The organism is Streptomyces sp. NPDC046859 (assembly GCF_040645135.1).
Classification (GTDB): domain Bacteria; phylum Actinomycetota; class Actinomycetes; order Streptomycetales; family Streptomycetaceae; genus Streptomyces.
Genome location: NZ_JBEYXR010000003.1, coordinates 57,203 through 171,237 on the forward strand (window position 1 = coordinate 57,203; position 114,035 = coordinate 171,237).

Annotated in this window: 99 protein-coding genes, 2 tRNA genes and 1 riboswitch (1 of these 102 cut by a window edge); of the genes, 45 read left to right on the top strand and 56 right to left on the bottom strand. The window is 72.5% G+C overall.

Annotation, left to right across the window (positions count from 1 at the left end; genetic code table 11):
- Positions 1–119: 119 nt before the first annotated feature.
- Positions 120–1,070: an RNA polymerase sigma factor SigF gene (locus ABZ899_RS04725; protein WP_361340702.1), complete on the top strand. Its 951-nt coding sequence runs from the start codon at positions 120–122 to the stop codon at positions 1,068–1,070.
- A 227-nt stretch (positions 1,071–1,297) separates the two neighbouring features.
- Positions 1,298–2,881: an RICIN domain-containing protein gene (locus tag ABZ899_RS04730; protein WP_361340704.1), complete on the top strand. Its 1,584-nt coding sequence runs from the start codon at positions 1,298–1,300 to the stop codon at positions 2,879–2,881.
- Here the strand turns inward: ABZ899_RS04730 and hutI are convergent, their stop codons facing one another.
- From hutI to hutU, 4 genes are all read right to left on the bottom strand, one after another.
- Complete coding sequence (gene hutI, locus ABZ899_RS04735) at positions 2,882–4,153, bottom strand: imidazolonepropionase (protein ID WP_361340707.1); 1,272 nt, start codon at positions 4,151–4,153, stop codon at positions 2,882–2,884. It abuts the gene before it with no gap.
- Complete coding sequence (locus ABZ899_RS04740; RefSeq protein ID WP_361340711.1) at positions 4,150–5,526, bottom strand: formimidoylglutamate deiminase; 1,377 nt, start codon at positions 5,524–5,526, stop codon at positions 4,150–4,152. The genes hutI and ABZ899_RS04740 overlap by 4 nt, the downstream gene beginning before the upstream one ends.
- A complete protein-coding gene (locus tag ABZ899_RS04745; protein ID WP_361341537.1) occupies positions 5,523–6,725 on the bottom strand; it encodes an allantoate amidohydrolase in 1,203 nt (400 codons plus the stop codon). The genes ABZ899_RS04740 and ABZ899_RS04745 overlap by 4 nt, the downstream gene beginning before the upstream one ends.
- Before the next feature lie 122 nt (positions 6,726–6,847).
- Complete coding sequence (hutU, locus tag ABZ899_RS04750; protein ID WP_361340714.1) at positions 6,848–8,512, bottom strand: urocanate hydratase; 1,665 nt, start codon at positions 8,510–8,512, stop codon at positions 6,848–6,850.
- Between the two features lie 61 nt (positions 8,513–8,573).
- Here hutU and ABZ899_RS04755 point away from each other — a divergent pair, with 61 nt between their 5' ends.
- The 5 genes from ABZ899_RS04755 to ABZ899_RS04775 all read left to right on the top strand — a co-directional run bounded on the left by ABZ899_RS04755 (position 8,574) and on the right by ABZ899_RS04775 (position 12,390).
- Positions 8,574–10,061, top strand: coding sequence for a diaminopimelate decarboxylase (locus ABZ899_RS04755; protein ID WP_361340716.1), 1,488 nt, complete (start codon positions 8,574–8,576; stop codon positions 10,059–10,061).
- A gap of 179 nt (positions 10,062–10,240) precedes the next feature.
- Positions 10,241–10,633 carry a hypothetical protein gene (locus tag ABZ899_RS04760; protein ID WP_361340718.1) on the top strand — a complete coding sequence of 131 codons (393 nt, stop codon included), beginning with the start codon at positions 10,241–10,243 and terminating at the stop codon, positions 10,631–10,633.
- Complete coding sequence (locus tag ABZ899_RS04765; protein WP_361340720.1) at positions 10,630–11,421, top strand: transcriptional regulator; 792 nt, start codon at positions 10,630–10,632, stop codon at positions 11,419–11,421. Before ABZ899_RS04760 ends, ABZ899_RS04765 begins: the two co-directional genes overlap by 4 nt.
- Positions 11,422–11,503: 82 nt before the next feature.
- The gene (locus ABZ899_RS04770; protein WP_361341540.1) at positions 11,504–12,001 is read left to right on the top strand and encodes a roadblock/LC7 domain-containing protein; all 498 of its coding nucleotides are present in this window, start codon (positions 11,504–11,506) and stop codon (positions 11,999–12,001) included.
- Between the two features lie 14 nt (positions 12,002–12,015).
- A complete protein-coding gene (locus ABZ899_RS04775; RefSeq protein ID WP_062664557.1) occupies positions 12,016–12,390 on the top strand; it encodes a hypothetical protein in 375 nt (124 codons plus the stop codon).
- Between the two features lie 10 nt (positions 12,391–12,400).
- On the opposite strand, the gene ABZ899_RS04780 is transcribed toward ABZ899_RS04775, so the two are convergent.
- The 3 genes from ABZ899_RS04780 to ABZ899_RS04790 form a co-directional block, all read right to left on the bottom strand.
- A complete protein-coding gene (locus tag ABZ899_RS04780; protein ID WP_361340722.1) occupies positions 12,401–12,988 on the bottom strand; it encodes a hypothetical protein in 588 nt (195 codons plus the stop codon).
- A 92-nt stretch (positions 12,989–13,080) separates the two neighbouring features.
- Entirely contained in the window at positions 13,081–13,941 is an 861-nt protein-coding gene (locus ABZ899_RS04785) for a MurR/RpiR family transcriptional regulator (RefSeq protein WP_361340725.1), read from the bottom strand.
- On the bottom strand, positions 13,938–15,455 hold the full coding sequence (locus ABZ899_RS04790) for an aromatic amino acid ammonia-lyase (protein ID WP_361340727.1): 1,518 nt from the start codon (positions 15,453–15,455) through the stop codon (positions 13,938–13,940). The genes ABZ899_RS04785 and ABZ899_RS04790 overlap by 4 nt, the downstream gene beginning before the upstream one ends.
- Before the next feature lie 182 nt (positions 15,456–15,637).
- Between ABZ899_RS04790 and ABZ899_RS04795 the strand changes: the two genes are divergently transcribed.
- Entirely contained in the window at positions 15,638–16,078 is a 441-nt protein-coding gene (locus ABZ899_RS04795; protein ID WP_361340729.1) for a hypothetical protein, read from the top strand.
- Positions 16,079–16,406: 328 nt separating this feature from the next.
- Here the strand turns inward: ABZ899_RS04795 and ABZ899_RS04800 are convergent, their stop codons facing one another.
- Positions 16,407–17,795 carry a cystathionine beta-synthase gene (locus tag ABZ899_RS04800; RefSeq protein ID WP_361340732.1) on the bottom strand — a complete coding sequence of 463 codons (1,389 nt, stop codon included), beginning with the start codon at positions 17,793–17,795 and terminating at the stop codon, positions 16,407–16,409.
- A gap of 159 nt (positions 17,796–17,954) precedes the next feature.
- On the opposite strand from ABZ899_RS04800, the gene ABZ899_RS04805 reads away from it, so the two are divergent.
- From ABZ899_RS04805 to ABZ899_RS04815, 3 genes are all read left to right on the top strand, one after another.
- Entirely contained in the window at positions 17,955–18,995 is a 1,041-nt protein-coding gene (locus tag ABZ899_RS04805; protein ID WP_361340735.1) for an SGNH/GDSL hydrolase family protein, read from the top strand.
- Between the two features lie 173 nt (positions 18,996–19,168).
- Complete coding sequence (locus ABZ899_RS04810) at positions 19,169–20,389, top strand: acetyl-CoA C-acetyltransferase (RefSeq protein ID WP_361340738.1); 1,221 nt, start codon at positions 19,169–19,171, stop codon at positions 20,387–20,389.
- Between the two features lie 283 nt (positions 20,390–20,672).
- A complete protein-coding gene (locus ABZ899_RS04815; RefSeq protein WP_361340740.1) occupies positions 20,673–21,494 on the top strand; it encodes a hypothetical protein in 822 nt (273 codons plus the stop codon).
- A gap of 31 nt (positions 21,495–21,525) precedes the next feature.
- On the opposite strand, the gene ABZ899_RS04820 is transcribed toward ABZ899_RS04815, so the two are convergent.
- Positions 21,526–21,837, bottom strand: a complete 312-nt coding sequence (locus ABZ899_RS04820; protein ID WP_361340743.1) for a hypothetical protein — start codon at positions 21,835–21,837, stop codon at positions 21,526–21,528.
- A 102-nt stretch (positions 21,838–21,939) separates the two neighbouring features.
- Here ABZ899_RS04820 and ABZ899_RS04825 point away from each other — a divergent pair, with 102 nt between their 5' ends.
- On the top strand, positions 21,940–22,170 hold the full coding sequence (locus ABZ899_RS04825) for a DUF4287 domain-containing protein (RefSeq protein ID WP_055624215.1): 231 nt from the start codon (positions 21,940–21,942) through the stop codon (positions 22,168–22,170).
- Between the two features lie 90 nt (positions 22,171–22,260).
- Here ABZ899_RS04825 and ABZ899_RS04830 read toward each other — a convergent pair whose 3' ends face one another.
- Together ABZ899_RS04830 and ABZ899_RS04835 are read right to left on the bottom strand one after the other, a co-directional pair.
- Positions 22,261–23,157 carry a Bax inhibitor-1/YccA family protein gene (locus ABZ899_RS04830; RefSeq protein WP_361340746.1) on the bottom strand — a complete coding sequence of 299 codons (897 nt, stop codon included), beginning with the start codon at positions 23,155–23,157 and terminating at the stop codon, positions 22,261–22,263.
- A gap of 293 nt (positions 23,158–23,450) precedes the next feature.
- A tRNA-Leu gene (locus ABZ899_RS04835) sits at positions 23,451–23,534 on the bottom strand.
- Positions 23,535–23,926: 392 nt separating this feature from the next.
- On the opposite strand from ABZ899_RS04835, the gene ABZ899_RS04840 reads away from it, so the two are divergent.
- Positions 23,927–24,697 (top strand): ABC transporter ATP-binding protein, encoded by a 771-nt coding sequence (locus ABZ899_RS04840; protein WP_361340748.1) that lies wholly within the window; start codon positions 23,927–23,929, stop codon positions 24,695–24,697.
- Positions 24,697–27,231 (top strand): FtsX-like permease family protein, encoded by a 2,535-nt coding sequence (locus ABZ899_RS04845; protein ID WP_361340751.1) that lies wholly within the window; start codon positions 24,697–24,699, stop codon positions 27,229–27,231. Before ABZ899_RS04840 ends, ABZ899_RS04845 begins: the two co-directional genes overlap by 1 nt.
- 76 nt (positions 27,232–27,307) lie before the next feature.
- Here the strand turns inward: ABZ899_RS04845 and ABZ899_RS04850 are convergent, their stop codons facing one another.
- From ABZ899_RS04850 to ABZ899_RS04920, 15 genes are all read right to left on the bottom strand, one after another.
- Entirely contained in the window at positions 27,308–28,606 is a 1,299-nt protein-coding gene (locus ABZ899_RS04850; protein WP_361340753.1) for a cyclopropane-fatty-acyl-phospholipid synthase family protein, read from the bottom strand.
- A 190-nt stretch (positions 28,607–28,796) separates the two neighbouring features.
- Complete coding sequence (locus tag ABZ899_RS04855) at positions 28,797–30,185, bottom strand: NAD(P)/FAD-dependent oxidoreductase (RefSeq protein ID WP_361340756.1); 1,389 nt, start codon at positions 30,183–30,185, stop codon at positions 28,797–28,799.
- A gap of 563 nt (positions 30,186–30,748) precedes the next feature.
- Positions 30,749–31,690, bottom strand: a complete 942-nt coding sequence (locus ABZ899_RS04860) for a Ppx/GppA phosphatase family protein (RefSeq protein ID WP_361340759.1) — start codon at positions 31,688–31,690, stop codon at positions 30,749–30,751.
- Positions 31,687–32,220, bottom strand: a complete 534-nt coding sequence (locus ABZ899_RS04865) for a DUF501 domain-containing protein (protein WP_361340762.1) — start codon at positions 32,218–32,220, stop codon at positions 31,687–31,689. The genes ABZ899_RS04860 and ABZ899_RS04865 overlap by 4 nt, the downstream gene beginning before the upstream one ends.
- Positions 32,221–32,230: 10 nt before the next feature.
- Positions 32,231–32,719 (bottom strand): septum formation initiator family protein, encoded by a 489-nt coding sequence (locus tag ABZ899_RS04870; protein ID WP_361340764.1) that lies wholly within the window; start codon positions 32,717–32,719, stop codon positions 32,231–32,233.
- 94 nt (positions 32,720–32,813) lie between these two features.
- The gene (gene eno / locus ABZ899_RS04875; RefSeq protein ID WP_361340767.1) at positions 32,814–34,094 is read right to left on the bottom strand and encodes a phosphopyruvate hydratase; all 1,281 of its coding nucleotides are present in this window, start codon (positions 34,092–34,094) and stop codon (positions 32,814–32,816) included.
- A 223-nt stretch (positions 34,095–34,317) separates the two neighbouring features.
- Positions 34,318–34,995 (bottom strand): transglycosylase family protein, encoded by a 678-nt coding sequence (locus ABZ899_RS04880; protein WP_361340770.1) that lies wholly within the window; start codon positions 34,993–34,995, stop codon positions 34,318–34,320.
- Positions 34,996–34,999: 4 nt separating this feature from the next.
- A riboswitch (cyclic di-AMP (ydaO/yuaA leader) is annotated at positions 35,000–35,192 on the bottom strand.
- Between the two features lie 209 nt (positions 35,193–35,401).
- Positions 35,402–36,400: a transglycosylase family protein gene (locus ABZ899_RS04885; RefSeq protein ID WP_361340773.1), complete on the bottom strand. Its 999-nt coding sequence runs from the start codon at positions 36,398–36,400 to the stop codon at positions 35,402–35,404.
- A 143-nt stretch (positions 36,401–36,543) separates the two neighbouring features.
- Positions 36,544–37,839: a cytochrome P450 gene (locus tag ABZ899_RS04890; protein WP_361340776.1), complete on the bottom strand. Its 1,296-nt coding sequence runs from the start codon at positions 37,837–37,839 to the stop codon at positions 36,544–36,546.
- Positions 37,840–37,865: 26 nt separating this feature from the next.
- On the bottom strand, positions 37,866–38,843 hold the full coding sequence (locus ABZ899_RS04895; RefSeq protein ID WP_361340778.1) for a nucleoside triphosphate pyrophosphohydrolase: 978 nt from the start codon (positions 38,841–38,843) through the stop codon (positions 37,866–37,868).
- 58 nt (positions 38,844–38,901) lie between these two features.
- Entirely contained in the window at positions 38,902–39,540 is a 639-nt protein-coding gene (locus ABZ899_RS04900; protein ID WP_361340781.1) for a SurA N-terminal domain-containing protein, read from the bottom strand.
- 151 nt (positions 39,541–39,691) lie between these two features.
- On the bottom strand, positions 39,692–41,185 hold the full coding sequence (locus tag ABZ899_RS04905; RefSeq protein WP_361341543.1) for a serine/threonine-protein kinase: 1,494 nt from the start codon (positions 41,183–41,185) through the stop codon (positions 39,692–39,694).
- A 38-nt stretch (positions 41,186–41,223) separates the two neighbouring features.
- Positions 41,224–41,838, bottom strand: a complete 615-nt coding sequence (locus ABZ899_RS04910; RefSeq protein WP_361340784.1) for a hypothetical protein — start codon at positions 41,836–41,838, stop codon at positions 41,224–41,226.
- Between the two features lie 196 nt (positions 41,839–42,034).
- Positions 42,035–42,778 (bottom strand): N-acetyltransferase, encoded by a 744-nt coding sequence (locus tag ABZ899_RS04915; RefSeq protein ID WP_361340786.1) that lies wholly within the window; start codon positions 42,776–42,778, stop codon positions 42,035–42,037.
- A gap of 57 nt (positions 42,779–42,835) precedes the next feature.
- On the bottom strand, positions 42,836–43,606 hold the full coding sequence (locus ABZ899_RS04920; RefSeq protein WP_361340789.1) for an HNH endonuclease family protein: 771 nt from the start codon (positions 43,604–43,606) through the stop codon (positions 42,836–42,838).
- A 195-nt stretch (positions 43,607–43,801) separates the two neighbouring features.
- Between ABZ899_RS04920 and ABZ899_RS04925 the strand changes: the two genes are divergently transcribed.
- A complete protein-coding gene (locus ABZ899_RS04925; protein WP_361340792.1) occupies positions 43,802–43,987 on the top strand; it encodes an Rv0909 family putative TA system antitoxin in 186 nt (61 codons plus the stop codon).
- Between the two features lie 103 nt (positions 43,988–44,090).
- On the opposite strand, the gene mfd is transcribed toward ABZ899_RS04925, so the two are convergent.
- Positions 44,091–47,621, bottom strand: a complete 3,531-nt coding sequence (mfd, locus tag ABZ899_RS04930) for a transcription-repair coupling factor (protein WP_361340795.1) — start codon at positions 47,619–47,621, stop codon at positions 44,091–44,093.
- A gap of 486 nt (positions 47,622–48,107) precedes the next feature.
- On the opposite strand from mfd, the gene ABZ899_RS04935 reads away from it, so the two are divergent.
- Positions 48,108–49,559: a DUF2079 domain-containing protein gene (locus ABZ899_RS04935; protein ID WP_361340798.1), complete on the top strand. Its 1,452-nt coding sequence runs from the start codon at positions 48,108–48,110 to the stop codon at positions 49,557–49,559.
- 73 nt (positions 49,560–49,632) lie between these two features.
- Here the strand turns inward: ABZ899_RS04935 and ABZ899_RS04940 are convergent, their stop codons facing one another.
- Positions 49,633–52,203, bottom strand: coding sequence for an FtsX-like permease family protein (locus ABZ899_RS04940; RefSeq protein ID WP_361340800.1), 2,571 nt, complete (start codon positions 52,201–52,203; stop codon positions 49,633–49,635).
- Positions 52,200–52,955, bottom strand: a complete 756-nt coding sequence (locus ABZ899_RS04945) for an ABC transporter ATP-binding protein (RefSeq protein WP_361340803.1) — start codon at positions 52,953–52,955, stop codon at positions 52,200–52,202. Before ABZ899_RS04945 ends, ABZ899_RS04940 begins: the two co-directional genes overlap by 4 nt.
- A 555-nt stretch (positions 52,956–53,510) precedes the next feature.
- On the opposite strand from ABZ899_RS04945, the gene ABZ899_RS04950 reads away from it, so the two are divergent.
- The 6 genes from ABZ899_RS04950 (at position 53,511) to ABZ899_RS04975 (ending at position 58,508) form a co-directional block, all read left to right on the top strand.
- The gene (locus tag ABZ899_RS04950) at positions 53,511–53,780 is read left to right on the top strand and encodes a DUF397 domain-containing protein (protein WP_361340806.1); all 270 of its coding nucleotides are present in this window, start codon (positions 53,511–53,513) and stop codon (positions 53,778–53,780) included.
- Positions 53,777–54,472 (top strand): VanZ family protein, encoded by a 696-nt coding sequence (locus tag ABZ899_RS04955; RefSeq protein ID WP_361340808.1) that lies wholly within the window; start codon positions 53,777–53,779, stop codon positions 54,470–54,472. The genes ABZ899_RS04950 and ABZ899_RS04955 overlap by 4 nt, the downstream gene beginning before the upstream one ends.
- A gap of 9 nt (positions 54,473–54,481) precedes the next feature.
- A complete protein-coding gene (locus tag ABZ899_RS04960) occupies positions 54,482–55,159 on the top strand; it encodes a response regulator transcription factor (RefSeq protein WP_361340810.1) in 678 nt (225 codons plus the stop codon).
- Positions 55,152–56,261: a HAMP domain-containing sensor histidine kinase gene (locus ABZ899_RS04965; protein ID WP_361340812.1), complete on the top strand. Its 1,110-nt coding sequence runs from the start codon at positions 55,152–55,154 to the stop codon at positions 56,259–56,261. The genes ABZ899_RS04960 and ABZ899_RS04965 overlap by 8 nt, the downstream gene beginning before the upstream one ends.
- A 178-nt stretch (positions 56,262–56,439) precedes the next feature.
- Positions 56,440–56,901: a DUF485 domain-containing protein gene (locus ABZ899_RS04970; RefSeq protein ID WP_361340815.1), complete on the top strand. Its 462-nt coding sequence runs from the start codon at positions 56,440–56,442 to the stop codon at positions 56,899–56,901.
- On the top strand, positions 56,898–58,508 hold the full coding sequence (locus ABZ899_RS04975) for a cation acetate symporter (RefSeq protein WP_361340817.1): 1,611 nt from the start codon (positions 56,898–56,900) through the stop codon (positions 58,506–58,508). The genes ABZ899_RS04970 and ABZ899_RS04975 overlap by 4 nt, the downstream gene beginning before the upstream one ends.
- A 46-nt stretch (positions 58,509–58,554) precedes the next feature.
- On the opposite strand, the gene ABZ899_RS04980 is transcribed toward ABZ899_RS04975, so the two are convergent.
- From ABZ899_RS04980 to ABZ899_RS04990, 3 genes are all read right to left on the bottom strand, one after another.
- Positions 58,555–59,442 carry a cellulose-binding protein gene (locus ABZ899_RS04980; protein ID WP_361340820.1) on the bottom strand — a complete coding sequence of 296 codons (888 nt, stop codon included), beginning with the start codon at positions 59,440–59,442 and terminating at the stop codon, positions 58,555–58,557.
- A gap of 261 nt (positions 59,443–59,703) precedes the next feature.
- Positions 59,704–62,256, bottom strand: coding sequence for an SUKH-4 family immunity protein (locus ABZ899_RS04985; protein WP_361340823.1), 2,553 nt, complete (start codon positions 62,254–62,256; stop codon positions 59,704–59,706).
- A gap of 8 nt (positions 62,257–62,264) precedes the next feature.
- Positions 62,265–63,290, bottom strand: a complete 1,026-nt coding sequence (locus ABZ899_RS04990) for an SMI1/KNR4 family protein (protein ID WP_361341547.1) — start codon at positions 63,288–63,290, stop codon at positions 62,265–62,267.
- 317 nt (positions 63,291–63,607) lie between these two features.
- Here ABZ899_RS04990 and ABZ899_RS04995 point away from each other — a divergent pair, with 317 nt between their 5' ends.
- A complete protein-coding gene (locus ABZ899_RS04995) occupies positions 63,608–64,123 on the top strand; it encodes a YwqJ-related putative deaminase (protein WP_361340826.1) in 516 nt (171 codons plus the stop codon).
- Between the two features lie 88 nt (positions 64,124–64,211).
- Complete coding sequence (locus tag ABZ899_RS05000; protein ID WP_361340829.1) at positions 64,212–64,706, top strand: SUKH-3 domain-containing protein; 495 nt, start codon at positions 64,212–64,214, stop codon at positions 64,704–64,706.
- A gap of 19 nt (positions 64,707–64,725) precedes the next feature.
- Here ABZ899_RS05000 and ABZ899_RS05005 read toward each other — a convergent pair whose 3' ends face one another.
- On the bottom strand, positions 64,726–66,054 hold the full coding sequence (locus ABZ899_RS05005; RefSeq protein WP_361340832.1) for a histidine kinase: 1,329 nt from the start codon (positions 66,052–66,054) through the stop codon (positions 64,726–64,728).
- 167 nt (positions 66,055–66,221) lie between these two features.
- Between ABZ899_RS05005 and ABZ899_RS05010 the strand changes: the two genes are divergently transcribed.
- The 7 genes from ABZ899_RS05010 (at position 66,222) to ABZ899_RS05040 (ending at position 71,824) form a co-directional block, all read left to right on the top strand.
- Positions 66,222–67,094, top strand: coding sequence for a hypothetical protein (locus ABZ899_RS05010; RefSeq protein ID WP_361340835.1), 873 nt, complete (start codon positions 66,222–66,224; stop codon positions 67,092–67,094).
- A 9-nt stretch (positions 67,095–67,103) separates the two neighbouring features.
- Positions 67,104–67,175: transfer RNA gene (locus tag ABZ899_RS05015), tRNA-Gln, on the top strand.
- A 113-nt stretch (positions 67,176–67,288) separates the two neighbouring features.
- Positions 67,289–68,734 carry a bifunctional UDP-N-acetylglucosamine diphosphorylase/glucosamine-1-phosphate N-acetyltransferase GlmU gene (gene glmU / locus ABZ899_RS05020; protein ID WP_361340839.1) on the top strand — a complete coding sequence of 482 codons (1,446 nt, stop codon included), beginning with the start codon at positions 67,289–67,291 and terminating at the stop codon, positions 68,732–68,734.
- 77 nt (positions 68,735–68,811) lie between these two features.
- Positions 68,812–69,792 (top strand): ribose-phosphate diphosphokinase, encoded by a 981-nt coding sequence (locus ABZ899_RS05025; protein ID WP_361340842.1) that lies wholly within the window; start codon positions 68,812–68,814, stop codon positions 69,790–69,792.
- 181 nt (positions 69,793–69,973) lie between these two features.
- Positions 69,974–70,570, top strand: coding sequence for a 50S ribosomal protein L25/general stress protein Ctc (locus ABZ899_RS05030; protein ID WP_361340845.1), 597 nt, complete (start codon positions 69,974–69,976; stop codon positions 70,568–70,570).
- Positions 70,571–70,667: 97 nt separating this feature from the next.
- Complete coding sequence (pth, locus tag ABZ899_RS05035) at positions 70,668–71,270, top strand: aminoacyl-tRNA hydrolase (RefSeq protein ID WP_361340848.1); 603 nt, start codon at positions 70,668–70,670, stop codon at positions 71,268–71,270.
- Between the two features lie 65 nt (positions 71,271–71,335).
- A complete protein-coding gene (locus ABZ899_RS05040; RefSeq protein ID WP_361340850.1) occupies positions 71,336–71,824 on the top strand; it encodes a hypothetical protein in 489 nt (162 codons plus the stop codon).
- An 82-nt stretch (positions 71,825–71,906) separates the two neighbouring features.
- On the opposite strand, the gene ppc is transcribed toward ABZ899_RS05040, so the two are convergent.
- The gene (ppc, locus tag ABZ899_RS05045; protein ID WP_361340853.1) at positions 71,907–74,648 is read right to left on the bottom strand and encodes a phosphoenolpyruvate carboxylase; all 2,742 of its coding nucleotides are present in this window, start codon (positions 74,646–74,648) and stop codon (positions 71,907–71,909) included.
- Between the two features lie 303 nt (positions 74,649–74,951).
- Here ppc and ABZ899_RS05050 point away from each other — a divergent pair, with 303 nt between their 5' ends.
- On the top strand, positions 74,952–75,962 hold the full coding sequence (locus ABZ899_RS05050; RefSeq protein WP_361340855.1) for a fatty acid desaturase: 1,011 nt from the start codon (positions 74,952–74,954) through the stop codon (positions 75,960–75,962).
- On the top strand, positions 75,959–76,636 hold the full coding sequence (locus ABZ899_RS05055; protein ID WP_361340858.1) for a TetR/AcrR family transcriptional regulator: 678 nt from the start codon (positions 75,959–75,961) through the stop codon (positions 76,634–76,636). Before ABZ899_RS05050 ends, ABZ899_RS05055 begins: the two co-directional genes overlap by 4 nt.
- An 87-nt stretch (positions 76,637–76,723) precedes the next feature.
- Here the strand turns inward: ABZ899_RS05055 and ABZ899_RS05060 are convergent, their stop codons facing one another.
- Positions 76,724–76,897, bottom strand: a complete 174-nt coding sequence (locus ABZ899_RS05060; protein WP_361340861.1) for a CsbD family protein — start codon at positions 76,895–76,897, stop codon at positions 76,724–76,726.
- Positions 76,898–77,011: 114 nt separating this feature from the next.
- Positions 77,012–77,827: a trans-aconitate 2-methyltransferase gene (locus ABZ899_RS05065; protein WP_361340864.1), complete on the bottom strand. Its 816-nt coding sequence runs from the start codon at positions 77,825–77,827 to the stop codon at positions 77,012–77,014.
- 94 nt (positions 77,828–77,921) lie between these two features.
- Between ABZ899_RS05065 and tamR the strand changes: the two genes are divergently transcribed.
- A complete protein-coding gene (gene tamR, locus ABZ899_RS05070; RefSeq protein ID WP_361340866.1) occupies positions 77,922–78,419 on the top strand; it encodes a MarR family transcriptional regulator TamR in 498 nt (165 codons plus the stop codon).
- 137 nt (positions 78,420–78,556) lie between these two features.
- Here tamR and ABZ899_RS05075 read toward each other — a convergent pair whose 3' ends face one another.
- Positions 78,557–79,330 carry a response regulator transcription factor gene (locus tag ABZ899_RS05075; protein ID WP_361340869.1) on the bottom strand — a complete coding sequence of 258 codons (774 nt, stop codon included), beginning with the start codon at positions 79,328–79,330 and terminating at the stop codon, positions 78,557–78,559.
- A 273-nt stretch (positions 79,331–79,603) separates the two neighbouring features.
- Here ABZ899_RS05075 and ABZ899_RS05080 point away from each other — a divergent pair, with 273 nt between their 5' ends.
- On the top strand, positions 79,604–80,059 hold the full coding sequence (locus ABZ899_RS05080; protein ID WP_361340872.1) for a GNAT family N-acetyltransferase: 456 nt from the start codon (positions 79,604–79,606) through the stop codon (positions 80,057–80,059).
- A gap of 4 nt (positions 80,060–80,063) precedes the next feature.
- On the opposite strand, the gene galK is transcribed toward ABZ899_RS05080, so the two are convergent.
- From galK to galT, 3 genes are all read right to left on the bottom strand, one after another.
- Complete coding sequence (galK, locus tag ABZ899_RS05085) at positions 80,064–81,227, bottom strand: galactokinase (RefSeq protein WP_361340875.1); 1,164 nt, start codon at positions 81,225–81,227, stop codon at positions 80,064–80,066.
- A 73-nt stretch (positions 81,228–81,300) separates the two neighbouring features.
- Positions 81,301–82,260 (bottom strand): UDP-glucose 4-epimerase GalE, encoded by a 960-nt coding sequence (gene galE / locus ABZ899_RS05090; RefSeq protein WP_361340878.1) that lies wholly within the window; start codon positions 82,258–82,260, stop codon positions 81,301–81,303.
- Positions 82,261–83,319, bottom strand: a complete 1,059-nt coding sequence (galT, locus tag ABZ899_RS05095; protein ID WP_361340881.1) for a galactose-1-phosphate uridylyltransferase — start codon at positions 83,317–83,319, stop codon at positions 82,261–82,263.
- A gap of 210 nt (positions 83,320–83,529) precedes the next feature.
- Between galT and ABZ899_RS05100 the strand changes: the two genes are divergently transcribed.
- Both ABZ899_RS05100 and ABZ899_RS05105 read left to right on the top strand, forming a co-directional pair.
- Positions 83,530–85,221: a sodium:solute symporter family protein gene (locus ABZ899_RS05100; RefSeq protein WP_361340884.1), complete on the top strand. Its 1,692-nt coding sequence runs from the start codon at positions 83,530–83,532 to the stop codon at positions 85,219–85,221.
- A 21-nt stretch (positions 85,222–85,242) separates the two neighbouring features.
- Entirely contained in the window at positions 85,243–85,590 is a 348-nt protein-coding gene (locus ABZ899_RS05105) for a hypothetical protein (RefSeq protein WP_361340887.1), read from the top strand.
- Positions 85,591–85,695: 105 nt separating this feature from the next.
- On the opposite strand, the gene ABZ899_RS05110 is transcribed toward ABZ899_RS05105, so the two are convergent.
- The 10 genes from ABZ899_RS05110 to rsmI form a co-directional block, all read right to left on the bottom strand.
- Positions 85,696–86,391, bottom strand: coding sequence for a LuxR C-terminal-related transcriptional regulator (locus ABZ899_RS05110; RefSeq protein ID WP_361340890.1), 696 nt, complete (start codon positions 86,389–86,391; stop codon positions 85,696–85,698).
- 304 nt (positions 86,392–86,695) lie between these two features.
- Positions 86,696–88,504: a PQQ-binding-like beta-propeller repeat protein gene (locus ABZ899_RS05115; RefSeq protein WP_361340893.1), complete on the bottom strand. Its 1,809-nt coding sequence runs from the start codon at positions 88,502–88,504 to the stop codon at positions 86,696–86,698.
- Positions 88,505–88,581: 77 nt separating this feature from the next.
- On the bottom strand, positions 88,582–90,423 hold the full coding sequence (locus tag ABZ899_RS05120; RefSeq protein WP_361340896.1) for a PQQ-binding-like beta-propeller repeat protein: 1,842 nt from the start codon (positions 90,421–90,423) through the stop codon (positions 88,582–88,584).
- A gap of 214 nt (positions 90,424–90,637) precedes the next feature.
- A complete protein-coding gene (locus tag ABZ899_RS05125) occupies positions 90,638–92,446 on the bottom strand; it encodes an ABC-F family ATP-binding cassette domain-containing protein (RefSeq protein WP_361340899.1) in 1,809 nt (602 codons plus the stop codon).
- Between the two features lie 77 nt (positions 92,447–92,523).
- Positions 92,524–93,423 carry a 4-(cytidine 5'-diphospho)-2-C-methyl-D-erythritol kinase gene (locus ABZ899_RS05130; protein ID WP_361340902.1) on the bottom strand — a complete coding sequence of 300 codons (900 nt, stop codon included), beginning with the start codon at positions 93,421–93,423 and terminating at the stop codon, positions 92,524–92,526.
- Positions 93,420–94,292 carry a 16S rRNA (adenine(1518)-N(6)/adenine(1519)-N(6))-dimethyltransferase RsmA gene (rsmA, locus tag ABZ899_RS05135; protein ID WP_361340905.1) on the bottom strand — a complete coding sequence of 291 codons (873 nt, stop codon included), beginning with the start codon at positions 94,290–94,292 and terminating at the stop codon, positions 93,420–93,422. Before rsmA ends, ABZ899_RS05130 begins: the two co-directional genes overlap by 4 nt.
- A 58-nt stretch (positions 94,293–94,350) precedes the next feature.
- Positions 94,351–95,736, bottom strand: coding sequence for a ubiquitin-like domain-containing protein (locus ABZ899_RS05140; protein WP_361340908.1), 1,386 nt, complete (start codon positions 95,734–95,736; stop codon positions 94,351–94,353).
- Positions 95,737–95,869: 133 nt separating this feature from the next.
- Positions 95,870–96,757 (bottom strand): TatD family hydrolase, encoded by an 888-nt coding sequence (locus ABZ899_RS05145; protein ID WP_361340910.1) that lies wholly within the window; start codon positions 96,755–96,757, stop codon positions 95,870–95,872.
- Positions 96,758–96,803: 46 nt separating this feature from the next.
- Entirely contained in the window at positions 96,804–97,199 is a 396-nt protein-coding gene (locus ABZ899_RS05150) for a hypothetical protein (protein ID WP_361340913.1), read from the bottom strand.
- A 192-nt stretch (positions 97,200–97,391) separates the two neighbouring features.
- A complete protein-coding gene (gene rsmI, locus ABZ899_RS05155; protein WP_361340916.1) occupies positions 97,392–98,240 on the bottom strand; it encodes a 16S rRNA (cytidine(1402)-2'-O)-methyltransferase in 849 nt (282 codons plus the stop codon).
- Between the two features lie 62 nt (positions 98,241–98,302).
- Between rsmI and ABZ899_RS05160 the strand changes: the two genes are divergently transcribed.
- The 3 genes from ABZ899_RS05160 (at position 98,303) to ABZ899_RS05170 (ending at position 103,761) form a co-directional block, all read left to right on the top strand.
- Entirely contained in the window at positions 98,303–100,045 is a 1,743-nt protein-coding gene (locus tag ABZ899_RS05160; protein WP_361340919.1) for a phospholipid carrier-dependent glycosyltransferase, read from the top strand.
- A 317-nt stretch (positions 100,046–100,362) separates the two neighbouring features.
- Positions 100,363–101,994, top strand: coding sequence for a penicillin-binding transpeptidase domain-containing protein (locus tag ABZ899_RS05165; RefSeq protein WP_361340922.1), 1,632 nt, complete (start codon positions 100,363–100,365; stop codon positions 101,992–101,994).
- A 96-nt stretch (positions 101,995–102,090) separates the two neighbouring features.
- A complete protein-coding gene (locus ABZ899_RS05170) occupies positions 102,091–103,761 on the top strand; it encodes a penicillin-binding transpeptidase domain-containing protein (protein ID WP_361340925.1) in 1,671 nt (556 codons plus the stop codon).
- A gap of 3 nt (positions 103,762–103,764) precedes the next feature.
- On the opposite strand, the gene ABZ899_RS05175 is transcribed toward ABZ899_RS05170, so the two are convergent.
- Entirely contained in the window at positions 103,765–104,127 is a 363-nt protein-coding gene (locus ABZ899_RS05175; RefSeq protein WP_361340927.1) for an SsgA family sporulation/cell division regulator, read from the bottom strand.
- A gap of 221 nt (positions 104,128–104,348) precedes the next feature.
- Between ABZ899_RS05175 and ABZ899_RS05180 the strand changes: the two genes are divergently transcribed.
- From ABZ899_RS05180 to ABZ899_RS05195, 4 genes are all read left to right on the top strand, one after another.
- A complete protein-coding gene (locus ABZ899_RS05180) occupies positions 104,349–105,407 on the top strand; it encodes an energy-coupling factor ABC transporter permease (RefSeq protein WP_361340930.1) in 1,059 nt (352 codons plus the stop codon).
- 1 nt (position 105,408) lies between these two features.
- A complete protein-coding gene (gene cbiQ / locus ABZ899_RS05185; protein ID WP_361340932.1) occupies positions 105,409–106,170 on the top strand; it encodes a cobalt ECF transporter T component CbiQ in 762 nt (253 codons plus the stop codon).
- A complete protein-coding gene (locus ABZ899_RS05190; protein WP_361340935.1) occupies positions 106,158–106,916 on the top strand; it encodes an ABC transporter ATP-binding protein in 759 nt (252 codons plus the stop codon). The genes cbiQ and ABZ899_RS05190 overlap by 13 nt, the downstream gene beginning before the upstream one ends.
- Before the next feature lie 119 nt (positions 106,917–107,035).
- Positions 107,036–108,196: a serine hydrolase domain-containing protein gene (locus tag ABZ899_RS05195; RefSeq protein WP_361340938.1), complete on the top strand. Its 1,161-nt coding sequence runs from the start codon at positions 107,036–107,038 to the stop codon at positions 108,194–108,196.
- Here the strand turns inward: ABZ899_RS05195 and ABZ899_RS05200 are convergent.
- Positions 108,193–108,468: a DUF1876 domain-containing protein gene (locus ABZ899_RS05200; protein ID WP_361340941.1), complete on the bottom strand. Its 276-nt coding sequence runs from the start codon at positions 108,466–108,468 to the stop codon at positions 108,193–108,195. The genes ABZ899_RS05195 and ABZ899_RS05200 overlap by 4 nt on opposite strands.
- 70 nt (positions 108,469–108,538) lie before the next feature.
- Positions 108,539–108,988, bottom strand: coding sequence for a hypothetical protein (locus tag ABZ899_RS05205; RefSeq protein WP_361340943.1), 450 nt, complete (start codon positions 108,986–108,988; stop codon positions 108,539–108,541).
- Between the two features lie 283 nt (positions 108,989–109,271).
- Here ABZ899_RS05205 and ABZ899_RS05210 point away from each other — a divergent pair, with 283 nt between their 5' ends.
- A complete protein-coding gene (locus ABZ899_RS05210) occupies positions 109,272–110,738 on the top strand; it encodes a metallophosphoesterase family protein (protein ID WP_361341549.1) in 1,467 nt (488 codons plus the stop codon).
- A 13-nt stretch (positions 110,739–110,751) separates the two neighbouring features.
- Here ABZ899_RS05210 and ABZ899_RS05215 read toward each other — a convergent pair whose 3' ends face one another.
- The 3 genes from ABZ899_RS05215 to ABZ899_RS05225 form a co-directional block, all read right to left on the bottom strand.
- On the bottom strand, positions 110,752–111,597 hold the full coding sequence (locus tag ABZ899_RS05215) for an EamA family transporter (RefSeq protein WP_361340946.1): 846 nt from the start codon (positions 111,595–111,597) through the stop codon (positions 110,752–110,754).
- Positions 111,594–112,094: a YbaK/EbsC family protein gene (locus tag ABZ899_RS05220; RefSeq protein WP_361340949.1), complete on the bottom strand. Its 501-nt coding sequence runs from the start codon at positions 112,092–112,094 to the stop codon at positions 111,594–111,596. Before ABZ899_RS05220 ends, ABZ899_RS05215 begins: the two co-directional genes overlap by 4 nt.
- Positions 112,095–112,227: 133 nt before the next feature.
- A protein-coding gene (locus tag ABZ899_RS05225) for an MMPL family transporter (RefSeq protein WP_361340951.1) crosses the window boundary here: on the bottom strand, positions 112,228–114,035 show its 3' portion. The gene runs 424 nt beyond the window's last position; 1,808 of the gene's 2,232 nt are visible here — the last part of the coding sequence; its start codon lies beyond the right edge, outside the window — the gene reads right to left on this strand; the stop codon is at positions 112,228–112,230.

Here is a 114,035-nt window from a genome sequence, read left to right on the forward strand (position 1 = left end):
TGCGGTGGGCTCTGCAAAGCCGATAGGGCTAGTAGAGACACGCAACCGACTCGGCCGGCTTTGGAGGCGCCGCACACCGCAGTGCACGCAACGGCTTCGGCAGCCATATGCCGAGAACGATGGAGGACATCATGTCACCCCGGCTCGACGCATCGCATACCCCCGTCGCGACGTCGGCACCCCGACCGGAGAACCCGGATCCCGTCGAGCGCGGCGGCGTATCCGCCGAACCGGCCCCCGGCCAGGACTTCGCTCAGTTCGACGCACTCGCCGGGCTTCCGGACATCCCCCCGTACGACGAGGTGGGGCCGGTGGACGCGCGGGCCCTGTCCAAGACCCTCTTCGAGCGGCTGGAGTCGCTGGAGGAAGGCACCCACGACTACTCGTACGTCCGCAACACCCTGGTCGAACTCAACCTCGCCCTCGTCAAGTTCGCCGCCTCCCGCTTCCGCTCGCGCAGCGAGCCGATGGAGGACATCATCCAGGTCGGCACGATCGGCCTGATCAAGGCGATCGACCGTTTCGAGCTCAGCCGCGGAGTGGAGTTCCCCACCTTCGCGATGCCGACCATCATCGGCGAGATCAAGCGCTTCTTCCGTGACACCTCGTGGTCCGTGCGGGTGCCGCGCCGCCTCCAGGAGCTCCGGCTCGACCTGGCCAAGGCCGGCGACGAACTCGCCCAGAAGCTCGACCGCGCCCCCACGGTGGCCGAGCTCGCCGAGCGCCTCGGCCTCACCCGTGACGAGGTCGTCGAGGGTATGGCCGCGTCGAACGCCTACACCGCCTCCTCGCTGGACGCCCAGCCCGAGGAGGACGACGCCGAGGGCGCGCTGGCCGACCGGATCGGCTACGAGGACAACGGCATCGAGGGCATCGAGTACGTCGCCTCCCTCAAGCCGCTCATCGCCGAACTCCCGCCGCGCGACCGCCAGATCCTGTCCCTGCGGTTCGTCGCCGGCATGACCCAGTCCGAGATCGGCGAGGAACTCGGCATCTCCCAGATGCATGTCTCACGCCTGCTGTCGCGGACGCTGGTCCGGCTCAGAAAGGGCCTGACGATCGAGGAGTGACGGGCCGTCGGAGGCCGACGACACCCCTCCGGACCCCGGGACTGTGCCCGGTGCCCCGCCGAAACCAGTCGGCCGGGCACCGGGCACAGTGCTGTGCGGGTCCCGTGGCGACCGTAGGGGTTACCGGCGGAAACCCTTTCCCCAGGGCTCCCCCTCCTCCACTATGAGCCGTCATACCCGCCGGTTGCCCGTCCGCGCGGGTCGAACGGCTGCGAGGAGGCGGCGGGATGACTGGGGCCGAGGAGACAGGCCACGACCATGAGGACACCGGTTCCCGGATCCACGCGGACACCTCCGACGCCCGGCTGACCGAACTGCTGCGCGGTCACACGACCACGGCGTACCCCGCCCTCCAGGAGCTGCGCGCCCGCCACCTCCCGCACGTCCTCGCCTACGCCCGGCTGTGCGCCCCCGACGACGCCCTGGCGCGTCAACTGGCCGCCGGGGCCGTCACATCGGCTGCCCGGCGGGCCGCGCGCGGCATCGACCCCGGCCTGCCCTGGCGGCACCACCTCCTGCTCCTCGCCGCCCGGACGGCCGGGACCTGGGCGACGGACGAACGGGCGGCGGGCCTCGACCCCGCCCTGCTGCTCCTGCTGCGCACGACCGGCCCCGACGGGCCGCTCCCGCCCATGCTCACCGCCTTCCAGTCCCTGCCGGACCGTGCCCAGGGCCTGGTCTGGTACGGGATCGTGGAGGGGGAGCCGCCCGAGCGCACGGCGACCCTGCTCGGCCTCACCCGCGAGGACGTCGCCTACGGCACCGGCCCGGCGCTCCAGCAGCTCGCCCGCGCCTGTCTGCACACCCGCCTCGCCGCCTCCGACGACCCGGACTGCCCGGACTTCGGCCGTCTCATCGAGGAGTCCGTACGGCCGGACAACCCGCGCGACAGCGCCGATCTGCAGGCCCACATGGCGCGCTGCGCGCACTGCGCCGCCGCCCACGACGAGCTGGCGGCGCTGCGGGACACCCCGCGCGCGGCCCTGGCGGAGGGGCTGCTGCCGTGGGGCGGTACGGCGTACACCGGGGGTGCGGCCCGGGAGACGCCGGCCTCCGGCCGGGGCACGCGGGTACGGCCCGTACGCGTGCGGGAGACACGGCCGGACCGCCGTCAGCTCGTCCTGGTGTCGGCGGCGCTCGGGGTGGCTCTGCTGCCGCTGGTGGTGTTCCTGGGGGCGCGGGGCGGATCGGAGGCGGGGGACTCGGCGGGCGCGGCGGTCAGCGTGCCTCCGACGGCGGTGACGAGTTCGGCGGCGACCGAACCGACCACGTCGTCGACGTCGTCGCCTCCGCCGTCACCGTCACCGTCACCCTCACGGACCTCGAAGTCACCCTCGCCGACTCCGAGTCCGACGCCCACGAGGACGGCGACGCCACGACCGCCGTCCTCCACCCCGCGCCCGCCGTCCTCCTCGTTCGCGCAGGTCGTGAACGCCGGTTCGGGACTGTGCCTGGACGTGGGCGGCGCCTTCTTCGACGGGACCGACGTGGTCACGGCCCGCTGCTCCGGGTCGCGCACCCAGCGCTGGCGGGTCGACGAGGACCGCGGGGTGCTGCAGTCGGCCGCCGACCCCGGCTTCTGCCTGGACAGCCGGGGCGACACGGACCGGGGCGTCGGGATCTGGGACTGCGACTCGGTGTCGGGCCGCAACGGGCGGAACCTGATGTTCGTGGTGGACGGGGACGGGCTGATCCGCCCCGTCATCGACTTCGGGACGGCCCTCACTCCCGACGGCGGCGCCGGCGACGGGCTGTCGCTGGAGCCCACGCGCGCCGGCGCCGGTCAGCGGTGGCGGGCGGGGGCCGCCTGATCAGGCCACGCGAACCCCGCGCCGCCACACCTCGCTCACCAGGGGCACACCGGGCCGGTAGGCCAGGTGCACATGGCTCGGGGCGTCGAGCAGCAGCAGGTCGGCGCGGGCGCCCGGGGTGAGCCGTCCGATGTCGTCCCGGCGCAGTGCCGCCGCGCCGCCCGCCGTGGCCGACCAGACCGCCTCGTCGGGCGTCATCCCCATGTCCCGTACGGCGAGCGCCACGCAGAACGGCACCGACGAGGTGTACGACGAGCCCGGGTTGCAGTCGGTGGACAGCGCCACGGTGACCCCGGCGTCGAGCAGCCGGCGGGCGTCGGGCCACCGCGCCCTGGTGGAGAACTCGGCGCCGGGCAGCAGGGTGGCGACGGTGCGGCTGTGGGCGAGCGCGTCGACGTCGGCGTCCGTGAGGTGGGTGCAGTGGTCGGCGCTGGCGGCGTCCAGTTCGACGGCCAGCTGCACACCGGGGCCGTAGGAGAGCTGGTTGGCGTGGATGCGCGGGTGCAGGCCCCGGGCCTTTCCGGCGGTGAGGATCGCGCGGGCCTGGTCGCCGTCGAAGGCACCCTTCTCGCAGAAGACGTCGATCCAGCGCGCGTACGGGGCGCAGGCGTCCAGCATCTCGCCGGTGACGAGCTCGACGTAGGCCGCCGGGTCGCCGGCGTGGTCCGGGGGGACGATGTGGGCGCCGAGGTAGGTGACCTCGTCGGTGTGGGCGGCGGCGATGCGCAGGGCGCGGGCCTCGTCCTGCACGGTCAGGCCGTAGCCGGACTTGGTCTCGAAGGTGGTGGTGCCCTGGCGCAGGGCCTCGGCGAGGTGCCGGGTGAGGGTGCGCTCGAGGTCGGCGTCGCTCGCCGCCCGGGTGGCGGCGACCGTGGTGCGGATGCCGCCCGCGCTGTACGGCCGGCCCGACATCCGGGCGTTGAACTCCTCGGTGCGGTCGCCCGCGAAGACGAGGTGCGAGTGGGAGTCGACGAAGCCCGGGATCACCGCCCGGCCACCGGCGTCGACCCGGTTGTCAGTGGCGGGTGCTTTCCTTTGATCACCGGTCCACACGACGCGGTCGCCCTCGACGGCGATCGCCGCGTCGTGGACCAGTCCGAGGGGGGAATTGTCACCGAGGGAGGGGTCGTTGGTGACCAGGGCGGCGATGTTGGTGATGAGCGTGCTGGCGGTGCTCGCTGAGTGGGCGGGGCTGACGGTCGTCGCGTTGCTCATGGCGTCCTTGGTTGCCTGGTCGGCGGTGGGGTCGGGGGCGGAGCGGCCCGGGGTCATCCGCGCAGGGCTGCGACGGCGTCCGCGAGGGCTCGCGGCACGTCCGGCACAAGGGTGTGGACCCCGTCCCGCACGACATGCCGGCCGGCCACGACCGTATGCGACACGTCCGCTGCCGACGCGGCGAATACGGCCGTCTCGGCCCCGAGCCGCGGAAGCGGCCCTGCCGTCCTGACGGAGTCCAGCGCGACGGTCGTGAAGTCGGCGAGCGCACCGGGCTCCAGCGTGCCCGCCCGGTCCCAGCCGAGGGCCGCGTGGCCGTCGGCGGACGCGGCCCGCAGGAGGGCGGCCGCCGTCCAGTGACCGCGGGTGCGGGTGCGCAGCCGCTCGTTCAGCTCCAGGGCGCGGGCCTCTTCGAGCAGGTCGATGACGGCGTGGCTGTCGGAGCCGAGACACAGCGGTGAGCCCTCGTTCTGGAGGGCGGCGGCCGGTCCGATGCCGTCGGCGAGGTCCCGTTCGGTGGTGGGGCACATGCAGGTGCCGGTGCCGCTGCCGCCGATCAGGGAGATGTCCTCGGGCGTGAGGTGGGTGTTGTGCACCCCGGTGGTGCGCGGGCCGAGGACCCCGTGCAGGGCCAGCAGCTGGGTCGGGGTGCAGCCGTGGGCCTCGCGGCAGGCGTCGTTCTCGGCGGTCTGCTCGGACAGGTGCACATGGAGCGGGGCGTGCCGCTCCTCGGCCCAGCGGGCGACGGTCGCCAGCTGCTCGGCGGGCACGGCCCGCACGGAGTGGACGGCCGCGCCGATCCGCGCGTGATCGTGTTCCTTGAGAAGTGAACAGCGTTCGGCCCAGGCGTCGGCGTCCCCGTCGGAGAAGCGCAGTTGGTGGGCGGTGGGCGGGCGGCCGAAGCCGGAGGAGAGGTAGGCGGTGTCGAGGAGGGTGATCCGGATGCCGGCCTCGGCGGCGGCCGCGATCAGGGCCTCGCCCATCGCGTTGGGGTCGGCGTAGGGGGTGCCGCCGGGCGCGTGGTGGACGTAGTGGAACTCGCCGACGGCGGTGATGCCGGCGAGCGCCATCTCGGCGTACACGGCGCGGGCCAGGGCGTGGTAGGTCTCCGGCGTCAGCCGCTCGGCGACGGCGTACATGACCTCGCGCCAGGTCCAGAAGGTGCCGGAGCCGACCTGGGCGGTGCCGCGCAGGGCGCGGTGGAAGGCGTGGCTGTGCGCGTTGGCGAGGCCGGGCAGGGTCAGTCCGCGCAGGGCCTCCGCGCCGGGCGGCGGGGTGGGGACGCCGGTGCGGACGGCGGTGACGCGGCCGTCGGCCACGTCGAGGGCGACGCCCGGCTCGACGGCGGTCCCCCCTGCTCGAGCGGAGCCGAGAGCCTGGGGGAGGGTGTCGAGCCAGGCGTGCTCCAGCCAGTACGTCTTCGCTGTCACCTGCGGGCCAGCCCTTCCAGTACGTCGGCGAGTGCGAGCACCCCGGCCACGCAGTCGTCCTCGGCGGCGAACTCGGCCGGGGAGTGCGAGACACCCGTGGGGTTGCGTACGAACAGCATGGCCGTCGGGATGCGCCCGGAGAGGATTCCGGCGTCGTGTCCGGCGCCCGTACCCAGGACGGGCACGCTGATGTCGGTGTCCTTGCCGAGGATGCGGGCCAGTTCGTCGCGCAGTCCGTGGTCGAACTCGACGACCGGCGTGAAGGACTCGCGGACGACGTCGAGTCCGACGCCGTGTGCGTCGGCGTGGGCGCGGGCCGCCTTCTCGATGCCGCCGACGACGGTGTCGAGCACCGCCTGGTCCCGGGCGCGGGAGTCGAGCCAGCCGCGCACCAGGGAGGGGACGGCGTTGACGCCGTTGGGCTCGACGGCGATCTTGCCGAAGGTGGCGACGGCTCCGGCGTGTCCGGCCTCCCGGCGGGCGGCGAGCACCGTCTCGGCGTAGGGGAGCATCGGGTCGCGCCGGTCGGTGAGCCGGGTGGTCCCGGCGTGGTTGGCCTCGCCCCGGAAGTCGAACCGCCAGCGGCCGTGCGGCCAGATGGCGCTGGCGATGCCGACCGGGTCGCCGGTCAGGTCCAGGGCACGGCCCTGCTCCACGTGCAGCTCGACGAAGGCGCCGATGCGGGCGAGCCGTTCTGGGTCGGCGCCGAGGGCGTCGGGGTCGTATCCGGCGGCCTCCATGGCGCGCGGCAGGCTGGTGCCGTCCGCGTCGGTCAGGCGGTGCGCGTCCTCGGTGCTGAGGGCTCCGGCGGTGAGCCGGGAGCCGACGCAGGCGAGCCCGAAGCGGGCGCCCTCCTCGTCGCCGAAGTTGACCACGGCGAGGGGCTTGGCGAGGTCCGTGCCGCGGGCACGCAGTTCGTCGAGCGCGGCGAAGGAGGACACCACGCCGAGGGGGCCGTCGAAGGCCCCGCCGTCGGGCACGGAGTCCAGGTGCGACCCGGTGACGACGGCGTCCCCGGCGGTGGGGTCGCCGAGCCAGGCCCACTGGTTTCCGTTGCGGTCCACCTCGTAGGCGAGGCCGCGGGTGCGTGCCTGCTCCTCGAACCAGGCCCGGCAGTCGAGGTCGGCGCCGGTCCAGGCGGAGCGGCGGTAGCCGTGGGAGTCGGGGTGCCGCCCGATGGGGTGCAGCTCGCGCCACATCTCGTGGAACGAGCTGCCGCCCGGCTGTGGGCCGTCGTTCCGCGGGGCGGCACGGGTGGGCGCAGCCGGACCCGTGGTCGGCGGCGGACCGCCCGCCCCCACCGGGGGGTTGCCGTTCCCGCTCACGCCGGGTCACCCTCGCGCATCGGCACGCGGACCTGCCGCTCGTCGGCGACCGACTCCGCGATGTCGTAGCCGGCGTCCACGTGCCGGATGACGCCCATGCCGGGGTCGTTGGTCAGCACGCGGCGGATCTTCTCCCCGCCGAGCTTCGTGCCGTCGGCGACCGTGACCTGGCCGGCGTGGATGGAGCGGCCCATGCCGACGCCGCCGCCGTGGTGCAGGGAGACCCAGGAGGCGCCGGAGGCCACGTTCACCATGGCGTTCAGCAGCGGCCAGTCGGCGATCGCGTCGGAGCCGTCGAGCATGGCCTCGGTCTCGCGGTACGGGGAGGCGACGGAGCCGCAGTCGAGGTGGTCGCGTCCGATGGCCAGCGGCGCGGCCAGCTCGCCGCTCGCGACCATGTCGTTGAAGCGCTCGCCGGCCTTGTCGCGTTCGCCGTAGCCGAGCCAGCAGATCCGGGCGGGCAGGCCCTGGAAGTGGACGCGCTCCCCGGCCAGCTTGATCCAGCGGGCGAGGGACTCGTTCTCCGGGAACAGGTCGAGGATCGCCTTGTCGGTCTTCGCGATGTCGGCCGGGTCGCCGGACAGGGCGGCCCAGCGGAAGGGTCCCTTGCCCTCGCAGAAGAGGGGGCGGATGTAGGCGGGGACGAAGCCGGGGAAGGCGAAGGCGCGGTCGTACCCGGCGAGCTGGGCCTCGCCGCGGATGGAGTTGCCGTAGTCGAAGACCTCGGCCCCGGCGTCCATGAAGCCGACCATGGCCTCGACGTGCCGGGCCATGGACTCGCGGGCCCGCTGGGTGAACCCGGCCGGGTCCTTGGCGGCGGCGTCGGCCATGTCCTCGAAGGCGACGCCGGCCGGCAGGTAGGCGAGCGGGTCGTGGGCGGAGGTCTGGTCGGTGACGATGTCGATGGGGGCGCCCTCGGCGAGCATCCGCGGGAGCAGCTCGGCCGCGTTCCCGAGAAGACCGATGGACAGCGGCCTGCGCGCGTCGCGGGCCTCGGTGGCCAGCTGGAGCGCGTGGGCGAGATCGTCGGCCTTCACGTCCAGGTAGCGGTGCTCGATGCGGCGCTCGATGGCGCGCGGGTCGCAGTCGACGCAGATCGCGACGCCGTCGTTCATGGTGACGGCGAGCGGCTGGGCGCCGCCCATGCCGCCGAGGCCGGCCGTGAGGGTGATCGTCCCGGCGAGGGTGCCGCCGAACTTCTTCGCGGCGACGGCGGCGAACGTCTCGTAGGTGCCCTGGAGGATGCCCTGGGTGCCGATGTAGATCCAGGAGCCGGCGGTCATCTGGCCGTACATGGTGAGGCCGAGGGCCTCCAGGCGGCGGAACTCCTCCCAGTTGGCCCAGTCGCCGACCAGGTTGGAGTTGGCGATGAGGACGCGCGGCGCCCACTCGTGGGTCTGCATGACGCCGACGGGGCGGCCGGACTGGACGAGCATCGTCTCGTCCTGCTTGAGGGTCCTCAGCGTGCGGACCATGGCGTCGAAGGAGCGCCAGTCGCGGGCGGCCTTGCCGGTGCCGCCGTAGACGACGAGCTTGTCGGGGTGCTCGGCGACCTCGGGGTCGAGGTTGTTCTGGAGCATCCGCAGGGCGGCTTCCTGCTGCCATCCCAGGGCACTCAGTTCCGTACCGCGCGGAGCTCGGACGGTGCGGGGTCCTGACATGGTCTGCCTCCCAGCGGACGGTGACGATGACTGTTGAGGTTGCTATTCACATCCTGGCTTCATGAATAGAGCTAGTCAATACATCCGTGCGCCAGCGGGGGCACCCGGTCGGTGTTTGGCTGGACGCGGTGGTGCGGACGACGACGGGACGGAGGACGCGGTGGACGCGGTGGACGAGGCGGCGGGGATCGAGGCGCACGACGGACGGCGGGCGGCACGGCGGGACGAGGCGGTGCGGGCAGCCGTGGAGCGGGGTCTGCTCGGCCCGGACTCCCCCGTCGTCGGCCTGCTCGACGTCACCGGCATACGGGAGTCGGCGGCGGCGCTGCGGGCGGCCTTCGACGCCGTGGTGGCGCCCGGCACCCCCGTGCTGCACGCCTTCGCCGTCAAGGCGTGCCCGCTGGTGCCGGTGCTGCGGCTGCTGCACGAGGAGGGGGTCGGCGCCGAGGTGGCCAGCCCCGGCGAGCTGGCGCTGGCCCGGGCGGCCGGCCTGCCCCCGGAGGCGACGGTCCTGGACTCGCCCGCGAAGACCCCGGCCGAGCTGCGCCAGGCGCTCGCCCTGGGCATCGCCGTGAACGCCGACAATCCGCAGGAGCTGGACCGCCTCGACACCCTGACGCGCTCGGCCGCCAGCCGCTCCCCGCTCGGGCTGCGGGTGAACCCGCAGGTCGGCGGGGGTTCCATCGGGGCGACGTCGACCGCCACGCCCACCTCGAAGTTCGGCGTGGCGCTGCGCGATCCAGGGGCCCGCGCGTGGGTCGTCCAGGCGTACCGGGACCGTCCGTGGCTGACCCGGCTGCACACGCACACCGGGTCGCAGGGCATCCCGCTGTCCCTGATGGCCCAGGGCGTGGCGGAGGCGTACGCGCTGGCGGAGGAGATCAACGAGGCGGTCGGACGGCGGCAGATCGACACCCTCGACCTCGGCGGCGGACTGCCCGTGAACTTCGCCTCGGACGCGACCACCCCGACCTACGCGCAGTACGCGCGCCTGCTCGCGGAGGCGGTGCCGGGGCTGTTCGACGGCCGCTACGGCCTGGTCACCGAGTTCGGCCGGTCCCTGCTCGCCAAGCACGGCACGATCGTGGCGCGGGTCGAGTACGCCAAGAGCGCGGGCGGGCGGCCGGTCGCGATCACGCACGCGGGGGTGCAGGTCGCCGCGCGGACGGTGTACATGCCGGGCAGCTGGCCGCTGCGGATCGCCGCGTACGACGCCAAAGGGCGCCCCAGGGAGGGGCCGGACGTGACCCAGGACGTGGCCGGGCCGGCCTGCTTCTCCGGCGACCTGCTGGCCGAGCGGGCCTCGCTGCCGCTGCTGGAGCAGGGGGACCACGCGGCGGCGCTCGACACCGGGGCGTACTACTTCGCGCACCACTACGCGTACAACTCCCTGGCCCGGCCCGGGGTCTACGGCTTCGCGGCCGGCGCGGACGGGGAGGTCGCGTTCGCGACGGTACGGGAGCCGCAGTCCGTCGAGGAGATCGTGGCCGAGTCCGGAGGGGCGCACGTCACCGCGCTCACCACTCTCGCCGAGCACGGGCGCCGTTGACGCACCCCGGGCAGCACTGCGAACAGGCGAGGTCAACTCACCTGCGGAGGTGGTCAGTCGACCCACCCTAGCCACTCGGCGCATGTTCCACCGGAAAATGCCCGAACGCTCACCCGCCGCACACACGTTGCGTAGTTTGGCGGTCACTCAGCCGGACCCCAGGCGGGAGGGGAGCGACGGTGCCCGGAATCGACGAGTGCTTGCTGGAGACGATGCGACTGCCAGGTGCCCGGGGCGCGGCACTCGTGGACTGGACGAGCGGGCTGGCCCTGGGCACGGTGGGCGACCCTCCGGGAGGTGACCACGAGACGGCGGCCGCCGAGGCGGCAGAACTGGCCCGGCTGGCCGCCGAGCAGCAGGCGTTCGGCCCGCAGGACGGCGGCGACCCCGCGGATCCCCCGGTCGAGGACGTGATCCTCAGCAACCGCGACAGCTACCACGTGCTGCGGTTCGTGCCGACGTCGTTCGACAGCAGCGTGTGCCTGTACCTGTGGCTGGCCCGCTCGGACGGCAATCTCGCGCTGGCCCGCATCCGGCTCGGCGAGATGGCCGAACGGCTGGTGCTGGGATGACCGTGATCGCCGACACCCCGCCGCCCCGGCTTCCGGTCCGGGACCGGCAGGCGGCCCTCCGGGAGAGCCGGGGTGTGGTCTCCCCGATGCTGACCCGGCTCGCGGACGAGCACGCCACCGGCGTCCTGCACCGCGAGCACGGCACGCTCCACCTCGTCGACGGCCGGGTGGTGCACGCGGAGAGCCCGCTCGCCCCCAGCCTCGGCACGCTGCTGACGGCCCACGGCGGTCTCGACGCCACCGCGTGGCAGGACGCCGAGGACACCGCCGACGAGGCCCATCTGCTGCGGCACGGCGTCACCGCCGGCGTGCTGGAGCTGGCCCAGGTCAGCGCCCTGTACGACGCGGCGTACTTCGCGCTCGCCCCGAGCAGCACGCCCGGCCGCTTCCGGTACGGCGGCGCCCACTGGCTCGCCGCCGTGCACCCGGTGCCGGTGGACGACCTGGAGCGCGAGACGCTGCGCCGCCGCGCCCTGCTGCGGCACATCTGGCCGGACCCGGCGATCGACGGCGCGCCGCTGGTGCGGGCCGACCCGGTCGCGGCGCCCGCGGTGCCGTCCCGGCAGGCGGCCGTACTGGCCCGGGTGGACGGCGTCCGCAAGGCCGTGGACATCGCGCGGGAGCTGGGCAGGCCCGCCTTCCACACCCTGGTGCACCTGCGGCGGCTGGCCGCGGCGGGCCTCGTCTGCGCGCGGACACCACTTCACCAGGACCATCCGTCCGACGCCGCCGGCGATCCCTATGTCGCGCTGCTGAAGAGGGTCAGGGATGCGCTGGAGGCCCTTTGACCGCAAGACCTTCGAGGACCGCGACACGGCGGACGGGCTGCCCCGCCCGCCCCAGCGGTCCCGTGCCGAGAGGAGAAAACTGATGGCGGCCGAGGCCGCACTGCTCGACGAGTTCCGCCGGCTCAGGGCCCGGGTTCCCCAGCTGACGGGGGCCCTGGCGGCCGGCGTCGACGGCCTCGTCCTCGCCCACGACACACCCGGCGTCGAGCCGGACGGCCTGGCCGCGCTCACCGCAGCGGCGCTCGGCGTCGCGACGCGCGTGACGGACGCGACCGGCCGGGGCGACTTCCGCGAGCTGCTCATGCGCGGCACCGGCGGCTATGTCGCCACCTACGCCGCCGGACGCACCGCCGTGCTGACGCTGCTCGCCGAGGACGGCGTCAACGTCGGCCGGCTGCACCTGGAGGGCCGCCGCGCCGGCGCCCGCATCGGCGAACTCGTCGACGCCGAGGCGGCGCTGCCGCGACGGAACCCGGCCGAGAGCTCCGCGAAGGAGCCCGCCAGACCCATGCCCACCCGTACGAGAAGCACGCGCGCCGCGCGGACCGCCGCGAACGCGCGCACCACTACCGAAAGTTGAGAGGACACCACGTCATGGCCAACACCGAGACCGCTCTGAAGGAATGCCTCGCGTCGATCGAGGGGGCGACCGGCGTCGCGCTCGTCGACTACACCAGCGGAATGGCCCTCGGCACCCTGGGCGGCAGCAAGACCTTCGACCTCAACGTCGCCGCCGCGGGCAACACCGACGTCATCCGGGCCAAGATGCGCACCATGGAGCACCTCGGCCTCAAGGGCGGCATCGAGGACATCCTGATCACCCTCAACGACCAGTACCACCTGATCCGGCTGCTCACCGGGCGCGGTGGCAACGGCCTCTTCATGTACCTGGTGCTCGACGCCAAGCGCGCCAACCTGGCCATGGCCCGGCACCAGCTGAAGAAGATCGAGGAGGAGCTGGAGGTGTAGGGCGCCGGCCTCACACCAGCGCCGCGGTGCGGCGGCGGGCCCCGCCCGGGACCGCGTCGCCCGCGGCGATGCCGGTGCTGCGGTAGCCCTTCACGGCCTTGCCGGCCGGGCGGCCCGACCGTGCGTCCAGCCAGTCGACCCGCACCCACAGCAGAACGCCCCCGGTCAGCTCACGGCGGCCCAGCCAGGCCGCCTTCAGCCACAGCCCCGCCCCGCAGCCCGCCAGCAGCAGCCCGCCCGCCACCGGCACCGCGAACGCGGAGGCCACGGCGGCGGCGAGGGCCACCAGCAGCCACCAGCGGTGGCCCCTGCGCCAGGCGCGCACGCTCACCGCCCGGTCCTGGAGCGCGTCCTGCTTGGCGGCCCGCGCGGCCGAAGCGATCAGCGCGGCGTACCGTCCGCGGCGGGCGTACGAGACGACGGCGAGGGCCACGAGGAACAGCGCCGCCCCGGCGAGCCCGCCGATCCGGCGCCCCGTCAGGCCCGGCACCAGCGCACCGACACCGGCCGCGCACACCCCGGTCCACCACAGCGGCGCGGCCCCGGCCCGTACGACGACGGCGACCCGAGCCAGCCCATGTCCTCCACCGCGCACCACGTTCAGCCTCCCGTCTCGTTGTCGTCCAGACACCTGTGGCGGGCAGGTTAGCCAGCCAACATGAGATGAGCATGAAGAGCGCACGGACCGGTTCACTCGACGAACAGCCCCCGTGCCGCCGCCCGTGCGTCGAACTCCTCCAGGCGCGCCTGGGCGTCCGGCAGGTCGTCGCACATGGCCTCCAGCAGGACCCGGCCCAGCAGCATCGGCGCGCACGCGGTGTCGAAGGCGAGACCGGTGCCGACGGCCGCGGGCAGCAGTAGGTCCGAGGCCCGGGCGACGGGTGCGAAGGCGGAGTCCGCCACGGTCACGACCGTCAGCCCGGCCTCCTTGGCGTAGACCAGGGTGTCCACGACCTCGCGCGGGTGCCGGGGCAGGGCGAAGCAGAGCAGGGCACTCGCCCCGGCCCGGACGGCGGCGTCGAGCCGGTCGTGGAGCATGCTGCCGCCCTCGTCCAGCAGCCGGACGTCCGGGTGCACCTTGGCGGCGAAGTAGGCGAAGCCGTACGCCTGGGCGGCCGCGGCGCGCAGCCCGAGGACGGGCAGCGGGCGGGAGGCGGCGAGGACGCGCCCGGCGCGCTGCACGGGACGCGGGTCGGCGAGCGCCTCGGCCAGGTGGCGCAGGTTCTCGATCTCCGCCTCGACGGCCTGCTGGTACTCGTTGTACGAGCCGGTGTCCGGGGCCGGTTCGGCGGGCGCGACCTCGCGCAGGTACCGGCGCAGCGCCGGGTAGCCGTCGAAGCCGAGGGCGACGGCGAAGCGGGTCACGGACGGCTGGCTGACGCCGGCCAGTTCGGCCAGCTCCACGCTGGACAGGAACGGCACGTCGGCGGCCCGGCGCACCATGCTGTGGGCGATGCGCCGCTGGGTCGGTGTCAGCCGGTGCCCCTCGAACAGCGTCTGGAGCCGCGCGGCGGGACCGTCCGTCCCGGTCGTGTTCCTGTCGGCGCTCATGCCGCGCTTCCCCTCCAGAGGTCGGTGAACCGGTCCAGCAGTGCCGCCGCCGCGGTGACGTCGCCGGTGAGCGGGCGGTCGGCCGGGTCGTCGTCGAGCACCGCCTCGGCCAGCTCCAGGGCCCGGCCCGCCGGCAGCGCGGGGTCCGGCCGCAGGTCGCGCTGGCGCAACGCCCGTACGGCGGAGACGAGTTCGCAGCCGACGACGAGACGGTACGCGTCGCACGCGCGCAGTGTCTGCCGCGCGGCGAGCGAGGCGAAGCTGGCCTGCTCCTCCACGCCCCGGGAGAGTACAGCGTGCCCGAGGGAGGCGGGGGCGGAGAACGCGCGCAGATCGCCGAGGGCGGCGCCGGCCGCGTACTCCAGGATCATCACGCCGGACGCGGCGGGCGCGGGGTCGGCGAGGAACGGCCGAAGGCGTGTGTAGGCCGGTTCGTTGAGGGTCGACAGCCGGGACGTCGACAGCCGGGCGACCTGCGTGAGCGCGAGCCGGAAGTGGTCGAGGGCCAGCGCGAGTTGGGCCTGGTAGAAGCCGCCGTGGTGGTAGGCGGCCATGTCCTCGGGGGAGATGAGGGGGTTCTCGGCGGCCGCGTTCATCTCCACCGTGAGCACGTGCTCCAGGGCGTCGGCGGCGTCGTGCGCGGGGCCGTGGATCTGGGGCAGGCAGCGGAAGCCGTACGGGTCCTGGATCCGGCCGAGCGGCGGGGTCGGCCGCTCGTCGGCGCCGATGAGCCGCCGCATCCGGCGGGCGGCCTCGGAGCTGCCCCGGTGCGGCCGGGCGGCGTGCACGGGAGCGGCGTACGCCTCGTGGGAGCCGTCGACGGCGAGCAGGGAGAGGGCGGCGACGACCTCGGTGGCGCCGACGAGCCCGCGCAGCTCGTGCAGGGCGAGAGCGGCCTGGCCGAGGGTGAGGGCGTTGCTGCTGATGAACGCGAGGGCGTCGTTGTTGTCCAGCGGCTGCGGCGCGGGCGCCCCGGGGCCGCGCCAGGGGTGCTCACCGGCGAGCGCGAGGCCGGCCTGGGCGAGGGCCGCGATGTCGCCGGTGCCGACGGAGCCGAACTCGTTGACGGCCGGGTGGGCGCCGCCCTCCAGCGCCTCGCACAGGGCGGTGACGACGCTGGGGCGCAGGCCGGAGCCGCCCGCGAGCAGCTGGTTGGCCCGTATGGCGAGCATGGCCCGCACCTGCCGGGCGGGCACCTCCGCGCCGATGGCGCCGGCGTGGCTGCGCAGCAGCCGCAGCCCGTGCCCGGCGGCGGCCTCGGTGGGCACCGGCTCGTTGCGGTTGGCGCCGACGCCGGTGGAACGGCCGTAGACCCGTCCGGTCGCGGCGATGAGGCGGGCGGCGTCCCAGGACACCTCGGTCCGCTTGAGCGCGTCGGGCGCGGGCACCGGCCGCGCGATGCCGTCGGCGAGGCGCACGACGTCCTCCACGCCGAGCCCGGCCCCGTCGAGGACGACCGGCCCGGTGTGCCCGGGAGACGGGACGCCCGGCAGGTCCACGCACCGCGACCCCATCGACCAGCACTCCCCTCACGCCGTTATTCAGCTAGAAAGAACTCTGCATGACGCTATGCAGCCGGGCAAGGGACGTCTTGCGTCCCGGCCCGTGCGCCCGGGTGGCGGGCGGGGCTTCCCCCGCCGTGAGAGGGGGGTTGTCCCCAGTGCGTGAGGCTCCCGCCGCTGCCTACCGTGGGCGTATGACCGCAATGGACGCGCAGGGCCCCGAGCTCAAGAAGGAACTCGACGCCACGCTGCAGGCCCGCAGGGAACTCGGCGAGGAGTACGAGTCCGCGCTGGTCGACTCGTTCCTGGAGAAGGTCGACCAGCGCATCGACGGCGCGGTCGAGCGCCGGCTCCGCCGGCAGCTGGCCGAGCAGCAGATGACGGCGGCCAGGGGCGCCCGGTCGTCCCGGCCCACGGACAGCTGGGGCGAGCGCTTCGGCTTCGGCATCGTCTCGCTGGTCCTGGCGATCCCGCTGTCGGCCATCGGCGGCGGCGTCGCCCAGCTGCCGGGGCTGCTGGTCGCCTGGGCCGGGATCGTCGGCGTGAACGTCGCCCAGGTCGCGCGCACCAGCCCGGGGCTGTTCCGGGGCGGGCGCCACGGGGCCGGCAAGGGCGACGACGCCTGGGAGGACTGAGAGGTTTGTGCGCGGGGACCGCCGCACCCCCGTCACCGGGGGGCGGGACGACGGCGGTCCCCGCGAGGGACGTCGACCGGGTCAGGGCCAGGTCTCACGTCCGGGCGTCCATGGAGGTCCGGGAGCCGCTCCGGAGGTCCTTGGACGTTCGGCGCCGGCTCGGGCGGGGAGCCGCTCCCGCCCGTCTGCCGACACCCATCAATGTGCCGGACGCGTGTTAAGCGTGTGCTGCGTCGACGTGACACGCTCGTACCACTTCGGCGACGGCCGGGACCGCCGGTCACCGCACGTTCGCCGCCGGCCCGGCCCGTTCGCCGTGGATCCGCCGCTACTTCCCGCCCTTGGCCAGGAAGGCCAGCAGGTCCTGCCGGCTGACGACCCCGGTCGGCTTGCCCTCGACGAGCACGATCGCGGCGTCCGCGGCGCCCAGCACCGACATCAGGTCGCCGACCGGCTCGCCGGAGCCGACCTGCGGCAGCGGGGCCGACATGTGCTTCTCCAGCGGGTCCTCCAGCGAGGCCCTCTTGGTGAACAGGGCGTCCAGGAGCTCGCGCTCCACGACGGAGCCCACGACCTCGGCGGCCATGACGTCGGGGTGACCGGCGCCCGGCTTGACGATCGGCATCTGCGAGACGCCGTACTCGCGCAGCACCTCGATGGCCTCGCCGACCGTCTCGTCGGGGTGCATGTGGACGAGGGACGGGATGGCGCCGTGCTCCTTGTCGTTGAGGACGTCGGCGACGCGGGCGCTGGGGCCCTCGTCCTCCAGGAAGCCGTAGTCGGCCATCCACTCGTCGTTGAAGATCTTGCTGAGGTAGCCGCGGCCGCTGTCCGGCAGCAGGACCACGACGACGTCGTCCGGGCCGAGCCGCTCGGCCACCCGCAGCGCGCCGACGACCGCCATGCCGCAGGAGCCGCCGACGAGCAGGCCCTCCTCCTTGGCGAGGCGCCGGGTCATCTGGAAGGAGTCCTTGTCGGACACCGGCACGATCTCGTCGGCCACCGTCCGGTCGTAGGCGCTCGGCCAGAAGTCCTCACCGACGCCCTCGACCAGGTACGGCCGGCCGGAGCCGCCGGAGTACACCGAGCCCTCGGGGTCGGCGCCGATGACCTTGACCTTGCCGTCGCTGGCGTCCTTCAGGTAGCGGCCGGTGCCGGAGATGGTGCCGCCGGTGCCGACGCCCGCCACGAAGTGGGTGATCTTCCCCTCGGTCTGCTCCCACAGCTCGGGGCCGGTCGAGTGGTAGTGGGAGAGCGGGTTGTTCGGGTTGGAGTACTGGTCCGGCTTCCACGCCCCGGGCGTCTCGCGCACCAGCCGGTCGGAGACGTTGTAGTACGAGTCGGGGTGCTCGGGATCGACGGCGGTCGGGCAGACGACGACCTCGGCGCCGTACGCGCGCAGCACGTTGATCTTGTCGGTGCTCACCTTGTCGGGGCACACGAAGATGCACTTGTACCCCTTCTGCTGGGCAACGATGGCCAGCCCGACCCCGGTGTTGCCGCTGGTGGGCTCGACGATGGTCCCCCCGGGCTTCAGCTCCCCGCACTGCTCCGCCGCCTCGATCATGCGCAGGGCGATGCGGTCCTTCACGGAGCCGCCCGGGTTGAAGTACTCGACCTTGGCCAGGACGGTGGCCTGGATGCCCTTGGTCACGTGGTTGAGCCTCACCAGCGGGGTGTTGCCGACGAGGCTGATCATCGAGTCGTGGAAATGCACCGTTGTCTCCGGATGCTGCAAAAGATGCGGTCGTAGTGGTTCCGCCAGCCTATGGCCTGCACGAGACCCGTGAAGGTCGTTCACTCGCCGTGGGGATTGGGCCACCGTCCGTGCGGGGCAATCAGTTGATGTACGGCTATGAGGAGGTGGCGGCGACGCATGACGAGCATGTCCAGGGCACGGGTGGCCCGACGGATCGCGGCGGGCGCCGCGTACGGCGGGGGCGGTATCGGTCTGGCGGGCGCGGCGACCGTCGGCCTGCTGCTCGCCGAGGTGCGGATGGCCAGGCGCCACGTCGGCAACGGCACGACCGACCACGTCCCGAACGCCGACGGCCGCTACGGCCGCCACTACGACGCCCCGGGTGAGACCGCGCTGCGCCTGACGCTGCTGGGCGACTCGACCGCCGCCGGGCAGGGCGTGCACCGGGCGGGGCAGACCCCGGGGGCGCTGCTGGCCTCGGGGCTGGCCGCGGTGGCGGAACGCCCGGTGGTGCTGCGCAACGTGGCGCTGCCGGGGGCCCGGTCCGACGATCTGGACCGCCAGGTGGCCCTGGTGCTCGCGGACTCCGCCGCGCCGCCCGACGTCTGCGTGATCATGGTCGGCGCCAACGACGTCACCCACCGGATGCCGCCGACGCGTTCCGTCCGGCACCTGTCCTCGGCGGTCCGGCGGCTGCGCACGGCCGGCGCGGAGGTCGTCGTCGGCACCTGTCCGGACCTGGGCACGATCGAGCCGGTGCAGCAGCCGCTGCGGTGGCTCGCCCGGCGGGCCTCGCGTCAGCTGGCGGCCGCCCAGACCATCGGCGTGGTCGAGCAGGGCGGGCGCACGGTGTCGCTGGGCGATCTGCTGGGCCCGGAGTTCGAGGCGAACCCGCGCGAGCTGTTCGGCCCCGACCACTACCACCCCTCCGCGGAGGGGTACGCGACCGCCGCGATGGCGGTCCTGCCGACGGTGTGCGCGGCGCTCGGCCTGTGGCCGGCGGAGGAGGAGCGCCCCGATGTCACCCGCCGCGAGGGCTTCCTGCCGGTCGCCCGGGCCGCCGCCGAGGCCGCTTCGGAGGCCGGCACGGAGGTCACGGCGGCGATGCCGACCGGCCCGAAGGGGCCCTGGGCGCTGCTCAAGCGCCGGCGCAGGCGCAGGCTGGGAGAGGCGGAGCCGTCGCCGGCCGGCTCGTCCGGCGTACGCGAGGCCCCGTGAGCCAAGCAAGCGCTTAGACAATTGCGGTCAGGGTCACACCCCGATACCCGTGACCCTCCGGGTACGGACGGGTAACTTCCCTCACAGCCCTGCCCGACCCACCGGTATGCGCACCCTCCGCCGACGCCCCCGCAAGGAGGCGCCGCGCGCCGCGCCCTTCGACTGGAGCCGTGATGCCCGAAGCCGTCATCGTCTCGACCGCCCGCTCCCCCATCGGCCGCGCCTTCAAGGGCTCCCTGAAGGACCTCCGTCCCGACGACCTCACCGCCACGATCATCCAGGCCGCCCTCGCCAAGGTGCCCGAGCTGGACCCGCGCGACATCGACGACCTGATGCTCGGCTGCGGCCTGCCCGGCGGCGAGCAGGGCAACAACCTCGGCCGGATCGTCGCCGTGCAGATGGGAATGGACCACCTGCCTGGCTGCACGGTCACCCGTTACTGTTCCTCGTCGCTGCAGACGAGCCGGATGGCCCTGCACGCCATCAAGGCCGGCGAGGGCGACGTCTTCATCTCGGCCGGCGTCGAGACGGTCTCCCGCTTCACCAAGGGCAACTCCGACTCCCTGCCCGACACGCACAACCCGTTCTTCGCCGAGGCGGAGGCCCGCACCGCCGAGGTCGCCCAGCAGGAGGGCACCACCTGGCACGACCCGCGTGAGGACGGCCTGGTGCCGGACGCCTACATCGCGATGGGCCAGACCGCCGAGAACCTCGCCCGCTGGAAGGGCGTCACCCGGCAGGACATGGACGAGTTCGGCGTCCGCTCGCAGAACCTCGCCGAGGAAGCCATCAAGAACGGCTTCTGGGAGCGCGAGATCACCCCGGTGACCCTCCCCGACGGCACCGTGGTCAGCAAGGACGACGGCCCCCGCGCGGGCGTCACCCTGGAGGGCGTGCAGGGCCTCAAGCCCGTCTTCCGCCCCGACGGCCTCGTCACCGCCGCCAACTGCTGCCCGCTGAACGACGGCGCCGCCGCCGTCGTCGTCATGTCGGACACCAAGGCCCGCGAGCTCGGCCTCACCCCGCTCGCCCGCATCGTCTCCACCGGTGTCTCGGGCCTGTCCCCCGAGATCATGGGCCTCGGCCCGGTCGAGGCGTCCCAGCAGGCGCTGCGCCGCGCCGGCCTGACCATCGACGACATCGACCTGGTCGAGATCAACGAGGCGTTCGCCGCGCAGGTGATCCCCTCCTACCGCGACCTCGGCATCCCGCTGGAGAAGCTGAACGTCAACGGCGGTGCCATCGCGGTCGGCCACCCCTTCGGCATGACCGGCGCCCGCATCACCGGCACGCTCATCAACTCCCTCCAGTTCCACGACAAGCAGTTCGGTCTGGAGACGATGTGCGTGGGCGGCGGCCAGGGCATGGCCATGGTCATCGAGCGCCTCAGCTGACCCCGTCGGCGACCCCTGCGTAGTCGCCTCACGACCGAGTGTGAGCCGTCGGCCCAGAACCCGGGAAACCCCTTGGTTCTGGGCCGATTTGTGATCCAATCTCCCCCAGGATGTGACCTATCTCCTTCGCTGGGGGTATTCACGCAGCTCAGAGCCGTTGCACCACCCGTCCCCCGACCCAAAGGCCTGTCCGGTTCGTGACGTTACGCACTGACAGCTGGATGGTCCGCCCTTCAAGCTGATGTAGGAAGTCGGGGGTCGACTTTGAACCGGGAGTACGTCAGTGAGCGCCATGCCGATCGCCCTGCTGCTCATCACGGCCGCCACCGGCGCCGTGGGCGTCGCCGTCCTGCGCACCCTCATGGTGCTGCGTCGACAGGTCGCGGCCCTGCACACCGAGCTCGCCCGGGGCAACGCCGCGCGGACCGCCGGCCGCGTCCCGCAGGCCCGGCTCTCCGCCGACGCGGAGGAGATACGCGCCGCCGTCGCCGAGGCCCTCGCCGAGGAGCGGGAGCGTGAACTGGCCGAGGCGCGTGCCTTCTGGGCCGCGCAGGAGGCCCGGGACGGCTCCGACGGCCCCACGCTGCTGGGCCTGGCCGACAGTGAGCTGTTCCTGCCCCGGCAGGCCGACCTCGCGGGCCTCGACCACCTGGAACCGGTCGCCGAGCCGGCCGCGGACGCCGACGAGCTCACCCCCAAGGACCTCGTGCAGCCGGGCACCCCGACGGAGTCGCCCGAGCTGGCCGCCGCCCGCCGCCGGCACCCCTCCCACCCGGACTTCGTGCCGGTGCAGTCGCCGGTCGTGAACGACCATGAGCGCACCGTGGCCACCCTGGAGGACCTGGCCGCCTCGGCCATCGGGCTGACGGACGTCCGTCCCGGCCCGCTGGGCACGCTGGACGTGTACGTGTTCGCCGACGGCACCACGCTGTGCATGACGCCGGGTCACCGGGAGACGGCCGAGCGGCTGGCGGCGGCCCTGCGCGCCGGCGAGACGCCGGTCCTGCTCGGCGGCTCGGGTGTCTCCGGGGCGTACACCCTGACCTTCGCCTGCGGTGACGACAACGTCTACATCCTGGCCGACCGGGTCATAGCGTCCCTGTAGGCCGGGTGGTCCGGGTGGTCCGGGCCCGCTCTCAGACCCCCGCGCGCTTCTGCGCCTCCTCCACCAGCCGCACCGCGTCCTCGACCTCGTCGTCGGCGCTCAGGACGACGGCCAGATCGTGCACGGCGACGGTGATCTGGTCCGCCGCGGCGAACATGCCGGCGTCCGGCATCTCCCGGGGCTCGGCCTCCGGGTCCTCCAGCAGCTGCGCCCGCCGGGACAACTCCCGCGCCAGGCCCAGGGCTTCGCTCGCCGCCCCGCGCTGCAGCCGGCTCTGCGGAGCGGCCCTCAGACGATCGGCGAAGTGATCCACGGCACGGGTCAGGGGCGTCGTATCAACCACGACCCCAACCTACGCGCCGCGGCGGCACTGTTGCCAACGGGCCGACGCTCAGGCACGGTGACCTGAAGGACCGGCTTACATCCCCTGCGTTCGGAGGCGCCGATGTCCCAAGTCTTCTCCGAGGAGACCCATCGCAACCTGCTCGCCCGTATCCCCCATTGCACCGGTCGTGAAGTGTCCGACTGGCTCCGTGCCGTCGAAGAAGGCCCCGCTCTCTTCAACTTCGAGGAGAAGGTCAGCTGGCTCCGCCACGAGCACAACCTCGCGTACGGCCACGCGAAGGCGATCATCCACGAGTACGACCTGAGGAGGGCCGCGCGCAATCTGCTCTGAGGCCGCCGGCCAGGGCAGGTACACGCGCCACGACCACGCGAAGGGCCCCGGGTGGGAACCCGGGGCCCTTCCGCGTACGACCGTCGGCGACTAGTCGTTGCTGTTGAGGATCGCGATGATGCGCAGGAACTCCATGTAGATCCAGACCAGCGTCAGCGTCAGGCCGAAGGCCGCCAGCCAGGACTCCTCGCGCGGCGCGCCGTAGGCGATGCCGTCCTCGACCTGCTTGAAGTCCAGGGCGAGGAAGCAGGCGCCGAGCAGGATGCCGATGACGCCGAAGAGGATGCCGAGCGGGCCGCTGCGGAAGCCGAGGCCGTCACCGCCGCCGAACACCGCGAACAGCAGGTTGATCGCCATCAGCACGATGAAGCCGAGCGCGGCCGCCATCACGAAGCCGACGAAGCGCCGGTTCACCCGGATCCAGCCGGCCTTGTAGGCCACCAGGACCGCGACGAAGACCGCCATGGTGCCGAGCACCGCCTGCATGGCCGCACCGCTGGCGATGCGGTTGTCCACGACGCTGGACACGACGCCGAGGAACACGCCCTCGAACGCGGCGTAGGCCAGGATCAGCGCGGGCGAGGCCTTGCGCTTGAAGGACTGGACGAGCCCCAGCACCATGCCGATGAGGCCGGCGCCGATGGCGATGCCGTAGGACCGGCTGATGTTCGCGTCGTCGACGGGCAGCGTGGCCCAGGCGAGGGCCGCCGTGACGATCAGAACACCGAGCGTGGTGCCGGTGCGCATGAGGACGTCGTCCATCGTCATGCGGCCGGTGGTGGCGGGGGCCTGCGGCGGCGCCCCGTGCTGAAGGTCCTGCTGCGCGTAAGGGTTCTGCGCGTACGGGTTGCCGGCCTGCGGCTGGGCGTAGGGGTTGCCCTGCGTGCCGACAGCGGCGCCCCCGGCCTGCGGCGCGGCGTTGAAGCCCGCGTAGCCGTTGTCGCGGCTGAACCCCCGTCGCGAGAAGACCGGGTTGCTGCTCCTCATTTCACTCCTCCATGGCCACCGTGCGCGGCCTTGGCTCAAGAGTAATGGATTGGCAAAGGATCGACCCTAATACCTGGGGAGGATCTTTCCCTCTTCGTGCTGGCCAACACGCTACGCGTCCGGGTGATTCCCGGCCATGACCGGGCGCCTTCATGACCAGACTGGAACGTGCCCGGAACCTGACGGAGATCACCCGGGCGACGGACACCCGTCCGGGGGTTCACGGCGGGACGCGCCTCACCCGGCGCGGTGTGCCGCCGGGACCGGAGACGGGGACGAGGAAGATCGGAAAGTGCCCAGAGCCGGACTTGAACCGGCACGCCCGCGAAGGGGCAGCGAGGTTTAAGCTCGCCGTGTCTGCATTCCACCATCTGGGCAGGCCATGGGCTCCGCATCGAAGTCCTGAGCCTATCGGGAGCCGTCTCCCGAACAGGGCCCGGGCGGGCCGATGTTGTCTTGTTTTATTGGCGTCTGAGGGAGCATCAGCCCGCGGACCGGGCCATCCGCACTTGCCAATAGCGTTGCGTGCGGGCACCGGCGCCGTATGCGGAATGACGGAATTTCACCGTCCGAACAAGGACGCCCCACCTGTTCTCGCGCGGCCCGCTCCCTGCGGGCGCCCGTCATCCTCAGGTATGACGCGGCCGCCTCCGGTCCGTCCGCAGGCTGCCCCCGGAACCGGAACAGCGATGGACTACACGCCCCGATACGGCCGGGAGGATGGACGTGTCCTTCGTACACACCGTCACCCCCCAGGAGCGTCCCTCTCGTGACCACCGCATCCATCGCCGGCCGCGCCACCGCCGTGGCCGCACGCGCCACGGATCTGTCGAAGATCTACGGACAGGGCGAGACCCAGGTGGTCGCCCTCGACCGGGTCTCCGTCGAGTTCCGGCGGGCCGAGTTCACCGCGATCATGGGCCCGTCCGGTTCCGGCAAGTCGACGCTGATGCACTGCGTGGCGGGCCTGGACACCTTCTCCTCCGGATCGGTGCGCATCGGCGACACCGAGCTGGGCTCCCTGAAGGACAAGCAGCTCACCCAGCTGCGCCGGGACAAGATCGGCTTCATCTTCCAGGCCTTCAACCTGCTGCCGACGCTCACGGCGCTGGAGAACATCACGCTCCCCATGGACATCGCGGGCCGCAAGCCGGACAAGGAGTGGCTGGACCGGGTGATCGGCATGGTCGGCCTCTCCGACCGGCTCCGGCACCGCCCCGCCCAGCTCTCCGGCGGCCAGCAGCAGCGCGTCGCCGTGGCCCGCGCCCTCGCCTCCCGGCCCGAGATCATCTTCGGTGACGAGCCGACCGGCAACCTCGACTCGCGCTCGGGCGCCGAGGTGCTCGGCTTCCTGCGCAACTCCGTGCGCGAGATGGGCCAGACGGTGGTCATGGTGACCCACGACCCGGTCGCCGCCTCCTACGCCGACCGTGTGGTCTTCCTCGCCGACGGCCGGATCGTCGACGAGATGCACAGGCCCACCGCGGACAACGTCCTGGACTTCATGAAGCAGTTCGACGCGAAGGGCCGCACCTCCTGATGTTCCGCACCGCCCTGCGCAACGTACTGGCGCACAAGGCCCGCCTGCTGATGACCGTGCTCGCCGTCATGCTCGGCGTCGCGTTCGTCTCCGGCACGCTGGTCTTCGCCGACACGCTCTCCAACGCCTTCCGCAACCAGTCGGCGAAGAGCTACGACGACGTCGCCGTCGCCGTCACCTCGCACGCCGACCCGGACAACCCCGAGGAGGAGCCCGGTCTCTCCCAGAAGACGCTCGACCGGCTGACCGCCGTCGACGGCGTCGCCGCCGCCCACGGCCGCGTCGAGGGCTTCGCCGGGGTCGCCGACCCCGACGGGAAGCTGATCGGCGTCGGCTGGTCCAACAAGGGCTCCAACTTCGCCCCCGGCAAGGACGGCGAGGACGCCGCCTACACCTTCACCGAGGGTTCGGGACCGGTGAAGGACGACCAGGTCGCCCTGGACGAGGAGTCCGCGACCAAGGGTGAGTACCAGGTCGGCGACCGGGTGCGCGTCGCGACCAACGGCCCGGTGAAGGAGTTCACCCTCAGCGGGGTCTTCACCACCGAGGACGGCGCCGTGAACGCCGGCGGCAGCCTCGTCCTCTTCGACACGGCCGTCGCCCAGAAGCAGTACCTCCAGCCCGGCTACTTCGAGAGCGTCACCCTCACCGCCGCCCCCGGCGCGTCCGACGCGAAGATCCTGGACGCCGTGAAGCCGCTGCTGCCGGACAACGCCGAGGCCCGTACCGGCCAGGCGCTCGCCGACGAGCAGGCCGATCAGATCGAGCAGGGCATGGGAAACCTCAAGCAGGTCCTGCTGGGCTTCGCCGGCATCGCGCTGTTCGTCGGGATCTTCCTGATCTCGAACACCTTCACGATGCTGGTCGCCCAGCGCACGAAGGAGATCGCCCTGATGCGCGCCGTCGGCGCCTCCCGGCGGCAGATCAGCCGCTCGGTGCTCGCCGAGGCCGCGCTCGTGGGTCTGGTCGCCTCCCTGATCGGTTTCGCCCTCGGCGTCGGGCTGGCGGTCGGGCTGCGCTCCGGCATGGCCGCGTTCGAGATGAAGATCCCCGACGGTCCGCTGATCCTGTCCGCCACTCCGGTGATCGCCGCGGTCGCCGTCGGTGTGCTGATCACGATGCTCGCCGCCTGGCTGCCCGGCCGCCGAGCCGCGAAGATCCCGCCGGTGGCCGCCATGAACAGCGTCCACGCCGTGGCCACCACCAAGTCGCTCGTGCTGCGCAACTCCATCGGCGCGGCCATCACCGCACTCGGGGCCACCGGCATCGTGCTGGGCGCCTCGACCGGCGGCGACGACGGCCGCATGTACATCGGGGCGGGCGCGTTCCTCGCGCTGATCGGCGTGATCATCCTGATCCCGCTGCTCTCCCGGCCCGTGATCGCGCTCGTCCGCCCGCTGCTCGCCGGCCCGTTCGGGGTGGCCGGCAAGCTGGCCGGCCAGAACGCGGTCCGCAACCCGCGCCGCACCGGGGCCACCGCCTCGGCGCTGGCGATCGGGCTGACGCTGGTGACCGGTCTGTCGGTGCTCGGCATCACGGTCGGCACGGCCATCGACAAGATGACCACGGACAACATCAAGGCCGACTACATGGTCTCGATGGCCAACGGCGGGGACCTCGACCGGTCCGCGCTGGCGGCGCTGGAGAAGGCCGAGGGCGTCTCGGCGGTCTCGCCCCAGCAGAGCGTGTACTTCCAGGCCGACGGCGACGACTTCGTCTCCGCCTCGGCGGTGACGCCGGGCGACATCGGGCGGGTCCTGAAGGTCGACGTGGTCAGCGGTGACATCGGCACCCTCGCCGACGGGCAGATCGCCGTCGCCGAGAAGACGGCCAGGAGCAAGGGCTGGAAGCCCGGCGAGAGCGTCCCCGTCACCTTCGGCGACGACAAGAAGGACACCCTGACCGTCGGTGCCGTCTTCAAGGACAGCGAGTTCCTCTCGCCCGTCCTCGTGGACACCGAGGTCGTGGAACCGCACGAGACCCGCCCGTCCATCCAGCAGATCTTCGTGAAGATCGACGGCGGGCAGACCTCGGCGAACGAGAAGGTCCTCATCGACGCGCTGGGCGACAACCCGGCGATCACGGTCATGGACCGGCAGGACATCCGCGACGAGTTCGGCGGCGCCATCAACACCCTGCTGAACATCATGTACGGCCTGCTGGCGATGGCGCTGATCATCGCGGTGCTGGGCGTCGTCAACACCCTGGCGATGTCGGTGTTCGAGCGGCAGCAGGAGATCGGCATGCTCCGCGCGATCGGTCTCGACCGGCGCCGGGTGAAGCGGATGGTGCGTCTGGAGGCCGTCGTCATCTCGGTGTTCGGCGCGGTGGTCGGCGTCGGTCTCGGCGCGTTCCTCGGCTGGGCGATCGGCGAGACCTTCGCGGACCAGGTGCCGGGGTACGCCCTGGTCCTGCCCTGGGACCGGATCGGGATCTTCCTGGTGCTGGCCGGCCTGGTCGGCGTCCTGGCCGCGATGTGGCCGGCCCGCAACGCGGCACGGCTGAACATGCTCAACGCGATCAAGGCCGAGTAGCCGTACGTGACCGGCCGGCACGGAAGAGGGCCGGGCCCCCGCCACGGGGCCCGGCCCTTCGTCGTCGGTGTCCGGCTCAGCCGCCCCACACGCGGGCGCGCAGCGGCATACCGGAGGCACCGGAGTCGGGCGTGCGCACGGCCAGCACCTGGTTGACCCCGATGCGGTTGCGCTCGAACGCCAGCGCGGACGCGGCCATGTAGAGCCGCCAGACACGGGCCCGCCCCGGACTGGTGAGCCGGACCGCCCGGTCCCAGTGGTCCTCCAGGTTGGCGACCCACCGGCGCAGCGTCAGGGCGTAGTGCTCGCGCAGCGCCTCGACGTCCCGCACCTCGAACCCGGCGCGTTCCAACTGCGCGACGGTCACGCCGACCGGCTGGAGCTCGCCGTCCGGGAAGACGTAGGCGTCGATGAACTCGTCGACCTCGTAGGAGGATTCGTCGCGATGCGGGCGGCGCCCGATCTGGTGGTTGAGCAGCCGTCCGCCGGGCTTGAGCAGCGCGTGCAGCACGTCGGCGTACTCCAGGTACCGCTCGGCGCCGACGTGCTCGGCCATGCCGATGGAGGAGACGGCGTCGTACGGGCCGTCGGCGACGTCCCGGTAGTCCTGGACGCGGATCTCCACCTTGTCCGTCAGGCCCTCGTCGGCGACGCGCTTGCGGGCGTACGCCGCCTGCTCCTGGGAGAGGGTGATGCCGACGACGTCCACCCCGTACTCGCGGGCGGCGTGCACGGCCATCGAGCCCCAGCCGCAACCGACGTCGAGCAGCCGCATGCCGGCTTTCAGGCCGAGCTTGCGGCAGACCAGGTCGAGCTTGTCGCGCTGGGCGTCCTCGAGGGTGCCCTCGGGGGGCGGGGCCTGCCAGTAGGCGCAGGAGTACACCATGGACGGGCCGAGGACGAGTTCGTAGAAGTCGTTGCCCACGTCGTAGTGGTGGCTGATGGCCCGTTTGTCGGTGCGTCTGGTGTGCAGGTGCCGGGGCCGGCGCACCTCCTCCGGCGGGAGCGCGGGCGGCAGCGGGAGCCCGCCGAGCCGCACCAGCCCCCGGACGGCGGCGCGCGCCTCGGGGTCGCGCAGGATCTCCAGCGGGCCCCGCGCGTCGTCGTCGCGCTCCCACACCAGTCCGGCGAGCAGCTCGAGCGTGGTGTAGAGGTCGCCCTCGATGTCCAGGTCCCCGGCCACCCAGGCGCGTGCCAGGCCGAGTTCGCCGGGCCTGTAGAGCAGGCGGCGCACGGCACGGCGGTTGTGGACGACGAGCGCCGGGGCCCCCGGCGGCCCCGCAAGGGAGCCGTCCCAGGCGCGGATGCGCACCGGGAGGGGCGTTCCCAGCAGTTTTTCGAGAAGGACCTGCAGCCGCAGCGCGGCGTCAGCCATGGCGCACACCTCCGAATCCCGGAATGTCCAACACCACGTAAACACCTGAGGGGGGCGTGCGCAGTCCCCCACGCTCGTCACGGCTGGGCAAACAACCGTTACGGAGTCCGCAAACACCGAAGGACCTCCCGCACCACGGATGGCGGGAGGTCCTTCGGCCGGCCCGGAGGCCGGTGGGGAACCGGGAGGGTCAGGAGGCCTTGGCCTTCTCGCCCTTGTCGGCTGCGCTCGCGGCGGGCACCGGAGCGGGCTTGGCGGCCTCGTAGAACTCCTCGCGCGGAGTCTCCAGGGCGCCGAGCGACACGACCTCGCGCTTGAGGAACATGCCGAGGGTCCAGTCGGCGAAGACGCGGATCTTGCGGTTGAACGTCGGCATCGCCAGACCGTGGTAGCCACGGTGCATGTACCAGGCGAGACGTCCCTTGAGCTTGATCTTCATCTTGCCCATGACGATCATCGCCACGCCCTTGTGCAGGCCGAGGCCCGCGACCGCGCCCTTGTTGGCGTGGCTGTACTCCTTCTGCGGGAAGCCCCGCATACCGGAGATCACGTTGTCGCCGAGGACCTTGGCCTGGCGCAGCGCGTGCTGGGCGTTCGGCGGGCACCAGGCGTTGGGGTTGCCGGCCTTGCGGCCGACGAGGTCAGGGACCTGGGCGTTGTCGCCGGCGGCCCAGATGTAGTCGGTGCCGGTGACCTGGAGGGTCGGCTCGCAGTCGACGTGGCCGCGCGGGCCGAGGGGCAGGCCGAAGCGGGAGAGCGCCGGGTTGGGCTTGACGCCGGCCGTCCAGACGATCGTGTTGGAGTCGACCTCGAGCCCGTTCTTCAGCACGACGTGGCCGTCGACGCAGGAGTCCATGGAGGTGGAGAGGTAGACCTCGACCCCGCGGGCCTCCAGGTGCTCCTTGCCGTACTGGCCGAGCTTGGGGCCGACCTCGGGGAGGATCTTGTCGGCGGCGTCGACGAGGATGAACCGCATGTCCTCGCGCTTGACGCTGGAGTAGTACTTGGCCGCGTCGCGGGCCATGTCCTCGACCTCGCCGATCGTCTCGGCACCGGCGAAGCCGCCGCCGACGAAGACGAAGGTGAGCGCCTTGCGGCGGATCTCCTCGTCGGTGGTGGAGTCGGCCTTGTCCAGCTGCTCCAGCACGTGGTTGCGCAGGCCGATGGCCTCCTCGATGCCCTTCATGCCGATGCCCTGCTCGGCGAGGCCGGGGATCGGGAAGGTGCGGGAGACCGCGCCCATCGCGATGACCAGGTAGTCGAAGGGCAGCTCGTACGCCTCGCCGACCAGCGGGGCGATCGTGGCGACCTTGCGGTCCTGATCGATGGTGGTGACCCGGCCGGTGAGGACCTCCGCCTTCGGCAACACGCGTCGCAGCGGGACGACGACGTGGCGCGGGGAGATGCTGCCGGCGGCGGTTTCGGGGAGGAAGGGCTGGTAGGTCATGTACGACCGGGGGTCGACGACCGTGACGGTCGCCTCGCCGTAGCGCATCTTCTTGAGAATGCGCCGAGCTGCGTACAGGCCTACGTACCCACCGCCTACTACGAGGATCCTGGGACGCTCCGTGGTGCTCATGGCATCGAGTATCCACCCGCCTCAGGGGGGTCGCTCGTGCGCCCCTTCACAAGCTCTTGCAGGGGCTGTGCTACACTCCCCGGCCCGCGTGACGCAGGTCATGGTCCCGATCGGGAACCCGGTTCCGGCACGACCCGTTGTCCATGCCGCGTGAGCTGCCTCTCTGCCTCGGGAAGCCTCGCGTGAGGGGGTCGGAACAGCGTGCGGGACGGCCCGTCGAAGACCTGCTTACACCGATCATCTGAACATGTTCAAGGGCCTGTTCACCCCTCGGAACGGCCATCCGGCCCCTCCTCACCCCCGGACTTGGCGGAATTCCTTGTGAAGAACTTCACGAACTTTCTCCGCGCCCGTGCCCGGACCGGCCCGCGAGCCCCCCTCGGACCCGCTCACCCGTGCCGCCGTCCGCTCAGCGGAGGCTGTTGACCAGCGCCGTTCACCGACGGGGGATCGAGTCCCGGTGCTCCGGGGGGCGGCCGGAAGAGGTGGGCGCGGAGCGCCCAGGAGCGGACCGCGGCCGGGCGCCTCGACTCGGGCGCGTCACACCCGAGCGCGCGAGCGGATCACACCAGCGACCACGCGATGCCGTCCAGGATGTCGTGCTCGCTGACCACGACCTCCTCGGCGTCGACGCGTTCCATGATCGCCAGCAGCACCAGGGCGCCCGCCGCGATGACGTCCACCCGGCCCGGGTGCATGGACGGCACGGCCGCCCGTTCCGCGTGCGTGGAGCGCAGCAGCCACTCGGTGATCTCCCGGACCCGGTCCCGGCTGACCCGGGAGTGGTGGATGCGGGCCGAGTCGTACTCCGGCAGGTCCTGCGCGATCGCCGCCACCGTGGTCACCGAACCGGCCAGCCCGACCAGCGTCCGCGCCTCGCGCAGCGGCACCGTCTCCTCGACGAGGTCCAGGGCCGCCTCGATGTCGGCCCGTATGGCCGCGATCTGCGCGGCGGAGGGCGGGTCGGAGACGACGCCGTCCCGGACCAGATGACGCTCCGTCATCCGGACGCAGCCCACGTCCACGGAGCGCGCGGCGCGCACGTGCTCCTCGCCGACGACGAACTCGGTCGAGCCGCCGCCGATGTCCACGACCAGGTACGGCCGCTTCAGGTCGGCCCGTCCGGTCAGTTCGCGCGTCGCGCCGGTGAAGGAGAACTCGGCCTCCTGGTCGCCGCTGACGACCTCGGGCTCGACCCCCAGGATGTCCACGACCCCGCGGACGAACTCGTCGCGGTTCTCGGCGTCCCGGGACGCGGAAGTGGCGACGAAGCGCACCCGCTCGGCGCCGTGCTCCGCGATGACCGCCGCGTACTCGCGGCAGGCGGCGAAGGTGCGCTCCAGCGCCTCGGGCGCCAGTCGGCCCGTGCGGTCGACGCCCTGGCCGAGCCGCACGATCGTCATCCGCCGGTCCAGCTCGGCGAGTTCACCGGTGTCCGGGTGCACGTCGGCCACGAGGAGCCGGATGGAGTTGGTGCCGCAGTCGACGGCCGCGACCCGGGTCACCGGTCCTCCTCCTTCGCGGGAAGCGTCACGCAGGCGCCCTTGCGCCACCACTCCGGCAGCATCGCCAGGGCCTCGTCGCCCAGCGGGTTGACGCCGGGTCCGGCGGCCAGCGAGTGCGCCACCAGCACGTGCAGGCACTTCACGCGGTCGGGCATGCCGCCCGCGCTGGGGAAGCCCGTCAGCTCCTCGATCTCGTCCCGCCGCCGGATGTAGTCCTCGTGCGCCGCGCGGTACGCGGCGGCCAGCTCGGGGTCGCTCTCCAGACGCGCCGTCATCTCCTTCATCACGCCGTTGGCCTCCAGCGTGCCGATCGCCGACGACGCCTTCGGGCACGTCAGGTAGTACAGCGTCGGGAAGGGGGTGCCGTCGGGCAGCCGCGGGGCCGTCTCGACCACGTCCGGCTGACCGCAGGGGCACCGGTGCGCGATCGCGCGCAGCCCGCGCGGGGGGCGGCCGAGCTGCTGCTTGAATGCCTCGACGTCCGCGTCGGTGGGCTCGGTGCGCGGGGTGGGCGGCGGGGGCGTTTCCATGCCTGTCTTTCTATCGGTTCTGTTCACTGCGGGCGGCGTCGGCCTTGTCGACGCCCTCCCAGAGGTTCGTGTACCAGGGGCGGTGGGCCGCGCCCAGGTCGGTCCGCGACTGCTTGGCCGCGTCCGGGTCGACGACGATGTAGCCGGTCTCCCCGGGCATCACGTAGTGCAGGCGCAGCCGGATCTGCTGCTCGGCGTAGGCGTCGTCCTGCCAGCGGGCCTTGAGGTCGCGCAGCTCCTCGACGCGCCGGGCGGTCGCGGCCTTCTCGCGCTGGAGGTCGGCGATCTCGGCGCGCTGGGAGACGTACTGCCTTATCGGGTACGCCATGGCCACGACGAGGGTGCACACGACCAGGGCGAGCAGCGCGGCGCGTCCGGTGAGCCGGGAGCGCCGGGCCTGCCGCTTGGTCTGGGAGCGGTAGACACGGGCCGCCGTCTGCTCCCCGAGCAACCGGATCCTGGTCGCGGTGGAGAACCGGTCCCGGTCCCTCACGGCCATGTCCCGCCTCCCGTCTCAACGCGCGTACGTCCCCGCACACGGTACGGGACCGAGTACGGGGACGTACGTACGACGCTTCCTACGGGTGCGTGCCTCAGCCCTTGAAGCGCGGGAACGCGCTGCGGCCTGCGTACACCGCGGCGTCGTCGAGGATCTCCTCGATGCGCAGCAGCTGGTTGTACTTGGCGACGCGCTCGGAGCGGGCCGGGGCGCCGGTCTTGATCTGGCCGCAGTTGGTGGCGACGGCCAGGTCGGCGATGGTGACGTCCTCGGTCTCGCCGGAGCGGTGGGACATCATGCACTTGAAGCCGTTGCGCTGGGCCAGCTCGACGGCGTCCAGGGTCTCGGTGAGCGAGCCGATCTGGTTCACCTTCACGAGCAGCGCGTTGGCGGCGCCCTCCTCGATGCCGCGGGCGAGGCGCTCGGGGTTGGTGACGAACAGGTCGTCGCCGACGAGCTGGACCTTGTCACCGAGCTTGTCGGTGATGGTCTTCCAGCCCTCCCAGTCGTCCTCGAACAGCGGGTCCTCGATGGAGACGAGCGGGTACGCGTCGACGAGTTCCGCGTAGTACTCGGTCATCTCGGCCGCCGAGCGCTCCTTGCCCTCGAAGGTGTAGACGCCGTCCTTGTAGAACTCGGAGGCGGCCACGTCGAGGGCGAGGGCGATCTGCTCGCCGGGGGCGTAGCCGGCCTCGTTGATCGCCTCGAGGATGAGGTCGAGGGCCTCGCGGTTGGAGCCCAGGTTCGGGGCGAAGCCGCCCTCGTCGCCGAGGCCGGTGGCCAGGCCCTTGCTCTTCAGGACCTTCTTCAGCGTGTGGTAGACCTCGGCGCCCCAGCGCAGCGCCTCGGAGAAGGACTCCGCGCCGATCGGGGCGATCATGAACTCCTGGATGTCCACGTTGGAGTCGGCGTGCGAGCCGCCGTTCAGGATGTTCATCATCGGCACCGGCAGCAGGTGCGCGTTCGGGCCGCCCAGGTAGCGGAACAGCGGCAGGTCGCTGGCCTCGGAGGCGGCGTGGGCCACGGCGAGCGAGACGCCGAGGATGGCGTTGGCGCCGAGGGAGCTCTTGTTGTCGGTGGCGTCCAGGTCGAACATGGCCTGGTCGATCAGGCGCTGCTCGGTGGCGTCGTAGCCGACGAGCTCCGGGCCGATCTGCTCGATGACGGCGAGGACGGCCTTCTCGACACCCTTGCCGAGGTAGCGGTTGGGGTCACCGTCGCGCAGCTCGACGGCCTCGAAGGCGCCGGTGGAGGCGCCGGACGGGACGGCGGCACGACCCGTGCTGCCGTCGTCGAGGCCGACCTCGACCTCGACCGTGGGATTGCCTCGGGAGTCCAGGATTTCCCGGGCTACGACGACGTCGATGGACGGCACGAGCATCTCCTTCGTGATGTGAAGCCTGTACGCAGCCCGCGATGGGTGCTGCGAGACGAGCCTAACCGGCTCGGGGGCTTCGGCCAGCGGTCGACCGCTCTATGGACGGAACCGAGAGCGAATTGTTTCCGAACGGAACAAAGACCGGGCCCCTGCACGCACAGAACCCCGCCCCGGTGCGTACGGGGGAACGCGCACCGGGGCGGGGAGCCTGTGGGGGGTCCTACTTGAGGTGGAGCTGCTGACCCGGGTAGATCAGGTCGGCGTCCTGGACGATGTCCTTGTTCAGCTTGAAGAGCTTCTCCCAGCCGCCCTTGACGTCCTGGTCGGCGGCGATCGTGCTGAGGGTGTCGCCCTTGACGACCTTGTACTCGCCGTCGCCCTTCTTGACCTTCTTGCCGGTCGGGGTGGTGACGGTCTTGGTGCTCTTCTCGGCGGCCGGACGCTCGGCGGAGCGGGAGGCCGGCTTCTCCTCGGTGGAGCGGGTGCTCTGCTCGCCGCCGGTGGCGGAGGAGCCGTTGTAGGCCGCGCCCGACAGGCCGGTGCCGCAGTTCGGCCAGGCGCCCTTGCCCTGGCTGGCGAGGACCTTCTCGGCTATCGCGATCTGCTGGGCCTTGGTGGCCTGGTCGGCGGTGGAGGCGTACTGGGTGCCGCCATAGGCCGCCCAGGTCGAGGCGGAGAACTGCAGACCGCCGTAGTAGCCGTTGCCGGTGTTGATCGACCAGTTGCCGCCGGACTCGCACTGGGCGACGGCGTCCCACTCGGAGGCGGTGGCGGCCGAGGCGCTGCCGGCGGCCATCAGCGGGCCGGCGACGGCGGCGGCGCCGGTGACGCCGACGACGGCGATGGCGCGGGCCGCCTTGGACGGACGACGGTGCTTGCTCTTGCTGGAGAACAGCATGGAGAGATCCCCTCACCGACGCCTACGAGGTGAGCTGTCGGGTTCGGGCCGGTTGAGTTGCCCGGTCGCGCACCACTGGTGCGTGCTGCGCGACTTCACCCCAAGCCGGTTCCGGCCGTCCGGCCCCGAAGGGCCTCGACTTCCGGACCCGGCGCTTACCTTGGGTCCCCCGCTCCTGCCTACGGCGCTTGACGCGACGACTGTTCCCGTACGGCCGCCGGCAGGATTCGGCGTGACGGCTGACGGGGCTCGCTGTGGTGGCGAGCGATCACGACCGTAGACACGCCGCTCGGGGATTTTCAAAGACGATCACGGCTTCTGAGATCTATCTCTCAGTCCATTCAAAACGGACATTACCCACGAAAGCCGGGCGTGAACTGCCGCTTCATTTGGCCCTGTTCGGCCGCTATTCGGTGGGGACGTCCAGCGTCTGACCGGCGGAGATGCTGTTCGCGTCGGCACCGATGGCCGCCTTGTTCGCCTCGTACAGCGCGCGCCATCCGCCGTGGACGTCAAGGGAGTCGGCGATGGAGGCGAGCGTGTCGCCCGCACGGACCCGGTAGGAGGCGTGGCGGCCGGAGGAGCCGGCGGCGGCGTCCGCGGCCGCGGACTCCTTGGCGCTGGCGCCGCGGTGACGGCCGGAACCGGTCGGCACGTCCTCGATCGAGGCGGTGTCGACGAGACTCCAGGACCCCGCGCTCTGCCCGGAGTTGTCCCGGTTGCCGCTCTCGAACGTCTCCACGGGGGAGCTGTCCGGCGACTCCGAGACCGTCGCTCCGCCGGACGCGCCGGCCCTCTCGGACTTACCGGACTTATCGGCCTTGGAGGCCGAAGAGGGCGAAGAAGTGGAGCTGCCGGGTGATTCGGATGAGTCGTCCGCCGAAGCGCTCGGCGTGCCCGACGCGTCGCCGGAGGGGGCCGAATCGCCGGAGGAGTCAGAGGATTCGGATGAATCGAGCAAGCCGGACGACCCGGACACCTCGCTCGGGGAGTCCCCCGCGACCCCGGTGTCGAGGTCGATGGCTCCCGACTTCTTCGTGAGCCCGTTGAGCACGGCGCAGGTGCCCCAGGGACCCGTCCCGCGCTCAGCGAGGACGTCCTGCGCCACGGCGATCTGCTGGGAGCGGCTCGCCAGGTCCGGGCTGGCGGCGAAGTCGAGACCGCCGAACTTCTCCCAGTCCGCCTGGGTCAACTGGAGTCCGCCGTAGTGCCCGTTGCCCGTGTCCGCGCTCCAGGAGCCGCCGCTCTCGCAGTCGGCGACCTTGTCCCACACATTGCCGTCCGCCGCGCTCGCACCCGTGGCGCCGAGGAGCGGGATGGCGATGGCGGAGCCGGTCACACCGGCCGCGACGAGAAGAGCCGGAGCCTGGCGGGGGCGACGGTGACGACCGTTCCCGGAGAGCATGCGTGGACCTTTCGCGAGACAGCGCTGACCAAGGCGCGCAGAACCCGCGCGCCTTCGTTGATGGGTGAACGTATAGGCAGACGATCACTTGTCACAAGTTAATGCCGCGCAGATCACGTGAAGATCACAGAGGTGAGCGCGCGTCACGTTTGCGGAGCGGAACGGTCGCCTCCGACCGGGGTGAACTCCACCGGCAGGGTGCGCAGGCCCCGCATGATGAGCCCGCCACGCCACCTCAACTCGGCCGGGTCGGTGGCCAGTCGGAGGTCCGGGAGCCGGGTCAGGAGGGTGGCGAGGGCCGTCTGTCCCTCCAGCCGGGCCAGCGGCGCGCCGAGGCAGTAGTGGATGCCGTGGCCGTAGCCGAGGTGCTGGTTGTCACGCCGGCCGAGGTCGAGGACGTCGGGGTCGGCGAACCGCTCCGGGTCCCGGTCGGCGGCGGCCAGGACGACCAGGACGGGGTCCCCGGCCGCGATGTCCTGCCCGCCGATGGTCAGCGGCTCGGTGGCGAACCGCCAGGTGGCGAGCTCCACCGGCCCGTCGTAGCGCAGCAGTTCCTCGACGCCGGTCTCCAGCAGGGCGGTGTCGTGGGCGGCCAGGGACGCCTGGAGCCGGGCGCGCTGGGCGGGGTGGGTGAGCAGCGCGTAGGTGCCGTTCCCGATGAGGTTGACGGTGGTCTCGAAGCCGGCGAACAGCAGGATGAAGGCCATGGCGGCGGCCTCGTTCTCGGTGAGGTGCTCGCCGTGGTCGGAGGCGCGGATGAGACCGGAGATGAGGTCCTCGTCCGGGGTGGGCGCGTCGGGGAGGGCTTCGCGCTTGCGGTGGATCAGATCGGCCAGATATCCGCGCATCTTCTTCACGGACCGGGCGACCCCGCCGCGGGGCCCGCCCTGGTGCCGGATCATCATGCCCGCCCAGTCCCGGAAGTCGTCCTGGTCCTCGCGGGGGACGCCGAGCAGGTCGCAGATGGCGTAGATGGGCAGCGGGAAGGCGAACTCGTGGATGAGGTCGGCCTCCCCCTTCCCGGCGAACCCGTCGATGAGGTGGTCGGTCAGCTCCCGCACCCGGGGCGCGAACGCGGCGACGCGACGCGGGGTGAACGCCTTGCTGACCAGCCGCCGCAGCCGGGTGTGGTCCGGCGGGTCGATGTTCAGCAGATGCGTCATCAGCTCGGCCTTGCGCTCACCGGGGATGCCGGTCCGGCCCTTGGCGTGGGCCGGTTCGGCGTGGTGGGCCGGGTTCTTGGAGAGCCGGTTGTCGGCGAGCGTCTGCTTGGCGTCGGCGTACCGGGTGACCAGCCAGGCCTCCACTCCGCTGGGCAGCCGGGCGCGGTGCACGGGCGCGTGCTCGCGCAGCCACGCGTACGCCGGGTACGGATCGGTGGCGAACTCCCAGGTGAACAGCTCGGGAGCGGAGGCGGGGCAGCGGGGCTGGTCGGTCACGCCTCGACCGTATAGGCCGTACCGGCCTAGGCCGACACGCCCTCCGCGGCCCGGACCGCGTCCCGGTAGGCCCGGGCGGCGACCCGCAGGGCGGCCTCCGGGTCGACGCCCGCCTCCGCCGCCCGCACGGCCGTGGCGAGCAGGTCGTACCCGACGCCCTCCCCCGCCGGCAGCGGCACGTCCAGGCCGGCCGTGCGGACCCGGGACGCCAGCTTCGCCGCGAGGGCCAGGCCCGGCTGGCCGAGCGGGATGCCGTCGGTCACCGACTCCCGCCGCTTCTCCTCGGCCTTCGTCCGCAGCCAGTGCTCGCGGACCTCCTCGGGGGTCGTCGCGGTCGCGTCGCCGAAGACATGGGGGTGGCGGTGGATGAGCTTGGCCACGATGCCGCCGGCGACGTCGTCGACGGAGAAGGGGGCGTCGGGGTGCTCCTCGGCGATACGGGCGTGGAAGACGACCTGGAGCAGGACGTCGCCCAGTTCCTCGCGCAGCTCGTCGCGGTCGCCGTCCTCGATCGCCTCGACCAGTTCGTACGCCTCCTCGATGCCGTACTTGGCCAGGCCCTCGTGGGTCTGCCGGGAGGACCAGGGGCATTCGGCGCGGATGCGGTCCATGACCTGGACGAGGTCGAGGAGGCGGGCGCCGGGCAGGTCGTACGAGGCGGGCAGCAGTTCCAGCTCGGGCATCCGCACCCGGCCGGTGCCGGCCAGCCGGGCCAGGCCGTCGGTGAGCGCGGGCTCGCCCTCGCCGGTGGCGACGACCACGGCGGTCCGGCCGCCGGAGCACGCCTCGACCAGTTGCTCGGCGGTCGGGGCGGCCTCGTCGACGGTGATCCCGGCCTCGCGCAGATACGGCAGCTGCGGGTGCGCGCCGTCCGCGCACAGCACCCGGTCGGCCGTGCGCAGTGCCTGCCAGGCCGGCCAGGACAGCAGGCCGGGCGCGACACGGTGGCTGGTGGTGAGCAGGACGATACGGCCGGGGGCGGCTTCGGGACTGGTTGCGTTCACGCTCCGAACGTAACCCACGCCCCGGGTGCGGCCCTTCGGCCGTCCCCGGACCGGCCGGCTACGCCGGCTGCCGCGGTGCGGTCACCTCGCGCAGCCAGGGGGTCTTGGCGTCGGTGCGGGCGCTCTGGCGGGCGTCCCACGTGCCGTAGCGGGGGTTGAGGTCGATGTCGAGCTTCTTGGAGGCCACCGCCAGCGCGTCCCAGAAGGCGGGCTTGCCGGTGTCGGTGCCGAGCGCGGTGGCGAGCTTCTGGGCCTCCAGCTGGAGCCGGAGGTTGTCGTCGAGGCGCTGCGGCGGGACGCCGTACTGCTGGAGCCAGGACGTCTCGAGCGCCTTCGCGCCGCCGACCTGCTTCTGCAGGCCGTCCCGCATCTCCTGGACCTCCTTGCGGGTGACGCTCACGCCGTGGTCGCGGGCGGCCCGGTGCAGCACCCGGTCGAGGACCATGGTGTGCAGCACGTCGCGCGGGAGGGTGCCGGACTTGGCGACGACCTGGGCGTAGGCGGCCTCGTCGGGGACGGCCGCGCGCTGGGCGTCGCGCACCTCGCTCACCCGGTTCTCCAGTTGGGCGACGGTGATCCGCTGGTCTCCGACGACGGCGGCCGCGCCCGGATGCGCGTCGCTTCCGCACGCGGTGAGCAGAGGTGCCGCGGCGAGCGCGGCGGAGAGCAGGAGCGCGGTACGACGGCGGCGGTGCAAGGAGACCTCCCGAGGGGCGCTTGTGCGACGGTGCACAAAGTCTTGCGGTGATCGATGGTAGGCAGTGGGCAAGCTCTGGCCAACCCATTCGACCAACGATTCGCGCGGGCTTCGGGCACCCGTCACACGGCGCGCCACCGTCTCCGCGCGGTCAGCCGCGCACCTGGCCCAGCCACTGCAGGGTGCGGCGGACCTCCGCGGCGAGGGGGTGGGCGGGGCCGTGCAGGCGCTCGACGTCCATCAGGAGCCGGGCGAGGGTCTCGTGGGCGGCGGGCCGGTCGCCGAGGGCGAGCAGCAGGTGCCCGATGCGGCGGCGCACGTCGTGGGCGAGCACGGGGTCGCCGGAGACGTACTGGTTCTCGTAGTACGGCAGCAGCGCGCGGTACTCGGCGAGGGCGGCCGCCGGTTCGCCGAGCTGTTCCAGGCACTGGGCGACGTCGTAGCGGAAGCGCAGGGACTGCGGGTCGGCCTGGCCGGCCTCGGAGGCCCGTTCGTCGGCGAGGCGGCGCAGTTCGGGCAGGGCGCGCCGGTACTGGCCGTCGTCCATGAGCGTGGCCGCGTACTGCTTGCGCAGGGTACGCACGACCGGTGAGTGGGTGCCGTGCTGTTCGGCCGCGACGGGCAGGATGGCGCCGAGGATGTCGACGGCCTGGGTGATCCGGCCCTCGCCGAGGAGCCGCTTGACCTCGTCGACGGCGCGCGCGACGTCGGCCTTCTCGTCGGCAGGCGGTGCCGGGGCGGCGGGTGCCGGCTGGGGCGCGGGGGTGCGGGCGCGGTCCGGCCAGGGCGCGTGGGGGCGCAGGAAGGGGCGGGTGGGGTCGAGGGGTTCCCCGGTGGGCGTGCCGCGCCCGGGCAGCAGTGGCGCCAGGGCCTCGTAGACCTCCTGGGCGGAGGCCGGGCGGTGCTGGGGGTCCTTGGCCAGCAGGCGCAGGACCAGCGCCTCCAGTGCCTCGGGGACCTCCGGGCGGGCCCGGCGCACCGGCTGCGGCGTCTCGTACAGGTGCCGGTGCAGCACGCCGAGCGCGGTCGAGCCGGAGAACGGCACGTCGCCGCTGAGCAGTTCGTGCATCAGGACGCCGAGCGCGTACAGGTCGGTGTACGGGCCGACGGCGCCGCCCATCGCCTGCTCGGGGGCCATGTAGGCGGGCGAGCCGATCGGGGAGCCGGTGTGGGTGAGGCGGGTGGTGTCGGTGTCCATGACGGAGGCGACGCCCAGGTCGAGGACGGTGACGGTGCCGTCCTGCTTCACCATCACGTTGCGCGGCTTGAGGTCGCGGTGGACGATCGGCACCGCGTGCACGGCGCTGAGCACGGCGCACAGTTGCGCGGCGACCGCGACCGCCCAGGGCCACGGGTACGGTTCCCGTTCGGCGAGATGGGCGGAGAGGTCGACGCCGTCGACGTACTGCATGACGAGGAACAGCTCCTCGCCCTCGCTGCCGGCGTCGTGCACGGTGACCAGGCCGGGGTGGTCGACCTGCGCGGTCACCCGGCACTCCCGCACGAAGCGGCGGCGCAGTTCGTCCGCCTCCTGCCCGGCCACCTTGTCGGGGCGCAGCAGCTTCACCGCCACCCGCCGGTCGAGCCGCTGGTCGTAGGCCGTCCAGACCTGGCCCATGCCGCCCTGCCCGATGAGGGTGGACAGCTCGTAGCGGCCGGAGACGACGCCTCCCGCCGTCGCGGTCACAGCCCGCCCTCACGGCTGCCGTCGGGCCGGCCGTCCTGGCGGCGCAGATAGTCGCTGAGCTCGTCGAGTTCGGCGCGCACCTGGTCGATGCGGGCGGGCGCGGGGCGCTGCGGGGGCGGCGGCACGGGCGTGGAGTCGCCGGGGGCCGGCGGCATCGAGGTGGGGGCCGGGGTCGACGGCACGGTCGTCGCGGTGTACGGCGACGGAGGCGGCGGGTAGCCGTACGCCGGGCCGGGGTGCTGCCGCGGGGCGTATCCGGCGGTGAGGTGCGCCTGGTGGAAGTGGCGGATGTCGGCGGCGAGGTAGTACGCGATCGCGGCGACGATGCCGCCCAGCAGCAGGACGAGGCCCAGCCAGCCGCCGGTGGTGTGGATCTCGTCGCCGGGCTCGGAGCCGATCAGGTAGAGCCCGAAGTAGGGCACCAGGATCGACGCCCCGAACAGCCACCAGTCGGCCGCCCGGCGGGTCACTATGGCCAGGCGCAGCATCATCGCCCAGGTCAGCAGGCCGAAGCTCACGAGGGAGACCACGACGAACAGCACGCGCAGGAAGACCAGCGTCCCGGTGGACGGCGGCCGCTTCACCGGCTGTCGGTAGCCGTGGCCTTGCATGAGTGCTCCTGATGCCTGACGAGGTGGACGGACCCGGCCGGTCCTGCACGCTCGGGGCAACCTCGGTCGCGCGACGGCCGCTTCGAGCGTATAGGTCGACACCGACGTCCGGTCACCGGTTGTACCGGATCGTTGCCGTGCCGATCACCTGGTACGACGCCGCAGGCGGCGGAGGCCGGGCTTCCGGGCGCCGCCGTCAGAGCGGGTGGCGCATCCACACGTTGGGTTCGACGTACACCGCCAGGTCCCTCTCGGGCTCGCAGCGCACCGGCACCAGCGCCCCGGGCACCTCGACGTCCCCCGCGGTGTCGAAGGGCAGCCCGGTCCAGCCGCGCCACATCTCCAGCGAGCCGACGACGGTCATGGAGGCGGGGGCGACGGAGTCGACGGTGGCTCCGGCACGGACGTGGACCCGCATCCACGGGTCGTACGGCAGCCCGTCGGGGCGTACGCGGTGGGCGTACTCCTCGATGGGGGTGGCCGGTTCGAGGTGCTTCGCGCTGGGCCGGACTGGCGCGACGACCTCGGTGAAGCCGTGCGCGCGGGCGTTGCCGCGCATCGCGCCGAGCATCCGGGCGGACAGGCCGCCGCCCTGGGCGTGCGGGGCGACGACGACGGAGATGGCGCTGACCGTGTCGGGCCGGGTGCCGGACCGCAGGTCGGCGAAGGCCCAGGCCAGCACCTGGTCCCAGCCGCGGGCGGGCAGGGTGCCGCGGCCCTCGGCGTTCAGCGCGAACGGCACGCTGAAGGCGTGGGCGACGACCTCGCCCCGCTCGTCCTCGGCGAACAGCACGTACTCGGGGAGTTCGGCGGGGATACGGCCGTAGTGGCTGTTCCCCACGAGGTCGTGCAGGACGACCTCCGGCCAGCTGTCCGCCATGCCCAGCACCGCGCCGGCCCGCTCGGGCCGCTCGGCCAGACTCCACACCTTCGTCTCCATGCCGGTCACGGTAGGGCGGCCGGTGGGGGGAGCAAAGTCCTTTTCCGCGGGGCGGTCTCAGCCGCCGCACTGCCGCAGCATCATCTCCTTGTCGGCCTTGGTGACCGGCAGTTCGTACTTGAGGGAGACCTGGGCGAAGCGGACCGCGTAGGAGCAGCGGATCGCCTTGCTGGGGGGCAGCCAGGCCGCGGGGCCGGAGTCGCCCTTGGAACTGTTGGTGGGGCCGTCGACCGGGAGCAGGTTCAGCGGGTCGTTGGCGATGTCCTGCCGTTTGCCCTTGGGCCAGCGCGAGGCGCCCATCTGCCAGTCGTAGGACAGCGGCATGACGTGGTCGATCTGCACGGTGGTGGCGCGGGACTTGGTCCACCCGATGGTCCGGCCCGTGTACGGGTCGTCCAGCGTCATCGAGGTCACCACGCAGTTCGAGCCGGAGCGGAAGCGGACGTCCTGGCCGTCGCGCTTGAGCAGGTCGTTGCGGGTGTCGCAGCCGTTGCGGGAGAACGGGACGCCGCCGGGCGCCGAGTCCATCCAGGCGTAGCCGAACGCGTCCCGGTCGTAACCGGTCTTCGGGCCGCGGCCCTTCGTGGCGACCTTCTCGATGAGGGCGCGCGCCTCGGCCCGGTCGGCGTCCGAGGTGAGGGGCGCGAGGCCCGGCTCGGTGCCGTCGGGGTTGTCCAGCGGGCTCGCCGCGTGTCCGGAGCCCGCCGCCGGACCGGCGCCGGTCGCCCCGTCCGGTGCGGGCAGTTCGACGTTCTCGCAGCCTCCCAGCAGCAGTGCCGTGCCGAGCACGGCCGCGGCGGCCGCCGCCCCACCCCTCAGACGCCTCACGGTGCCGTCCCTCCCCTGGCCTGCCCCGATGCCCCGTGGCTCGGACTGTGTCTTCCCCGGTACCCGGTCGCGCACACGGTAGCCGCCCGGCGCACGGGGGCAACCAGCAGGTCCAGACCAGAAACCGGCCCAAGTGCGCATAGCACGCAAGTCGGGCGTATCGTCGGTCATGAGTCACTCGGGAAGGAGCTCTGGATGGGCATCTTCGACAGGTTCAAGAGCAACCGCCACGCGCAGGACAAGGCCAGGGACATGTCCGACGCCGCGGAGCGAAAGGTCAACGAGAGGACGGGCGACAAGTACGGCAGCCGCGTCGACGACGCTCAGCAGCGGATCGAGCGCCAGGCCGGCATGGAGCGTGACAAGCCCGACCAGCCGTGAGGCCGTAGACCACGCCCAGCCCGAGAGAGGCCGCCCGCGCGGACAGAGGCCCCGCGGACGGCTTCGGGCTGTTCCCGGCCGGAGGCCGGGTCCCCTCCGTGGGTCAGGACCCCAGGACCGAGGTCAGGAACTCCCCGACCCAGCCCAGCAACTCCCGGCCGACCAGCGGCTTCCCGCCCACCTTCGCGGTCTTCGGACGCGGCACCAGCACCTGGTGGTTCGACGGCTTGATGACGGTGCCCGGATACAGGCGCTTGAGCCGCAGCTCCTGCGACTCGCGCAACTCCACCGGCGCGAACCGGATGTTGCTGCCCTGCAGCACGACCTCGCCGACGCCGCACGCCCGGGCCAGCATCCGCAGCCCGGCCACCAGCAGCAGGTTCTCCACGGGTTCGGGCAACTTGCCGTAGCGGTCGACGAGTTCCTCGCGGACGGCCTTGACGTCCTCCTCCGTGTTGGCGGAGGCGATGGCGCGGTAGGCCTGCAGGCGCAGCCCCTCGCCCGGGGCGTAGTCGTGCGGGACGTGCGCGTCGACCGGGAGCTCGATCCTGACCTCCAGCGGCGGCTCCTCCTCCACGCCGCCCTCCACCGAGGCGCGGTAGTCGGCCACCGCCTCGCCGACCATGCGGACGTACAGGTCGAAGCCGACGCCCGCGATGTGACCGGACTGCTCGCCGCCCAGCAGATTGCCGGCGCCGCGGATCTCCAGGTCCTTCATGGCCACGTACATGCCCGCGCCCATCTCGGTGTGCTGGGCGATGGTGGCGAGCCGCTCGTGCGCGGTCTCCGTGAGCGGCTTCTCCGGCGGGTACAGGAAGTAGGCGTAGCCGCGCTCGCGGCCCCGGCCGACGCGGCCGCGCAGCTGGTGCAGCTGCGAGAGACCGAAGTTGTCGCCGCGCTCCACGATCAGGGTGTTGGCGTTGGAGATGTCGATGCCCGACTCGACGATCGTCGTCGAGACCAGCACGTCGAACTTCTTCTCCCAGAAGTCGACGACGACCTGCTCCAGCGCCTGCTCCGACATCTGGCCGTGGGCCGTCGCGATCCGGGCCTCGGGGACGATCTCGCGCAGCCGGGCGGCCGCCCGGTCGATCGACTCGACGCGGTTGTGGATGTAGAAGACCTGGCCCTCGCGCAGCAGCTCGCGGCGGATCGCCGCGCCGATCTGCTTCTCCTCGTACGGCCCGACGAAGGTGAGGACCGGGTGCCGCTCCTCCGGCGGGGTGGTGATCGTGGACATCTCGCGGATGCCGGTGACCGCCATCTCCAGGGTCCTCGGGATCGGGGTCGCGGACATCGTCAGGACGTCGACGTTCGCGCGCAGCTTCTTCAGCTGCTCCTTGTGCTCCACGCCGAAGCGCTGCTCCTCGTCGACGACGACCAGGCCCAGGTCCTTGAACTTGGTCTCGGAGGAGAACAGCCGGTGGGTGCCGATGACGACGTCGACGGAGCCGTCGCGCAGCCCCTCCAGGACCGCCTTCGCCTCGGCGTCGGTCTGGAAGCGGGACAGCGCGCGCACGTTCACCGGGAACTGCGAGTAGCGCTCGGAGAACGTCCCGTAGTGCTGCTGCACGAGCAGGGTCGTCGGCACGAGCACGGCCACCTGCTTGCCGTCCTGGACGGCCTTGAAGGCGGCGCGCACCGCGATCTCCGTCTTGCCGTAGCCGACGTCGCCGCAGATCAGGCGGTCCATCGGGATCGACTTCTCCATGTCCTCCTTGACCTCGGCGATGGTCGTCAGCTGGTCCGGGGTCTCGGCGTACGGGAAGGCGTCCTCCAGCTCGCGCTGCCAGGGGGTGTCGCCGCCGAAGGCGTGCCCCGGCGCGGCCATGCGCGCGCTGTAGAGCTTGATCAGGTCGGCGGCGATCTCCTTGACGGCCTTCTTGGCGCGCGCCTTGGTCTTGGTCCAGTCGGCGCCGCCGAGCCGGTGCAGGGTGGGCGCCTCGCCGCCGACGTACTTGGTGATCTGCTCCAGCTGGTCGGTGGGGATGTACAGCCGGTCGCCGGGCTGGCCGCGCTTGGCCGGGGCGTACTCCACGACCAGGTACTCGCGGGTGGCGCCCTGCACGGTGCGCTGCACCATCTCGATGTAGCGGCCGACGCCGTGCTGCTCGTGGACGATGTAGTCGCCCGCCTCCAGGGTGAGCGGGTCGATGGTCTTGCGGCGGCGGGCCGGCAGACGGGCGCCGTCCCTGCCGGCCGCCTTCTGCCCGGTCAGGTCGGTCTCGGTGAGGACGGCCAGGCGGAGCGCGGGGTCCATGAAGCCGTAGTCGATGCAGCCGCAGGCGACATGCACGACCGACGGGGAGATCTCCTCCAGGTCGACGGTCAGCCGGGCCGGGACGCCCTCGCCGCCGAGCACCTCGACGGTGCGGGCAGCCGGGCCGTGGCCCTCGGTGACGAAGACCGTGCGCCAGCCGTCGGCGAGCCAGCCCTTGGTGTCGGCGAGCGCCTTCGCGGTGTCGCCCCGGTAGGACTCGGGGGCGCGCATGCCCAGCTTGAGGGTGTCCGCGTCGAGCTCGTCGTCGGCGGCGAACGGCGACACCGACCACCACATCATGTCCAGCTCGCGCGCCCGGTCCCGGACGTCCGCGATGGACCACAGGGAGGCCGCGCCGACGTCGATGGGGGCCTCGCCGCCGCCCGCGGTGGCGGCCCAGGACGCCTGCAGGAACTCCTGCGAGGTCGCCACCAGGTCGGCCGCGCGGGTGCGGACCCGCTCCGGGTCGGCGACGACGGCCATCGCGCCCTTGGGCAGGACGTCGAGCAGCAGCTCCATGTCGTCGACCAGGACCGGCGCCAGAGACTCCATGCCCTCGACGGCGATGCCCTCGGCGATCTTGCCGAGCAGTTCACCGAGCTCGGGGTGTTCCTCGGCGAGCACCCGCGCCCGCTCGCGCACCTCGTCGGTGAGCAGCAGCTCCCGGCAGGGCGGCGCCCACAGGCCGTGCTCGGCGACCTCCAGGGAGCGCTGGTCGGCGACCTTGAAGTAGCGGATCTCCTCGACGTCGTCGCCCCAGAACTCGATGCGCAGGGGGTGTTCCTCGGTGGGCGGGAAGACGTCGAGGATGCCGCCGCGGACGGCGAACTCGCCGCGCTTCTCGACGAGCTCCACGCGCGAGTACGCGGCGGCCGCGAGGGCGTCCACCACGGCGTTCAGATCGGCGGTCTCCCCGCTGCGCAGGGCGACCGGCTCCAGGTCGCCGAGGCCCTTGACCTGCGGCTGGAGGACGGAGCGCACGGGCGCCACCACCACGGACACCGGTCCGGTCTCCGGGTCGTCGGGCCGGGGGTGGGCGAGCCGGCGCAGCACGGCCAGGCGGCGTCCCACGGTGTCGCTGCGGGGGCTGAGGCGCTCGTGCGGCAGGGTCTCCCAGGACGGGTACTCCACGACGCCCTGCTCGGGCAGCAGGGAGCGCAGCGCCGCCGCCAGGTCCTCGGCCTCCCGGCCGGTCGCCGTGACGGCGAGGACGGTGCGGCCGGTCTCGCGGGCGAGCGCCGCGATCGCGAAGGGGCGGGCCGCCGGGGGGCCGACCAGGTCGACGTGCATGCGGTTGCCGTCCGCGGCCGCCGCGACCGCTTCCGCCAGGGCGGCGTCCTTGACTAGGGCGTCGAGCAGACCGTGCAGACTCATGGAGAGGGCTTTCCGTCCAAAGGGATGGGCAACACGAAGGGCCCGACACGGGGGACGGGCCGGGGGTTCCAGCGTACGTCGCCGCAGGGGCGGACGCCGGGGCCTGTGGATGACGCCGGCCACTCCGTGCGGCTCCCGTGACACGCGGCGGCGCCGGACGCCCCGCGCCCCCGCCCGGCCCACGGGGCCCCGGGTCCTCTCCTGCCCCGGCCCCGGCGAAGGCGCGGGGGCCGGGACAGGCCGTGCGCACGGCTCACAGGGCGCCGCGGACCCCCGCGGGCCCGCCCGGCCGGGCGCCGGACCCGTGGACGGGACGCCCCCGGCACCGGTCGCGCGGCCCGGGGAACGGGCGGGAGCCCGGAGGGCCACGCACGGGCCCGGCGCTCCGAGCCCCCGCCCCGGGCGGGCGCGGCCCCGCGCCGGCGGTCCCGGCCGCCCCCGGGGGCGGCCCCCGGTCTCCCGCGCCCGTCCACGTAAAGTCCCCCCATGCCCACCCGAGCCGCCTCCGCGACACCGGACGCCTCCCCGGACCCTGCGATACCGGGGACCGCTCCGCGTGCCGGCGAGTCGTCGCCGGCCGGGGCGGGGCGGTGGGACCCCTGGGTGCTGGCCGTCGTGCTGTTCGCCGGGTACGCCGTCGTCTCCGTGGGCCGGTACCGCCATCTGGGACAGCGCTCGTGGGACCTCGGCATCTTCGAGCAGGTCGTGCGCTCCTACGCGCACCTCCAGGCGCCGGTGGCCGATCTCAAGGGCCCGGGGTTCAACATCCTGGGCGACCACTTCAGCCCGGTGACCGTGCTGCTCGCGCCGCTCTACCGGCTGTTCCCGTCCTCCGTCACCCTGCTCGTCGCCCAGGCCGCGCTGTTCGCGCTGTCCGCCGTCCCGGTCGCCCGGGCCGCCGCCCGGCTGCTGGGCCGGGGGCGCGGGCTGGCGGTCGGCGTCTCCTACGGGCTGTCCTGGGGCGTCCAGCAGGCCGTCGACTTCGACTTCCACGAGATCTGCTTCGCCGTGCCGCTGCTCGCCTTCGCGCTGGAGGCGGTCCTGGCCCGGCGCTGGCGGGCCGCCCTGCTGTGGGCGCTGCCGCTGGTCCTCGTGAAGGAGGACCTGGGGTGCACGCTGAGCGCGCTCGCCGTGGTCGTCGCCTGGCGGGCGCGCGGCACCTCCCCGCGCGCGGCCCGGTACGCGGCCGGGGTCGCCGTGTTCGGGGCCGTGGCCGTCGCCGTCACCCTGCTCGTGCTGATACCGGCGTTCAACACGGCGGGCTCCTACGACTACTGGAACAAGGTGGGCGAATCGGGCGGCGGGGGGCCGCTGGACGGCCTGGACACCAAGCTGCGCACCCTCGGCTGGATCCTCATACCGACGACCGGCCTGCTCGCCCTGCGCTCCCCGCTGCTGCTCGTGGCGCTGCCCACCGTCGGGTGGCGGTTCGTCTCCTCCTACCCGCAGTACTGGGGGACGGACTGGCACTACAGCGCCGTCCTGATGCCGGTCGTCGCCCTCGCGCTCGTCGACGCCCTGCGCACCGCCGGGCACAGCCCCCGCCCATGGCTGCGGTCGTACGCCCGGCACCTGCCGGCCGCCGTCGCGGGTGCCGCCCTGGCGCTGACGACCTCGCTGCCGCTGGCCGCCGTGACCGAGACCGAGATCTACCGCAAGCCGGAGCGGGTCACCGCGATCGAGCGCCTGCTCGCCGAGGTGCCGGACGGCGCCTCCGTGGAGGCGAACATCGCCCCGATCAGCCGCCTCACCGCCCGCTGCCGGGTGTTCTGGGTCAGCAACACCCAGGGCGTCGAGCCGGACTACATCGCCCTGGACAACTCCCGCAAGCGCTACCGCGACGTCGAGGGCTACGCCCGCACCCTGCACCCGGGCGCCCGCTACACCGTCCAGGGCACGGCCTACGGGGTCGTCCTGCTGGAGCGGCAGGGCGGGTGATGAGCGGCGGCCCGGCCCGGAGGGTCGTCCCCTCCGGGCCGGGCCGGTCCTCCGCAACCCCCGTGTGCGGTGGCTACTCGGTCGCGATCGCGTTGAGCACGTTCATCCGGCCCGCCCGGAACGCCGGCACGAGGGCGGCGAACAGGCCCACGAAGGCCGATCCGATGAAGACCCCGGCGATCGTCGGCCACGGGATGTCGAGGACGCCCAGGCCCTCCAGGGCCAGCAGCCGCTGGGCGGTCGCGCCCCAGCCCATGCCCAGTCCGAGGCCCAGCAGGGCGCCGAAGAGGGCGATCACCACGGACTCCAGGCGGATCATGCGGCGCAGCTGCCGGCGGGACAGGCCGACGGCGCGCAGCAGGCCGATCTCCCGGGTCCGCTCGACCACCGACAGGGCCAGGGTGTTCACCACACCGAGGACCGCCACGATGATCGCCAGGGCCAGCAGGCCGTAGACCATGTTCAGGAGCTGGCCGACCTGGTCCTTCAGCTCCTCCTTGTAGTCGGTCTGGTCACGGACCTGGTACTGCGGGTACGGGTCGAGCGCCTTCTTCAGGGCCGCGTAGGCGGCGTCCTGCTTGCCGTCCTCCGCCTTGGCGAACATGATCACGTCCTGCGGGATCCGGTCCGCGGGCAGGTACGTCCGGAGCGTGTCGATGCTCAGGTACCGGGCGCCCTGGTCGATGGCGGTGTCGTCGTCGGTGATGGCGGCGACCTTCAGCTCGGCCGTCTCACCGCCCTTGAAGGCGACGGTGATCGTGTCGCCGACGTGCACGCCGTGCTTCTTCGCGTAGTCGCTGCCGACCGACATGGCGTCCTTGCCGTAGGCGGCGGACAGGGTGCCCTCCGTGGTCGTACGGCGCAGGTCCTCGGCGTACGTCGGGTCGGCGGCCGTGACCCCGGTGTCGTCGGTCCTGCCGTCCGGCGAGGTCAGGGTGGCGTCGACGCTCTTGTAGTGGGTGACGTGGGCGAGGCCGGGCGTGCGCTCCATGGCCTTCTCGGCCTGCGGCACGATCGGCTGCTGCTGGCTCATCACGATGAAGTCCGCGCCGACCGACTTGTCGAGCTCGCTCGTCGCCGAGGCGACCATCGAGGAGCCGACCACCGACAGGCACGCCACCAGGGCGAGGCCGATCATCAGGGCGGCACCGGTGGCGCCGGTGCGGCGCGGGTTGCGCAGGGCGTTGCGCTCGGCCATGCGGCCCACGGGCCCGAACGCCCGCAGCAGCACCGCGCTGATCACCCGGACCACACCGCCCGCGAGGAGCGGGCCGATGACGACGAAGCCGATCAGGGACAGCACCACACCGCCGCCCAGCATCAGCGCGCCGTCGCTCGCCTTGTCGGCGGTGGCCGCCGCGTACAGGGCGACCGCGCCCGCGCCGGTGAGCACCACTCCGACCAGGCCCCGCACCCGGCCGGCCTTGCCGTCGGCGGGGGTGCCGGCGTCGCGCAGGGCGGCCATCGGGGAGACCTTCCCGGCGCGGCGGGCCGGCAGGTAGGCGGCCAGCACGGTCACCACGACACCGAGGATCAGGCCGACCACGGGGGTCGTCGTCCGCACGGTGAGGTCGTCGGTGGACAGGCTCATGCCGGCCATCGACATCAGCTTCATCAGGCCGACGGCGATCCCGACGCCCGCGCCGACGCCGAGGACGGACCCGACGAAGCCGAGCAGCAGCGCCTCGACCAGCACCGACCGGTTGACCTGGCGGCGCGAGGAGCCGATGGCCCGCATCAGGCCGATCTCGCGGGTCCGCTGGGCGACCAGCATCGAGAAGGTGTTGATGATCAGGAAGATGCCGACCAGGAACGCGATCCCGGCGAAGCCGAGCATGGCGTACTTGATGATGTCCATGAACTCGCCGACGTCCTTGCGGTTCTCGTCGGCGTTCTCCTTGGCCGTCTGGATCTTGTACGAGCCGTCCAGGGCCTGTGCCACGTTCCGCTTGAGCCGGGTGTCGCTCACGCCGTCCGCGGCGGTGACGGAGACCTGGGTGAACCGGCCGGTGGCGCCGAGCAGGGCGCGCTGGCTGGTCGCGGTGTCGAAGTAGACGACGGCCGCGCCCGGGTTGGTCACCTTCCAGGAGGCGATGCCGACGATCTTCGCGCGGATGTCGCCGGTGGCGGCGATGGTGCGCAGTTCGTCACCGAGCTTCAGGTCGTGCTTGTCGGCGGTGTCGGCGTCGACCATGACCTCGGTGGGCCCGCGCGGGGCGTGCCCGGAGGTGATCTCCATGGACCGCAGGTCGTTCTCGGTCCAGTTGCCGGCGATGGTGGGCGCCCCGGTGGACGACCCCATGTTCTTGTTGTCGGCGTCGACGACGGTCACGTTCAGCGAGGTGACCGCGCCCTCCGCCTTCTTGACGCCGTCGACCGACGCGACCTGCTCGACGACCGACGCCGGCAGTGAGGCGGGCCGGCCCGTGCCGGCGCCGTCGTCCTCGTCCTCGGCGTCCTTGGGGCTGACGCTGACGTCGGAGGCGGTGACCGCGAAGAGCTTGTCGAAGGTGGTGTTCATCGTGTCGGTGAACACGAGCGTGCCGCACACGAACGCCACGGACAGCAGCACCGCCACCGCGGACAGCGTCATCCGGCCCTTGTGCGCGAAGAAGTTGCGCAGCGAGGTCTTCACGACGGTCATGACGTGCGCCCCCGGGCGTCGAAGTCCTTCATGCGGTCCAGGACCGCTTCCGCCGTCGGCTTGTGCATCTCGTCGACGATGCGTCCGTCGGCGAGGTACAGCACCCGGTCCGCGTAGGACGCGGCGACCGGGTCGTGGGTGACCATCACGATGGTCTGCCCGAGCTCGTCCACGGAACGGCGCAGGAAGCCCAGCACCTCGGCACCGGCGCGGGAGTCCAGGTTGCCGGTGGGCTCGTCACCGAAGATGATCTCCGGGCGGGCGGCGAGGGCGCGGGCGACCGCGACGCGCTGCTGCTGGCCGCCGGAGAGCTGGGTGGGCCGGTGCTTGAGCCGCTCGGACAGGCCCACGGTGTCCACGACCCGCCCGAGCCACGCCTTGTCCGGCTTGCGGCCGGCGATGTCCATCGGCAGCGTGATGTTCTCCAGGGCGTTCAGCGTGGGCAGCAGGTTGAACGCCTGGAAGATGAACCCGATGCGGTCGCGCCGCAGCCGGGTGAGCTTCTTGTCCTTCAGGCCGGTGATCTCGGTCTCGTCGAGGTAGATCTGCCCGCTGGTGACGGTGTCGAGCCCGGCGAGGCAGTGCATCAGGGTGGACTTGCCGGACCCCGAGGGGCCCATGATCGCGGTGAACTGCCCGCGGGCGATGTCCACGTCCACGTGGTCGAGGGCGACGACGCGGGTCTCCCCCGACCCGTACGCCTTCACGACCTGCCGCGCCCGCGCGGCAACGGCCGTACTCCCTCCCGTCACCCGGTCACCACCCCTCAACGAGGCGCTGCGCGGCGCACCTTCAGAATCGCCCCCGTGCCCGGGAATGGTCACAGCCGATGTCACGGTATGTCTCCTAAGTCGGTTCAGCAGGCGCGTCACGCCATCTCGTTATGGCGTCAGTCTCGGGTCGGGAGGGGGTCCGGCGCGCTGGTGCCCGGCCCCGTCTTCTGCGGGGGTAAACCCCACCCCCACCGGTTCGGTCAGCCACCCCCCGGCGGCGTAAAGCCAGGTTAAGGACGCGGCCCCCGCCGTCTCGTCCTCCGCCGGTACCAACCCTCCCCGAGACCTGGTACGGAGGTACCCCTAGGGGCTCTCCCCCCTGGGGTGGACGCCGCATCAGGGTCGCTGCGCCCTTCGGCCCATGCAGCCTCCACCCTGCCGCCGCGTGAGGGTCAAGTGCGGAGCCGTCCCCGGACGGACGGATGCACGGGGAACACATTCGGTCGTCGCGGTGTCCTGCCCCGGCGCTGGGGGACGCACTATCCCACCGCGCATCCCTGGCGTTGCTCAGGTCGGTCGCGGAGGATTACCGGCATGAAGCGGATCGAGACCAGCATCCCTGACGCATCGGCACTGACCGGCCGGCGCAGGTCGAGCTACAGCGGCGAGAGCGGCGGCAACTGCCTCGAAGTCGCCGACACGGCACACCCCTCCGTCCCCGTCCGTGACAGCAAACTCCCCACCGGTCCGGCCCTCGTCTTCTCCGCGTCCGCCTGGACCGCGTTCGTCGGCAACGTGTATCGCGGGCGTATCGAAAACCGCGTACACCGCCGCAACAGCCCCGCCTCTGTCATGGAGGCATGACCCACACCCCGTCCCCATCCCCTCGGAAGCCGTCCCGCGCGCTCGTCCCCGCCGGGACGGCCGTGCTCGGCGTGGCGGCCGTCCTGTTCCTCCTGCGGCGGCCGCTGACGATGGCCGCGCCGACCTGCGTGGCCGGGCGGTGGCACGGCTGCTTCGACACGTTCAACGGCGTGGTGCTGATGACCCTGCTCACCGTTCCGTCGGCCGTCCTGGTGGCGGGGGCGCTGGCGTGGTGGCGGCGCTCCCGCGGGGTCCCGGCGGCATGGCGGCTGTCGCTGGCCGAGGTCGGCATGGTGCACGGCACGGTGCCGTTCGTCTGGCTGGTCCTCATGCCCGGCGCGGCGGCGGGCCGGGTCCCCGGCCGGGTCAGCCTCGTACCGCTGCGCGACCTGGTCACGATGGGCCCGCTCGGGATCACCGGCAATCTGCTCGTCTTCGCGGCCCTCGGCTTCTTCGCACCGATGCGGTGCGCGGCGCTGGCGTCCGTGCCGCGTGCGCTGGCGCTCGGGGCGGCCTGTTCGGTCGTGGTCGAGACGGCGCAGTACGTGCTGCGCCTGGACCGCGTGTCGTCGGTGGACGACGTCCTGGTGAACGCCGCCGGTGCCGCGCTCGCCGCGCTGGCGTCGCGCCGCTGGTGGCGCGTCCCGGTGCGGCCGTCCTCGCATACGCCGGCGGTACGCACCGCTGCCTAGGCTGCGGACATGCGCGTACTGATCGTGGAGGACGAGCCCTATCTGGCCGAGGCCGTCCGGGACGGCCTGCGGCTGGAGGCGATCGCCGCCGACATCGCCGGTGACGGCGACACGGCCCTGGAGATGCTGAGCGTCCACTCCTACGACATCGCCGTCCTGGACCGTGACATCCCCGGCCCGTCCGGCGACGAGGTGGCCCGGCACATCGTGGCGTCCGGCAGCGGCGTCCCGATCCTCATGCTGACCGCTGCCGACCGGATCGACGACAAGGCGTCCGGGTTCGAGCTGGGCGCCGACGACTACCTCACCAAGCCGTTCGACCTGCGGGAACTCGTCCTGCGGCTACGGGCGCTGGACCGCAGGCGCGCGCACGCCCGGCCCCCGGTGCGGGAGATCGCGGGTCTGCGCCTGGACCCGTTCCGCCGGGAGGTGTTCCGCGACGGACGCCATGTGGCGCTGACCCGCAAGCAGTTCGCGGTGCTGGAGGTGCTGGTCTGCGCCGAGGGCGGCGTGGTCGGCGCGGAGGAACTGCTGGAGCGGGCCTGGGACGAGAACGCCGACCCGTTCACCAACGCCGTCCGCATCACCGTCTCCGCATTGCGCAAACGGCTGGGCGAGCCGTGGGTCATCGCGACCGTTCCGGGCGTCGGCTACCGCATCGACACCGGCGGCGACGCCCGTGCCTAGGGCCGGCCCGAGCACCCGGCTGAAGCTCACGCTCAGCTATGCCGGTGTCGTCCTCGTCACCGGGGCGGTGCTGCTGGCCGTGGTGTGGGTGTTCCTGCTGCGCTATGTGCCGGACAACTCGCAGGGCCTGCTGGGGGTCTCCCCCAACCGGTACCTGCTGTCGCGGATCTTCGGGCGCGCGGCGGCCGTCACGATGGGGGTGCTGCTGGTGGCCGGCCTCGGCGGCGGGTGGATCCTCGCCGGGCGGATGCTGGCGCCGCTCACCCGGATCACGGCCGCCGCCCGGACGGCGGGGAGCGGATCGCTGGCGCACCGCATCCGCATGGAGGGCCGCCGGGACGAGTTCCGTGAACTGGCGGACGCCTTCGACGGCATGCTGGAACGGCTGGAGTCGCACGTGGCCGAGCAGCAGCGGTTCGCCGCGAACGCCTCCCACGAGCTGCGCACCCCGCTGGCCATCTCGCAGGCCCTGCTCGACGTCGCCCGCCGGGACCCGGACGGCGACCACGACGAGGTGTTCGCCCGCCTCCAGGCCGTCAACGCCCGAGCGATCGACCTGACGGAGGCCCTGCTGCTGCTCGGCCGCAGCGACCGGGGCGACTTCGCCCGGGAGACGGTCGACCTGTCCTTGCTCGCCGAGGAGGCCGCAGAGGTGCTGCTGCCCCGGGCCGAGGAGCGCGGGATCACGCTGGACGTCTCGGGCGGGGCCGCCCCGGTCGCCGGCTCGGCGGAACTGCTGCTGCGGATGGTGACGAACCTCGTCCAGAACGCGGTCGTCCACAACCTTCCCGACGGCGGCACCGTCACCGTGCGGACCGGGACGCGGGGGGACCTGGGCGAGCTGCGGGTGGAGAACACCGGCCCGCCGGTGCCGCCCGGCGTCGTGCCGACGCTGACCGAGCCGTTCCGGCGCGGCACCGAGCGCGTCCGCACCGACGGGCACGCGGGCGCCGGTCTGGGCCTGGCCATCGTGCACAGCGTCGTCCGCGCGCACGGCGGGACCCTCGATCTGGCGCCCCGTCACGGCGGCGGCCTGCTGGTCACGGTGCGTCTGCCGGGCGCCGGGCGGACACCTGCCGGACAAGCGGCGCGAAAAGTATGAGTTAACGCCGGTAACACCGCTGGTCAGACACGGCTTGATAGCGATCCCATATACCGACCGATCAGTTTGTCGAAACCCTCGCGCTCACCGGTACTCCGAAGTAACGTGCGTGGCTCGCCCGCCCCCCACCTCCCTGCGGTCCGCCGCACCGGACCCGAGCCACGCAAGGAGTACCGGGATGTCCTCCCCGTATGAGCCATACCCACCCCACGCGTCCCACGCGCCGCCACCGTCCTACGCCACCTACCCGTGGCAGGAGAGCTTCCCGCCCGAACCCCCCGAGCCGCCCCGCCACCGCGCCCCCGACCACCCGCCGCTCGGGCAGCACAGCGACCTGCGGGTGCTGCGCACCGCCTACCGCCTCCAGCGCCGGGTGGCGACTCTCACCGCCCTGGGCTACTTCCTGCTGTTCCTGATCCTGTCCGCCTTCGCGCCCGGCTTCATGGGCGACGAGGTCGCCGCCGGCCTGCCCGCCGGACTGCTCCTCGCCCTGCTCCAACTGCCGGTCACCTGGCTGGCGATCGTCCTGTACGAGCACACCGCCCGCCGCTACCTCGACCCGGTCGCCGACCGCATCCGACGGCAGGCCGAGATCGACGCCAAGCGGGACGCCGCCGGGCAGAGGGGAACCGGACGATGACCGACTTCGGCGGAGACGCCCAGGCGATGTCCCTGGTCGCCTTCTGCGCGGTGGCCACCATCACGCTGCTGCTGTGCGTGATGACCGGCCCCGACCGGGACGACCTCGACGAGTTCTACACCGGCTACAGCTCCCTGTCGCCGCTGCGCAACGGCCTCGCGATCGGCGGCGACTACATCAGCGCCGCCACCGTCCTCGGCACCACCGGCGTGGTCGCGCTGTGCGGCTACGACGGCATCGTGCTCGCCCTGAGCACGGCCCTGTCGCTGATGCTGCTGATGTTCCTGCTGGCCGAACCGCTGCGCAACGCGGGCCGGTTCACCATGGGCGACGCCCTCGCCCGCCGGATGCCCGGCCGGGCCGTACGGATCGCCGCGTGCACGGTGACCCTGGCCGCGCTGCTGCCGCTGATGCTGGTGCAGCTCGCCGGGACCGGCCAGCTGCTCGCGTTCATCCTCGGCTTCTCCAGCGACTCCATGAAGACCGGCTGCATCATCGGCCTGGGCGTGCTGATGATCAGCTATGCGGCGATCGGCGGCATGAAGGGCACCGCCCTCATCCAGATCCTCAAGCTCGTCATGCTGCTCGGCTCGGGGTCCATCGTCGCCCTGCTCATCCTGCACCGCTTCGACTGGGACCTGGGCGCGCTCTTCGACGCGGGCGCCGCGCAGAGCGGCGTCGGCGACGCGTTCCTGAACTCCGGACTGCAGTTCGCGGGCAGCCCGTACCCGCGCCTCGACATGATCACCACGCAGCTCGCCGTCGTCCTCGGCGGCGGCGTCCTGCCGCACATCACCATGCGCATGTACACCGCGACCGGAGCCCGTCAGGTCCGCCGGTCGATGTCCTGGGCGGTGTCCAGCGTCGCCCTGTTCGTGCTGGTGATCACGGTGGTCGGGTTCGGCGCGACCGCGCTGATCGGCCGCGAGGTCATCGCCGGGGCCGACCCGCAGGGCAACACCGCGTTCCTGCTGGGCTCCCGGGCCGTGTTCGGCATCGACGTCTCGTACGCGGAGACCCTGCTGTTCACGACGGTCACCACCGCCATCTTCCTGACGGTGCTCGCCTCGGTGGCCGGCATGATCCTCGCCTGCGCCAACTCCCTGGCGCACGACGTGGTCGCCACCCGGGCACGGCGGCTGAGCACCCGCCAGGAGATGACCGTGGCCCGGCTGTCGGCCCTGGCCGTCGGCGTCCCGGCGATCCTGCTGGCGACGCTGGCCCAGCACCGCAGCCTGCAGCCCCTGGTGACGCTGTCGTTCACCCTGGGCGCCTCCGCCATCGCTCCCGCGCTCGTCTACAGCCTCTTCTGGCGCCGGTACACCCGCACCGGACTGCTGTGGACCCTGATCGGCGGCACCGTCGTCGTCCTGCTGCTGATGCCGGGCACCAACCTGGTCTCCGGCTCCCCCATAGCGGCGTTCCCCGAGGCCGACTTCAACTGGTTCCCGTTCACCACACCGGGTCTGGTGTCGATCCCCGCCGGGTTCGCCCTGGGCTACCTCGGGACGGTCCTGTCGGGCCGCGGCGCCTCCGACGCCCAGCGACGGGAGTACGAGGCCGTCGAAGGGTGGATCCTCGCGGGAGCCGTCCGCCGGGGCAACTGACCGCGCACGGCCGAGGGCCCGCCGCCGGTACGCCGGCGGCGGGCCCTCACTCCAGCGCCGCCTGCCCGGTCAGCGCCGTCAGGCTGTTGCGCATCTGCCCGATGTGGGCCCGCACCTCGTCCCAGGTGTCGCTGTGCTCACGCAGCACGCGCTCCGTCTCCAGCGCGATCTCCTCGGCCCGCCGCCGGGCCGCCGCGACCAGCTCCTCGGCGTGGGCCCGCGCCTCCTCCTGCAGGCGGCGCGCCGACGCCTCGGCGTCCGCGAACACCTCCGTCGCCTCGGCCAGCGCCGCCTCCGCGCGCGCCTGCCGCTCCCGCTCCGCCGCCTCGTGCGCGGCCAGCCGCTCCTCGGCCTCCCGCTCGACCCGCACCCACACCGTGTCGCGCCGCTCCGCCTGCTCGGCCAGCGTCCCCACGGTGCGCTGCCGTGCCTCCCGCAACGCGCCCAGCGCCTCCTTGCGTTCCTCCCGCACCTCGCGGCGGGCCGTCACCCGGATCTCGTCCGCCTCGGTCCGGGCCGCGAGCAGCCGCCCCTCCGCGAACTCCTCCGCCTCGGCGGTCACCGCGTCGGCGTGCGTCCGCGCGGCCTCGCGCACCTCGTCCGCCCACGCCTGCGCCTCGTCCATCAGGCGTTGCGCCTCCCGCCGCGCCTCCCCCCGCACGGCCGCGGCCTCCTGCTCGACCAGCTCGAAGATCCGCCGCGCCCGCTCGCCGAGGGTCTCGTACGTCTGCGGGCCGAGCCGCGCCACCTCCTCCTTCAGCTGCTCCGCCTCCGCCTCCATCTCCCGGGCGAGCACGGTGAGCCGGGCGGCCCGCTCCCAGGCGGCGTCACGGTCGCGGGAGAGGGCGTCGACGAACGCGTCGACCTGGTCGGGACGGTAGCCGCGCCCTCGTACGACCACGAAGTCGTACAGCGGGACCAGTGCGCCACTCATCGCGTAACCCCTCTCCTCCGAACGGACAGGAAAATGATGATTTAGCGCACATCTTGAAGTATCAGGCGTAAGTGGCCATAACGCGACACTCCGCGTACGGGCGCGGGCCGCGGGCGCGGGGAAGGGCGAACAGCGCACACGAAAGGGGCCGATCCCGGTCTCACCACCGGGATCGGCCCCTCACCGCACCCCGCCGCCCTCAACGGCAGCCGGGTGACATCACGTCACACACTCCACGACCGGACGAACGTCCGTACGAGGTCAGAGCAGTCCGTCCCACATCTGTTCCAGCAGCACCGACCACCAGCTCTCCGGCGAAGCCAGCGCCGCCGGGTCCAGCGCGGCCAGCTGCGCCTGGAAGTCGACGGTCCAGCGGCCCGCCTGCTCCTGGTTCAGCCCGAACCGCAGCCGCCACATCCGGCCCAGCAACGCCAGGCAGCGCTGGAACTCGGGCAGCCCCGTGTTCACGAACTGCGGCTGCACGGGCGCACCGCCCGGCCCGGCCTCCACCGGCACCGCCACGATGTGCGCCGTCCCGTACTGCACACACAGGGCCTTTCCGAAGTCGCTGCCCATCACCAGGTACGACCCCGCGTCCGGCGCCGGCTGCACCCCGCGCTCCTGCGCCAGCTCCGCCAGCGTCGGCACCGGCCGGCCCGGCTGGGCCTGCGCCCAGAAGAACGGACCCATGTCCAGCGGCAGACCGCCCACGACCAGGCTGTGCGCCACGATCGGCGGCACACCCTGCCGGGACACCGCCGCCTGCTCGAACCGGAAGATCCCCGGCCCGAACGCCCCGGCGAGCTCCTGCGCCACCCCCTCCGGAGGGATCGGCGGCACCGGCTGCACCTGCGGCAGCGGGGCCCGCACCGGCGCCGGCCGCGCCGGGCCGTCCGCCACCTGGTGCAACTCGCCCTGGTGCGCCAGCAGCTGACCCATGCCCTGCTGCCGGCTCGCGTGGTCCGTGCCGTACCGCGCGATCGACGTGATCCGCGCCTGCGGCCACTGCTCCCGGATCATCCGCGCGCAGTACGCGCCCGGCAGCTCGCACGACTCCAGCTCGGTGTGCAGCTCCAGCACCTGGCCCGGCGGCACGTTCATGGCGCGCAGCTCGTGGAAGATCTGCCACTCCGGGTGCGGCGTGCCCGGCGCCGAACGCCGGATCAGCTGCTGCTCCGAACCGTCCTGCGCGCGGTACCGCAGGACCGCCTGGTAGCCGGGTCCGACGGTCGGCTGCCCCACCGGCTGCTGCGGATAGCCGTACGCCGGCGGCTGCCCCGGGGACGGCGCCATGGCACCGGGGGGCATGGGCGGCTGAGGGACGCCCGGCGGCACACCGGGACCGGGAGGACCGACCGGCCCCACGGGTCCGACCGGCCCCACGGGACCGACCGGCCCGGGGTGCCCGACCGGCACACCGGGGACGCCTGGGGGCGCGGGCGGGGTGCCGGGAACACCCGGGGCGGGCGGTGGCGGAGGCACACCGGGACCCGCGACGGGCGGGGCGGACAGCACGGTCTCCGCGTGGTGCACGGCACCGGGGTCACCCGCCGGGGCACCGGGAGGCTGCGGAGCGCCGGGAGCACCCGGAGGCTTCGGGGCGCCGGGCATGCCCGGGGCACCCGGGGCGCCGGGCGGCGCCGGAGGCTGCGGCGGGCCGCCCCCCTGACCGGGACCGGCCAGCACCGTGGCGGCATGGTGCACCCCACCCGGGGGCGTACCGCCCGGGACACCGGGCGCACCCGGCGCACCCGGCGGACTCGGCACACCAGGGGCACCCGGAGCACCGGGCGGAGCGGGCACGCCCGGAGCACCCGGAGCCCCGGGAGCACTCGGCACACCGGCGCCGGGCGCACCCGGCGGCGGCGGAACCCCCGGCCCGGACGCACCCGCCGGCCCGTCGGAACCGAGCGACGACACCAGTTGCGTCGGCACATACCCGCCGGCCGGAGCACCCGGAGCGCCCGGCGGCGGAGGCGGCGTCGCGCCACCCGGCCCGCGCGGCGGCGCCTTGCTCGTCGCCGCGTCCGCGATGTCGCCCGCGCCCGGCACCGGCTGCCCCGGCACACCCGGCGGCTGCGGATACCCGTACGACGGCGGCGCCGGCGGAGGCGGGGGCGCACCCGCACCCTGCGGATACCCGTACGACGGCGCACCCGACGCGTCCGCACCGTCCGCCGGCTCGATCGCCGTGCGCGGCAGCCCACTGCCCGCCGCCATCAGCGCCGTCTCGGCGTCCGGCGGCGCCGCGGTGTCGTCACCGCTCAGCGGCGGCGCGAACACCGTCTCCGGCAGCGGCACCGAACGGTCCTCGCCCGCGTCGGCGTTGGTGTCCGTACCGGCCCACGGAGTCGCCCCCTCGGGCACCGCGTCCCGCGGCTCGTCCGCCACCGGCACCGCGTCCCGCGGCTCCTCGTCCGCCGGCGGCCGGCGATCCGGCACACCCATCCGGTCCGCCGCCTCCTGCAACCACTCCGGCGGCGTCAGCAGGAACGACGTCTGGTTCAGATCCACCCGCGCCGCGGGCGCCGGCGCCGGCTCCGCGACCGCGTCGTCCCGGCCGTACTCCTCCTCATAACGGCGGATCACCTCACCCACCGGCAGCGACGGCCACAACGTGGCCTCCCCGCTGTCCCGGGCGATCACCAGCCGCTGCGCACCGCCGTCCGACCGCGGCCCGTCCGCACGGTCCTCACCCCACACCACGAAGCCCAGCCCGAACTCCCGGACCCGCACCTCACGATGCTGGTACGACGGCACATCGCCGTTGATCCACTCCTCGGCGCGCTCCTGCGCCTGCGCGAACGTCACCATCGCGAAGCTCACTCCCCCGCAGCCGCGGCCTCGACAGGCACCGCACGCGCGAACCCACCGTCCACCATCAGATTCGCCACCGTCTCCAACTCCGGCGGAGAACCCGCCAGCCGGGACAGGAACACGTCGAAGTCCTCACCGCACGGCAGCAGCAGCCGCTCCACCCGCTCGGCCACCGACCACGACGGATCCACGTCCCGCGCGTCGTCGTACGCCGAGAACCACACCGAACCCAGCCGCTCGCCCCTCACCTTCACGGCCAGCAGCCCGCCCTGCACGAACCCCACACACAGATAGTCCTTGGTGAGATGGTCCCGCAGGCACTTGTTCGCATAGACCAGGTCGTTGACCGCCGCCTCGTCCCGCACCGTGAAGAACGGCTGGTCGATCAGCAGCCCCAACTCCGCGTCCAGCGCCGTCCCCACCGGGGCACACCCGCCCGCCGCCTTCAGGAACGAACGGTACGCACCCGGCAACCGGTACCCGAGATCCTCCTCGACCCCCTGCGCCTGCGCCTCCGTCACCGCCACACCCGACTTCGGCAGCCGGAAGTGCGCCGGACGCGTCTCCTGCAACGGCCGCGTCCCACGCTTCATCTGGTCCACACCCGACGTCGCGATGCCGCCGTGATGCCGCAACAGGGCCTTCACCTCGACCGGAACCAACTCCAGCCGCCGCGACCCCGCCACGTGATGCCACGTCCAGCCGTGCGGCGTCGCCACCGCCGGCACCGTGTCCCACAACGCGTGCCCCGACGCCGCCAGCGCCGCGTTCGCCGACACGTAGTCCGTCAGCCGCAACTCGTCGACGCCGAAACCCTCCGGCGGCTCCGCGATCTCCGCCGCCGCACGCGCGTACGGCGAGAAATCGGGATAACCCCGCTCGTCCACCCGCACCCCTCTCGGGTGCCGGGCCGCCCGCACCGGATCCGGAAAATGCACGACCTGCCCGGCGTAGGCCGCGTTCGGCGGCGCGGCGTGCCCCCCGGCCTGGCGGCCGGGAGGATCCCCCAGCCCGAGCCGACCTGTCGTCATGGCGGTAGCCCCCTGCGGCGTTCTGACCCGGCCCGCCATGACCACACACGGTCACAACGCCCCGAATCGACTGACTCGTCTGCGTCCACGCGTCACCGCATGGAAAGCGGTGGCGACAGCCTATGCGGTACGACGACAACGGTCACCGGCACAGGTGACACCCCCCACCACCACCGTGACAAGGCGTCACCCCACCGTGACAGCACGCCCCGACACGGGCGTGTCGCATCGCCCCAGCTTCCGCACCCGCCACGGCATTTGGCACTCTGTGACGTCCGAGGGCATGCACGGGGGATGCTCAGGAGGGGATGATGACGATGAACGCGACACAGACCGACCCGCACTCAGGCAGGTCAGGCGACCCCCGCGTCGGCTGGAGTGCCGACGGCACCCCGCACACGCCCGCCCTCCTCCACCGCCGCGACGGCATACTCCCCACCGTCGCCGCCGCCCTCTCCGTCCGCGGCGCCACCCTCACCGGCACCGCCGCCCGCGGCGACCAGCCCCCCGCCCTGCACCACCTCGTCCAGGACTTCCTCGACACCCTCACCAGCGCCGAACGCGACCGCTTCACCGGACGCTGCGCCGAGACCATCCTCATCTCACGGCACATCACCGCCGCCGACACCGCCCGCAGCAAACGCGCCGCCCGCAAACCCATGACCAACGGCGAAGCCCGCAAAGCACTCAGACAAGCCAAACTCACCACCCGCCGCATCCGCGAGGATGGCGACCCCCTGCACGGCAGCTTCGTCACCCCCTGCCGCGCCTGCACCGCCCTCAGCGCCCACTTCGGCGTCCGCATCGTCGACCCCACCCCGCCCGCCGACTGACCCCCCACCCGCACGACCGCACACCGCCGCGCGCGCCCGGACACCCACCCCCCACCCGGCCCCGGCACACTCGACGAACGAAGAGCCGATGCACACCGACCGCACCTCGACCACCCGCTTCCCCGTACCCGTCGACGCCGCCCTGCGCGCCGCCGGCTGGCAACCCGGACGCTGGGACATCAAACAAGCCGAGATCTGGGCCGACACCCTGCGCGACCACACCTCACCCGCGGGCCACCGGCACACCGTCTTCCCCGCCGCCGTCGAAGCCTGGGCCGAATTCGGCGGCCTCCACATCACCCCCGGCGGCCCCGGACGCCAGATCGCCCCCGCCGCCCTCCACCTCGACCCCCTGCACGGCCTCCACCTGGCCCGCACCCTCGGCGACCTCGGCCGCGCCCTCGACACCGACGTCAGCCCCCTCGGCACCGAGACCGACACCGACTCCCTCCTCGCCATCGACACCGAAGGCCGCGTCTACGCCCTCGACCACACCGGCGACTGGTACCTCGGAAGCGACATCGACCAGGCCCTCGCCGGCCTCGTCACCGGCCTCGAACCCGCCCGCCTCACCGCCCCCTGACCCGGTCCGGCGACCCGGGTCAGACCGCCGGGATCACCGCCGACACCCGGAAACCCCCCGCGTCCGTCGGGCCCGACACGAACACCCCGCCCAGCGCCGACACCCGCTCCTTCATCCCCACCAGACCGTTGCCCCCCGACGGCAGCCGCGCCGACGACGCCGACCCCGCCTCCGGCGGCGGCTCGTTCTCCACCTGCATCGCGATCTCCGACACCCGATGCGCCAGCCGCACATACGTCTTCGCACCCGCCGCGTGCTTGTGGACGTTCGTCAACGCCTCCTGCACCACCCGGTACGCCGTCTGCTCCACCTCCGGCGCGTACACCCGCGACTCCCCCTCCACCGACAGATCCACGACCATCCCCGCCGCCGCCGACTGCCCCACCAGCTCGTCCAGCTCCGACAACCACGGCCCCTCGGCGACCGGCTCCCCCGCCCGCCCCCGGTCCGCGGCCGCCGCCGCGGCCACCCCCACCGCCACCAGCGGAACCACCGCACCCCGCGACGCACCCCCGGACGCCACACCACTGCGCAGCACCCCGAGCATCTCCCGCAGCTCCGTCAACGCCTGCCGGCCCATGTCCCCCACCAGCGCCGCATTGCGCACGGCCTTCTCCGGGTCCTTCCGCGCCACCGCCTGCAACGCCGCCGCGTGCACCACCATCAGACTCACCCGATGCGCGACCACGTCGTGCATCTCGCGCGCGATCCGCGTCCGCTCCTCGTTGCGCGCCCACTCGGCACGCTCCTCCGCCCGCTCCGCGAGCAGCTGAAGCTCCCGCTCCAGACTGTCCGCCCGCTCCCGCAGGCTCTCCATCAGCCGGCGCCGGGCCCCCACGTACAGCCCCAGCAGCAACGACGGCGCCGTCAGCCCGATCGCCGTCGTCACCGACGCGAACGGCACCACCCAGTCGCCGACCGTCAGATTCCCCCGCGCCACGTCCTGGCCCACCCACACGAACGTCACGATCAGCGTGCCGACGAACGACATCCCCGCCAGCGACGCGATGATCCGGCGCGGCAACTCCGAAGCCGCCAGCGTGTACAGGCCGACAATGCTCAGCAGGAAACCCATCTGCGCCGGCAGCACCGCGATCGACACCAGCACCACGGCGATCGGCCAGCGGCGCCGCAGCAGCAGCACGGAACCCGCCAGCGCCCCGAACACCACCCCGACCGGCACCGGCAGCCCCGCGTCCCGCGCGAAGCCGACCCCCTCGATCGCGCACTCCACCGCGGACGCGACAGCCAGCGTCACGTCCAGCGCGGCACCACGCGCCCTGCTCCACCACCACGGCCCTGCCCCCGGCGGCGACTCCCCGGCGTGCTCTTCCCCCGTCCTGGTCATGCCTCCAGCCTACGGGCGCACACCCCCCGATTTCCGTCGACTTTCACGGACCGTCCACGACCACGGTGAGTGATCACCCAGGCACGGAACGCCCCAGATTCCCCCGAACTGCTGAACCATCGCGCCCAGCCCCCCGGAACCCCAGATTCCCCCCAGACGCTGTGCCCATGGCACATGCATCCGGCAAGCACACGGACTTCGAGGACCTCCGGGATCAGGCCGTGGCGCTGCGACGACAGGGCCGCAGCCTTCGGCAGATCCGCGACGAGCTGAAGATCTTCAACAACGACCTCCTCAACCGGCTGGTGAAGGGCGAGCCCCCACCCGCGTGGACCAGGCGCCCGAACGCCAGGGACGACCTCCGCGACCGCGCCCGCGAGCTGCGACTGCGGGGCTGGACCTACGACCGGATCCAGCTCGAACTCGGCTGCTCGAAGAGCTCGATCTCCCTCTGGGTGCGGGACCTGCCCAAACCGGACCGCACGAGGACCCCGCAGGAGGCACGGGAGATCTCCCGGAAGGGATGGGAGGCGAAGCTGCGCATCCGTGACGAGGAGCGGCGGCGGACCAAGGAGGCCGCTCGCCAGGCCGTCGCCGCGCTGTCGGCGCGTGAGCTCTTCCTCGTCGGCGTGGGCCTCTACTGGGCCGAGGGCACCAAGGACAAGCCGTACGACCGGCGCGAGAAGGTGACCTTCTGCAACAGCGACCCCGGCATGATCCAGGTGTACCTAGCGTGGCTCGACCTCCTCGGCGTCGAGCGCGAGCGTCTGCGCTTCCACGTCCTGATCCACGAGAACGCGGACGTCGCGGGCGCCGAGGAGTACTGGGCCGGCCTCGTCGGTGCCGACCGCTCCGCCTTCCACAAGACGACCCTCAAGAAGCACAACCCGAAGACGGTCCGCAAGAACGTGGGCGACTCCTATCGGGGTTGCCTGGTGATCAAAGTCCTGCGGGGTGCCGAGTTGTACCGTCGCATCGAAGGCTCTTGGTACGGCATAGTGTTGGGAGCCACCCAGCCGATCGACGAGATGTCCGATTAGCCGGGACTTTCCCCCGTGGTGTAATTGGCAACACACGTCACTTTGGATGATGTATTTCAGGTTCGAGTCCTGGCGGGGGAGCAGCGTTCGGGTCCTGACCCCTCCGGGGTCGGGGCCCGCTCTCATGTCGCCCCGGAAACGCCCCGGTATCCTGCGGATGTCACCCCTCCCCCATCACAGCCGAAGGGCATCCCGTGAGCGCCATTCGCCCGGCAGCCGTCGTCGTTCTCGCAGCGGGTGAGGGCACCCGTATGAAGTCGGCCACACCCAAGGTCCTCCACGAGCTCTGCGGGCGCAGCCTCGTGGGGCATGTCCTCGCCGCTTCCCGCGAGTTGGACCCCGAGCACCTCGTCGTCGTGGTCGGCCACGCCCGCGAGAAGGTCACCGCGCATCTCGCCGAGATCGACCCCGGTGTGCGCACGGCCGTGCAGGCGCAGCAGAACGGCACGGGTCATGCGGTGCGGATGGCTCTGGAGGAGCTGCGCGGTCCGGTGGAGGGCACGGTGGTGGTCGTCTGTGGCGACACTCCGCTGCTGACGGGCGCGACGCTGTCGGCGCTGGCGGCGGCGCACGCGGCGGACGGCAACGCGGTGACCGTGCTGACGGCGGAGGTGCCGGACGCGACGGGGTACGGCCGGATCGTGCGGGACGCGTCGGGTGCGGTGACGGCGATCGTGGAGCACAAGGACGCGTCGGAGTCGCAGCGGGCGATCCGGGAGATCAATTCCGGGGTGTTCGCGTTCGACGGGCAGTTGCTGGCGGACGCGCTGGGCAAGGTGCGCACGGACAACAGTCAGGGTGAGGAGTACCTGACGGACGTGCTGGGCATTCTGCGGGAGGCCGGGCACCGGGTGGGTGCGTCGGTGGCGGCGGATCACCGTGAGATCGCGGGGATCAACAACCGCGTGCAGTTGGCGGAGGCGCGGCGGATCCTGAACGACCGGTTGCTGACGGCGGCGATGCTGGCGGGGGTGACGGTGGTGGATCCGGCGTCGACGTGGGTCGATGTGTCGGTGTCGTTCGAGCAGGACGCGGTGGTGCTGCCGGGTACGCAGCTGCTGGGTGCGACGCATCTGGGTGAGGGTGCGGAGGTCGGGCCGAACTGCCGGCTGCGGGACACGCGGGTGGGCGCGGGGGCCCGGGTGGACAACACGGTGGCGGAGGGTGCCGTGGTGGGTGCGGGCGCGTCGGTGGGGCCGTTCGCGTATTTGCGTCCGGGTACCCGTCTGGGTGCGAAGGGCAAGATCGGTACGTACGTGGAGACGAAGAACGCGTCGATCGGTGAGGGGACGAAGGTTCCGCATCTGTCGTACGTGGGGGACGCGACGATCGGCGAGTACACGAACATCGGCGCGGCGAGTGTGTTCGTGAACTACGACGGTCAGGACAAGCACCACACGACGGTGGGGTCGCACTGCCGCACCGGTTCGGACAACATGTTTGTGGCTCCTGTCACGATCGGGGATGGTGCGTACACCGCCGCGGGGTCCGTGATCACGAAGGATGTGCCGCCCGGTTCGCTGGCCGTGGCCCGTGGCCAGCAACGGAATATCGAGGGTTGGGTGGCTCGTAAGCGTCCGGGGAGTGCGGCGGCGCGGGCGGCTGAGGAGGCGTCCGGGCAGGGCGAAAGCGAAGGCTGACCGGAAACGGGTGCGTCGGACACGGCGTACCGTGATAGGTGCACACCCAGCTGAGACACCTCTGAGGAGACAGTGCTGTGACCGGGATCAAGACGACCGGCGAGAAGAAGATGATGTTCTTCTCCGGCCGCGCCCACCCCGAGCTTGCCGAGGAGGTCGCCCAGCAGTTGGGTGTCGGGGTTGTCCCCACGAAGGCCTTCGACTTCGCGAACGGCGAGATCTATGTGCGGTATCAGGAGTCGGCGCGGGGCGCGGACTGTTTCCTGATCCAGAGCCACACGGCGCCGATCAACAAGTGGATCATGGAGCAGTTGATCATGATCGACGCGTTGAAGCGTGCGTCGGCCCGCTCGATCACGGTGATCGTGCCGTTCTACGGCTATGCCCGTCAGGACAAGAAGCACCGTGGCCGTGAGCCGATCTCGGCGCGTCTGATCGCGGACCTGATGAAGACGGCCGGCGCGGACCGCATCCTGACCATGGATCTGCACACGGATCAGATCCAGGGCTTCTTCGACGGGCCGGTGGATCACCTGTTCGCGCTGCCGCTGCTGGCGGACTACGTGGGCCGGAAGGTCGACAAGGGCAAGCTGACGGTCGTCTCGCCGGACGCGGGCCGGGTGCGGGTCGCGGACCGCTGGTGCGACCGGCTGGGCGCGCCGCTGGCGATCGTGCACAAGCGGCGTGACAAGGACGTGGCGAACCAGGTGACCGTCCACGAGGTCGTGGGTGAGGTCAAGGGCCGCGTGTGTGTGCTGGTCGACGACATGATCGACACGGGTGGCACGATCTGCGCCGCGGCGGACGCGCTCTTCGCGCACGGCGCGGAGGACGTCATCGTCACGGCGACGCACGGTGTGCTGTCGGGTCCGGCGGCGGACCGGTTGAAGAACTCGCGGGTGAGCGAGTTCGTGTTCACGAACACGCTGCCCACTCCGGGTGAGCTGGCGGCGGATCTGGACAAGCTGACGGTGCTGTCGATCGCGCCGACGATCGCGAGCGCGGTGCGTGAGGTGTTCGAGGACGGTTCGGTGACGAGCCTGTTCGACGAGCAGTAGACGAGCTGTAGAGATCGTTTTGGGAACGGCCTCCGGGTCCGAGTAGACTGCTGCAGTTGCTCGGCGAGGGAGGCCGTTTCCCGTTGCGGGATGCGGTGGTCCGTTATCGACGCGCTCTTCGTAGCAGGCCGTTCGTGGCCGGGTGACCCCGTCCGTTCTACTTCTACGAGGAGTGATCGTCATGTCCGAGGTGAAGATTTCCGCCGAGTCCCGTACCGAGTTCGGTAAGGGTGCGGCCCGTCGTATCCGTCGTGCCAACAAGGTTCCGGGTGTGCTGTACGGGCACGGTGCCGAGCCGCTGCACCTGACGCTTCCGGGTCACGACCTGCTGCTGGCGCTGCGTACGCCGAACGTCCTGATCGCGCTGGACGTCGATGGCAAGACCAACGAGCTGGCCATTCCGAAGGCCGTGCAGCGTGACCCGCTGAAGGGCTTCCTGGAGCACGTGGACCTGCTGCTGGTGAAGCGCGGCGAGAAGGTCACGGTCGAGATCCCGGTGCACGCCGAGGGCGAGCTGGCCGCGGGTGGCAACCTGCTGGAGCACGTGCTGAACGCGCTTCCGGTCGAGGCCGAGGCCACGCACATCCCGGAGTCGGTGACGGTGTCGGTCGAGGGTCTGGAGGCGGGTGCCTCGATCCTGGCGAAGGACATCGAGCTGCCGAAGGGCACGACGCTGGCCGTCGAGGGCGACGCGGTCGTGCTGCAGGTGCTGGCCGCGCAGGCCGAGGAGGCCGCTGAGGGTGAAGAGGCCGAGGCCGAGGAAGTCGCCGAGGCCTGATCCTCGCATTCCGGCGGGGCCGTGTGATCGGCTGCGCCGTCGTTTTCGTCAGCCGCTGTCCCTTCGGGGGCGGCGGCTGGCGCGTATCGATGGAGATGTGGACGTGACGACCGATCCGAGTGCGCCGTGGCTGGTCGCCGGCCTGGGCAATCCGGGGCCCGAGTACGCCGGGAACCGGCACAACGTGGGGTTCATGGTGGTGGATCTGCTGGCGGAGCGGATCGGGGGGAAGTTCAAGCGGGCCGGGAAGGCGCAGGCGCAGGTCGTCGAGGGCCGGATCGGGCCGCCGGGGCCGGCGAGCCGGCGGGTGGTGCTGGCGAAGCCGATGTCGTTCATGAATCTGTCGGGTGGTCCGGTGAACGCGTTGCGGGACTTCTACAAGGTCCCGGTGGGCAACATCGTGGCGGTGCACGACGAGCTGGACATCGACTACGGCGTGTTGCGGCTGAAGCTGGGCGGCGGGGACAACGGGCACAACGGGCTGAAGTCGATGACGAAGGCGATGGGCCCGGACTATCACCGGGTGCGGTTCGGTGTGGGGCGTCCGCCGGGCCGGATGCCCGTGGCGGACTTCGTGCTGAGGGACTTCTCGGCGGCGGAGCGCAAGGAGCTGGACTATTTCGTGGACCGGGCGGCGGACGCGGTGGAGTGTCTGGTGGCGGAGGGTCTGGAGCGGGCGCAAAGCACGTACAACTCGTGACGTGTCGGTCCCCGCGGCCGACGCGAAGTTGACCGTTCGCAGGGGCATGGCCAAAGATCGCGGCCATGCCTTCTGCCGTTGTCTCCAGTCAGGGCGCCGTCTCCGCGCTGCGGTTCGGGCGGATCGCGGTGATGGGGACGGTGGTGCTGCTGATCCTGGTCGCGGGTGTGTGGGGGTCGTGGGGCAGTGCCCAGCACGTGATGCTCACCAAGGGCCGTGAGCACGGCACGATCGAGGTGGTCCGGTGCGGCGCGGACACGTGCGGCGGGCCGTACACGCCGGTGTCGGTGGGGTCGCGGGCGCGCGCTTCGGCGGTGATCGAGAAGAGCGTCGCGGTGCGCAAGGGGGAGACGTACGCGGTGGTGGTGAAGCCGGGTACGGACGAGGTGGTGCGTTCGGGTCCGGCGGGTGTGCTGTACGCGTGGGTGCCGCTGGGGGGCGCGCTGCTGCTGGCGTCGGTGGTCGCGGCGGGCGGTCTGCGCCGGGCCCGGCTGGCCTGGCTCCTGGCGGGCACGGGCGTGGCCCTGCTGACGGGGGCGTACGTGATCGTGTGAGGCGCCCGCGGGTCTCTCCCGCGCGGTGTGATGGCAGTGCCCCCGTGCCGGTGCCGGCGCGGGGGCACTGCCGTCGTGCGGGTCAGCCGGTGTTGCGCAGGCCGGCGGCGACGCCGTTGACGGTGAGGAGCAGGGCGCGGGCGAGCAGCGGGTCGGGGTCGGCGCCGCTGGCGGCGGCGTCGCGCTGGCGCTTGAGCAGGGCGACCTGCAGGTACGAGATCGGGTCGAGGTAGGCGTCGCGGATGGCGAACGTCTGCTTGAGGACGGGCTGGGCGGCGAGGAGTTCGCTCTCGCCGGTGACCCGCAGGACCTCGCGGACGGTGAGTTCGTGCTCGGCCTCGATGGTGGCGAAGATGTGCTGGAGTTCCTCGGGGACGAGGGTCTCGACGTAGTGGCGGGCGATGCGCAGGTCGGTCTTCGCGAGGGTCATCTCGACGTTGGAGATGAAGTTGCGGAAGAAGTGCCACTGCTCGTGCATCTCGTCGAGCACGGTGTCCAGGCCGGCCTCGCGCAGCGCCTTCAGGCCGCTGCCGACGCCGAACCAGCCGGGGACGATCTGCCGGGACTGGGTCCAGCCGAACACCCACGGGATGGCGCGCAGCCCGTCGAGGGAGACGCCGGAGCCGGGGCGGCGGGAGGGCCGCGAGCCGAGGTGCAGGTCGGCGAGCTGGTCGACGGGGGTGGACGCGACGAAGTACGTGGGCAGGTCGGGGTCCTCGACGAGCTTGCGGTACGCGGTGTGCGCGGCGTCGGAGACGACGTCCATCGCGGCGTCCCAGCGGGCGAGCGCCTCGGTGGACTGGCGCGGCGCGGTGTGCAGCGCGGAGGCCTGGAGGGTGGCGGCGACGGTCAGTTCCAGGTTCTCGCGGGCCAGCGAGGGGACGAGGTACTTGTCGGAGATGACCTCGCCCTGTTCGGTGACCTTGATGGCGCCTTCGAGGGTGCCCCAGGGCTGGGCGAGGATCGCGTCGTGGGAGGGGCCGCCGCCGCGGCCGACGGTGCCGCCGCGGCCGTGGAAGAGGCGCAGCCGGACGCCGTAGCGGTGGGCGACGTCGCGCAGCCGGCGCTGGGCGCGGTGGATCTCCCACTGGCTGGTGGTGATGCCGCCGAACTTGGAGGAGTCGGAGTAGCCCAGCATGACCTCCTGGACGTCGCCGCGCAGCGCGACGAGGCGCCGGTAGGACGGGTCGGAGAGCATGTCCTCCAGGATGGTGTCGGCGGCCTTCAGCTCGTCCGTGGTCTCCAGGAGGGGGACGATGCCGATCTTGGCCCAGCCGGCGTGCAGGTCGAGCAGGCCGGCCTCGCGGGCGAGGACGGTGGCGGCGAAGACGTCGTCGGCGCCCTGGCACATGGAGATGATGTACGACTCGATGACCTCGGGTCCGAAGACCTCCAGGGCCCGCTTGACGGTCTGGAAGACGCCGAGGGTCTTCTCGCCGGCGGCGTCGACGGGTGCCGGGGTGGGGGCGAGGGGCCGCCGGGAGCGCAGTTCCTTGGCGAGGAGCTTGGTGCGGTAGTCGCGGGGCATGTCGGCGTAGCGCCAGGACTCCTCGCCGAGCCGGTCGAAGAGCTGGCCCAGGGCGTGGTGGTGGGCGTCGGCGTGTTCGCGGACGTCCATGGTGGCGAGCTGGAGGCCGAAGGCGGCGAGGGTGCGGATGGTGCGGTCCAGGCGTCCGTCGGCGAAGAGGCCGCCGCGGTGCTCGCGCAGGGAGCTCTGGATCAGGGTGAGGTCGGAGAGCAGTTCGCCGGTGCCGAGGTAGTCGCGGCCGGCCTCGTGCGGGGTGTTGCGGGCCAGGCGGGTCTTGGTGTTCTCCAGCTTCTGGCGGATGCAGGTGGCCTTGAGCCGGTAGGGCTCCTCGGCGTTGAGGCGCTTGTAGCGGGGGCTGATCTCGGGGAGGGCGTCGAGGTCGGCCTGGAGGGAGGCGAGGAGTTCGTCGGTGGCGCCGGTGTAGCGGATGGAGTTCGACAGGAAGCCGCGCAGCTCGTCGATCATCTCCAGGGCGTCGTTGATGCCGTGTTCGTGCTGGAGGATGAGGATGTCCCAGGTCACCTGGGGGGTGACGTTGGGATTGCCGTCGCGGTCGCCGCCGATCCAGGTGCCGAAGGTGAGGGGGCGGGTGTCGTCGGGGAGCTTGTGCCCGACGCGTTCCAGTTCGGCGGTGAGGTCCTCGAGGACGTCGCCGACGGCGCCGGCGTGCAGTTCGTCGAGGTAGTAGATGGCGTTGCGGGCCTCGTCGGCGGGCTCGGGGCGGACGACGCGCAGTTCGTCGGTCTGCCAGACGAGGTCGATGTTCTCGGCCAGTCGGGTGTCGGTGCGGCGGCGGTCGCCTTCGAGGACGGGCGTCTCCAGGAGGGCGGCGATGCGCCGCAGCTTGTTGAGGACGGAGCGGCGGGCGGCCTCGGTGGGGTGCGCGGTGAAGACGGGGCGCACGTTGAGGTTCTGGATGGTCTGCCGCAGGTGCTCGGGGTCGGCGTCCTTGAGCCGGTCGGCGGTGCGGGCGAGCAGACCGCCCTCGGCGGCGCGCCGGGCGCGCAGTTCGCGGCCGCGGTGGACCTGTTCGGTGACGTTGGCCAGGTGGAAGTAGGTGGAGAAGGCGCGGACCAGCTTGGCCGCGGTGTCGAGTTCGGTGCCGCGCAGCAGTTCGGCGGCGGCCTCGCCGTCCTCCCGGGTGAGGCGGCGGACCTTCTCGACGAGTTCCAGCAGCTCCGGGCCTTCTTGGCGGACGAGTGTCTCGCCGAGGAGGTCACCCAGCCGGCGGATGTCGGCACGCAACTCGGCGCTGGCGGTCTCCTGGGACACAGTCAGGTCGTCGGCACTGCTCACAGGTGCGGCTCCTTGCAGTGTTGAAGCTCGTCTGGGAGGGGAACCCGGCGCCGGGGGCCGTGCGGCGGGACCGCCGCTTACGGCTCCTGACATCCGGGAAGAAATCAGAGCGGACCGCGCTGTCCGACCGACACAAGGATAGGTGTCCGCAGGGACGCGCTGTCTCAGGGGCTCTTGCCGCAGGACGGCGCGCTGCCATACTTACGACGCCGTAGGTTACGGAACCGTAGGCACCGCCCCCACGGAGCCCGCCCGACCGTGACACGGCATCTGTCACAACCCTCGACCCCACAGGGGACGCCCATGACCACGAGCTCCGATGTGATCGAAGACGCCCCGAAGGCGAACGACGACACCCCGACCCCCTCCGCCACGCTCGGCGGCGAGAAGAAACGGTCGATCGAGCAGATCGCGCTTCTGCTCTTCATCATCCTGCCGTTCCTCGCGCTTCTCGCGGCGGTTCCGCTGGCCTGGGGCTGGGGGGTGAGCTGGCTCGACCTCGGCCTGATGGTCTTCTTCTACTTCCTGGGCTGCCACGGCATCACGATCGGCTTCCACCGCTACTTCACGCACGGTTCGTTCAAGGCCAAACGGCCGCTGCGGATCGCCCTGGCCGTCGCCGGGTCGATGGCCGTGGAGGGCCCGATCGTGCGCTGGGTGGCGGACCACCGCAAGCACCACAAGTTCTCGGACGCCGACGGCGACCCGCATTCGCCGTGGCGGTTCGGTGAGACCCTGCCGGCCCTGATGAAGGGCCTGTGGTGGGCACACATCGGATGGATGTTCGACGAGGAGCAGACGCCGCAGGAGAAGTACGCGCCGGACCTGATCAAGGACCCCGCGATCCGCGCCGTCTCCCGTCACTTCGTGTCCTTCACGGTCCTGTCGCTGGCGCTGCCCGCCGTGATCGGCGGTCTGGTGACGATGTCCTGGTGGGGCGCGTTCACCGGCTTCTTCTGGGGGTCCCTCGTCCGGGTGGCCCTGCTGCACCACGTGACCTGGTCGATCAACTCCATCTGCCACGCCGTGGGCAAGCGCCCGTTCAAGTCCCGGGACCGCTCGGGCAACGTGTGGTGGCTGGCCGTCCTGTCGTGCGGCGAGTCCTGGCACAACCTGCACCACGCCGACCCGACGTCCGCCCGGCACGGTGTGGAGCGCTGGCAGATCGACTCCTCGGCCCGCTTCATCCGCATCTTCGAGAAGTTCGGCTGGGCCTACGACGTGCGCTGGCCGTCACGCTCGCGTATCGATTCCCGGCGGAACACCGGGGAAGACGGCGCCCGCCGCCGGAAGGAACCCGCGAAGGCGGCATGATTGACGCCGTGGCGACCGACTCCAGCAGCACCTCCAGCAACGACAAGCCGCGGCGGGCGCGCCGTACCCGGATGACCGGTGCGGAGCGCCGCCAGCAGTTGCTGGAGATCGGTCGCACCCTGTTCGCGGCGAAGGGGTTCGAGGGCACGTCCGTGGAGGAGATCGCGGCGAAGGCCGGGGTGTCCAAGCCGGTGGTGTACGAGCACTTCGGCGGCAAGGAGGGCCTGTACGCGGTCGTCGTGGACCGGGAGATGCGGCGGCTGCTGGACATGGTGACCAGCTCGCTGACGGCGGGGCATCCGCGGGAGCTGTGCGAGCAGGCGGCGTTCGCGCTGCTGGACTACATCGAGGAGTACACGGACGGCTTCCGCATCCTGGTCCGTGACTCCCCCATCCCCCAGTCGACGGGGTCGTTCGCCTCGCTGATCTCCGACATCGCCACCCAGGTGGAGGACATCCTCGGCCGCGAGTTCAAGAGCCGCGGCTTCGACCCGAAGCTGGCGCCGCTGTACGCGCAGGCGCTGGTGGGGATGGTCGCCCTGACCGGGCAGTGGTGGCTGGACGTGCGCCGGCCGAAGAAGGCGGAGGTGGCGGCGCACCTGGTGAATCTGGCGTGGCACGGGCTGGACGGCCTGGAGGCCCGGCCGCATCTGATCGGGCGCCGCAAGAGCTGACGCCGGCGCGAACCGGCAGGGGCGCGCGGGGTGCCGGTTCGGCACCCCGCGCGCCCGGGTCCACGCTCACGCCGTGTTCCGGCGCGCTCAGTGCTTGAAGGTGTCCTTGCCCTTCTCCTTCGCCTGGCGCGCGTCGCCCTTCACTTGATCGGCCTTGCCCTCGGCGGTCATCCGCTCGTTGCCGGTCATCCGGCCCATGGCTTCCTTGGCTTTGCCCTTGGCCTGTTCCTTCATGGCCCGGGTCTTCTCTTCCTTCGCCACGTTCCTCACTCCTGCAAGGTTCGACGTCGCTGCCAAGGACCGGGTTTCCCGTGAGCCTCGGATCAAACAGCGGGGTGCGGGGACCGCCTGTGCGCGGGCGGACGGCGCCGATCATCACTGCTTTCTGCGGGCGACCGCGAAGATGCGGCGGAACGGGAACGCGGTGCCGTGCGGTCCGGGCGGGTACGCCTCGCGCAGCGCGGCCCGGTACGCGTCCAGGAAGGCGTCCCGGCGGCCGGGGTCGTCGGCGAGCGCGGTGAGGACGGGGCGCAGCCCCGTGCCCTTCACCCAGTCCAGGACGGGGTCCTCGCCGGGCAGCAGGTGCAGGTACGTCGTCTCCCACACGTCCGCCGTACAGTCCAGGGCGGTCAGGCGGGCCAGGTAGTCCCGTGGGTCGAGCACGGCGCCGGAGTGGCGCAGGACGTCCGCCAGGCCGTGGCGGGCGGCGAGGTCGCGCATCAGGCGGTGGCTGGGGGCGTCGAAGTTGCCGGGGACCTGGAAGGCGAAGGTGCCGCCGGGGCGCAGGCCGGCCACCCAGGAGCCGAAGCGGTCGGTGTGGCCCGGCACCCACTGCAGGGTGGCGCTGCTGACGATCAGGTCGTACGGCTCCTCGGGCGTCCAGGTGCCCACGTCGGCGTGGGCGAAGTCCAGGCGGCCGCCGCCCGCGGTGGGGCCCTCGTGCTCGGTGCGGGCGCGGTCCAGCATCTCGGGGGAGTTGTCGAGGCCGGTGATGTGGGCGGTGGGCCAGCGTGCGGCGAGCAGGGCGGTGACGTTGCCGGGGCCGCAGCCGAGGTCGGCGATCCGGGGCCGGTCGCCGGGGAGCGGGGGGACGCGGGCCAGGAGGTCGGTGAAGGGGCGGGCGCGGTGATCGGCGTGACGCAGGTACTGGGCGGGGTCCCAGGCGGGGGTGGGGGTGGCGGCTGCGGACATGGCGGGGCCTCCTGTCTTCCGGGTTCCAGCCTGCCCCCCGTTTTATCTTGACGTCAAGAGACTTCATGTCGACACAACCACTACACTGATCGTCATGGAGGACGAGGTCGATCGGCTGGTCGCGGCGTGGCGCCGGGAGCGCCCGGACCTCGACGTGGAGCCACTCGAGGTGCTCAGCCGGGTGAGCAGGCTGGCCCGGCATCTGGACCGTGCGCGCCGGCTGGCGTTTTCCGAGCACAGTCTGGAGCCCTGGGAGTTCGACGTGCTGACCGCGCTGCGGCGCGCGGGCGATCCCTACCAGCTCTCTCCGGGGCAGTTGCTGACGCAGACGCTGGTCACCTCGGGCACGATGACGAACCGCATCGACCGGCTGGCCAAGAAGGGCCTGGTGGAGCGGCTGCCCGACCCGAGCGACCGGCGCGGGGTGCTGGTGCGGCTCACGGCCGAGGGGCGTGATCGGGCCGACCAGGCGCTGGCGGGGCTGCTCGCGCAGGAGCGGGCGATCCTGGGGGAGCTGTCGGGTGGGCAGCGGACCGAGCTGGCGGGGTTGCTGCGCAGGCTGACCGCGCCGTTCGACAACATTCCGGGGTAGTGCCGCCGGCGGCGTGTCCGGCCCGTTCCCGCCCGCTTCCGGTGCCGGGTGGCGGCCGACCGCGGGTGCGGCGCCGTCGTGGCCCGCCCGCGCGGTTCCCCGCGCCCCGGAGGGCCTGATCCCCGCCCGGGGTCTTTTCAGGCGCTGGTCGTGGCCTCCGGGAGGATTCGGGTCGGGGGGTCCAGGTCCACCGGGCCCACTCCTGCTCGGCGGGCCAGGGCCACCGCGGCCAGGGTGGAGTGGACGCCCAGCTTGCCCAGGACGTTCTGCATGTGGGTGCGGACCGTGTGCGGGGAGAGGAACAGGCGTTCGGCGACGGCCTTGCGGCCCAGGCCCGCCACCATGCAGCGCAGCACCTCCCGCTCGCGCGGGGTCAGCGACTCCACGAGCCGTTCGCTCTCCGTGCGGTGCTTGCGGGCCGCCGTCAGCTCGCGCAGCACCCCCGTGAGCAGGGCGGGCGGCAGATGCGTCTCGTCGCGCAGCACCCCGCGGATCACGGTGAGCAGCCGGGACAGGGAGCAGTCCTTGGCGACCCAGCCGGACGCCCCGGCCTGGAGGGCGAGCGCGGCCCGGCGCGGGTCGTCCTTCTCGGCGAGGACGACGGTCCGTACGGCGGGCTGCGCGGAGCGGACACCGGCGACCAGCGAGATGCCGTCGACCAGTCCGTCCTCGCCCACCTCCTGGACGGGCGGGGCGGGCCGTATGCCCGGCAGGCCACCGCCCAGGTCGGCGTCGACGAGCAGCACGTCGAAGCGGCGCCCCTCGGCGGCCGCGCGCTCCAGGCAGCGCAGCGCGGCCGGACCGCTGCCCGCGGCGGAGACCTCGACATCGGGCTCGGCCGCCAGCGCGGCGGCGAGCGACTCGGCGAAGATGCGATGGTCGTCGACGACCAGGACTCGGATGCGAACCACGAAACCCCCTTCCCCACGCTCCCGAAGAGCAGGGGATACCCCATCGTCATGAGGACGACACCGGGAGACGAACACGATCGCGGGCGCGACGCCCGAAGCACGTAGGGCACGCACGGCCGCCGCCGTGCAGGAACTGCTACCCCCCACTTCGGGCGTCGAACCCGACTGTCTCGCCCCCTGATCAGCACCGGCCCCCACCGGTGCTGCTCATCAGAGTACGGGCGGGGGGCAGGAGCGGAAGCGAATTTGCAGAACTGGTTCGCCGACGCGTTTATGGTGAGCCGCATGTTTCGTCTGGAGACAGAAGTCGACACTTTCCGGCGGGATCTGCTCCGGCGGAGACTGCGGGACACCAACACCGCGGCCTCTCCGGTGCTGCGCGCCCTGCGCGGAACCCCAGGTGAACGCGAACTTCCGCTCCATGTGTGGGCCTTGGACGACGCGGGTGCCCTGGCCGGGGGGCTGGTCGGCCACACCTGGGCCACCTGGCTGCACGTCACGTACCTGTGGGTGGACGAACGCCACCGCGGCGCCCGGCTCGGTTCGCATCTGCTCGCACACGCGGAGCGCGTCGCCCGCGACGAGCGGGGCTGTGCTTCCGTGCGCCTGGAGACGTGGGACTTCCAGGCGCCGGAGTTCTACCGGAAGCGGGGGTACGACGTGGTGTGCGTGATCCCCGACTACCCGCCGGGGATCACCGAGTACACGCTCACCAAACGGCTGCGCTGAGCGCTCAGCGCAGCCGCTGCGCGCCCGCCGCCGGGACGGCCTCGAACACGCGCGGCGCGGTGAAGCCGGCCGCGGCGAAGGCGTCCTCGACGGCCTTGGTGACCGCCTCGACGTCCCCGGCCTCGCTCAGCACGATCGCCGAGCCGCCGAAGCCGCCGCCGGTCATCCGGGCGCCCAGCGCCCCGGCGGTCAGGGCCGCCTCGACGACGAGGTCGAGTTCGGGGCAGGAGACGCGGAAGTCGTCGCGCAGCGAGGCGTGGCCCTCGGTCAGGACCGGGCCGATGGCCCGGGTCTCGCCGGACTCCAGCAGGGCGACGACCCGCTCGACGCGCTCGTCCTCGGTGACGACGTGCCGCACCAGGCGGCGCACCTCCTCGTCGTCGCCGATCCGGGCGAGGGCCGCGTCCAGTTCGCCGTAGGGGACGTCCCGCAGGGCGTCGACGCCGAGGATCGCGGCGCCCTTCTCGCAGCCGGCGCGGCGCTTGCCGTACTCGCCCTCGCTGTGGGAGTGCTTGACCTGGGTGTCGACCACGAGCAGCCGCATGCCCTCCGCGGCCAGGTCGAAGGGGATCTGCCGCTGGGAGAGGTCGCGGGTGTCCAGGAAGAGGGCGTTGCCGGCCTCGCAGCAGGCGGACGCCGTCTGGTCCATGATCCCGACGGGGGCGCCCACGTAGACGTTCTCCGCGCGCTGGCACAGGCGGGCCAGCTGCCAGCCCTTCAGGCCCAGGTCGTACAGGTCGTTCAGGGCGAGCGCGACGACGACCTCCAGCGCCGCCGAGGAGGACAGGCCCGCGCCCGCCGGGACCGTGGACGCGAGGTGGACGTCGGCGCCGCCGACGGCGTGGCCGGCGTGCCGCAGCGCCCAGACGACCCCGGCGGGGTAGGCGGTCCAGGCGCGGTCGGTCTCGGGCGCGAGGTCGGCGACGCGCAGCTCCACGACACCGCCGCGCACGTCCTCGGAGTGCAGGCGCAGCACCCCGTCGTCGCGGCGGGCGACCGCGGCGACCGCGGTGTGCGGCAGCGCGAACGGCATGACGAAGCCGTCGTTGTAGTCGGTGTGCTCGCCGATGAGGTTGACCCGCCCGGGCGCGGCCCACACTCCCTCCGGCTCGGACCCGTACAGCTCCCGGAACCGCTGCGCGACCGCGGCCGCCGTGTCGACGCTCATCCCCTGATCCTGACCTTCCCTGCCGAACCGGCCTCGGTGGCCGGTGGGTTGACCGGCCGCTCAGCCGTAGAACCTAACGGGTGCGCTGGGCGAACTCCCACGCGTCCGTGACGATGCCCGCGAGGTCGGTGCGGGACGGGTTCCAGCCGAGCCGCTCGCGGGCGGTGGCGGCGGAGGCGACCAGGACGGCCGGGTCGCCGGCCCGGCGCGGGGCCACCACTTCGGGCACCGGGTGCCCGGTGACCTGACGGACCGTCTCGATGACCTCGCGGACGGAGAATCCGTTGCCGTTGCCGAGGTTGCAGACGAGGTGCTCGCCCGGCACGGCGGCCTTCAGGGCGAGGAGATGGGCCTCGGCGAGGTCGGCGACGTGGATGTAGTCGCGGACGCAGGTGCCGTCCGGCGTCGGGTAGTCGTCGCCGAACACGGAGATCGACTCGCGCCGGCCCTGGGCGACCTGGAGGACCAGCGGGATCAGGTGCGACTCGGGGTCGTGACGCTCGCCGTGCTCCCCGTAGGCGCCGGCGACGTTGAAGTAGCGCAGCGACACCGCGGCGAGGCCGTGGGCCGCCGCCTCGCCGGTGATCATGTGGTCGACGGCCAGTTTGGAGGCGCCGTAGGGGTTGGTCGGCAGCGTGGGCGCCGACTCGACGATCGGCACCCCGGCCGGCTCACCGTAGGTGGCCGCCGTGGAGGAGAAGACGAGGGTGCGCACGCCCGCCTCGCGCATGGCGCCGAGCAGGGCCATGGAGCCGCCGACGTTGTTCTCCCAGTACTTCTCGGGCTTCACGACAGACTCGCCGACCTGGGAGGAGGCGGCGAAGTGCAGGACGGCGTCGAAGGAGGCGTCCAGCCACTTGGCGGCGTCGCGGATGTCGCCCTCGACGAACGTGGCGCCGGCGGGCACGCCCTCGCGGAAGCCGGTGGAGAGGTTGTCGAGGACGACCACCTCGTTCCCGGCCTCGAGCAGATGCCGCGCGACCACGCTGCCGACGTAGCCCGCGCCCCCGGTGACCAGAAACTTCCCGCTCATCTAACTCGCTACCTCTCGCAGTCGCTCAGCCGCGCGCTCCGGCGGCACGTCGTTGATGAACACGTTCATGCCGGATTCCGAACCCGCGAGGAACTTCAGCTTGCCGGACGCACGGCGGATGGTGAAAAGCTCGAGGTGCAGCGCGAAGTCGTCGCGGACGACACCGTCGAACTCCGCCGATCGGCCGAACGGCGCCTGGTGCCAGGCGGAGATGTACGGCGTCGGCGGCTCACCCTCGCCGAAGATCCGGTCGAAGCGCCTCAGCAGTTCCAGATAGACCTGGGGGAACTCCGCGCGCGCCGCCTCGTCGAGGGCGAGCAGGTCGGGCACCCGGCGCTTGGGATACAGGTGCACCTCGTACGGCCAGTGCGCGGCGTACGGCACGAAGGCCACCCAGTGTTCACCCTCCAGGACGACCCGCTCCCCGGCGAGTTCCCTCTCCAGGACGGCGTCGAAGAGGTTGCCGCCGCCGGTGGCGGCCTTGTGCCGCGCGAGCGAACGCAGCATCTGGGCGGTGCGCGGCGTGGTGAAGGGGTAAGCGTAGATCTGCCCGTGCGGATGTCCGAGGGTGACACCGATCTCGGCGCCGCGGTTCTCGAAGCAGAACACCTGCTCGACGGAGGGCAGCGACGACAGTTCCGAGGTGCGGTCGGTCCACGCGTCCAGGACGAGGCGGGCCTGTTCCTCGGTCAGATCGGCGAAGGAGGCATCGTGGTCGGAGGTGAAGCAGACGACCTCGCAGCGCCCGGAGTCACCGGCGAGCGACGGGAAGCGGTTCTCGAAGACGACGACGTCGTAGGAGGAGTCGGGGATCTCGCTGAGCCGGCCGTCGCGGGAGGGGCAGAGCGGGCATTCGTCGGCCGGCGGGTGGTAGGTGCGGCCCTGCCGGTGGGAGGCGATGGCGACGGCGTCCCCGAGGAGGTCGTCATGCCGGATCTCGGACGTGGTGACGGTGGGCTCCAGCGGGCGGCGGTCGGCCGCCTGGCGCAGGGTGTCGTCGCGCAGGTCGTAGTAGATGAGCTCCCGACCGTCCGCCAGCCGGGTCGAGGTCTTCTTCACGCGGGACTCCATTCGAGCCACTCAGGTCTTCCGGGACGCTCCGGCACTTCTCCGAGCCGTCATCCAACAGAACTAAACATAGCAGAACACAACCCATCAAGCTCGGTCAACATCACGATCAAACAAAAAACGTCACTCAAAGTGTTCAGTTACTGAACACAGCGGCGTAGGTTCCGCTCTGGATCGGTTCGCTAAACGAAGCGAGTACACATGGAAACCCCCACATATCCCCCCACCTACCTCGCCGCAGAGCTCCGGCTCCCCACGAACTGGGTCGACTACACGCTGCTGGGCATCTACTTCGTCGTCGTGCTGGGCATCGGGTTCGCCGCCCGCCGCTCGGTCAAGACCAGCCTGGACTTCTTCCTGTCCGGGCGCTCCCTGCCGGCCTGGGTGACCGGCCTGGCCTTCGTCTCCGCCAACCTGGCCGCCACCGAGATCCTCGGCATGGCCGCCAACAGCGCCCAGTACGGCGCCTACACCGTCCACTGGTACTGGATCGGCGCCATCCCGGCCATGGTCTTCCTCGGCCTGGTGATGATGCCCTTCTACTACGGCAGCAAGGTCCGCTCCGTGCCGGAGTTCCTGCTGCTGCGCTTCGACCGGGGGGCCCATCTGCTCAGTTCGATCCTGTTCGCCTTCGCCGCCATCCTGATCGCCGGGGTGAACCTGTACGCCCTCGCGATCGTGGTCGAGGCCCTGCTGGGCTGGCCGGAGTGGGTGGCGATCGTGGTCGCCGGCTTCTTCGTGCTGGCGTACATCACCCTGGGCGGTCTGTCCTCGGCGATCTACAACGAGGTCCTGCAGTTCTTCGTGATCCTGGCCGCGCTCATCCCGATCACGGTGCTCGCCCTGAAGAAGGTCGGCGGCTGGGACGGCCTGACCGACACCCTGACCAGGACCCACGGCGACGACTTCGTCACCGCCTGGGGCGGCACCGGCATCGGCGACGCCAACCCGCTCGGCGCCAACTGGCTGACGATCGTCCTCGGCCTCGGCTTCGTGCTGTCGTTCGGCTACTGGACCACGAACTTCGCCGAGGTCCAGCGCGCCCTGTCCGCGAAGAACCTCTCGGCGGCCCAGCGCACCCCGCTGATCGCGGCCTACCCCAAGATCTTCATCGTCTTCCTGGTGATGATTCCCGGCCTGGCGGCCGCCGCCCTGGTCCCCGGCTTCGGCACCGAGAAGTCGGGATACCAGTACAACGACGCCATCCCCTTCCTCATGGAGGGACTGCTGCCCAACGGTGTGCTCGGCATCGCGGTCACCGGTCTGCTGGCCGCGTTCATGGCCGGCATGGCGGCCAACGTGTCGTCCTTCAACACGGTGTTCACCACGGACATCTGGCAGAAGTACGTGGTCAAGGACCGCGAGGACTCCTACTACGTGCGCTTCGGGCGGCTCATCACGGCCGTCGGCGTCATGGCCTCCGTCGGTACGGCCTTCCTGGCCTCGTCGTTCTCGAACATCATGAGCTACCTGCAGACGCTGTTCTCCTTCTTCAACGTGCCGATGTTCGTGGTCTTCATCATCGGCATGTTCTGGAAGCGGGCCTCGATGAAGTCGGGCTTCTGGGGGCTGCTGGCCGGCACCACGGCGGCGATGGTCAACTACTTCGTCCTCTACAAGCAGGGCGTCATCTCCATCCCCACCGACCAGGGCGCGAACTTCGTCTCCGCCATCGCGGGCTTCGTGGCCGGCGCCGTCGTCATGGTGGCCGTCTCCCTGTTCACCGCGCCGAAGCCCGCGCACGAACTGCAGGGCCTGGTCTACGGCACCCGCTCCCCCGGCATGTCGGAGCCGCCCGCCGAGGGCGACGACGCCTGGTACCGCAGGCCCGCCCTGCTGGGCTGGGGCGCCGTGATCCTGGCAGCCCTCTGCTACATCCCGTTCTCGTTCTGACCAGGAAGGTCCTGACCGACCATGACCGACCATCCCGAGCACCCCGACCGCCCGCGCCACCCCGGCTTCTCCGAGGAGGACGTGCAGCGCGAGGTCACCGAGCTGCAGGAGAAGTCCGAGACGGCCGCCCGGCTCTTCGACATCCGGCGCATCATCGGCGGACTCTTCGTCGTCTACGGCGTGATCGTCACGCTCGTCGGCATCACCGACGACGACGCCGCGATCGACAAGGCGGAGGGTGTCAACATCAACCTGTGGACGGGCCTGGCCATGCTGCTGCTCGGCCTGTTCTTCCTGGCCTGGCTGAAGCTGCGGCCGACCGCGCCGCCGCCCCCGCCGGTCGCGCCGGGCGACGAACCGTCCGAATGACCCCGCCGGGGGCGAGCGGCGTCCGCCCTCGCCCCCGCCGTCCTCCGCCCCCGGGAAGCGACTGGCCGATCATGCGGGGCTCCCGCCTGACCGACGGGACACCCCCTACGGCTCCAGCGGCGCGTGGGGGCGGGGCAGCGGGCCCGCCCGGTCGAGCAGGCCGGTGCGGGCCGCCAGCGCCGCCGCCTCCAGACGCGATCCGACGCCCAGCTTCATCAGCACCCGCTGGACATGGGTGCGGGCCGTCGACGGCGCGATGCCCATGCCGGCGGCGATGAGCCGGGTGTCCTCGCCGTCGGCGACCCGCACCAGCACCTCCACCTCCCGCGGGGTGAGCATCTGGAGCAGCCGCTGCCCCTCGTCGTCCGGCTGGGCCGCCGGGTTGAGCAGCTCGCTGAACGCGCCCTGCAGCAGCTGCGGCGCCACCGCCGCCTCACCGGCCCGCGCCTTCATGATCGCCCGCTCGACCCCCTCGATGCGCTCGTCGTGCCGTACGTAGCCGGAGGCGCCGGCCGCGAACGCCGCCGCGATCCCGCGCGGGCTCGGCACCGGTCCGAGGACCAGCACCGCCACCTGCGGCCGCTCCCGCTTGATCCGCACCACCGGGTCGAACATGCCCGGCTCCGCGGGCGTCGCCGTCCCCAGCAGGCACACCTCGGGCGCCCGCGCGATCACCAGCTCGGCCGCCCCCGCGGCCGGAGCGGCCGCGGCCAGCACCCGATGCCCCCTCAGTTTCAGAGCCGAGGCCAGCGCCTCGGCGAGCAACCGGTGGTCGTCGACCACCATCAGCCGCACTCCCATCGAGCAACCCCCCAGTCCCCCCAATGGATCTCCCGCCATGCCCGGATCCGGTCACGCCGGTCCGGACGCCCCACTATGGATGCCCACTGGTCCGCGCGGACAGAAGCCCCCTCCCGGCTCCCCTGCCCTTCATGCCCCCGGAAGCTACACGCTTGTTCGACGTCGCGCTCCCCCTACAAGCGATAAGTGCCCCGGAACGGCGGATTTTCCAGCTTTCCCCGCACGCCGGGGCGCGCAGGCAGTAAGCCGGCGGCCCCGCTCCTGACCAGGAACGGGGCCGCCGGGCACGCAAGGGGCGCGCGCGTCAGCTCTTCGCGCCGAACGCGATCACATGCCACCGCTGCTCCCCCGAACTCCCCAGGGAGCTGGCGAACCTGGACGACATGTACAGATGGCCCTGGGAGTAGAGGAGCTCGGCGTAGTCCGGGGACATCCGCGTCTCCACGTCCCGGACCGTGCGCGCGGCCGGGTTCTCCAGCAGCTTGGTCTCCTTGAAGCTGCCGCCGTCGATGCTGACGATCTGCCCGCCCTTGTCGTACGGGGGCCGCTTGTAGGCGATCACGTCGCCGCCGTCCATGCGCAGCGGCGTGATCGTGTAGCGGTCGCCGGCGTCCGCGCGCTGCCCGGTCTGCTTGCCGCTGGCCAGGTCGAAGGCGACGATCTCGTTGGTGCGGCCGTACTCGCCGCCTCCGGCGTGCTCCTTGGTGGCGGCGTACAGCCGGTCGTTGCCGACGACGACGCCGGTGCACGCCTCGATGGTGGTGACGCCGGAGCAGCGGGCCGAGAACTTGTCGGCGGGCAGCGGGATGCGGATGCGCAGCTTGCCCGTCCTGTTGTCGATGGAGAAGGCGTCCGAGATGCCGATGGCGTCGGACTCGCCGACCTCGGCGGCCACCACGAGCGGGTCGGTGGAGATGACGCTGGCGTACTCGACGCCCTCGGCCATCTTGTACTCGGAGATCACCTTCCCGCTCTTCGGGTCGATGGTCTGGATGTGCAGCTGCGGCTGGTCGTAGCTGCCGCACTTGCGCACGGCGACCAGCTTGGGCCCGCCGGCGTACCCGAGGTCGTAGCAGCCGTCGTCGGCCTTCGGCGTCCACAGCTGCCTGCCGGACTCCAGGTCGAAGGCGGCGCCGCCGCTGGTGCCGCCCGCGGCGACGGTGCCGCCGCTGACGGTGAGGTTGTCGAAGCGGAGCTCACGGCTGCCGGTCTTGGCGGTCTTCGTCCACAGCTTCTTGCCGGCGTCGAGGTCGATCGCCGCGACCTGGCTGCAGCCGTAGGACGGCTTGTCCTTCGTCGGCTTCGCGGGCTGGAAGGCGATCGCCGTCAGGTGGTCGTCGGTGACGTGCCTGCTGGCCTGGCAGACCGGTCCGGGCAGCGGGATCGTCCACAGCTCGGTGCCCTTGTCGGGGTCGTAGCCGACGATCTCGGAGACGCCGCTCTTGACGTACGCCTTGTCGGTCAGCCACGAGCCGGCGACCACGACGCTGGTGTCCTCGTCGACTTTGGGCGACGGGATCTTGAACAGCACGTCGGAGTTGGCGTCGGAGGGCACCTTCTCGGTGCCGTCGGGGGTGTCCCCGCCGCCGCCCTGCCCGTCGTCGTCTCCGCCGCCGGTGCCGCCGCTGGAGCTGGCCGTCTCGTCCTTGCCGCCGTCGTCACCGTTCTTGAACAGGTACACCCCGCCGACGACCAGGGCGATCACCACGACCACCGCGGCCGCGACCACCGCGATCCGCGAGCCGTTCGAGCCGCCGCCGGTCCCCGTGACGGGCTGTGTCGGATAGGGCTGCGGCTGCTGCGGATAGCCGTAACCGGGCTGCTGGCCGTACGGGTTGGGCGTCGGGTACGGCTGCTGGGGCTGCTGCTGCGCGTACGGGTTGGGCTGCTGGCCCGGATAGCCGTACGGCTGCGCCGGCGGCTGGGGCTGCTGCGGTGCCTGCGGGTAACCGTAGCCGGGCTGCTGCGGCGGACCGGCCGGCGGGGTGGGCGGCCCCTGCGGCGGCTGCGGCGGCTGGTACTGCCCGCCGGGCTGCTGGGGCGGCTGGTCCTGGGGCGGGCCGAAGCCGCCCTGCGGGGGCTGGTTCGGCGGCGGGGGCGGCGGCTGGGTCATGGCGGGGGCACCTCGGGGAGGGGGACGGGAGCGCGGCGGACACGGCGGAGGCGCGGGTGGCGGGCACCGCGCCGAACTCACTTGCCGTAGGCGAGGATCAGCTTCTCCTTGGCGTCGTCCTGGCCGCTGAGGCGGGTGCTCGACAGGTAGAAGCGGCCGTCGACCCAGTCGTACGCCTTGGAGAAGAAGCCGTTCTCGATCCGCGCGGCGCTCACCGGGTTCTGCAGGAGCTTGGCCGGCTCGTGGCTGCCGCCGGACAGCGGGATCGCCACGACCTGGCCGCCCGCGTCGTAGGACGGCGTCACGTACGCGACGAGCTTGCCGTCCTCGACCTTGACCGGGAGCATCGTCTCCTCGGCGGGGGACTTGACGCGCCACTTCTCCTTGCCGCTGTCCAGGCTGATCGCGACGATCTCGTTGGCGGCGGCGGTGGCCTTGGTCGGCATGTACAGCGTGTCGTCGTCGGCGACCACTCCGCCGCAGCCCTGCAGGGCGCGCTCCAGGATGGCCCAGCCGCACTCGGCGCCGATCTCCAGGTCGACGGAGACCTGCGAGCGGCGCTTGCCGCCGGAGTCGAACGTGGAGATGTTCCACGTCTTCTTGTCCTTGTTGGTGCTGTAGACGACCAGCGGGTCGACCGAGAAGACGCGGGCGACCCGCCAGCCCCCGTCGATCTCGCGCGTCCACTTGGCCTTGCCCGTCGCCGGGTCGAGGACCTGGATCTCGTCGTGCTCGCCGGAGCCGCCGGCGTCGCAGGACGCCACGCCGACCAGGGCGTCGCCGCCCGCGAAGGCGTCGGGGAAGCACTTGTCGCCGTAGCGCTGCTTGTCCCACATCTTCTTGCCGGTGCCGACGTCGTAGGCGGTGCCGGACTGCGAGCGGCCCACCATCAGCGTCTTGCCGGTGATGGACATCTCGACCTTGAGGGTGGTGTCGAACAGGCCGCCCTCGGCGACCGTGCCCTTCCAGCCCTTCGCGCCGGTGTTCAGGTCGATCTGCTGGAGCTGGTTGCACTTGGCGCGGTCGCTGCTGCCGCTCATGTAGGCCACGACGACCTTGTCGTCGGAGGACTTCTGCGCGGTGACCGAGCAGATCTTCTCCGGGAAGGTGATCGGGTCCCAGGCGGCCTCGCCGTCGGCGACGCGGTAGCCGAAGACCTGCTTGTACGCCGCCTTCACCGCGGTCTTGTCGGTGATCCACATGCCGGGGGCGTCCGCGCCCGAGCCGGGGGCGTCGGGGGCCGGCTGGTACCAGAGCACCTTCGCCTCGCCGGCCTGCCGGCCGCCGTTGAGGTTCTCCGGGTCGGCGCCGCCGCCACTGCCGCCGTCGTCGCCGGTCGGCGACGCGGAGCCCTTCGGGTCGTCGGTCTTCTGCGCGACCGGCTTCTTCGGGTCGTCGTCGCCGCCGGTCAGCGCGTACACGGTGCCGCCGATCACCGCGAGCGCGGCGACGGCCGCGACGACGGCGAGGGCGGGCTTGCCCTTGAACGGGTTGCGCGAGCCTCCGGGCGGGGTGCCGGGCACTCCGGGGTACTGCGGCTGGCCCGGGTAGCCGTAACCCGGCTGCGGCTGCTGCCCGTAGGGGCCGGGCTGCTGCGGCTGGCCGTACGGACCGGGCTGCTGGGGGGGCTGGCCGTACGGGCCCGGCTGCTGGGGCGGCTGGCCGTACGGGCCGGACGCGTAGGGGCCCGGCTGCTGCGGGGGCTGCTGCGGGTAGCCGTAGCCGGGCTGGGGCGGGCCGGCCGGCGGCTGCGGCGGGCCCTGCGGCGGCGGAGGCGTCTGGGGGGCGCCCTGCGGCGGGGGCGGGGACTGCGGGGCACCGTCCGGCTGCGGCGGCTGCGGGGCGCCGAAGCCGCCCTGCCGCGGGTCCTGCGGTGCGCCGAAACCGCCCTGCGGCGGCTGGTTGGGCGGCTGGCTCATGAGCGGTCCCCCTTGATGGGCCGGTGCGGTGCCGCGTCCTGTGCCGTCGCGATCTCGCCACACCGGCGTTTCTCACACTGTCCTCAGCGGCCCTTTCTATCACCCGTCACCGACGGCGCACCGGTCCGCGCCCGCCCCTGTACCCAAGGGAGGACCGGCCTGTGATGCCCTCGTTATGACCCTTCACGGGCTCTTCACGTGCGGGAGCCGACGGCTACGCGTCCTCGGCGAGTTCGAGCCAGCGCAGTTCGAGTTCGTCCCGCTGGGTGGCCAGATCGCGCAGTTCCGCGTCGAGTTCGGCGACCTTGGCGAAGTCGGTGGCCTGCTCGGCGATCGCCGCGTGCAGCTTGGTCTCGCGCTCGGAGAGCTTGTCGAGTTGCCGCTCGATCCGCTGCAACTCCTTCTTGGCGGCCCGCAGATCGGCGGCGCTGCGCTCCGGTACGGCCTTCTCGGCGGCCGGGGCGGACGCGGCGGCGACCTGGGCCGCCTCCATGCGGTGGCGGCGCTCCAGGTACTCGTCGATGCCGCGGGGCAGCATCCGCAGGGTGGCGTCGCCGAGCAGGGCGAAGACCCGGTCGGTGGTGCGTTCGAGGAAGAACCGGTCGTGGGAGATGACGATCATCGAGCCGGGCCAGCCGTCGAGGAGGTCCTCCAGCTGGGTCAGGGTCTCGATGTCGAGGTCGTTGGTGGGCTCGTCGAGGAAGAGGACGTTGGGCTCGTCCATCAGCAGCCGCAGCAGCTGCAGCCGGCGCCGCTCACCGCCGGACAGGTCCCCGACGGGTGTCCACTGCTTCTCCTTGCCGAAGCCGAACGTCTCGCACAGCTGACCGGCGGTCATCTCGCGGCCCTTGCCGAGGTCTACGCGCTCCCGCACCTGCTGCACGGCCTCCAGGACCCGCAGGTTCGGGTCGAGCTCGGCGACCTCCTGGGAGAGGTAGGCGAGCTTGACCGTCTTGCCGACGGCGACCCGGCCGCCCGCCGGCTGCGCCTCGCCCTCGGTGCGGGCGGCCTCGGCCATGGCCCGCAGCAGGGAGGTCTTGCCGGCGCCGTTGACCCCGACGAGGCCGATGCGGTCGCCCGGGCCGAGCTGCCAGGTCACGTGCTTGAGCAGGACCTTGGGGCCGGCCTGGACGGTGACGTCCTCCAGTTCGAGGACGGTCTTGCCGAGCCGCGAGGAGGCGAACTTCATCAGCTCGCTGCTGTCGCGGGGCGGCGGCACGTCCTTGATGAGCTCGTTGGCCGCCTCGACGCGGAAGCGCGGCTTGGAGGTGCGGGCGGGGGCGCCGCGGCGCAGCCAGGCCAGCTCCTTGCGGACCAGGTTCTGCCGCTTGACCTCCTCGGTGGCGGCGATGCGCTCCCGCTCGGCGCGCGCGAAGACGTAGTCGGAGTAGCCGCCCTCGTACTCGTGGACGACGCCGCGCTGGACGTCCCACATGCGGGTGGAGACCTGGTCGAGGAACCAGCGGTCGTGGGTGACGCACACGAGGGCCGAGCGGCGCTCGCGCAGGTGCTGGGCGAGCCAGGAGATGCCCTCGACGTCGAGGTGGTTGGTGGGCTCGTCGAGGACGATCAGGTCCTGTTCCTCGATGAGCAGCTTGGCGAGCGCGATCCGGCGCCGCTCGCCGCCCGACAGGGGGCCGATGACGGTGTCGAGTCCCTGCGGGAAGCCGGGCAGGTCGAGGCCGCCGAAGAGGCCGGTGAGGACGTCGCGGATCTTGGAGTTGCCGGCCCACTCGTGGTCGGCGAGGTCGCCGATCACCTCGTGGCGGACGGTCGCCTCGGGGTCGAGGGAGTCGTGCTGGGTGAGGACGCCGAGCCGCAGCCCGCCGGAGTGGGTGACCCGGCCGGTGTCGGGTTCCTCCAGCCTGGCCAGCAGCCGGATCATGGTCGTCTTGCCGTCGCCGTTGCGGCCGACGACGCCGATGCGGTCCCCCTCGGAGACGCCGAGTGAGACGCCGTCGAGCAGGGCACGGGTGCCGTACACCTTGCTGACGTTCTCGACATTGACCAGATTGACGGCCATCGTTCTCCTGCCCGGGGGCTGTGTCGACGTGCGGCGGAGCCGCGTGGGTCAGCCTCCCAGCCTAGTCGGGCCGGAGGTCAGGCCAGGACGGTGGCGCCGGGGGCCGGGCCCGAGGCCGTGCGGACGGTACGGCAGGTGCCGGAGGCGCGCAGGGTCTCGGCGACCTTCTGCGCGCTGCCGGGGTCGCGGACGAGGAACGCCGTGGTGGGGCCCGAGCCGGAGACGAGCGCGGTGAGCGCGCCGGCCGCGCGCCCGGCGGCCAGGGTGTCCGCCAGCTCCGGGAAGAGGGAGAGCGCGGCGGGCTGGAGGTCGTTGGAGACGGCGGCGGCGAGCGCGTCCGGGTCGCCCTTCGCGAGGGCGTCGAGCAGGGGCTCGGAGGCGACGGGCTCGGAGACGCCGGTGCCCTCGGCGAGCCGGTCGAACTCGCGGAAGACGGCGGGCGTCGACAGGCCGCGGATGGCCATCGCGAACACCCAGTGGAAGGTGCCGCCGACGTCCAGGGGGCGCAGCTTCTCGCCGCGCCCGGTGCCGAGGGCCGCGCCGCCGACCAGGCTGAACGGGACGTCGCTGCCGAGTTCGGCGCAGATGTCGAGGAGTTCCTCGCGGGAGGCCCGGGTGCCCCACAGGGCGTCGCAGGCGAGGAGGGCGGCCGCTCCGTCGGCGCTGCCGCCCGCCATGCCGCCGGCGACGGGGATGTCCTTGGCGATGTGCAGGTGCACGTCGGGGGTCAGGCCGTGGCGCGCGGCCAGCGCCTCGGCGGCGCGGACGGCGAGGTTCGTGCCGTCGAGCGGGACCTGCGCGGCGTCGGGGCCGTCGCAGGTGACGCGTGGGCCGCCGGGCGAGGGCGTCGCGGTGACCTCGTCGTACAGGCCGACGGCGAGGAAGACGTTGGCCAGGTCGTGGAAGCCGTCGGGGCGGGCGGCACCCACCGCGAGCTGGACGTTGACCTTGGCGGGGACGCGGACGGTGACGCTCACTGCTGGCCCTGCTCCTTGTGCTCGGCGATGGACGCGAACTCCTCGACCGTCAGGGACTCGCCGCGGGCCTGCGGGGAGACGCCGGCCGCGACGAGGGCGGCCTCGGCGGCGGCGGCGGAGCCGGCCCAGCCGGCGAGTGCGGCCCGCAGCGTCTTGCGGCGCTGGGCGAAGGCGGCGTCGACGACGGCGAACACCTCGCGCCGGGACGCGGTGGTCGAGACGGGTTCGGTGCGCCGGGTCAGTGCGACCAGGCCGCTGTCGACGTTCGGGGCGGGCCAGAAGACGGTGCGGCCGATGGCGCCGGCCCGCTTGACCTCGGCGTACCAGTTGGCCTTCACGGACGGCACCCCGTACACCTTCGAGCCGGGGGCGGCGGCGAGGCGGTCGGCGACCTCCGACTGCACCATGACCAGGGTGCGTTCGATGCTCGGGAAGGTCTCCAGCATGTGCAGCAGGACCGGGACGGCCACGTTGTAGGGGAGGTTGGCGACCAGCGCGGTCGGGGCCGGGCCGGGCAGCTCCGTGACGTGCATCGCGTCGGAGTGGACCAGCGCGAACCGGTCGGCGCGATCGGGCATGCGGGCGGCGACGGTGGCGGGCAGCGCGGCGGCCAGCACGTCGTCGATCTCGACGGCGGTGACCCGGTCGGCGGCCTCCAGCAGGGCGAGCGTGAGGGAACCGAGCCCCGGGCCGACCTCGACGACCACGTCGTCGGGGCGGACCTCGGCGGTGCGGACGATTCGGCGGACGGTGTTCGCGTCGATCACGAAGTTCTGGCCGCGCTGCTTGGTGGGGCGCACACCGAGGGCGGCCGCCAGTTCACGGATGTCGGCGGGGCCCAGGAGGGCGTCGGGGGTGGGGCTGCTCACCCGACAAGGGTACGGGGCGCCACCGGGCCGGATCGCCGGAGCGGGCCCGGCGCCCGTCTCACCCGTGCAGGCGCTGCCCGCAGTGCGGCCAGGGGCTGGTGCCCTGGCGGACGTACAGCTTCTTGGCCCGCATCGTCTGTTCCGCGGGCGGGGCGTCCTGGGGGCGGCCCCGGCCGCCGAGCTTCTGCCAGGTCTCGGTGTCGAACTGGTACAGGCCGCCGTACGTCCCCGAGGAGTCGACGGCGTCGGGGCGGCCGCCCGACTCGCAGGCCGCGAGTCCCTCCCAGTTCAGCCGTCCCGTGGAGTCCGTCGACGTCGGCAGGGGCTTCGTACCGACCTTGACGATCTGGGTCTGCGGCCGGCGCACCAGCTCGGTGCCGGTGCGCCGCGGCTTCTGCCGCACCCCGTTGACGGTGCGCAGCGTGTACGTGATGCGGCGCAGGCCCGCCCGTCCCGGCTGCTCGACGACCTCGGTGCCCCGGAACACCGCCGGGTCCTCGACGCGCCGTACGTCGAAGGGGATGACCTCGTCGCGGATCTCCCGGCCGCCGGTGATCCGCAGCACGGTCACCGCCTGCCCGTCGCGCGGGAAGTCCCCGGCCCGCGCCGAGGTGGTGTCGTCCCCGCGCAGGGTGATGCCGGCCTGTTCGACGACCTCGCCGACGGTCGCGGCGTTGGTGCGGACGGTGCGGGCCCGGCCGTCCGCGAGGACCGTCACGGCGCGTTCGGTGCGCACGTCCAGGGTGAGCCCCGCGCGTCCGATGCGCCGTGAGCGCGGCACCGACACGTACGCGCCCTCGGTGCGCACTCCGAGCTCCCGCAGCGCGGCCTCCACCGTGCGGGCGGTCGTCCACACCTCGCGGCGATGGCCGTCGAGGGTGAGCCGCAGGGGCCGCCCGTGGCGTACCGAGACCTCGTCGCCGCTGCGCAGCGCCGATCCGGCGGGCGGGTCCACCACGTCGTGGGCGCCGACCTCGACGCCCTGGTCGGCGAGGAGCTCGGTGACGTCGTCGGCGAAGGTGTGCAGGGTGCGCGGGGTGCCGTCGACGGTCAGCTCGACCGCCTTGTCGCTCGCGACGAAGGCGCTGGTGCCGCCCGCCAGGAAAGCGACGACGAGGGCCTGCGGGACCAGCCGGCGCATGGGTCCCTCGACCCGCTCGACGGTCCGGCCGCGCCGGCGGTGCGCGGCCCGCCGCCCGGTCCGGTGGTCCGCGCCGGGCGCGTACGCCCCTTCGGCCACCTCGTACGCCAGGCGGTAGGTGTCCGCGTACGCCTCGGACGCGCCGCCGCCCCCGTATCCGGTGTCGTGACGTTCCGTGTACGTCTCGAAGGCGGCCGGCGTGCCGTAGGGCACCGTGGGAGCGGTGTACGGGTCGAAGCCGCCGTACCCCGGGGGGTACGGGGACGGGTTCGGTCCATACGTCTCGAACTGCGCGTTGCTCACGACGACGCTCCAGCGGAGGGGTCCGTTCAGGGCCACCAGAACCTAGCGGAGCGCCGGGCGGTCACCAAGGCGACGCGGCTACGCACCGTAATTTTTACGGGCGTTGGGAGCCAGGAGGGCCGTCGGGCGGGTGTCAGCGCGGGTAGGAGAAGGCCCGCGCGGTGTTCGATCCCAGGGCCGCGGCCAGCGTGTCCTCGTCGATGCCGCGCACCTCGGCCATGGCCCGGACCGTGATCGGAATGAGATACGGCGCGTTGGGCCGTCCGCGGTACGGGGCCGGGGTGAGGAAGGGCGCGTCGGTCTCCACCAGGAGCAGCTCCGGCGGGGCCACCGCGACGGCGTCCCGCAGGTTCTGGGCGTTCTTGAAGGTGACGTTGCCGGCGAAGGACATGTAGTAGCCGGCGCGGGCGCACACCCGGGCCATCTCGGCGTCGCCGGAGTAGCAGTGGAAGACGGTCCGCTCGGGGGCGCCCTCCTCCTTGAGGATGCGCAGGACGTCGTCGTGGGCGTCGCGGTCGTGGATGACGAGGGTCTTGCCGTGGCGCTTGGCGATCTCGATGTGGGCGCGGAAGGAAGCCTCCTGCGCCCGGATGCCCTCGGGGCCGGTGCGGAAGTGGTCGAGGCCGGTCTCGCCGACGCCCTTGACGTGCGGGAGCGCGGCGAGCCGGTCGATCTCGGCGAGCGCCTCGTCGAGCGCCGCCGCGCCCCCGGCCTCGCGCGCCCCCTGCCGGGACCAGCCGTCGGGGTCGCCGTGGACGATACGCGGGGCCTCGTTGGGGTGCAGGGCGACGGTGGCGTGCACGGCGTCGTGCGCCGCCGCCGTCTCGGCCGCCCAGCGCGAGCCGCGTACGTCGCAGCCCACCTGCACGACGGTGGTCACCCCGACCGAGGCCGCCTTCGCCAGGGCGTCCTCCACGCTGCCGGACTGCATGTCGAGGTGGGTGTGCGAGTCGGCGACCGGCACCCGCAGCGGTTCGGGCGCGGGCGGGGCGGCGTGCTTGTCGGCGGCGTTCGAAGACATGCCCCGATCCTACGGAAGGGGCCTGCCCACCCGGCCGGGCGGCGGGTCAGCCGGCCTTGCGGTGGAAGACGTGCAGGAGGTCGGAGAGCTGCCAGTGGTGCGGCGCCTCACCCGCCGGCGCGGGCACGGCCGGGGCCTGCGCGGGGACGGGTCGGGGGCCGTGCAGGGAGTTCTGCACGGAGGACACCTGCCCGGCGCGCATGATGCGCACCACGTGCCCGTCGCAGTTGTGGCAGGCGGGCCGGCTCAGCGGCGACGGCACGACGCGGCCGTCGGCCACGTACCGGACGAACTCCTGGCCGTCCGCGTCCCGGTGGTGCTCTATCTCGTACGACTGCTCCCAGCCGTGCCCGCAGCGCATGCACGCGAACGAGTACGACTCGTGGACGACCGCGGTCGCGGCGCCGTGAAGGTCGGGGACCTGCTGTGTGCTCTCACTCATGCCGGCTCCTGTGGTCCGCTGGGCTGGGACGGTCGGCGCCCCACGACTCAGTGGACTCCCGGGCGGCGGCGAACGCACGGGATCTGTCCAGTGTTGGCGGTGAATTGGCCGTTCCTTGCCGAAACGCCCGAGTCGCTTTACCCCGGCATGGGGCGCCCGCTCATCCGGGCATACGCCCTGCTCACACCACCTTCACGCCCCCGCGTTCTTGGCCGCCACGACGGCGTCGAAGACCTCCCGCTTGGGCACCCCGGCCTCGGCGGCCACCGCCGCGATCGCCTCCTTGCGCCGCTCCCCCGCCTCCTCGCGGATCCGGACCCGGCGCACGAGCTCCGCCGCGTCGACCTCCTCGGCGCCCTTGTCCGGGGCCCCCTCGACGACGACGGTGATCTCGCCGCGCACGCCCTCGGCGGCCCACGCCGCGAGCTCCCCGAGCCCGCCGCGCCTGACCTCCTCGTACGTCTTCGTCAGCTCCCGGCACACGGCGGCCCGCCGTTCGGGGCCGAACACCTCGGCCATCGCGGCGAGGGTGTCGTCGAGCCGGTGCGGGGCCTCGAAGTAGACGAGGGTGCGCCGCTCCCGCTCGACCTCGGCCAGGCGCGAGCGCCGCTCCCCCGCCTTGCGCGGCAGGAACCCCTCGAAGCAGAACCGGTCCACGGGCAGCCCGGACAGGGCGAGCGCGGTCAGCACGGCCGACGGGCCGGGCACGGCGGTGACCCGGATGTCCTTCTCCACCGCCGCCGCGACCAGCCGGTACCCCGGGTCCGACACGGACGGCATGCCCGCGTCGGTCACCAGCAGCACCCGCGAGCCCTCCAGCAGCGCCTCGACCAGCTCGGGGGTGCGCGCCGACTCGTTGCCCTCGAAGTACGACACGACCCGCCCGGACGGCTGCACGCCGAGCGCCTGGGTGAGGCGCTTCAGGCGCCGGGTGTCCTCGGCGGCGACCACGTCCGCGCCGGCCAGTTCCTCCGCGAGCCGGGGCGGCGCGTCCTGGACGTCGCCGATGGGGGTGCCTGCCAGTACAAGGGTTCCTGTCACGTTTCCAGTCTCGCAGGGCGCATCCGCGCGACTGTCACAGACGTGTTCCCTACGATGGCGCGGTGACCAGTACCGCGTCCTCCACGGACACCCGGCAGGACCAGGCATCGCACGAGCAGCGGCCGTCGTGGCAGCAGCGGCTGCGCCGATTCGGCTACTCCGCCGCGCCCGGCGGCGACGTACGCGACCGGCTCGTGCCGCCGTACGTGGCGCCCAGCCCGAGGATGTGGCAGTTCCTCGGCGTCTCGGGCCCGCTCGCCGCCCGGATCACCCGCTGGTCCGCGTGGGGCGGTCCGCTGCTGGTGACGCTGCTCGCCGGCGTGCTGCGCTTCTGGCACCTGGGCAGCCCGAAGGCGGTGATATTCGACGAGACGTACTACGCCAAGGACGCCTGGGCGCTGATCCACCGCGGCTTCGAGGTCAGCTGGGACAAGAACGCCAACAAGTCGGTCCTGGAGCTGGGCGACCACGTGCCGATCCCGACGGACGCGGCGTACGTCGTGCACCCGCCGGTGGGCAAGTACGTCATCGGGCTGGGCGAGCTGATGTTCGGGTTCAACCCGTTCGGCTGGCGCTTCATGACGGCGCTGCTCGGCACGCTCTCGGTGCTGATGCTGTGCCGCATCGGCCGCCGCCTCTTCCGCTCCACGTTCCTCGGCTGCGTCGCGGGCGCGCTGATGGCCGTGGACGGACTGGCCTTCGTGATGGCCCGCACCTCGCTGCTGGACGGGGTGCTGATGTTCTTCGTGCTGGCGGCCTTCGGCTGCCTGATCGTCGACCGGGACCGGGCGCGCGCGAGACTGGCCGCCGCGCTGCCGGTGGACGCCGGCGGGAGGGCCCGCCCGGACGCGCACATCGCCGAGACTCTCCGCCTCGGCCTGCGCCCCTACCGCTGGCTGGCCGGCCTGATGCTCGGCCTGGCCCTCGGCACCAAGTGGAGCGGCCTATGGGTCCTGGCCGCGTTCGGCCTGATGACGGTGCTGTGGGACGTCGGCGCACGCCGGGTCGCCGGCGCCCGGCACCCGTACCGGGCCGTGGCCCGGCACGACCTGGTGCCGGCCTTCCTGGCGACGGTGCCGGTGGCGATCGTCACCTACCTCGTGTCCTGGACGGGCTGGATCCTCTCCCCGACGAACGGCAAGGGCGGCTACTACCGCGACTGGGCGACCGCCGACGGACGCACCAGCGACTGGTCCTGGCTGTTCCCCGACTGGTGGCTGAGCCTGTGGCACTACGAGCGCCAGGTGTACGACTTCCACGTCGGCCTGTCCTCGCCGCACACCTACCAGTCCAACCCGTGGAGCTGGATCGTCGACGGCCGTCCGGTGTCGTTCTTCTACGAGTCCCCGCTGCCCGGCGCGGACGGCTGCCCCTCCGACGCGGGCGGCAAGTGCGCACGCGAGGTCCTGGCGATCGGCACCCCGGTCCTGTGGTGGGTGGCGGCCGCGGCCCTCCTGTACGTCCTGTGGCGCTGGCTGCTGCGCCGCGACTGGCGGGCCGGCGCCATCGCCTGCGGCGTCGCGGCCGGGTACCTCCCCTGGTTCCTCTACCAGGAACGCACCATCTTCTTCTTCTACGCCATCGTCTTCCTCCCCTTCCTGTGCCTGGCCGTGGCGATGCTCCTGGGCGCGATCATCGGCCCGCCCCGCTCCGGCGACACCCGCCGCGTGATCGGCGCGACGGCCGCGGGCGTCCTGGTCCTCCTGATCGCCTGGAACTTCATCTACTTCTGGCCCCTCCACACGGGCCAGTCCATCCCGATCGACGAGTGGCGGTCGCGGATGTGGCTGGACACGTGGGTGTAGCTGGGCGAACGTGCTGGGGCCTTTCGTTTGGATCAGCCCGGCTGTGGCCGACGGGACATGGCGACGTGCTGCGACGCCGGGATGATTTAAACGAAAGGACCTAGGGGGCCCGGCCGCCGGTTCGTCGCGCCGGGCGTGCGAGCACCCGGGGTGCGGGCGGCGTCGCCAGGTATCGGGGTGCGCGGAGAGCGGATCCTCGCCGGCCGCGACGGTGTCCTCCCGCGTTTTCCTCCAGACGTTCGGTCACAAAAGAAAACACCCCTCACAGTTCTCCCCCACGCCACTTACAGTGCGGAGGACGGAACGGGGAGGGGATCATGGCCAAGGGGGTCAAGGTCGCGGTCGTCGGCGGGGTGTTCGCCCTGATGGTGGGCGGGGCCGGATACGGCGCCTACAACATCGTGTCGGCGCTGGACGGGGGCGGGGCCACCGGCGCCGGGGGGTCGGCGCGGTCCGGGCCGCCGGACGCGGACGAGGTGGCGGAGACCACCGAGGCGTTCTTCGCCGCCTGGGAGAAGGGCCGGGTCGAGCAGGCCGCCGCCCGGACCGACAACGACGCGGCCGCCGGCGTCCTGCTCACCGCCTACACCAAGGCCGCGCACATCACCGATGTGAAGATCACGCCGGGGAAGGCGAAGGGCACCACCGTGCCGTTCACCGTCGACGCCAGGGTGTCGTACGGCGGGAAGTCCGAGGCGCTGCGCTACGAGAGCCGGCTCACCGTGGTGCGCGGGGTCAGTACAGGACGGGCGCTGGTCGACTGGCAGCCGTCCGTGATCCACCCGGAGCTGCGCAAGGGCGACACTCTCGTCACCGGCGAGGCCGCGAGCCCGCCCATCGAGGCCGTCGACCGGAACGGCACCGCGCTGACGAAGGAGAAGTACCCCTCGCTCGGCCCGGTCCTGGACACCCTGCGGTCCCGCTACGGCGACAAGGCGGGCGGCGAGCCCGGTGTGGAGCTGTCGATCCGGCACACCGTCACCGAGGCCCCGGACACCTCGCTGCTGACCCTCTCCAAAGGCAGACCCGGCAAGCTGCGCACCACGCTCAGCGCGGGCGCCCAGGCGGCGGCCGAGAAGGCGGTGAAGCAGTACGGGCAGTCCTCGGTGGTGGCCCTCAAGCCGAGCACCGGTGAGGTGCTGGCCGTGGCCAACCACCGCGAGGACGCCTTCAACGCCGCGTTCCAGGGGCAGGTCGCCCCCGGTTCCACGATGAAGATCCTCACCTCGGCCATGCTCATCGACAACGGCCTGGCCGCGATGAACGGCCCGGCGCCCTGCCCGGACTCGGCGGTCTGGCAGAGCCAGACCTTCAAGAACCTGAAGGGCATGAAGCCGGACGAGGGGCCCGGCGCCACCCTCTCGGCCGCCTTCACCCGGTCCTGCAACACGGCCTTCATCAAGCTCGTCGGCCGCGACGGGGTCACCGACTCCTCCCTGACGACGGAGGCCGAGCAGCGGTTCGGGATCGGCCGTGACTGGCGGACCGGCATCAGCTCCTTCGACGGCAGCGTCCCCGCCTCCGGCGGCCCGGACCGCGCGGCCAACGCCATCGGGCAGGGCACGGTCCAGATGAACCCGCTGACCATGGCGTCGGTGACGGCGACCGCGATCACCGGCGCGTTCCGGCAGCCGTACCTGGTGCCGCGCACGCTCGACGACCGCGACTTCGCCACCGCGGCCGGGCTGCGGCCGGGCACGGCGAACCAGATCCGGCAGATGATGCGGCTGACCGCGACACAGGGCACCGGCGCGCCGGCCATGCGCGGGCTGAGCGGCGACATCGGCGCGAAGACCGGTTCGGCCGAGGTCGACGGGGAGGCCACCTCGGACAGCTGGTTCGCGGCGTTCCGCAACGACGTGGCGGCGTCCGCGCTGGTCCAGCAGGGCGGGCACGGCGGCGACGCGGCCGGTCCGATTGTCGCAGCCGTGCTACGAGCGGCCGGCTGACCTCACCCTCGGCGCCCGGGGACTCTAGGCTGTCGTCGTTGTGCGTGAGGGCAGCGGGGCACCGGGGACCCCTGATTCGCGAGGGAACGGAAAGCAGTGGGCACAAGAAAGCGCGTCGCCGAGCGGCGGAAGACCCATCCCGCCGTGGTCGGCGGGATGATCGCCGTCGTCATCGGGGGCGCCGGGTTCGGCGTCTACGCCCTGTACGGCGGTGGAGCCGCGGCCGACACGCAGTCGGCCTCCGACGAGCAGCGGGCGAGGAAGGTCAGGTCCGGCCCGCTGTCCGGCAAGGAGGTCACCACGGCCGCCGAGGCGTTCCTCACCGCCTGGCAGAAGGGCGAGGTGGCCGAGGCGGCCGCCGCCACGGACGACGGCGCCGCCGCGAAGGCCCTGCTCACCGGCTACTCCAAGGACGCCCACATCAAGGACGTCACCCTCACGCCGGGCCCCCGCACCGGCGACAAGGTCCCCTTCTCGGTGAAGGGCACCGTCACCTACAAGGGCACCAGCAAGCCCCTGACGTACGACAGCGCCCTCACCGTCGTCCGGCGGGCCGAGGACGGCAGGCCGCTGGTCCGGTGGCGCGCGGCGGTCGTCCACCCGGAGCTGAAGGACGGCGACCGGCTCGTCACCGGCGCGTCCGGTACCCCGCCGGTGCGGGCACTCGACCGCGACGGCGGCGAGCTGACCGAGAAGACCTACCCGTCGCTGGGCTCGGTCCTGGACGGGCTGCGCGAGAAGTACGGTGCGAAGGCCGGCGGCACGGCGGGCGTCGAGCTCCAGGTGGTCCGGGGCAAGGAGTCCCACAAGGCGAAGCTGTCGGACAAGACGCTGGTGGAGCTGAGCGAGGGCACGCCCGGCACGGTGAAGACCACGCTGAGCCCGGCGCTCCAGGCGCTCGCCGAGCAGCAGGTCGCCGCCAAGGAGAAGGCGTCGGTGGTCGTGCTGCGCCCCTCCACGGGCGAGATCCTCGCGGTGGCGAACTCCTCGCACGGCTTCAACACCGCGTTCCAGGGGTCGCTGGCCCCCGGCTCCACGATGAAGGTCGTCACCTCCTCGCTGCTGATCGAGAAGGGCCTGGCGTCCGCGGACGAGCAGCACCCCTGCCCGAAGTACTTCACCTACGGGCACTGGAAGTTCCAGAACGACGACAAGTTCGAGATCAAGGGCGGGACGTTCAAGGCGAGCTTCGCCCGGTCCTGCAACACGGCCTTCATCAGCCAGGCGCCGAAGCTGGACGACGACAGTCTCACCAAGCAGACCCAGCAGGTCTTCGGCCTCTCCCTCAACAACTGGTCGGTGGGCGTGCCCACCTTCGACGGTGCCGTCCCGGTGCAGTCCCAGGCGCAGATGGCGGCCGAGTTGATCGGGCAGGGCGGGGTGCGGATGAACCCGCTGAACATGGCGTCGGTGTCGGCGACCGTGAAGGAGGGCACCTTCAAGCAGCCCTACCTGGTCTCCCCTGAGGTGGACGGCCGGTCGCTGGCGAAGGCGGCCCGCGCGATGTCCGCGTCCACGCTCGCGCAGCTGCGCGATCTGATGGCGTACACGGCGCGGTACGGCACGGCGGCCGAGGCGATGGCGGGCGTCGGCGGCGACGTCGGCGCGAAGACCGGTTCGGCCGAGGTCGACGGGCAGAAGAAGCCCAACGGCTGGTTCACCGCCTACCGCGGCGACCTGGCGGCGGCGGGTGTGGTCCAGGCGGCAGGGCACGGCGGTTCGACGGCCGGCCCGATCGTGGCGGCCCTGCTGAAGGCCGGTGGCTGAGGCTCAGCTGTGCACGGGTTCCGCGGCGGCCAGATAGGTCCGCCGCAGGAACCGCATCAGCGCCTTCGTCTCGAACTGGACGACCGAGACGCCCTGCGGAGAGTGGAACTCGACCACGGACTGCACCCGGCCGCAGGGCCACACCCGTATCTCGCCGCTCCCGGCGGGGGCGCGCAGCCCCTGCTCCAGCAGGGTGCGTGAGCACGTCCAGTCGTGGGTGTCGCCTCCGGGGAGCCGGATGTGGACGACGCCCGGATCGGTGTCGGGGTCGTATCGCAGGACCACGGGGACCGCGTCCTGTTCCGAGGTCAGGATGTCCGCGTCGGTGACGATGTGGGCTCGCGCGTACTGCTCGACTACGGACATCGGACGGCCCCTAACCCGCGTGACATGACGCGTGACCTGTGCGAAGGCTGTGCCTCCGCTCCTTCTCCAATGTCGCACATCTTCCCGATTCCGCTCGTCGTAGCCGGATCGGGCTCAGATGTGTGCGGAATCATGCGGAGGCCGTCCCACGACCGACGCGGACGCAATGAACAGCCCCTCGCTCTTGCAACCCATTCGCATTAAGCCACTATCATCGAACGGTGCACGTACCTGACGGATTCATAGACGCCCCCACCTCCGCCGTGACCGGAGTGGTCGCCGCGGCCGCCGTCGCCGTGAGCCTGCGCGGTGCCCGGCGCGAGCTCGACGAACGCACCGCGCCGCTGGCCGGTCTGGTCGCCGCGTTCATCTTCGCCGTCCAGATGCTCAACTTCCCCGTGGCGGCGGGCACCAGCGGCCATCTGCTCGGCGGCGCCCTCGCGGCGATCCTCGTCGGGCCGTACACCGGCGTGCTGTGCGTGTCGGTCGTCCTGCTCATGCAGGGCATCCTGTTCGCCGACGGCGGCCTGACCGCGCTCGGCGTGAACATCACCAACATGGCGATCGTGACGACCGTCGTCGCCTACGCCGTCTTCCGGCTCCTGGTGAAGGTGCTCCCCCGCGGCCGCCGCTCGATCACCGTCGCCTCCTTCACCGCCGCCCTGCTGTCCGTCCCGGCGGCGGCCCTCGCCTTCACCCTGATGTACGCGGTCGGCGGCACCACCGACGTCTCCCTCGGCAAGGTCGCCGGCGCCATGGTCGGCGTACACGTCCTGATCGGCCTCGGCGAGGCCACGATCACCGCGCTGACCGTCGGCGCCGTCGTCGCCGTACGCCCCGACCTGGTGTACGGCGCCCGCGACCTGCGGCAGCGGCTGAGGCTGCGGGTGAACGGCGAACTCGTCGACGCGCCCGCCGCCGAGCCCGCCCCGGTCGCCGCCGCGCGCTCCCCGCGCAAGGTGTGGGCCGTGGGCCTGGTCACCTCCCTGGTCCTCGCCGGGTTCGTCAGCTTCTACGCCTCCGCCAGCCCCGACGGACTGGAGAAGGTCGCCGCCGACCACGGCATCGACAAGAAGACCGAGGACCACGCCGTCGCCGACTCCCCCCTCGCCGACTACGGCGTCAAGGACGTCACCGACGCCCGGCTGTCCGGCGGCCTCGCGGGCGTGATCGGCGTCGGGGTCACCGTCGTCGCGGGCAGCGCGGTCTTCTGGGCCGTGCGCCGCCGCCGTACGGCCGGACCCGCCGACGTCTCCGCCGCGAGCACGAGCGGCGCCTGACATGGGGGCGGGGCACGCGCACCGGCTCTACCGGCACGGGCACTCGCCCGTGCACGGTCTGCCGCCGCACACCAAGCTGGCCGCGACGTTCGCGTTCGTGGTCGTCGTGGTCTCCACACCGCGGGAGGCGATGTGGGCGTTCGGCCTGTACGCGGTCCTGCTCGCCGTCGTCGCGCACACCGCCCGCGTGCCCGCCCGGTTCCTGCTGAAGCGGCTGCTGATCGAGGTGCCGTTCGTCGCGTTCGCCGTGCTCATGCCGTTCGTGGCGGAGGGCGAGCGCGTCGAGGTGCTGGGCCTGTCGCTGAGCGTCGGCGGCCTGTGGGGCGCCTGGAACGTGCTGGCCAAGGGCACCCTCGGGGTCGCCGCCTCGGTGCTGCTCGCCTCCACCACCGAGCTGCGCGAGCTGCTGCTCGGCCTGCAACGGCTGAAGCTCCCGCCGCTGCTCGTGCAGATCGCGTCCTTCATGGTCCGCTACGGCGACGTCATCGCCGACGAGATGCGGCGGATGCGCATCGCCCGCGAGTCCCGCGGCTTCGAGGCGAGGGGCGTACGGCACTGGGGCGTGCTCGCCAAGTCCGCGGGCGCCCTGTTCATCCGCTCCTACGAGCGCGGGGAGCGGGTGCACCTGGCCATGGTCAGCCGCGGGTACGCCGGGACGATGCCGGTGATCGACGAGGTCACCGCGTCCCGGACGCAGTGGACGTACGCCCTGACGCTGCCGTTTTCCGCCCTCGTCGTCTGTCTGCTGGGATGGACCCTGTGACCGCTTCCCTCGAGGTCTCCGGCCTCGCCTTCGCCTACCCCGACGGACACCAGGCCCTGTTCGGCGTGGACTTCTCCGTCGAGCGCGGCGAACGGGTCGCGCTGCTCGGCCCGAACGGCGCCGGCAAGACGACCCTCGTCCTGCACCTCAACGGCATCCTGAGCGGCGGCACCGGCACGGTGCGGGTCGCCGGGCTGCCGGTGGGCCGGGAGCACATGGCGGAGATCCGGCGCCGGGTCGGCATCGTGTTCCAGGACCCGGACGACCAGCTGTTCATGCCGACGGTCCGCGAGGACGTGGCGTTCGGGCCGGCCGCGGCCGGGCTCAAGGGGCCCGAGCTGGAGGCGCGCGTGGACCGGGCGCTGGAGCGGGTCGGCATGGCGGAGTTCAAGGACCGCCCGCCGCACCACCTGTCGTTCGGGCAGCGGCGCCGGGTCGCGGTCGCCACCGTGCTCGCGATGGAACCGGAGATCCTCGTCCTGGACGAGCCGTCCTCCAACCTCGACCCGGCCTCCCGCCGCGAACTGGCCGACATCCTACGCTCGCTGGACGTCACCGTCCTCATGGTCACCCACGACCTGCCGTACGCGCTGGAGCTGTGCCCGCGGTCGCTGATCCTGAGCGAGGGCGTGATCGCGGCGGACGGCCCGACCCGTGAACTCCTCGCCGACGACGCGCTGATGAGCGCCCACCGGCTGGAGCTTCCCTTCGGTTTCGACCCGCGCTCGGTGCCCATGGGCGCCTGACCGCCGCCCTCGCGCGCGAGACGTCGGCCACACTTCGGAATCGAAGGTCGCGCACCCATGTTGGACTGGGCACCGCAGGCGCCACGGGGGCGCCGGGGGTCGGTCGAGGGAGCACGAACGTGGACGTGAACGGCACAGTCGCCGAAGGCTTCGAGCCGGTCAGGGAAGCGTTCGCACGGAACTTCGCCGCGCTCGGCGAGCGCGGCGCCGCCGTCGCCGTGTACCGCGACGGGCACCGGGTCGTCGACCTGTGGGCCGGCACCCGGGACGTCGACGGCACCGAGCCCTGGCAGCGCGGCACCGCGCAGGTCGTGCGCTCGGCCACCAAGGGCGTCGCCGCCGCCGTGGCTTTGCTGCTGCACCAGCGCGGGGAACTGGACCTGGACGCGCCGGTGGCGGCCTGCTGGCCGGAGTTCAAGGCGCACGGCAAGGAGGGGCTGCTGGTCCGGCACGTGCTCGGCCATCGCGCCGGGCTGCCGGTCCTGGACGTGCCGCTCACCCCCGAGGAGGCCCTGGACCCCGAGCGCGGCCCGGCGGCCGTCGCCGCGCAGGCGCCCGTGTGGGAGCCCGGCACCGACCACGGCTACCACGCGCTGACCTACGGCTGGCTGCTCGACGGGCTGGTGCGGCGGGTCACGGGCCGCTGGGTCGGCGCCTGGCTCGCCGAGGAGGTGGCGGGCCCTCTGGGGCTCGACCTGTGGCTGGGGCTGCCGGAGGCGGCGGCCGGCCGGGCCGGCCGTACCGGGCGGGTGGACGGACCGGAGCCGGCGGGCGCGCTGCGGGCCCGGCCGAAGCGGTCGGTCACCGCGGCCTACGAGGACCCGGACTCGCTCACGCGCCGCGCGTTCGCCGCGATCAGCCCGTTCCCCGACCAGAACGACCCGGTGTACCGGGCCGCCGCGCTCCCGGCGACGAACGGCGTCGCGACGGCCGATGCGCTGGCCCGTTTCTACGCGGCCCTGATCGGCGAGGTCGACGGGGTGCGGCTCCTCGACCCGGCGACGGTGGAGCTGGCCCGCGCCGAGGAGTCGTCGGGCCCGGACCGCGTCCTGGTCGTCAACACCCGGTTCGGACTGGGGTACATGCTGCACGGCACCGCGTCCCCGCTGCTCGGCCCCGGCTCCTTCGGGCACCCCGGACGCGGCGGCGCCCTCGGCTTCGCCGACCCGGAGGCGCGGATCGCCTTCGGCTATGTGACGAACGGCTTCCGCAGGACGGTGACGGCGGACCCGAGGGCGCAGGCGCTGATCCGGGCGGTCCGGGCGTCGTCGGCCGCCTAGACGTTGATCGGGTGCGAGGTGCGCCCGGACGCGGCGTCGATCTCGGTGTGCGCTTTGCTGAGCATCTGCATCGCCAGCTCGTTCAGCGCGCGGGCTCCGGCGATCTCCTCGCCGACGCGGGGCTGGTAGGAGTCGGTGTGGTGCCGGCTGGCGTGCCCGTGGGCCCGTACCTCGGTGCCGTCCGGGAGCCGCACCATGGCGACCGCCCGCGTGTGCTGGTCGTCCTCCATGAACTCCATCTCGACGTGCCATCCCACTGCGGTGTGCATCATGACGACCACCTCCGGAAGACCTGCTTCCAGGGTGCTCCTTCACGGACGGGCCCGCCAGAAGGGCACGGGCTCAGGCGGCGAGGGCGAGCAGCGCGAGATCGGCCAGCAGCAGGGGTGTGTAGAAGAGCAGGAGGGTCGGGGTGAACCAGACCTCCCGCCAGGGCATGGCGCTCAGATGGGGCGCCACGTTCATCGACAGCGGCTCGACGGTGCTGCCGGGGCGGCGGGCGTCGTCGTAGAGCCGGCGGTAGGCCCGTTCCTGGCGCAGGAAGAAGCAGTCGAGGTACCAGAAGCACAGCAGCGGCACCACCCCGACGGCCGCGAGGTGCCAGCTCAGCCGGCTCGCGGACAGGGCGAGCAGACCGGCGGCCAGGGTCAGGGCCCAGCCCTTCACCAGGAAGGAGTTGGTCCCCAACCGCGTGATGGTGGCCTGGATGAACTCCAGGTGCTTGATCCGGTCGGGATGCAGGGGTTCCCGGTCGCCGACCCCCGCGTCCGACCCCTCGCTCAGCGCCGTCACTGTCCGCCCCCTCGGTGAACCGTCCGCCGGTACGATCGTAGTGCGGCGGGCGGGCGGTGGGGGCCGGTCCCGGAGGGTCGAAGGGCCGGTTCCGGACGCCGCGTTCGCCCCGGCCGACCCGCGTTTACCCGGGGTCGATCCGGCAACCCGGGATGAGGTGACCATCGGCACAGGGGCCGCCGCGGGCGTTCCCGCCCTGCTTCCCCGGGAGGGTCGCGCACCGGACCCGGTCCCGCCGCCGGCGCCTCTCGTCCCCTCTCCCGCTCAGGGCCGCCTCGAGGACCTGCGCTGCCGCCTCTCCGCCCATCTCCCCGCCCTCGCCGTCTTGTCCGCTCTCCCGGGCCCCCGTGAGGTGCTGCGCTCCGGGGCGCGGCTGACCCCCGCCCTGCTGCGGTCGGCGGCGACGGCCACCCGGTGGCCCCGCGCACCGCACCCCGACGACCTGGCGGCCGTCCACCTGGAGCTGGTCACGCTCACCGAGGACCGCGCGGTCGTCACCTGGTTCACCGGTGTCCCCGGCACCGACGACGGCGCCGGCCGCCCCGTGCCCGCCGTCACCGAGGGCGAGGTCGTCTACGGCACCCACCCGTCCCGGCTGAACCGGGTCGCGTCCGGGGACCGGCCCACCGCCCACCACCAGGTCGAGCTGACCGGACTGGAGCCGGGGCAGACGTACTACTACCGGGCCCGCTCACGCGGTGTCGCCGCGCTTCCCACCCCGCTGCACCTGGTGCGGGGCAACGCGGTCGGCACCTCGGCGTTCGGGCTGGGCACCCGCGGCGGGCCGTACTCCTTCACGACCCCGCGGCCCCCGCCCGGCCGGCATCTGCTGTCCATCGCGCTCTGCAACGACCTGCATCTCGGCGAGACCACGGCCGGGCTGGTCGGCGGGCTGCCCCTGCTGCGCGGGGTGCCGCAGCGGGCGGGCGGGGAGCCGTACCCGGAGCTCATGGTCCGGGCGCTGGTCGAGGAGGCCCGGCTGCGCGGGGCGGACGTGCTGCTCGCCGGGGGTGACATCTCGGCCTGCGGGGCGGCGCGCGACCTGGCCGAGGCCCGGCGGATCCTCGACGGGTTCGGCAGGCACGGGCAGGACTACTTCGTCGTCCGCGGCAACCACGACCGGTCGGCGGAGAACACCTTCGCCGCCGCGTTCGTGGACGGCGACGGCCCCGGGTACTTCACCCACGACCTCGGCGGGCTGCGCGTCGTCGGCCTCGACACCTACGTCGAGGTGGGCAACGGCGCCGGCGCGGGCGGCCTCGGGCCCGAGCAACTGGCCTGGCTCCGGGACCGGTTGAGGGAGCAGCCGGACCAGCCGACGCTGGTGTTCGGGCACCATCCGCTGACCGTGCGGGACTCGGTGTTCCCGGTGACCCGCGGGCACTGCCTGGACCGCCGGCAGGCCGGTGCCGTGCTCGACGCCTACGCGGACGCGCCCGGCGTCTTCCTGCACCACGCGGGCCACACGCACCGCAACAAGCGCACGGTGCTGGCGCGGGCCCCGCATGTCACGCAGCAGGAGGTCGCGGCGGCCAAGGAGTACCCGGGCGGCTTCACCCTGCTCCGCGTCCACTCGGGCGGCTACGCCCTGAACCACTACAAGGCGGGCGACCTGGCGGCCCGTCAGTGGAGCGAGCGCAGCCGGCGCGTGGCCGCGGGCCTGTGGCCCCACCACTCGCTGGGCCGCACGGTCGGCGACCGCAACAGCATGACGGTCCGTGACCTGTCGGGCATCACGGGACGGGCCTGAGGGGTCCGCCGGGTCATCCCGCGTGCAGCATCAGCCCGATCCCGGCGACCAGCAGGAACGCGGCCGCGATACGCGGCGCCCCGAAGCGCTCCTTGAAGAAGACGGCGCCGATGGCGGCGCCGACGATGATGGAGGACTCGCGCAGCGCCGCGACCGGCGCCAGCTCGGCCCGGGTCTGCGCCCACAGGACCAGGGCGTACGCGGCGACGGACAGGGCCGCGCCGAGCAGCCCCAGCCCCGCGTACGGCAGCAGCGCGGCCGCGGCCGATCCGCGCCGGCGCACCAGCGTGAACGCCGGGATCACGAGGCCCTGGAGCAGCATCAGCCAGGCGATGTAGCCGAGGGACGATCCGGAGGCGCGGACGCCGAGGCCGTCGAGCAGGGTGTAGGCGGCGATGGTCAGCCCGGTGGCGAGGGCGGCGCCGATCGCGGCCCAGTCGGGCCGGCGGCCGCGCAGGCCCCACAGGGCGACCCCGGTCAGTCCCGCGCAGGACAGGGCGATACCGGCGGCCGCCCAGCCGTCCGGCACCTCGTGGGCGAACACGGCGGCGAGGACGGCGACCACGAGCGGCGCGGTGCCACGGGCGAGGGGGTACGCCTGCCCGAAGTCACCGAGCCGGAACGACGTCATGAGCAGCGCGTAGTACAGGACGTGGACGAGCGCCGAGGCGAGGAGGTACGGCCAGGCGCCCGCGGCCGGGAACGTCCCGAAGGGCAGCAGGGCGATCCCGATGAGCGCGCCGCCGCCCGCGATGAGGGTGAACCCGACCAGCTTGTCGGTGATGCGGTGCGCGATGGCGTTCCAGCCGGCGTGGGTGACGGCGGCGGTCAGGACGGCCGCGGTGACCAGGGGGGTCACTGCTCGCGCACGTCCACGAGGGCGGCGCCGGCGTGCGCGACGAGGGCCTTCGGCTCGATGGGGAAGACGGCGTGCGGGTTCCCGGCGGCGGCCCACACCACGTCGTGCTGCAGCAGCGAACGGTCGGCGAGGACGCGGGTGCGGGTGCGGTGCCCGAAGGGCGGCACGCCCCCGATGGCGTACCCGGTGGTCTCGCGGACGACGTCGGCCTTGGCGCGGGTGACCTTCGCGGCGCCGAGTTCCTCCCGCACCCGTTCGAGGTCGACGCGGGAGGCGCCGTCCATGAGCACCAGGACGGGGACGCCGTCGGCGGCGAAGATCAGGGACTTGCAGATCTCGCTGAGCTCGCAGCCGATCGCGGCGGCGGCCTCGGGGGCGGTGCGGGCGGCGTCCGGGAAGCGGCGGACGCGGGGCAGCAGTTCGCCGAGGCCCAGTTCCTGCAGGGCCTCGGCGAACCGGGGGTGGGCTCCGGAGCCCGTGCTGTCGGTCGTCGTCATGCACGGCACGCTAGCGGTGCGTGTACGGGCCACGCGAGCCCGTTTCGGGGGCCGGACCGGCACGGCGGAGGCCGGTGAGGGCGCCCCGTCCCCACGGAGCCCTCACCGGCCGGTCCCGATCAGTGGCCGCGGGTCACACGAGGGCCGGCGCGCGGTCCGCGTCCGGGTCGGCGTCCCTGCCGTCCTCGGGGGTGCGCAGGCCTTCGCCCTCCACGTCCACGTTGGGCAGGGCGCGGTCCAGCCACTTCGGAAGCCACCAGGCCCGCTTGCCGAGCAGGGCGAGGACCGCCGGGACGATGGCCATGCGGACCACGAAGGCGTCGAAGAACACGGCGATCGCCAGGCCGAAGCCGATCATCTTGACCATGGACTCGCTGGAGCCGATGAAGCCGGCGAACACCGCCATCATGATCACCGCGGCCGCGGTGACGACCCGGGCGCCGTGCCGGAAGCCGGTGACGACCGCCTGGCTGGGCTTCTCGCCGTGGACGTACGCCTCGCGCATCCGGGTCACGAGGAACACCTCGTAGTCCATGGCGAGGCCGAAGACCACGCCGACCATGAAGATCGGCATCATCGACATGACCGGCCCGGTCTCCTCGACGCCCAGCAGGCCGGCGAACCAGCCCCACTGGAAGACCGCGACGACCGCGCCGAGGGCCGCGAGAACGCTCAGCAGGAAGCCGAGGGCCGCCTTGAGCGGGACGAGGACCGAGCGGAACACCACGATCAGCAGCAGGAAGGCCAGGCCGACGACCAGCGCGAGGTACGGCAGCAGGGCGTCGTTCAGCTTCTGCGAGACGTCGATGTTCATCGCGGTCGAGCCGGTGACCAGCACGGTCGCGTCGCTGTCGGCCTGGATGCGGGCGCCCTCGTCGCGGATGGAGTGCACGAGGTTCTCGGTGGTGACCGACGACGGCTTGGCGTTCGGGATGACGGTGATGGTGGCGGTGTCGCCGGCCTTGTTGGGCGCGGCCGGCGTCACGGTGGCCACGTTGTCCAGCCGCTCGATCTCGTCGCCGACGTCACTGAAGACGGCCTTCGGGTCGTCGGTGCCGCGGGCGTCGACGACGACCATCAGCGGTCCGTTGAAGCCCGGCCCGAAGCCGTCGGAGAGCAGGTCGTAGGCGCGGCGCTGGGTGGTGGAGGTCGGCTGCGAACCGTCGTCGCCGAGGCCGAGTTCCAGGGAGGTCGCGGGGACGGCGGCCGCGCCGAGCCCGAGCACGCCGAGCAGCAGCACGGCGACGGGGCGGCGGACCACGAAACTGGCCCAGCGGGTGCCCATGTTGGGCTTCGCGGTGCCGGACGCGGCCTTGCGCTCGGCGCGCCGGCCGCCCATCCAGCGGCTCTTGGCGCCGGCGGGGCGGACCTTGCGGCCGGCGTAGCCGAGCAGCGCGGGGATCATCGTCAGGGCGATCAGGACCGCGATGACGACGGTGCCGGCGGCGGCGATGCCCATCTTGCTGAGCATGGGGATGTTGACGACCGACAGGCCGACCAGGGCGATGACGACGGTCAGGCCGGCGAAGACGACCGCGGAGCCGGCGGTGCCCACGGCCCGTCCGGCCGCTTCCTCGCGGTCGCGTCCCTCGGCGAGCTCGGCCCGGTAGCGGGAGACGATGAACAGGGCGTAGTCGATGCCGACGGCGAGGCCGATCATCGTCGCCAGGGTCGAGGTGGTGGAGCCGAGCTCCAGTGCGCTGGCCAGGGCGGCGATGGTGGAGATGCCGATGCCGACGCCGATCAGGGCGGTCAGCAGCGGGAGTCCGGCCGCGACGAGCGAGCCGAAGGTGATGACGAGGACGACCGCGGCGATCGCGATGCCGATGACCTCGGTGGCACCCGTCTCGGGGGTCGTCTGGAGGGCGTCACCGCCGACCTCGACGGTCAGTCCGGCGTCGCGGGCGTCCTGCGCGGCGTCCTTCAGGGCCTCGCGCGAGG

What these genes read in the sequence shown, in the direction of transcription:
- ABZ899_RS04730 (WP_361340704.1), top strand. Translation starts at nt 1,298, where the DNA reads ATGACTGGGGCCGAGGAGACAGGCCACGACCATGAGGACACCGGTTCC.
- ABZ899_RS04785 (WP_361340725.1), bottom strand. Translation starts at nt 13,941, where the DNA reads ATGAGCGCCGACAGGAACACGACCGGGACGGACGGTCCCGCCGCGCGG.
- ABZ899_RS04925 (WP_361340792.1), top strand. Translation starts at nt 43,802, where the DNA reads ATGGGCATCTTCGACAGGTTCAAGAGCAACCGCCACGCGCAGGACAAG.
- ABZ899_RS04755 (WP_361340716.1), top strand. Translation starts at nt 8,574, where the DNA reads ATGAATAGAGCTAGTCAATACATCCGTGCGCCAGCGGGGGCACCCGGT.
- tamR (WP_361340866.1), top strand. Translation starts at nt 77,922, where the DNA reads ATGGAGGACGAGGTCGATCGGCTGGTCGCGGCGTGGCGCCGGGAGCGC.
- ABZ899_RS04885 (WP_361340773.1), bottom strand. Translation starts at nt 36,400, where the DNA reads ATGCTCTCCGGGAACGGTCGTCACCGTCGCCCCCGCCAGGCTCCGGCT.
- ABZ899_RS05110 (WP_361340890.1), bottom strand. Translation starts at nt 86,391, where the DNA reads ATGGGAGTGCGGCTGATGGTGGTCGACGACCACCGGTTGCTCGCCGAG.
- ABZ899_RS05125 (WP_361340899.1), bottom strand. Translation starts at nt 92,446, where the DNA reads ATGGCCGTCAATCTGGTCAATGTCGAGAACGTCAGCAAGGTGTACGGC.
- hutU (WP_361340714.1), bottom strand. Translation starts at nt 8,512, where the DNA reads ATGTCAGGACCCCGCACCGTCCGAGCTCCGCGCGGTACGGAACTGAGT.
- ABZ899_RS04745 (WP_361341537.1), bottom strand. Translation starts at nt 6,725, where the DNA reads ATGTGGCGCGAGCTGCACCCCATCGGGCGGCACCCCGACTCCCACGGC.
- ABZ899_RS04870 (WP_361340764.1), bottom strand. Translation starts at nt 32,719, where the DNA reads ATGGCCGTGAGGGACCGGGACCGGTTCTCCACCGCGACCAGGATCCGG.
- ABZ899_RS05105 (WP_361340887.1), top strand. Translation starts at nt 85,243, where the DNA reads ATGACCGACCATCCCGAGCACCCCGACCGCCCGCGCCACCCCGGCTTC.
- ABZ899_RS04990 (WP_361341547.1), bottom strand. Translation starts at nt 63,290, where the DNA reads ATGACGACAGGTCGGCTCGGGCTGGGGGATCCTCCCGGCCGCCAGGCC.
- ABZ899_RS05010 (WP_361340835.1), top strand. Translation starts at nt 66,222, where the DNA reads ATGGCACATGCATCCGGCAAGCACACGGACTTCGAGGACCTCCGGGAT.
- ABZ899_RS04960 (WP_361340810.1), top strand. Translation starts at nt 54,482, where the DNA reads ATGCGCGTACTGATCGTGGAGGACGAGCCCTATCTGGCCGAGGCCGTC.
- ABZ899_RS04940 (WP_361340800.1), bottom strand. Translation starts at nt 52,203, where the DNA reads ATGACCGTCGTGAAGACCTCGCTGCGCAACTTCTTCGCGCACAAGGGC.
- ABZ899_RS04770 (WP_361341540.1), top strand. Translation starts at nt 11,504, where the DNA reads ATGGCGGCCGAGGCCGCACTGCTCGACGAGTTCCGCCGGCTCAGGGCC.
- ABZ899_RS04825 (WP_055624215.1), top strand. Translation starts at nt 21,940, where the DNA reads ATGTCCCAAGTCTTCTCCGAGGAGACCCATCGCAACCTGCTCGCCCGT.
- ABZ899_RS04975 (WP_361340817.1), top strand. Translation starts at nt 56,898, where the DNA reads ATGACCGACTTCGGCGGAGACGCCCAGGCGATGTCCCTGGTCGCCTTC.
- ABZ899_RS04795 (WP_361340729.1), top strand. Translation starts at nt 15,638, where the DNA reads ATGACCGCAATGGACGCGCAGGGCCCCGAGCTCAAGAAGGAACTCGAC.
- ABZ899_RS05050 (WP_361340855.1), top strand. Translation starts at nt 74,952, where the DNA reads ATGACCACGAGCTCCGATGTGATCGAAGACGCCCCGAAGGCGAACGAC.
- ABZ899_RS04980 (WP_361340820.1), bottom strand. Translation starts at nt 59,442, where the DNA reads ATGAGTGGCGCACTGGTCCCGCTGTACGACTTCGTGGTCGTACGAGGG.
- ABZ899_RS05000 (WP_361340829.1), top strand. Translation starts at nt 64,212, where the DNA reads ATGCACACCGACCGCACCTCGACCACCCGCTTCCCCGTACCCGTCGAC.
- ABZ899_RS05080 (WP_361340872.1), top strand. Translation starts at nt 79,604, where the DNA reads ATGGTGAGCCGCATGTTTCGTCTGGAGACAGAAGTCGACACTTTCCGG.
- ABZ899_RS05055 (WP_361340858.1), top strand. Translation starts at nt 75,959, where the DNA reads ATGATTGACGCCGTGGCGACCGACTCCAGCAGCACCTCCAGCAACGAC.
- ABZ899_RS04955 (WP_361340808.1), top strand. Translation starts at nt 53,777, where the DNA reads ATGACCCACACCCCGTCCCCATCCCCTCGGAAGCCGTCCCGCGCGCTC.
- ABZ899_RS05190 (WP_361340935.1), top strand. Translation starts at nt 106,158, where the DNA reads ATGGACCCTGTGACCGCTTCCCTCGAGGTCTCCGGCCTCGCCTTCGCC.
- ABZ899_RS04855 (WP_361340756.1), bottom strand. Translation starts at nt 30,185, where the DNA reads ATGAGCACCACGGAGCGTCCCAGGATCCTCGTAGTAGGCGGTGGGTAC.
- ABZ899_RS05030 (WP_361340845.1), top strand. Translation starts at nt 69,974, where the DNA reads ATGTCCGAGGTGAAGATTTCCGCCGAGTCCCGTACCGAGTTCGGTAAG.
- ABZ899_RS04880 (WP_361340770.1), bottom strand. Translation starts at nt 34,995, where the DNA reads ATGCTGTTCTCCAGCAAGAGCAAGCACCGTCGTCCGTCCAAGGCGGCC.
- ABZ899_RS05100 (WP_361340884.1), top strand. Translation starts at nt 83,530, where the DNA reads ATGGAAACCCCCACATATCCCCCCACCTACCTCGCCGCAGAGCTCCGG.
- ABZ899_RS04790 (WP_361340727.1), bottom strand. Translation starts at nt 15,455, where the DNA reads ATGGGGTCGCGGTGCGTGGACCTGCCGGGCGTCCCGTCTCCCGGGCAC.
- ABZ899_RS05115 (WP_361340893.1), bottom strand. Translation starts at nt 88,504, where the DNA reads ATGACCCAGCCGCCGCCCCCGCCGCCGAACCAGCCCCCGCAGGGCGGC.
- ABZ899_RS04765 (WP_361340720.1), top strand. Translation starts at nt 10,630, where the DNA reads ATGACCGTGATCGCCGACACCCCGCCGCCCCGGCTTCCGGTCCGGGAC.
- ABZ899_RS04985 (WP_361340823.1), bottom strand. Translation starts at nt 62,256, where the DNA reads ATGGTGACGTTCGCGCAGGCGCAGGAGCGCGCCGAGGAGTGGATCAAC.
- ABZ899_RS05040 (WP_361340850.1), top strand. Translation starts at nt 71,336, where the DNA reads ATGCCTTCTGCCGTTGTCTCCAGTCAGGGCGCCGTCTCCGCGCTGCGG.
- ABZ899_RS05165 (WP_361340922.1), top strand. Translation starts at nt 100,363, where the DNA reads ATGGCCAAGGGGGTCAAGGTCGCGGTCGTCGGCGGGGTGTTCGCCCTG.
- ABZ899_RS04970 (WP_361340815.1), top strand. Translation starts at nt 56,440, where the DNA reads ATGTCCTCCCCGTATGAGCCATACCCACCCCACGCGTCCCACGCGCCG.
- ABZ899_RS05145 (WP_361340910.1), bottom strand. Translation starts at nt 96,757, where the DNA reads ATGTCTTCGAACGCCGCCGACAAGCACGCCGCCCCGCCCGCGCCCGAA.
- ABZ899_RS04810 (WP_361340738.1), top strand. Translation starts at nt 19,169, where the DNA reads ATGCCCGAAGCCGTCATCGTCTCGACCGCCCGCTCCCCCATCGGCCGC.
- ABZ899_RS04845 (WP_361340751.1), top strand. Translation starts at nt 24,697, where the DNA reads ATGTTCCGCACCGCCCTGCGCAACGTACTGGCGCACAAGGCCCGCCTG.
- ABZ899_RS05120 (WP_361340896.1), bottom strand. Translation starts at nt 90,423, where the DNA reads ATGAGCCAGCCGCCCAACCAGCCGCCGCAGGGCGGTTTCGGCGCACCG.
- ABZ899_RS05065 (WP_361340864.1), bottom strand. Translation starts at nt 77,827, where the DNA reads ATGTCCGCAGCCGCCACCCCCACCCCCGCCTGGGACCCCGCCCAGTAC.
- ABZ899_RS05150 (WP_361340913.1), bottom strand. Translation starts at nt 97,199, where the DNA reads ATGAGTGAGAGCACACAGCAGGTCCCCGACCTTCACGGCGCCGCGACC.
- ABZ899_RS04865 (WP_361340762.1), bottom strand. Translation starts at nt 32,220, where the DNA reads ATGGAAACGCCCCCGCCGCCCACCCCGCGCACCGAGCCCACCGACGCG.
- ABZ899_RS04995 (WP_361340826.1), top strand. Translation starts at nt 63,608, where the DNA reads ATGAACGCGACACAGACCGACCCGCACTCAGGCAGGTCAGGCGACCCC.
- ABZ899_RS04805 (WP_361340735.1), top strand. Translation starts at nt 17,955, where the DNA reads ATGACGAGCATGTCCAGGGCACGGGTGGCCCGACGGATCGCGGCGGGC.
- ABZ899_RS05200 (WP_361340941.1), bottom strand. Translation starts at nt 108,468, where the DNA reads ATGATGCACACCGCAGTGGGATGGCACGTCGAGATGGAGTTCATGGAG.
- ABZ899_RS04830 (WP_361340746.1), bottom strand. Translation starts at nt 23,157, where the DNA reads ATGAGGAGCAGCAACCCGGTCTTCTCGCGACGGGGGTTCAGCCGCGAC.
- mfd (WP_361340795.1), bottom strand. Translation starts at nt 47,621, where the DNA reads ATGAGTCTGCACGGTCTGCTCGACGCCCTAGTCAAGGACGCCGCCCTG.
- hutI (WP_361340707.1), bottom strand. Translation starts at nt 4,153, where the DNA reads ATGACCCCGGGCCGCTCCGCCCCCGACCCCACCGCCGACCAGGCAACC.
- cbiQ (WP_361340932.1), top strand. Translation starts at nt 105,409, where the DNA reads ATGGGGGCGGGGCACGCGCACCGGCTCTACCGGCACGGGCACTCGCCC.
- ABZ899_RS04935 (WP_361340798.1), top strand. Translation starts at nt 48,108, where the DNA reads ATGCCCACCCGAGCCGCCTCCGCGACACCGGACGCCTCCCCGGACCCT.
- ABZ899_RS04950 (WP_361340806.1), top strand. Translation starts at nt 53,511, where the DNA reads ATGAAGCGGATCGAGACCAGCATCCCTGACGCATCGGCACTGACCGGC.
- ABZ899_RS04775 (WP_062664557.1), top strand. Translation starts at nt 12,016, where the DNA reads ATGGCCAACACCGAGACCGCTCTGAAGGAATGCCTCGCGTCGATCGAG.
- galK (WP_361340875.1), bottom strand. Translation starts at nt 81,227, where the DNA reads ATGAGCGTCGACACGGCGGCCGCGGTCGCGCAGCGGTTCCGGGAGCTG.
- ABZ899_RS05005 (WP_361340832.1), bottom strand. Translation starts at nt 66,054, where the DNA reads ATGACCAGGACGGGGGAAGAGCACGCCGGGGAGTCGCCGCCGGGGGCA.
- ABZ899_RS05220 (WP_361340949.1), bottom strand. Translation starts at nt 112,094, where the DNA reads ATGACGACGACCGACAGCACGGGCTCCGGAGCCCACCCCCGGTTCGCC.
- ABZ899_RS04725 (WP_361340702.1), top strand. Translation starts at nt 120, where the DNA reads ATGGAGGACATCATGTCACCCCGGCTCGACGCATCGCATACCCCCGTC.
- ABZ899_RS04910 (WP_361340784.1), bottom strand. Translation starts at nt 41,838, where the DNA reads ATGCAAGGCCACGGCTACCGACAGCCGGTGAAGCGGCCGCCGTCCACC.
- ABZ899_RS05175 (WP_361340927.1), bottom strand. Translation starts at nt 104,127, where the DNA reads ATGTCCGTAGTCGAGCAGTACGCGCGAGCCCACATCGTCACCGACGCG.
- ABZ899_RS04915 (WP_361340786.1), bottom strand. Translation starts at nt 42,778, where the DNA reads ATGGAGACGAAGGTGTGGAGTCTGGCCGAGCGGCCCGAGCGGGCCGGC.
- galE (WP_361340878.1), bottom strand. Translation starts at nt 82,260, where the DNA reads ATGAGCGGGAAGTTTCTGGTCACCGGGGGCGCGGGCTACGTCGGCAGC.
- ABZ899_RS04850 (WP_361340753.1), bottom strand. Translation starts at nt 28,606, where the DNA reads ATGGCTGACGCCGCGCTGCGGCTGCAGGTCCTTCTCGAAAAACTGCTG.